The organism is Pseudomonas gebzensis, from assembly GCF_034427815.1.
Lineage (GTDB): Bacteria > Pseudomonadota > Gammaproteobacteria > Pseudomonadales > Pseudomonadaceae > Aquipseudomonas.
On record NZ_JAXQNS010000001.1, the window covers coordinates 281,690 to 397,032 of the forward strand.

At 60.1% G+C, this 115,343-nt stretch carries 95 protein-coding genes, 1 tRNA gene and 2 pseudogenes (2 of these 98 running past the window's edge); 54 read left to right on the forward strand and 44 right to left on the reverse strand.

Annotation, left to right across the window (positions count from 1 at the left end; all coding sequences use genetic code 11):
* The 13 genes from mtnA to SJI00_RS01390 form a co-directional block, all read left to right on the forward strand.
* Positions 1-65, forward strand: the final stretch of a protein-coding gene (mtnA, locus tag SJI00_RS01330; RefSeq protein ID WP_322459965.1) for an S-methyl-5-thioribose-1-phosphate isomerase. 1,012 nt of this gene lie to the left of the window's left edge; only the last 65 of its 1,077 coding nucleotides appear in the window; the start codon falls outside the window, past its left edge; its stop codon occupies positions 63-65.
* Between the two features lie 257 nt (positions 66-322).
* Positions 323-3,094 (forward strand): DNA gyrase subunit A, encoded by a 2,772-nt coding sequence (gene gyrA, locus SJI00_RS01335; protein WP_322459966.1) that lies wholly within the window; start codon positions 323-325, stop codon positions 3,092-3,094.
* Positions 3,095-3,162: 68 nt separating this feature from the next.
* Positions 3,163-4,248, forward strand: coding sequence for a 3-phosphoserine/phosphohydroxythreonine transaminase (serC, locus tag SJI00_RS01340; RefSeq protein ID WP_322459967.1), 1,086 nt, complete (start codon positions 3,163-3,165; stop codon positions 4,246-4,248).
* Positions 4,248-5,342, forward strand: a complete 1,095-nt coding sequence (gene pheA / locus SJI00_RS01345; protein WP_312931105.1) for a prephenate dehydratase — start codon at positions 4,248-4,250, stop codon at positions 5,340-5,342. Before serC ends, pheA begins: the two co-directional genes overlap by 1 nt.
* Positions 5,343-5,405: 63 nt before the next feature.
* Positions 5,406-7,646, forward strand: a complete 2,241-nt coding sequence (locus tag SJI00_RS01350; RefSeq protein ID WP_322459968.1) for a bifunctional prephenate dehydrogenase/3-phosphoshikimate 1-carboxyvinyltransferase — start codon at positions 5,406-5,408, stop codon at positions 7,644-7,646.
* Positions 7,643-8,323: a (d)CMP kinase gene (gene cmk / locus SJI00_RS01355; protein ID WP_322459969.1), complete on the forward strand. Its 681-nt coding sequence runs from the start codon at positions 7,643-7,645 to the stop codon at positions 8,321-8,323. Before SJI00_RS01350 ends, cmk begins: the two co-directional genes overlap by 4 nt.
* A gap of 124 nt (positions 8,324-8,447) precedes the next feature.
* Entirely contained in the window at positions 8,448-10,124 is a 1,677-nt protein-coding gene (gene rpsA / locus SJI00_RS01360) for a 30S ribosomal protein S1 (protein WP_322459970.1), read from the forward strand.
* Positions 10,125-10,381: 257 nt separating this feature from the next.
* Positions 10,382-10,702 carry an integration host factor subunit beta gene (gene ihfB, locus SJI00_RS01365; RefSeq protein WP_322459971.1) on the forward strand — a complete coding sequence of 107 codons (321 nt, stop codon included), beginning with the start codon at positions 10,382-10,384 and terminating at the stop codon, positions 10,700-10,702.
* Positions 10,702-10,965: a LapA family protein gene (locus SJI00_RS01370; protein WP_322459972.1), complete on the forward strand. Its 264-nt coding sequence runs from the start codon at positions 10,702-10,704 to the stop codon at positions 10,963-10,965. The genes ihfB and SJI00_RS01370 overlap by 1 nt, the downstream gene beginning before the upstream one ends.
* A gap of 95 nt (positions 10,966-11,060) precedes the next feature.
* The gene (locus tag SJI00_RS01375; RefSeq protein ID WP_322459973.1) at positions 11,061-12,494 is read left to right on the forward strand and encodes an MBL fold metallo-hydrolase; all 1,434 of its coding nucleotides are present in this window, start codon (positions 11,061-11,063) and stop codon (positions 12,492-12,494) included.
* A 252-nt stretch (positions 12,495-12,746) separates the two neighbouring features.
* Complete coding sequence (locus SJI00_RS01380; protein WP_322459974.1) at positions 12,747-14,189, forward strand: mannose-1-phosphate guanylyltransferase/mannose-6-phosphate isomerase; 1,443 nt, start codon at positions 12,747-12,749, stop codon at positions 14,187-14,189.
* 129 nt (positions 14,190-14,318) lie between these two features.
* Positions 14,319-15,680 (forward strand): phosphohexomutase domain-containing protein, encoded by a 1,362-nt coding sequence (locus SJI00_RS01385; RefSeq protein ID WP_322459975.1) that lies wholly within the window; start codon positions 14,319-14,321, stop codon positions 15,678-15,680.
* A gap of 191 nt (positions 15,681-15,871) precedes the next feature.
* Entirely contained in the window at positions 15,872-16,918 is a 1,047-nt protein-coding gene (locus SJI00_RS01390) for an acyltransferase family protein (RefSeq protein ID WP_322459976.1), read from the forward strand.
* Between the two features lie 49 nt (positions 16,919-16,967).
* On the opposite strand, the gene SJI00_RS01395 is transcribed toward SJI00_RS01390, so the two are convergent.
* From SJI00_RS01395 to SJI00_RS01515, 25 genes and pseudogenes are all read right to left on the reverse strand, one after another.
* The gene (locus SJI00_RS01395; protein ID WP_322460449.1) at positions 16,968-20,690 is read right to left on the reverse strand and encodes a glycosyltransferase; all 3,723 of its coding nucleotides are present in this window, start codon (positions 20,688-20,690) and stop codon (positions 16,968-16,970) included.
* Positions 20,690-22,219, reverse strand: a complete 1,530-nt coding sequence (locus SJI00_RS01400; RefSeq protein ID WP_322459977.1) for a class I SAM-dependent methyltransferase — start codon at positions 22,217-22,219, stop codon at positions 20,690-20,692. Before SJI00_RS01400 ends, SJI00_RS01395 begins: the two co-directional genes overlap by 1 nt.
* Positions 22,216-23,433: an ABC transporter ATP-binding protein gene (locus tag SJI00_RS01405; RefSeq protein WP_322459978.1), complete on the reverse strand. Its 1,218-nt coding sequence runs from the start codon at positions 23,431-23,433 to the stop codon at positions 22,216-22,218. The genes SJI00_RS01400 and SJI00_RS01405 overlap by 4 nt, the downstream gene beginning before the upstream one ends.
* Positions 23,430-24,224 (reverse strand): ABC transporter permease, encoded by a 795-nt coding sequence (locus tag SJI00_RS01410; protein ID WP_322459979.1) that lies wholly within the window; start codon positions 24,222-24,224, stop codon positions 23,430-23,432. Before SJI00_RS01410 ends, SJI00_RS01405 begins: the two co-directional genes overlap by 4 nt.
* Before the next feature lie 500 nt (positions 24,225-24,724).
* Positions 24,725-25,837: an acyltransferase family protein gene (locus tag SJI00_RS01415; protein ID WP_322459980.1), complete on the reverse strand. Its 1,113-nt coding sequence runs from the start codon at positions 25,835-25,837 to the stop codon at positions 24,725-24,727.
* Positions 25,838-26,273: 436 nt separating this feature from the next.
* A complete protein-coding gene (locus tag SJI00_RS01420; protein ID WP_322459981.1) occupies positions 26,274-26,537 on the reverse strand; it encodes a DUF3077 domain-containing protein in 264 nt (87 codons plus the stop codon).
* Positions 26,538-26,638: 101 nt separating this feature from the next.
* Positions 26,639-26,881, reverse strand: coding sequence for a hypothetical protein (locus SJI00_RS01425; RefSeq protein ID WP_322459982.1), 243 nt, complete (start codon positions 26,879-26,881; stop codon positions 26,639-26,641).
* A 446-nt stretch (positions 26,882-27,327) separates the two neighbouring features.
* Positions 27,328-27,447, reverse strand: a pseudogene (locus SJI00_RS01430) (glucose-1-phosphate thymidylyltransferase); the annotation flags it as partial.
* A 50-nt stretch (positions 27,448-27,497) separates the two neighbouring features.
* Positions 27,498-28,403 (reverse strand): dTDP-4-dehydrorhamnose reductase, encoded by a 906-nt coding sequence (gene rfbD, locus SJI00_RS01435; protein WP_322459983.1) that lies wholly within the window; start codon positions 28,401-28,403, stop codon positions 27,498-27,500.
* On the reverse strand, positions 28,400-29,476 hold the full coding sequence (gene rfbB, locus SJI00_RS01440; RefSeq protein WP_322459984.1) for a dTDP-glucose 4,6-dehydratase: 1,077 nt from the start codon (positions 29,474-29,476) through the stop codon (positions 28,400-28,402). Before rfbB ends, rfbD begins: the two co-directional genes overlap by 4 nt.
* A 282-nt stretch (positions 29,477-29,758) precedes the next feature.
* On the reverse strand, positions 29,759-30,307 hold the full coding sequence (gene rfbC / locus SJI00_RS01445; RefSeq protein WP_322459985.1) for a dTDP-4-dehydrorhamnose 3,5-epimerase: 549 nt from the start codon (positions 30,305-30,307) through the stop codon (positions 29,759-29,761).
* Positions 30,307-31,188 carry a glucose-1-phosphate thymidylyltransferase RfbA gene (rfbA, locus tag SJI00_RS01450; RefSeq protein WP_322459986.1) on the reverse strand — a complete coding sequence of 294 codons (882 nt, stop codon included), beginning with the start codon at positions 31,186-31,188 and terminating at the stop codon, positions 30,307-30,309. Before rfbA ends, rfbC begins: the two co-directional genes overlap by 1 nt.
* A gap of 211 nt (positions 31,189-31,399) precedes the next feature.
* A complete protein-coding gene (locus SJI00_RS01455; RefSeq protein ID WP_322459987.1) occupies positions 31,400-32,431 on the reverse strand; it encodes a hypothetical protein in 1,032 nt (343 codons plus the stop codon).
* 268 nt (positions 32,432-32,699) lie between these two features.
* Complete coding sequence (locus tag SJI00_RS01460) at positions 32,700-33,425, reverse strand: glycosyltransferase family 2 protein (RefSeq protein ID WP_322459988.1); 726 nt, start codon at positions 33,423-33,425, stop codon at positions 32,700-32,702.
* Positions 33,422-34,987: a hypothetical protein gene (locus SJI00_RS01465; protein ID WP_322459989.1), complete on the reverse strand. Its 1,566-nt coding sequence runs from the start codon at positions 34,985-34,987 to the stop codon at positions 33,422-33,424. The genes SJI00_RS01460 and SJI00_RS01465 overlap by 4 nt, the downstream gene beginning before the upstream one ends.
* On the reverse strand, positions 34,984-35,361 hold the full coding sequence (locus tag SJI00_RS01470; protein WP_322459990.1) for an HAD family hydrolase: 378 nt from the start codon (positions 35,359-35,361) through the stop codon (positions 34,984-34,986). Before SJI00_RS01470 ends, SJI00_RS01465 begins: the two co-directional genes overlap by 4 nt.
* Positions 35,358-37,058: a hypothetical protein gene (locus SJI00_RS01475; protein WP_322459991.1), complete on the reverse strand. Its 1,701-nt coding sequence runs from the start codon at positions 37,056-37,058 to the stop codon at positions 35,358-35,360. Before SJI00_RS01475 ends, SJI00_RS01470 begins: the two co-directional genes overlap by 4 nt.
* Positions 37,059-37,073: 15 nt before the next feature.
* Entirely contained in the window at positions 37,074-40,997 is a 3,924-nt protein-coding gene (locus tag SJI00_RS01480) for a CDP-glycerol glycerophosphotransferase family protein (protein ID WP_322459992.1), read from the reverse strand.
* 29 nt (positions 40,998-41,026) lie between these two features.
* On the reverse strand, positions 41,027-41,434 hold the full coding sequence (gene tagD, locus SJI00_RS01485) for a glycerol-3-phosphate cytidylyltransferase (RefSeq protein WP_322459993.1): 408 nt from the start codon (positions 41,432-41,434) through the stop codon (positions 41,027-41,029).
* A 10-nt stretch (positions 41,435-41,444) separates the two neighbouring features.
* The gene (locus SJI00_RS01490; RefSeq protein ID WP_322459994.1) at positions 41,445-44,003 is read right to left on the reverse strand and encodes a CDP-glycerol glycerophosphotransferase family protein; all 2,559 of its coding nucleotides are present in this window, start codon (positions 44,001-44,003) and stop codon (positions 41,445-41,447) included.
* Positions 43,993-46,488, reverse strand: coding sequence for a glycosyltransferase family 2 protein (locus tag SJI00_RS01495; RefSeq protein WP_322459995.1), 2,496 nt, complete (start codon positions 46,486-46,488; stop codon positions 43,993-43,995). The genes SJI00_RS01490 and SJI00_RS01495 overlap by 11 nt, the downstream gene beginning before the upstream one ends.
* Positions 46,488-48,938: a glycosyltransferase family 2 protein gene (locus SJI00_RS01500; RefSeq protein WP_322459996.1), complete on the reverse strand. Its 2,451-nt coding sequence runs from the start codon at positions 48,936-48,938 to the stop codon at positions 46,488-46,490. The genes SJI00_RS01495 and SJI00_RS01500 overlap by 1 nt, the downstream gene beginning before the upstream one ends.
* 145 nt (positions 48,939-49,083) lie before the next feature.
* Positions 49,084-50,529, reverse strand: a complete 1,446-nt coding sequence (locus SJI00_RS01505) for a DUF4214 domain-containing protein (protein WP_322459997.1) — start codon at positions 50,527-50,529, stop codon at positions 49,084-49,086.
* Positions 50,530-50,546: 17 nt separating this feature from the next.
* Positions 50,547-51,365, reverse strand: coding sequence for a hypothetical protein (locus SJI00_RS01510; RefSeq protein WP_322460450.1), 819 nt, complete (start codon positions 51,363-51,365; stop codon positions 50,547-50,549).
* Positions 51,366-51,618: 253 nt separating this feature from the next.
* On the reverse strand, positions 51,619-51,840 hold the full coding sequence (locus tag SJI00_RS01515; RefSeq protein ID WP_322459998.1) for a hypothetical protein: 222 nt from the start codon (positions 51,838-51,840) through the stop codon (positions 51,619-51,621).
* Positions 51,841-51,952: 112 nt separating this feature from the next.
* Here SJI00_RS01515 and SJI00_RS01520 point away from each other — a divergent pair, with 112 nt between their 5' ends.
* From SJI00_RS01520 to mqo, 11 genes are all read left to right on the forward strand, one after another.
* Positions 51,953-53,800: a type I secretion system permease/ATPase gene (locus SJI00_RS01520; protein WP_322460451.1), complete on the forward strand. Its 1,848-nt coding sequence runs from the start codon at positions 51,953-51,955 to the stop codon at positions 53,798-53,800.
* Between the two features lie 13 nt (positions 53,801-53,813).
* Positions 53,814-55,139, forward strand: coding sequence for an HlyD family type I secretion periplasmic adaptor subunit (locus tag SJI00_RS01525; RefSeq protein ID WP_322459999.1), 1,326 nt, complete (start codon positions 53,814-53,816; stop codon positions 55,137-55,139).
* Positions 55,136-56,551, forward strand: a complete 1,416-nt coding sequence (locus SJI00_RS01530) for a TolC family outer membrane protein (protein ID WP_322460000.1) — start codon at positions 55,136-55,138, stop codon at positions 56,549-56,551. The genes SJI00_RS01525 and SJI00_RS01530 overlap by 4 nt, the downstream gene beginning before the upstream one ends.
* 423 nt (positions 56,552-56,974) lie before the next feature.
* The gene (gene gmd, locus SJI00_RS01535) at positions 56,975-58,006 is read left to right on the forward strand and encodes a GDP-mannose 4,6-dehydratase (RefSeq protein ID WP_322460001.1); all 1,032 of its coding nucleotides are present in this window, start codon (positions 56,975-56,977) and stop codon (positions 58,004-58,006) included.
* Entirely contained in the window at positions 58,006-58,902 is an 897-nt protein-coding gene (locus SJI00_RS01540) for a GDP-mannose 4,6-dehydratase (RefSeq protein WP_322460002.1), read from the forward strand. The genes gmd and SJI00_RS01540 overlap by 1 nt, the downstream gene beginning before the upstream one ends.
* Positions 58,902-60,047 carry a glycosyltransferase family 4 protein gene (locus SJI00_RS01545; protein ID WP_322460003.1) on the forward strand — a complete coding sequence of 382 codons (1,146 nt, stop codon included), beginning with the start codon at positions 58,902-58,904 and terminating at the stop codon, positions 60,045-60,047. The genes SJI00_RS01540 and SJI00_RS01545 overlap by 1 nt, the downstream gene beginning before the upstream one ends.
* Positions 60,044-61,165, forward strand: a complete 1,122-nt coding sequence (locus SJI00_RS01550; RefSeq protein ID WP_322460004.1) for a glycosyltransferase family 4 protein — start codon at positions 60,044-60,046, stop codon at positions 61,163-61,165. The genes SJI00_RS01545 and SJI00_RS01550 overlap by 4 nt, the downstream gene beginning before the upstream one ends.
* Positions 61,162-62,151: a UDP-glucose 4-epimerase family protein gene (locus SJI00_RS01555; protein WP_322460005.1), complete on the forward strand. Its 990-nt coding sequence runs from the start codon at positions 61,162-61,164 to the stop codon at positions 62,149-62,151. The genes SJI00_RS01550 and SJI00_RS01555 overlap by 4 nt, the downstream gene beginning before the upstream one ends.
* Positions 62,148-63,158, forward strand: coding sequence for an MraY family glycosyltransferase (locus SJI00_RS01560; RefSeq protein ID WP_322460006.1), 1,011 nt, complete (start codon positions 62,148-62,150; stop codon positions 63,156-63,158). The genes SJI00_RS01555 and SJI00_RS01560 overlap by 4 nt, the downstream gene beginning before the upstream one ends.
* A gap of 116 nt (positions 63,159-63,274) precedes the next feature.
* Positions 63,275-65,269 (forward strand): polysaccharide biosynthesis protein, encoded by a 1,995-nt coding sequence (locus tag SJI00_RS01565; RefSeq protein ID WP_322460007.1) that lies wholly within the window; start codon positions 63,275-63,277, stop codon positions 65,267-65,269.
* A gap of 299 nt (positions 65,270-65,568) precedes the next feature.
* Entirely contained in the window at positions 65,569-67,215 is a 1,647-nt protein-coding gene (gene mqo, locus SJI00_RS01570) for a malate dehydrogenase (quinone) (protein WP_322460008.1), read from the forward strand.
* A gap of 96 nt (positions 67,216-67,311) precedes the next feature.
* Here the strand turns inward: mqo and SJI00_RS01575 are convergent.
* The 6 genes and pseudogenes from SJI00_RS01575 to SJI00_RS01600 form a co-directional block, all read right to left on the reverse strand.
* A pseudogene (locus tag SJI00_RS01575) lies at positions 67,312-67,419 on the reverse strand (type II toxin-antitoxin system HicB family antitoxin); the annotation flags it as partial.
* A 12-nt stretch (positions 67,420-67,431) separates the two neighbouring features.
* Positions 67,432-67,977 (reverse strand): lipocalin family protein, encoded by a 546-nt coding sequence (locus SJI00_RS01580; RefSeq protein WP_322460009.1) that lies wholly within the window; start codon positions 67,975-67,977, stop codon positions 67,432-67,434.
* A 108-nt stretch (positions 67,978-68,085) separates the two neighbouring features.
* Positions 68,086-69,375: a M18 family aminopeptidase gene (locus SJI00_RS01585; protein ID WP_322460010.1), complete on the reverse strand. Its 1,290-nt coding sequence runs from the start codon at positions 69,373-69,375 to the stop codon at positions 68,086-68,088.
* Between the two features lie 53 nt (positions 69,376-69,428).
* The gene (locus SJI00_RS01590) at positions 69,429-70,310 is read right to left on the reverse strand and encodes a LysR family transcriptional regulator (protein ID WP_322460011.1); all 882 of its coding nucleotides are present in this window, start codon (positions 70,308-70,310) and stop codon (positions 69,429-69,431) included.
* A gap of 105 nt (positions 70,311-70,415) precedes the next feature.
* Positions 70,416-71,414: a GTP 3',8-cyclase MoaA gene (gene moaA / locus SJI00_RS01595; RefSeq protein WP_322460012.1), complete on the reverse strand. Its 999-nt coding sequence runs from the start codon at positions 71,412-71,414 to the stop codon at positions 70,416-70,418.
* A gap of 139 nt (positions 71,415-71,553) precedes the next feature.
* Positions 71,554-72,012 (reverse strand): Lrp/AsnC family transcriptional regulator, encoded by a 459-nt coding sequence (locus tag SJI00_RS01600; RefSeq protein ID WP_322460013.1) that lies wholly within the window; start codon positions 72,010-72,012, stop codon positions 71,554-71,556.
* Between the two features lie 98 nt (positions 72,013-72,110).
* Here SJI00_RS01600 and SJI00_RS01605 point away from each other — a divergent pair, with 98 nt between their 5' ends.
* Positions 72,111-73,340: a trans-sulfuration enzyme family protein gene (locus tag SJI00_RS01605; protein ID WP_322460014.1), complete on the forward strand. Its 1,230-nt coding sequence runs from the start codon at positions 72,111-72,113 to the stop codon at positions 73,338-73,340.
* Positions 73,341-73,476: 136 nt separating this feature from the next.
* Here the strand turns inward: SJI00_RS01605 and SJI00_RS01610 are convergent, their stop codons facing one another.
* The gene (locus tag SJI00_RS01610) at positions 73,477-73,713 is read right to left on the reverse strand and encodes an HP1242/YdcH family protein (protein ID WP_322460015.1); all 237 of its coding nucleotides are present in this window, start codon (positions 73,711-73,713) and stop codon (positions 73,477-73,479) included.
* A 204-nt stretch (positions 73,714-73,917) separates the two neighbouring features.
* On the opposite strand from SJI00_RS01610, the gene rnd reads away from it, so the two are divergent.
* The 4 genes from rnd (at position 73,918) to SJI00_RS01630 (ending at position 77,267) form a co-directional block, all read left to right on the forward strand.
* Positions 73,918-75,051, forward strand: coding sequence for a ribonuclease D (rnd, locus tag SJI00_RS01615; RefSeq protein WP_322460016.1), 1,134 nt, complete (start codon positions 73,918-73,920; stop codon positions 75,049-75,051).
* Positions 75,048-75,341 (forward strand): YcgL domain-containing protein, encoded by a 294-nt coding sequence (locus SJI00_RS01620; RefSeq protein WP_322460017.1) that lies wholly within the window; start codon positions 75,048-75,050, stop codon positions 75,339-75,341. The genes rnd and SJI00_RS01620 overlap by 4 nt, the downstream gene beginning before the upstream one ends.
* A gap of 243 nt (positions 75,342-75,584) precedes the next feature.
* Positions 75,585-76,517, forward strand: coding sequence for a D-2-hydroxyacid dehydrogenase (locus tag SJI00_RS01625; protein ID WP_322460018.1), 933 nt, complete (start codon positions 75,585-75,587; stop codon positions 76,515-76,517).
* Between the two features lie 300 nt (positions 76,518-76,817).
* On the forward strand, positions 76,818-77,267 hold the full coding sequence (locus SJI00_RS01630) for a YcgN family cysteine cluster protein (protein ID WP_322460019.1): 450 nt from the start codon (positions 76,818-76,820) through the stop codon (positions 77,265-77,267).
* Positions 77,268-77,575: 308 nt separating this feature from the next.
* Here the strand turns inward: SJI00_RS01630 and SJI00_RS01635 are convergent, their stop codons facing one another.
* Together SJI00_RS01635 and SJI00_RS01640 are read right to left on the reverse strand one after the other, a co-directional pair.
* Positions 77,576-77,902 (reverse strand): YgaP family membrane protein, encoded by a 327-nt coding sequence (locus SJI00_RS01635; protein WP_322460020.1) that lies wholly within the window; start codon positions 77,900-77,902, stop codon positions 77,576-77,578.
* Between the two features lie 244 nt (positions 77,903-78,146).
* Positions 78,147-78,515 (reverse strand): YajD family HNH nuclease, encoded by a 369-nt coding sequence (locus SJI00_RS01640; RefSeq protein WP_322460021.1) that lies wholly within the window; start codon positions 78,513-78,515, stop codon positions 78,147-78,149.
* Between the two features lie 134 nt (positions 78,516-78,649).
* Between SJI00_RS01640 and SJI00_RS01645 the strand changes: the two genes are divergently transcribed.
* Complete coding sequence (locus tag SJI00_RS01645) at positions 78,650-78,925, forward strand: hypothetical protein (RefSeq protein WP_322460022.1); 276 nt, start codon at positions 78,650-78,652, stop codon at positions 78,923-78,925.
* A 94-nt stretch (positions 78,926-79,019) separates the two neighbouring features.
* Here SJI00_RS01645 and SJI00_RS01650 read toward each other — a convergent pair whose 3' ends face one another.
* A complete protein-coding gene (locus tag SJI00_RS01650; protein WP_322460023.1) occupies positions 79,020-81,071 on the reverse strand; it encodes a S9 family peptidase in 2,052 nt (683 codons plus the stop codon).
* A gap of 117 nt (positions 81,072-81,188) precedes the next feature.
* Here SJI00_RS01650 and SJI00_RS01655 point away from each other — a divergent pair, with 117 nt between their 5' ends.
* From SJI00_RS01655 to SJI00_RS01665, 3 genes are read left to right on the forward strand one after another with little or no spacing between them, the layout of a single operon-like run.
* Complete coding sequence (locus SJI00_RS01655) at positions 81,189-81,686, forward strand: MFS transporter (RefSeq protein ID WP_322460024.1); 498 nt, start codon at positions 81,189-81,191, stop codon at positions 81,684-81,686.
* Between the two features lie 15 nt (positions 81,687-81,701).
* The gene (locus tag SJI00_RS01660; RefSeq protein WP_322460025.1) at positions 81,702-82,496 is read left to right on the forward strand and encodes a class II glutamine amidotransferase; all 795 of its coding nucleotides are present in this window, start codon (positions 81,702-81,704) and stop codon (positions 82,494-82,496) included.
* Complete coding sequence (locus SJI00_RS01665) at positions 82,487-83,008, forward strand: DUF2937 family protein (RefSeq protein WP_322460026.1); 522 nt, start codon at positions 82,487-82,489, stop codon at positions 83,006-83,008. The genes SJI00_RS01660 and SJI00_RS01665 overlap by 10 nt, the downstream gene beginning before the upstream one ends.
* Positions 83,009-83,297: 289 nt before the next feature.
* Here the strand turns inward: SJI00_RS01665 and SJI00_RS01670 are convergent, their stop codons facing one another.
* Positions 83,298-84,236 (reverse strand): ZIP family metal transporter, encoded by a 939-nt coding sequence (locus SJI00_RS01670; protein ID WP_322460027.1) that lies wholly within the window; start codon positions 84,234-84,236, stop codon positions 83,298-83,300.
* A 249-nt stretch (positions 84,237-84,485) separates the two neighbouring features.
* On the opposite strand from SJI00_RS01670, the gene SJI00_RS01675 reads away from it, so the two are divergent.
* From SJI00_RS01675 to SJI00_RS01690, 4 genes are all read left to right on the forward strand, one after another.
* Complete coding sequence (locus SJI00_RS01675; protein ID WP_312932410.1) at positions 84,486-84,677, forward strand: PLDc N-terminal domain-containing protein; 192 nt, start codon at positions 84,486-84,488, stop codon at positions 84,675-84,677.
* Positions 84,678-84,989: 312 nt separating this feature from the next.
* Positions 84,990-87,068, forward strand: a complete 2,079-nt coding sequence (locus SJI00_RS01680; protein WP_322460028.1) for an LTA synthase family protein — start codon at positions 84,990-84,992, stop codon at positions 87,066-87,068.
* Positions 87,069-87,184: 116 nt separating this feature from the next.
* Entirely contained in the window at positions 87,185-87,427 is a 243-nt protein-coding gene (locus SJI00_RS01685; protein ID WP_322460029.1) for a hypothetical protein, read from the forward strand.
* A gap of 172 nt (positions 87,428-87,599) precedes the next feature.
* Complete coding sequence (locus tag SJI00_RS01690) at positions 87,600-87,932, forward strand: ribonuclease E inhibitor RraB (RefSeq protein WP_322460030.1); 333 nt, start codon at positions 87,600-87,602, stop codon at positions 87,930-87,932.
* Positions 87,933-87,980: 48 nt separating this feature from the next.
* Here SJI00_RS01690 and SJI00_RS01695 read toward each other — a convergent pair whose 3' ends face one another.
* Positions 87,981-88,793 (reverse strand): cytochrome c, encoded by an 813-nt coding sequence (locus tag SJI00_RS01695; protein ID WP_322460031.1) that lies wholly within the window; start codon positions 88,791-88,793, stop codon positions 87,981-87,983.
* A 517-nt stretch (positions 88,794-89,310) separates the two neighbouring features.
* On the opposite strand from SJI00_RS01695, the gene SJI00_RS01700 reads away from it, so the two are divergent.
* Complete coding sequence (locus SJI00_RS01700) at positions 89,311-90,036, forward strand: amidotransferase (RefSeq protein WP_322460032.1); 726 nt, start codon at positions 89,311-89,313, stop codon at positions 90,034-90,036.
* A 39-nt stretch (positions 90,037-90,075) separates the two neighbouring features.
* Here SJI00_RS01700 and SJI00_RS01705 read toward each other — a convergent pair whose 3' ends face one another.
* Both SJI00_RS01705 and SJI00_RS01710 read right to left on the reverse strand, forming a co-directional pair.
* Complete coding sequence (locus tag SJI00_RS01705) at positions 90,076-91,047, reverse strand: magnesium and cobalt transport protein CorA (protein WP_312932427.1); 972 nt, start codon at positions 91,045-91,047, stop codon at positions 90,076-90,078.
* 76 nt (positions 91,048-91,123) lie between these two features.
* Positions 91,124-91,813, reverse strand: coding sequence for a crotonase/enoyl-CoA hydratase family protein (locus SJI00_RS01710; protein ID WP_322460033.1), 690 nt, complete (start codon positions 91,811-91,813; stop codon positions 91,124-91,126).
* Positions 91,814-92,090: 277 nt separating this feature from the next.
* Between SJI00_RS01710 and SJI00_RS01715 the strand changes: the two genes are divergently transcribed.
* Positions 92,091-92,180, forward strand: a tRNA-Ser gene (locus SJI00_RS01715).
* Between the two features lie 572 nt (positions 92,181-92,752).
* Here the strand turns inward: SJI00_RS01715 and SJI00_RS01720 are convergent.
* The 4 genes from SJI00_RS01720 to phhA form a co-directional block, all read right to left on the reverse strand.
* Positions 92,753-94,909 carry a TonB-dependent siderophore receptor gene (locus tag SJI00_RS01720; protein ID WP_322460034.1) on the reverse strand — a complete coding sequence of 719 codons (2,157 nt, stop codon included), beginning with the start codon at positions 94,907-94,909 and terminating at the stop codon, positions 92,753-92,755.
* A 473-nt stretch (positions 94,910-95,382) separates the two neighbouring features.
* Positions 95,383-95,511: a hypothetical protein gene (locus SJI00_RS01725; protein ID WP_322460035.1), complete on the reverse strand. Its 129-nt coding sequence runs from the start codon at positions 95,509-95,511 to the stop codon at positions 95,383-95,385.
* 446 nt (positions 95,512-95,957) lie between these two features.
* Positions 95,958-96,314 (reverse strand): 4a-hydroxytetrahydrobiopterin dehydratase, encoded by a 357-nt coding sequence (locus tag SJI00_RS01730; protein WP_322460036.1) that lies wholly within the window; start codon positions 96,312-96,314, stop codon positions 95,958-95,960.
* Positions 96,315-96,351: 37 nt separating this feature from the next.
* Positions 96,352-97,137 carry a phenylalanine 4-monooxygenase gene (phhA, locus tag SJI00_RS01735; RefSeq protein WP_322460037.1) on the reverse strand — a complete coding sequence of 262 codons (786 nt, stop codon included), beginning with the start codon at positions 97,135-97,137 and terminating at the stop codon, positions 96,352-96,354.
* Between the two features lie 257 nt (positions 97,138-97,394).
* Between phhA and SJI00_RS01740 the strand changes: the two genes are divergently transcribed.
* A complete protein-coding gene (locus tag SJI00_RS01740; RefSeq protein WP_322460038.1) occupies positions 97,395-98,948 on the forward strand; it encodes a sigma-54-dependent transcriptional regulator in 1,554 nt (517 codons plus the stop codon).
* 38 nt (positions 98,949-98,986) lie between these two features.
* Here SJI00_RS01740 and SJI00_RS01745 read toward each other — a convergent pair whose 3' ends face one another.
* Positions 98,987-99,244: a DUF2790 domain-containing protein gene (locus SJI00_RS01745; RefSeq protein ID WP_322460039.1), complete on the reverse strand. Its 258-nt coding sequence runs from the start codon at positions 99,242-99,244 to the stop codon at positions 98,987-98,989.
* Between the two features lie 438 nt (positions 99,245-99,682).
* Here SJI00_RS01745 and acs point away from each other — a divergent pair, with 438 nt between their 5' ends.
* The 14 genes from acs to alaS all read left to right on the forward strand — a co-directional run.
* Complete coding sequence (gene acs / locus SJI00_RS01750) at positions 99,683-101,644, forward strand: acetate--CoA ligase (protein ID WP_322460040.1); 1,962 nt, start codon at positions 99,683-99,685, stop codon at positions 101,642-101,644.
* 491 nt (positions 101,645-102,135) lie between these two features.
* Positions 102,136-102,921: an ABC transporter substrate-binding protein gene (locus SJI00_RS01755; protein ID WP_322460041.1), complete on the forward strand. Its 786-nt coding sequence runs from the start codon at positions 102,136-102,138 to the stop codon at positions 102,919-102,921.
* Positions 102,922-103,010: 89 nt separating this feature from the next.
* Complete coding sequence (locus SJI00_RS01760; protein WP_312932464.1) at positions 103,011-103,700, forward strand: ABC transporter permease; 690 nt, start codon at positions 103,011-103,013, stop codon at positions 103,698-103,700.
* Entirely contained in the window at positions 103,697-104,425 is a 729-nt protein-coding gene (locus tag SJI00_RS01765) for an ABC transporter permease (RefSeq protein ID WP_322460042.1), read from the forward strand. Before SJI00_RS01760 ends, SJI00_RS01765 begins: the two co-directional genes overlap by 4 nt.
* A 22-nt stretch (positions 104,426-104,447) precedes the next feature.
* The gene (locus SJI00_RS01770) at positions 104,448-105,212 is read left to right on the forward strand and encodes an ABC transporter ATP-binding protein (protein WP_322460043.1); all 765 of its coding nucleotides are present in this window, start codon (positions 104,448-104,450) and stop codon (positions 105,210-105,212) included.
* Between the two features lie 250 nt (positions 105,213-105,462).
* Positions 105,463-106,443, forward strand: a complete 981-nt coding sequence (locus SJI00_RS01775; RefSeq protein WP_322460044.1) for a GlxA family transcriptional regulator — start codon at positions 105,463-105,465, stop codon at positions 106,441-106,443.
* A gap of 501 nt (positions 106,444-106,944) precedes the next feature.
* The gene (locus SJI00_RS01780) at positions 106,945-108,165 is read left to right on the forward strand and encodes an aspartate aminotransferase family protein (protein ID WP_322460045.1); all 1,221 of its coding nucleotides are present in this window, start codon (positions 106,945-106,947) and stop codon (positions 108,163-108,165) included.
* A gap of 146 nt (positions 108,166-108,311) precedes the next feature.
* Positions 108,312-109,331, forward strand: a complete 1,020-nt coding sequence (gene aruF, locus SJI00_RS01785) for an arginine/ornithine succinyltransferase subunit alpha (protein WP_322460046.1) — start codon at positions 108,312-108,314, stop codon at positions 109,329-109,331.
* Between the two features lie 79 nt (positions 109,332-109,410).
* A complete protein-coding gene (gene astA / locus SJI00_RS01790; RefSeq protein ID WP_322460047.1) occupies positions 109,411-110,442 on the forward strand; it encodes an arginine N-succinyltransferase in 1,032 nt (343 codons plus the stop codon).
* Entirely contained in the window at positions 110,439-111,902 is a 1,464-nt protein-coding gene (gene astD, locus SJI00_RS01795) for a succinylglutamate-semialdehyde dehydrogenase (RefSeq protein ID WP_322460048.1), read from the forward strand. The genes astA and astD overlap by 4 nt, the downstream gene beginning before the upstream one ends.
* Before the next feature lie 22 nt (positions 111,903-111,924).
* Positions 111,925-113,274 carry an N-succinylarginine dihydrolase gene (astB, locus tag SJI00_RS01800; protein WP_322460049.1) on the forward strand — a complete coding sequence of 450 codons (1,350 nt, stop codon included), beginning with the start codon at positions 111,925-111,927 and terminating at the stop codon, positions 113,272-113,274.
* A 14-nt stretch (positions 113,275-113,288) separates the two neighbouring features.
* On the forward strand, positions 113,289-113,579 hold the full coding sequence (locus SJI00_RS01805; RefSeq protein WP_312935924.1) for a topoisomerase II: 291 nt from the start codon (positions 113,289-113,291) through the stop codon (positions 113,577-113,579).
* Positions 113,580-113,590: 11 nt separating this feature from the next.
* Complete coding sequence (gene astE / locus SJI00_RS01810; protein WP_322460050.1) at positions 113,591-114,598, forward strand: succinylglutamate desuccinylase; 1,008 nt, start codon at positions 113,591-113,593, stop codon at positions 114,596-114,598.
* A 609-nt stretch (positions 114,599-115,207) separates the two neighbouring features.
* On the forward strand, positions 115,208-115,343 hold the start of the coding sequence (gene alaS / locus SJI00_RS01815) for an alanine--tRNA ligase (protein WP_322460051.1). The gene runs 2,489 nt beyond the window's last position; 136 of the gene's 2,625 nt are visible here — the first part of the coding sequence; it begins with the start codon at positions 115,208-115,210; its stop codon lies off the right edge, out of view.

Below are 115,343 nucleotides of genomic sequence, written 5' to 3' on the forward strand. Positions count from 1 at the left end.
GCATCATCGAGCGTCCGGATGCAGCCAAGATCGCGCAGAGGATGTGCCGCAAGCGCTTGCACTGAAACGCAATCTGGCGCGTTTGACAGAGCGATCGGCAGCACGCGCGAGATGCTGCCATATCTCCCATCACCCCGGTCGTTGTGGTAACATCCGGCGGTTTCCAAGGCGGCCCATGATGGCTGTCTTCATTGCGCAAATCCATGTCACAACTCATTGATTTGTCGTAAGTCGTCGCACCCTTGTGCGTTGCGGCGGCGAGCTTCGTTCGTCCCAGGAGGGATTTGACGGAGTTTCACCAGAAAAAGGAATCAGGCTTCTCATGGGCGAACTGGCCAAAGAAATCCTCCCGGTCAATATCGAAGACGAACTGAGACAGTCTTACCTCGACTACGCGATGAGCGTGATTGTCGGGCGAGCGCTGCCCGATGCGCGTGACGGCTTGAAGCCGGTGCATCGCCGCGTTCTGTTTGCGATGAGCGAGTTGGGCAACGACTGGAACAAGCCGTACAAGAAATCCGCCCGTGTGGTCGGTGACGTCATCGGTAAGTACCACCCCCACGGTGATACTGCCGTCTACGACACCATCGTGCGCATGGCGCAGCCGTTCTCGCTGCGCTACCTGCTGGTAGACGGCCAGGGCAACTTCGGTTCGGTCGACGGCGACAACGCCGCGGCCATGCGATACACCGAAGTGCGCATGTCCAAGCTGGCGCACGAGCTGCTGGCCGACCTGCACAAGGACACCGTCGACTGGGTGCCGAACTATGACGGCACCGAGCAGATCCCGGCGGTCATGCCCACGCGCATCCCCAACCTGCTGGTCAACGGCTCCAGCGGCATCGCCGTGGGCATGGCCACCAACATTCCGCCGCACAACCTCGGCGAAGTGATCGATGGCTGCCTGGCACTGATCGACAACGCCGAGATCACGGTCGATGAGCTGATGCAGTTCATCCCGGGTCCGGACTTCCCGACTGCCGGGCAGATCAACGGTCGCCAGGGCATCATCGAGGCCTACCGTACCGGCCGTGGCCGCATCTACATGCGCGCCCGCTCGGCCATCGAAGACATCGACAAGGTCGGTGGCCGCCAGCAGATCGTCATCACCGAGCTGCCGTACCAGCTGAACAAGGCCCGCCTGATCGAGAAGATCGCCGAGCTGGTCAAGGAGAAGAAGCTCGAGGGCATCACCGAGCTGCGCGATGAGTCCGACAAGGACGGCATGCGCATCGTCATCGAGCTGCGCCGTGGCGAAGTGCCGGAAGTGGTGCTCAACAACCTCTATTCGCAAACCCAGCTGCAAAGCGTGTTCGGCATCAACATCGTTGCGCTGATCGACGGCCGTCCGCGCCTGCTGAACCTCAAGGACCTGCTCGAAGCGTTCGTCCGTCACCGTCGCGAAGTGGTGACCCGGCGTACCGTGTTCGAGCTGCGCAAGGCCCGCGAGCGTGGCCACATCCTTGAAGGGCAGGCGGTTGCACTGTCCAACATCGATCCGGTCATCGCCCTGATCAAAGCCTCGCCCACGCCTTCCGAAGCCAAGGAAGCGCTGATCTCCACGCCGTGGGAATCGTCTGCCGTGCAGGTCATGGTCGAGCGCGCGGGCGCTGAGTCCTGCCGTCCGGAAGACCTGCCCGAGCAGTTCGGTCTGCATGAAGGCAAGTACTGGCTGTCGCCGGAACAGGCCCAGGCCATCCTTGACCTGCGCCTGCACCGCCTGACCGGCCTCGAGCACGAGAAGCTGCTGGCCGAGTACCAGGAAATCCTCGCGCAGATCGGCGAGCTGATCCGCATCCTCAGCAGCGCCGAGCGCCTGATGGAAGTGATCCGCGAAGAGCTCGAAGCCATCCGTGCCGAATACGGCGATGTGCGCCGCACCGAAATCCTCGATGCCCGCCATGACCTCAACTACGGCGACATGATCCCGGAGGAAGAGCGCGTGGTGACCATCTCCCATGGCGGCTATGCCAAGACCCAGCCCCTGACCGCTTACCAGGCCCAGCGCCGTGGCGGCAAAGGCAAGTCGGCTACCGGTGTGAAGGACGAGGACTACATCGAGCACCTGCTGGTCGCCAACAGCCACGCCACGCTGTTGCTGTTCTCCAGCAAGGGCAAGGTCTACTGGCTCAAGACCTACGACATCCCTGAAGCGTCGCGCGCTGCGCGCGGTCGGCCAATGGTCAACCTGCTCCCGCTCGAAGACGGCGAGCGCATCACGGCGATGCTGCAGATCGATCTCGAAGCCTTGCAGCAGAACGCCGACCCCGATGAAGAGCTCGAAGAGGCCGATGATGCGGTGCTCGAAGGTGAAGTGATCGAGCCGGAAGAGATCGACGAAGTAGAAGGCGACACGCCGGAACTGGTCGCTGAGCCGACCGGCGCGTTCATCTTCATGGCAACCGCGTGCGGCACCGTGAAGAAAACCCCGTTGGCCCAGTTCGCCCGACCACGTACCAGCGGCCTGATCGCGGTGAAACTGAAAGAGGGTGACACCCTGATCGCTGCTGCCATCACCGATGGCGCCAAAGAGGTCATGATGTTCTCCAGTGCCGGCAAGGTCATCCGCTTTGCCGAGAGTGTGATCCGTCAGATGGGCCGAAGCGCCCGTGGCGTGCGCGGCATGCGTCTGCCCAAAGGTCACGAGGTGATCTCGATGCTGATCCCCGAGTCCGGCGCGCAGATCCTCACCGCGTCGGAGCGTGGCTATGGCAAGCGCACCCCGCTGTCCAAGTTCCCGCGCCGCGGGCGTGGTGGTCAGGGCGTCATCGCCATGGGCACCAAGGGCCGCAACGGCAACCTGATCGGCGCCATCCAGGTGCACGAGGGGGAGGAAATCATGCTCATTTCCGACCAGGGCACGCTGGTGCGTACCCGGGTCGGTGAAGTGTCGAGCCTGAGCCGCAACACCCAGGGTGTGACCCTGATCAAGCTGGCCAGCGACGAGAAGTTGGTGGGTCTGGAGCGTATCCAGGAGCCTTCCGAAGACCTCGACGAGTTGATCGAGCTGGACGAAGACGGTGTGGCGCGTGTGGCCCTCGACGGGCTGGATGAAGACGGCCCAGCGGCCGCCGAAGAGTCCGGCCAGGAATAACATGGCGTAAACCCGACGGGGCGACACAGGTCGCCCCGTTGACTGACCAGAGCAGAGCGAGAGTGGATGTGAGCAAACGAGCCTTTAACTTCTGCGCAGGCCCTGCTGCGCTTCCTGACGCTGTGCTGCAGCGTGCCCAGTCGGAGATGCTCGATTGGCACGGCAAGGGTCTGTCGGTGATGGAGATGAGCCATCGCAGTGACGACTACGTCGGCATTGCGCAAAAGGCCGAGCAGGACTTGCGAGACCTGCTGTGCATCCCCTCGAACTACAAGGTCCTGTTCCTGCAGGGCGGCGCCAGCCAGCAGTTCGCGGAAATTCCCCTCAACCTGCTACCGGAAACCGGCACGGCGGACTACGTCGAAACCGGCATCTGGTCGAAGAAGGCCATCGATGAGGCTCGCCGCTTCGGCAACATCAATGTCGCCGCCAGCGCCAAACCCTACGACTACTTGGCCATTCCTGGGCAGAACGAGTGGCAACTGAGCCGCGACGCGGCCTATGTCCATTACGCTTCCAACGAAACCATCGGTGGTCTGCAGTTCGACTGGGTGCCCGCCACCGGTGACGTGCCGCTGGTGGTCGACATGTCGTCCGACATTCTCTCGCGTGCCATCGATGTCTCGCAGTACGGCCTGATCTACGCCGGTGCGCAGAAGAACATCGGCCCGAGCGGCCTGGTGGTGGTGATCGTGCGTGAAGACCTGCTCGGCCGCGCCCGCAGCAGCTGCCCGACCATGCTCGACTACAAGGTCTCGGCCGACAACGGCTCGATGTACAACACCCCGGCCACCTACGCCTGGTACCTCTCGGGCCTGGTTTTCGAATGGCTCAAAGAGCAGGGCGGCGTCGACGCCATGGAGCAGCGCAACCGGGCCAAGAAAGACCGGCTGTACGGTTTCATCGATGCCAGTGACTTCTACAGCAACCCCATCAGCCACAATGCCCGGTCCTGGATGAACGTGCCGTTCCGCCTGGCCGACGAGCGTCTGGACAAGGCCTTCCTGGCCGGTGCCGACGCGCGTGGTCTGCTCAACCTCAAGGGCCATCGCTCGGTGGGCGGCATGCGTGCCTCCATCTACAACGCCTTGGGTATGGAGGCGGTCGAGGCCTTGGTCGGCTACATGGCTGAATTCGAGAAGGAGCACGCCTGATGGTCGAGCAAGAGCTCAAGGCGCTGCGCGTGCGCATCGACAGCCTCGACGAGAAAATTCTCGAGCTGATCAGCGATCGCGCCCGCTGCGCCCAGGAAGTTGCCCGGGTCAAGACTGCCAGCCTCGCCGAGGGCGAGCAGCCGGTGTTCTACCGCCCTGAGCGTGAAGCGGCAGTGCTCAAGCGTGTCATGGAGCGCAACCCCGGCCCGCTGGGTAACGAGGAAATGGCGCGGCTGTTCCGCGAGATCATGTCCTCGTGCCTGGCGCTGGAAGAGCCGCTCAAGGTGGCCTACCTCGGCCCTGAGGGCACCTTTACCCAAGCGGCCGCCATGAAGCACTTCGGGCATGCCGTGGTCAGCCGGCCCATGGCGGCCATCGACGAGGTGTTCCGTGAAGTGGCCGCCGGTGCGGTCAATTTCGGTGTGGTGCCGGTGGAAAACTCCACCGAAGGCGCAGTCAGCCACACCCTCGACAGCTTCCTCGAACACGACATGGTCATCTGTGGCGAAGTCGAGTTGCGTATTCACCACCACCTGCTGGTAGGTGAAAACACCAAGACCGACAGCATCACGCGCATTTATTCCCATGCCCAATCGCTGGCGCAGTGCCGCAAGTGGCTCGATGCGCATTACCCGAACGTCGAGCGTATTGCCGTGTCGAGCAATGCCGAGGCCGCCAAGCGGGTCAAGGGCGAGTGGAACTCGGCGGCAATTGCCGGCGAAATGGCAGCCAACCTGTACGGCCTGAGCCGTCTGGCCGAGAAGATCGAAGACCGCCCGGACAACTCCACGCGCTTTTTGATGATCGGCAACCAGGAAGTGCCGCCGACCGGCGACGACAAGACCTCGATCATCGTCTCGATGAGCAACAAGCCCGGCGCGTTGCATGAGCTGCTGGTGCCGTTCCATGACAACGGCATCGACCTGACGCGCATCGAGACGCGTCCGTCGCGCAGTGGCAAGTGGACGTACGTGTTCTTCATCGACTTCGTCGGCCATCACCGCGATCCACTGATCAAGGCCGTGCTCGAGAGCATCAGTCAGGAGGCCGTGGGTCTCAAGGTGCTGGGCTCTTACCCGAAAGCCGTGCTTTGAGGTTGCGAGCCTGGACTTGCCGCACAGCGGCAGTGATCGTCGTACAGAACAGGATGTGCACGCGTGGTTGAAGTGGTAAAACAAGCGCCGCAGCCCCTCGTCGGGCGGTTGGTGGTGGTCGGGCTCGGTCTGATCGGCGGCTCCTTCGCCAAAGGTCTGCGTGAGCGCGGGTTGTGCCGCGAAGTGGTCGGCGTCGACCTTGACGCCGAATCGCGCCGGCAAGCCGTTGCCCTGGGTGTGGTGGATCGTTGTGAAGAGGATCTGGCCATCGCGTGCAGCGGTGCAGACGTTATCCAGCTGGCCGTGCCGATCCTGGCCATGGAGAAGGTTCTGGCAGTGCTGGCAGGGCTCGATCTCGGGCGTGCCGTTCTGACCGATGTCGGCAGTGCCAAAGGCAACGTCGTGCGCCAAGCGCGCCGGGTGCTCGGCGCTGGGCTGGCGCGGTTCGTGCCGGGCCATCCGATTGCAGGCTCCGAGCAGAGCGGCGTGGAGGCTTCGAATGCGGCGTTGTTCCGTCGGCACAAGGTCATTCTCACGCCGTTGCAGGAGACCGACGCCGATGCTTTGGCTGTGGTGGATCGCCTGTGGCGCGCGCTGGACGCCGATGTCGAGCACATGCCGGTCGAGCGGCATGACGAAGTGCTGGCCGCCACCAGCCACCTGCCGCACCTGCTCGCCTTCGGCTTGGTCGACTCGCTGGCCAAGCGCAATGAAAACCTCGAGATCTTCCGCTACGCTGCGGGCGGTTTTCGTGATTTCACTCGGATCGCCGGCAGCGATCCGATCATGTGGCACGACATCTTCCTCGCCAATCGCGAGGCCGTCCTGCGCACACTGGACACTTTTCGCAGCGACCTCGACGCCTTGCGCGACGCGGTCGATGCTGGGGACGGGCACCAGCTGCTGGGTGTGTTCACCCGCGCCAAGGTGGCCCGCGAGCATTTCAGTAAAATCCTGGCCCGCCGGGCCTATGTGGACGCTATGAACGCCAACGACCTGATCTTCCTGGCCCAACCGGGCGGCCGCCTGTCCGGACGTATTCGCGTACCGGGCGACAAATCCATTTCCCATCGCTCGATCATGCTCGGCTCGCTGGCCGAGGGCACGACCGAGGTCGAGGGCTTCCTCGAAGGGGAAGACGCCCTGGCCACGCTGCAGGCGTTCCGCGACATGGGTGTGGTCATCGAAGGGCCGCACCATGGCCGTGTGACCATCCATGGCGTCGGCCTGCATGGCCTGAAGCCGCCGCCTGGCCCCCTCTACGTGGGCAACTCCGGCACGTCCATGCGCCTGCTCTCCGGGCTGTTGGCGGCGCAGCCGTTCGATGTGACCATGACCGGTGATGCCTCGCTGTCCAAGCGTCCGATGAACCGCGTGGCCAACCCCCTGCGGGACATGGGCGCGGTGGTCGAGACCGGGCCTGAAGGGCGGCCGCCGCTGACCATCCGCGGCGGGCAGACGCTCAAGGCGCTCAACTACACGCTGCCGATGGCCAGCGCGCAGGTGAAATCCTGTCTGCTGCTTGCCGGGCTGTATGCCCAGGGGCGGACCACTGTTACCGAGCCCGCGCCAACGCGCGACCACACCGAGCGCATGCTGCGCGGTTTTGGTTATGCGGTCGAGTCAAACGGGCCCGTCGCATCGCTCACATCGGGCGGTACGTTGAGCGCCACCCGCATCGAGGTTCCGGCGGACATTTCTTCGGCAGCCTTCTTCCTGGTCGCGGCTTCGATCGCTCAGGGCTCGGAGCTGGTGCTCGAGCATGTCGGTATCAATCCGACCCGCACCGGGGTCATCGACATTCTGCGGCTGATGGGCGGTGACATCGCCTTGGAGAATCAGCGCGAAGTGGGCGGCGAGCCGGTGGCCGACCTGCGTGTGCGGGGTGTGCCGCTCAAGGGCATCGAGATTCCCGAGCACCTGGTGCCGCTGGCCATCGACGAGTTCCCGGTGCTGTTCGTCGCCGCGGCGTGCGCCGAAGGGCGTACGGTGCTGCGTGGGGCTGAAGAGCTGCGGGTCAAGGAGTCCGACCGGATCCAGGTCATGGCCGATGGCCTGATCGCCCTGGGCGTGCAGTGCGAGCCCACCCCGGACGGCATCATCATCGACGGCGGCCAGATCGGCGGCGGCGAAGTGCATGGCCACGGCGACCATCGCATCGCCATGGCGTTCAGCGTTGCGTCGTTGCGCGCCAGTGCGCCGATCCGCATTCATGACTGCGCCAACGTGGCGACCTCCTTCCCCAACTTCCTGGCCCTGTGCGCCGAGGTGGGCATTCGTGTCGCAGAGGAGGGCAAGGCATGATCGCGCCTGTCGTCACCATCGACGGCCCAAGTGGATCGGGCAAGGGCACCGTCGCAGGCCTGCTGGCGCGCGAGCTGGGCTGGAACCTGCTTGATTCGGGTGCGCTGTACCGCCTGCTGGCGTTCGCCGCCTCCAACCATGGCGTCGATCTGACCAACGAAGAGCTGCTCAAGGCCTTGGCCGCGCATCTGGATGTGCAGTTCATCGCGGCAAAGCCGGGCAAGTTGCAGCAGATCATCCTCGAAGGTGAGGACGTCAGTCACGCCATTCGCACCGAAACCGTCGCGGCCGGGGCCTCGGCCGTCGCTGCCCTGCCTGCCGTGCGCGATGCGCTGCTGCAGCGCCAGCGCGCCTTCCGTGAAATGCCGGGCCTGATTGCCGACGGTCGCGACATGGGCACCGTGGTGTTCCCCGATGCGCCGCTGAAAGTGTTCCTGACCGCCAGCGCAGAGGAGCGTGCTCGCCGCCGTTACCTGCAGTTGAAGGGCAAGAACGAAGATGTTAGTCTGTCGAGTCTGCTAGATGAGATACGGGCACGCGATGAGCGTGATACCCAGCGTGCAGTGGCCCCGCTCAAACCGGCGGCCGATGCGATACAGCTGGACTCTACCGAGTTGTCCATCGAGCAGGTGCTGGAACGTATCAGGAGCGAGCTCGCACTACGCGATATCCACTGATCATCAGGAAAGCCGGCAGGTGCACCAGTCATCGTCCTGCCAGCTTTTCTTTATCTAAACGAAACCCACATTGTCTGGAGTGTGGCGATGGGCGTCTGTTTCGCCCGAATCTACAGGAATGAAAATGAGCGAAAGCTTTGCAGAACTCTTTGAAGAAAGCCTGAAAACCCTCAATCTTCAGCCGGGCGCAATCATCACCGGTATCGTTGTCGACATCGACGGCGACTGGGTTACCGTTCACGCTGGTCTGAAGTCCGAGGGCGTCATCCCGCTCGAGCAGTTCTTCAACGACGCTGGCGAGCTGACCATCAAGGTCGGTGACGAAGTTCACGTTGCGCTGGACGCGGTCGAAGACGGCTTTGGCGAAACCAAGCTGTCCCGTGAAAAAGCCAAGCGCGCCGAGTGCTGGATTGTTCTGGAAGCTGCTTTCGCTGCCGAAGAAGTGGTCAAGGGCGTTATCAACGGTAAGGTTAAAGGCGGCTTCACTGTCGACGTTAACGGCATCCGTGCGTTCCTGCCGGGCTCCCTGGTTGATGTCCGCCCAGTGCGCGACACCACCCACCTCGAAGGCAAAGAGCTGGAATTCAAGGTCATCAAGCTGGACCAGAAGCGCAACAACGTTGTCGTTTCCCGTCGCAGCGTCCTGGAAGCCGAGAACAGTGCAGAGCGCGAAGCGCTGCTGGAATCGCTGCAGGAAGGCCAACAGGTCAAAGGTATCGTCAAGAACCTCACCGACTACGGTGCCTTCGTGGACCTGGGCGGCGTCGACGGCCTGCTGCACATCACCGACATGGCCTGGAAGCGCATCAAGCATCCTTCCGAGATCGTTAACGTTGGTGACGAGATCGACGTCAAAGTCCTGAAGTATGACCGTGAGCGTAACCGCGTTTCGCTGGGTCTGAAGCAGCTGGGCGAAGATCCATGGGTCGCTATCAAAGCTCGCTACCCAGAAAGCACCCGCGTCACTGCGCGTGTGACCAACCTGACCGACTACGGCTGCTTCGCTGAGCTGGAAGAAGGCGTTGAAGGTCTGGTACACGTTTCCGAAATGGACTGGACCAACAAGAACATCCACCCGTCGAAAGTCGTTCAGGTTGGCGACGAAGTGGAAGTCATGGTTCTGGACATCGACGAAGAGCGTCGTCGTATCTCCCTGGGCATCAAGCAGTGCAAGTCGAACCCATGGGAAGACTTCTCTGGCCAGTTCAACAAGGGCGACAAGATCTCCGGCACCATCAAGTCGATCACCGATTTCGGTATCTTCATTGGTCTGGAAGGCGGCATCGACGGTCTGGTTCACCTGTCCGACATCTCCTGGAACGAAGCTGGCGAAGAAGCCGTGCGTCGCTTCAAGAAGGGCGACGAGCTGGAAACCGTCATCCTGTCGGTTGACCCAGAGCGCGAGCGCATCTCCCTGGGCATCAAGCAGATGGAAGACGATCCGTTCTCCAACTTCGTTGCTGTCAACGACAAAGGCGCTATCGTCAAAGGTATCGTCAAGGAAGTTGACGCCAAGGGCGCTATCGTGACCCTGGGCGACGATATCGAAGCTTCTCTGAAAGCCTCCGAAATCAGCCGTGACCGCGTTGAAGACGCGCGTAACGTTCTGAAAGAAGGCGAAGAGATCGAAGCCAAGATCATCAGCGTCGACCGCAAGTCCCGCGTCATCAGCCTGTCGATCAAATCGAAAGACGATGCTGAAGAGCGCGAAGCTATCCAGAGCCTGAAAGCTGCTCCGGAAGCTGCTGCAGATACCACCATGGCTGCGCTGCTGCGCGAAGCAATGGCTAAACAGAACTGAGTTCTGTTTTGGTAGCAAAAGGGTGACTTCGGTCACCCTTTTTTTTGCCTTGAACTCAGGGCCGTGCCCACGCCTTGCTGGGTTATGTGTCTCTGCACGGTGAACCTTCGTGCACCCGCTCGGGTCTGTTTGCAGGGTCTCCGCGCGCCAGCCTTGAATTTTCTGCTTAAGTCAATAACCGGCCTGTTCAAATCCTGCGGAGCGTGCTACAACCTGATTAAGCAATGATCTAGCTGCTTGATAACGAAGGGAAAAACATGACGAAGTCGGAGCTGATCGAACGGATTGTCACCCACCAGGGGCTGCTCTCGCCCCGTGACGTGGAGCTGGCAATCAAGACCATGCTTGAACAAATGTCGCAGTGCCTGGCTACGGGTGATCGCATCGAGATCCGTGGATTTGGTAGCTTTTCTCTGCACTATCGCTCAGCGCGAGTAGGGCGAAATCCCAAGACTGGGCAGTCGGTCAGTCTCGATGGCAAGTTCGTCCCGCATTTCAAGCCGGGCAAAGAGCTGCGCGACCGAGTCAACGAAGACGAGCACGAGGCAGAAGCCTTGAGTGCCGCAAGGAATTTCTGATGCGTAATCTCAAACGTGCCCTGGTGGCGGTGCTGGTGTTGTTACTGGCGGCGGTCGTGTTGTTCTTCGTGCTTGAAAATCAGCAGGACGTGTCGCTGCTGCTGTTTGGCTGGGCGTCTCCCGCAATGCCTGTGGCGGTGCCTGTTCTGGCAGCTCTGATCATTGGCCTGGCCGTTGGCCCATTGCTGGGCAGCTATGCCGTGATGCGCACACGCCGACGGATTCGCCTTCAAGCTCGCGAAGCCGCACTCGCCGAAAAGTAAGAAAATTCCTGCACGATGATGGCGGAAATCCGATTCCGCCATACCCCTCCGTCTGCCGTAATACCGCGCCCTGTCGCTACTGAGCGCGTATTGCGATGCGTTATCCCAGTTTGTCTCACCATGGCGGACACCAGACGGTCACCGGCTCTTGCCATCAACTGCACCTCGACGCTGCTACCAGCGTGCTCATCGACTGCGGCTTGGCACAGGGCAAGGACGCGGCCACAGGCAAGCCAAGCATTGCCTTCGACCTCAGCGGTATCGAAGCCCTCGTGCTCACCCATGTTCACCTGGACCATGTCGGCCGCCTGCCGGCGCTGTTCGCGGCGGGTTATCGTGGGCCGATCCTGTGCAGCGAACCGTCGGCCAAACTCCTGCCCTTGGTCTTGGAAGATGCCTATAAGTTGAGCATCAGCGACGATCCTGCCGAGGTATCGCGTTACCTGGCGTTCGTGCAGGCGCGCTTGCAACCTCTGCCGTTCGATCATTGGCATGCCGTCATCGAGCGTCCGGGCCTGACATGCCGTGTGCGTCTGCGGCGAGCCGGCCATTTACTGGGCTCGGCCTACGTGGAATGTGATGTGCTCGAATCGTCGAGCCAGCAGAGCGCTCGAATCGTATTTTCGGGGGATTTGGGTGCAAACGACAGCGCAGTGCTACGCCCGGTCGAGCCACCCGAGCGGGCGGACCTGCTGGTGCTGGAAAGTACCTATGGCGACAGAGTGCACGGTGCCCGCGGCGAACGGCGTGATGCCCTCGAAGCCATCATCGACCAGGCGCTCGCGGACCACGGCACCGTACTGATCCCGGCATTCAGCCTGGGCCGCACGCAGGAACTGCTGTTCGACCTCGAAGACATTCTGCACCGCAAGGCATTGCGCCAGCGGGGCCAGGCCGGCCCGGCCGATGATCCTTTGCGCGTGCTGGACTGGGCGCAGTTACCGATCATCCTCGACGCGCCGCTCGCCCAGCGCATCACCCAGGTCTATCGCGAGCTGAGCGCCCACTGGAATGTGCAGGCCAGTCAACGGTTGCAGGCAGGGCGAGCGCCGCTGGGCTTCGAGCAACTGATCAGCATCGACAGCCACGCGCAACATCGCCAGGTCGTCAACTACCTCAACAGCACAGGCAAGCCTGCGATCGTCATCGCCGGTAACGGCATGTGCTCAGGCGGGCGCATCGTCGCCTACCTCAAAGCCATGCTCGGCGATCCGCGTCATGAGGTGGTATTCGTCGGCCATCAGGTCCAGGGCACGCCGGGTGCGGTGATTCGCGCGAGCGCGGGTGCGGCAGGTGTGGTGTCGGTCGACCTGGATGGGCAGTTGTACGAGATTCGGGCCAAGGTCTGCACGGTGCCGGGGTATTCGGCTCATGCGGATCAGAACGGGTTGGTCGAGTTCGTGACCGGCATGGATCGATGGCCGGCACGCATCCGCCTGGTGCACGGCGATCCGCCCGCCCGGCATGCACTGGCGGCGCGCTTGCGCGAGGTCTATGCAAAAAAAGCACTCGCTGTGGAGATCGAATGACTCTCATTATGGTCCAAGGGGGCGACAACGGATTGCCCCATACCGCACCCGTGAGCAAGCCTCAGGTAATGTTCTCTGATATTCTTGGGCCTCTCGGATTCTGGGGTATGCCTGCCTTTACGCTCGTTTCGAGCCAAGCAGTTGGATCAACAAGGAAACTTGAACGTTAAAGGTGCAAGGCGGCAGATCGTTTGCTGAAGTACTTTGCGTTTCGTCTACGTGCCATGCCAATGGCTAGCAGGATTATAAGATATGGACTTGATACCCGTAATTTTGTCAGGCGGTGTGGGCAGCCGGTTGTGGCCCGTCTCGCGCGAGGCTCATCCCAAGCCGTTCATGACCCTGCCTGATGGTCAGAATCTGATTCAAAAAACGTTCCTGCGCGCTTCGAACCTGCCAGGTGTGTCGGAAGTTCTGACCGTTACCAACCGAGAACTGCTGTTCAAGACCGAAGACGAATACCGCGGCGTTCAGCAAAACGGCCCTGCGCAAGCGTTCATTCTCGAGCCTTTCGGTCGTAACACGGCCGCAGCCGTGGCGCTGGCAGCGTTGCAATTGCGTGACAGCCATGGCGCTGACGCACACATGCTGGTCCTGGCCGCCGATCACCTGATCCAGGACGAAGTAGCCTTTGCCGAAGCCGTGTCCAAAGCCGTCGAGTTGTCCAACAACGGCTGGCTGGTGACCTTCGGCATCAAGCCGCAGTACCCCGAAACCGGCTTCGGCTATATCGAAGCAGGCTTGGCAGGTGAGCTGCCACAGGGCTTGAAGGTCGAGCGCTTCGTCGAGAAGCCCAACCTCGAGCTGGCAGAGTCGTACGTGGCAGCGGGCAACTACTTCTGGAACTCGGGCATGTTCTGCTTCCGTGTCGGCACCGTACTGGAAGAATTCGAAAAGCATTCGCCCGATGTGTTGCAGGCCGCCCTGCATGCCAAGAGCCAGTCGCGCCTGGCCGAGGCTACCCGCTACAGCTGCCTGACCATCGATCCGGAGAGCTTCGCGCAAGTGCCGGACATTTCCATCGACTACGCGCTGATGGAGCGCTCGGACCGCGTCGCCACTGTACCGTGCGACATCGGCTGGAGCGACATCGGCTCGTGGAACGCCGTCAGCGAACTCACCCCAGCGGACGCCGACGGCAACCGTTTTGAAGGCGAAGTGCTGGCGCATGCCTCGCGCAACAACTACGTCAACAGCGAAGGCCGCCTGACCGCACTGGTCGGCGTCGAGGACCTGCTGGTGATCGATACGCCCGATGCGGTGATGATCGCCCACAAGGACCACGCCCAAGACGTCAAGCACATCGTCGGCCAGCTCAAGAGCAAGGGCCACACCGTGCACCAGCTGCACCGTACCGTACACCGCCCCTGGGGTACCTACACCACCCTGGAGAACGGCGAGCGCTTCAAGATCAAGCGCATCGTGGTCAAACCCAAGGCGTCGTTGTCACTGCAGATGCACCATCATCGCAGTGAGCACTGGATCGTGGTCAGTGGTACCGCCGTGGTGGTCAACGATGACAAGGAAATGATGCTGCACACCAATGAATCCACCTTCATTCGGGCAGGCCACACGCACCGACTGGAAAACCCAGGCGTCATCGACCTGGTCCTGATCGAAGTGCAGAGCGGCGACTACCTCGGCGAAGACGACATCGTTCGCTTCGAAGACAAATACGGTCGCTGCACCGGCTGATACCCGGCGTTCCCCGAACGGCCCGTGGTGCTCTTTCCGAGCACCACGGGCCGTTGGCCATTGGTTGCCCCTGCGCAGCCCACCTACACATCGATCTCTGCCCGCGAGCGGCTCGTCAAAGTGAGAACCATGTACCCCTCTATCCAGACCCGTTGCTTCAAAGCCTACGACATCCGTGGCCAAGTGCCTGCCGACCTCAACGAAGACGTCGCCTACCGAATCGGCCGCGCGCTGGTCGCCGAACTGGGTGGCAAGCGCTACGTGGTCGGCCGAGACATGCGCCTGGAAAGCCCCATGCTGGCCCAGGCCCTGACCCGCGGCCTGACCGAGGCGGGCGCTGACGTGCTGGACATCGGCCTGTGCGGCACCGAGGAAGTCTACTTCGCCACCAGTCACCTCGAGGCCGATGGCGGCATCATGATCACCGCCAGCCACAACCCCAAGGGCTACAACGGGATGAAGCTGGTGCGCGAGCACTCCAAGCCGATCAGTGGTGATTCAGGATTGTTCGCCATTCGCGACCGCGTCGAGGCTGGCCAGTTGGGTGAACCGGCCGCGACTCCAGGCCAGGTGCGGGAAGCCTTCGACAAGACGGCTTACGTCGATCATCTGCTGACCTACGTCGACGTCTCGGCGCTCAAACCGCTCAAGATTCTGGCCGACCCCGGCAACGGCGCCGTAGGCCCGGTGCTCGAGCTGCTCAAGGCGCGTCTGCCGCTGCACATCGAGGTCATCAATGGCGAACCCGATGGCGAGTTTCCCAACGGTGTGCCCAACCCACTGTTGCCGGAAAACCGCGCATTGACCCGCGACGCCGTGCTCGAGCGCCAAGCTGACCTGGGCTTGGCCTGGGACGGCGACTTCGACCGCTGCTTCTTCTTCGACGGCCAGGGCCGCTTCATCGAGGGCTACTACCTAGTGGGCCTGCTCGCCGAAATGCTGCTTCGCAAGCACCCGGGCAGCAAGATCATCCATGACCCGCGCTTGACCTGGAACACCATCGAGCAGGTGCAGGCTGCTGGCGGCCACGCCATCCAGAGCAAGACCGGGCATGCCTTCATCAAGGAGCGCATGCGCGCCGAGGATGCGGTGTACGGCGGCGAGATGAGCGCCCACCATTACTTCCGTGATTTCGCCTACTGCGACAGCGGCAACATTCCTTGGCTGCTGGTGGCCGAGCTGATGAGCGTCAGCGGCAAGACCCTGGCCCAGCTGGTGGACGAACGCATCGCGGCGTTCCCGTGCAGTGGCGAGATCAACTACCAGGTCGACGACGTCAAGGCGTCGGTTGAGAAGGTCTTGGCGTTCTACCTGCCTCAGGCCCCTGAGGTTGATCGTACCGATGGCATCAGCGTGGCCTTCGCCGACTGGCGTTTCAGCCTGCGCGGCTCCAATACCGAGCCACTGCTGCGCCTGAACGTCGAAAGCCGCCGTGATGAGGCCTTGGTGGCCCAGCGCGTTGCTGAAATCGCAAATCTGATTCACAGTTAAGCTGCGTTTTCACACCCAAAGCCGAGGTTCTACCCAGGCACGAAAGTGTGCTCCAGATCACCCTACGTCGGTCGCGTGTTGGCCGACGTCTCCAAAGTGCGTATAAGGATCACCGCCGGAGTGTTGACGGTCATGTGCTAAGGCATGACCTTCGGCCGGTATCTTTAAGGGTTGCTGATGGAGAAGAAAACGTGATTGCTGACAAGAGAAATGGATTTACGATGGTGAGGCTCATTGCCGCATCGTTGGTAATCATTACCCATACTTACGTCGTGCTCGGCTTGGACCACGGTGACATATTTGAAAGAAATGGTCTGATTGGCTTCAGCAAGATTGGCGTCGATGCCTTTTTCGTTATTTCCGGATATCTGGTGACGTTATCGATGCTCAGAGGGCAGAGCCTCGTCACTTTCTTCACCAACAGGGTAACGCGCATTTTCCCAGGTTTGCTCGTTTCCATATTGATGACCATGTTGGTCCTCGGTTTGTTTGCGCCCAGTTACACTCAATACATGGCTCAACCGGAAACCTGGCAATACCTTCGAAACGCAACCCTGTTCGATCTACACCCCTTCATACCCGGCGTATTCACTGACAACGTCGTGCAGGTGGTGAACGGCTGTCTGTGGACGCTGCCCTTGGAGGTGCTGTGCTATATCGGCATTCTGGTGCTGGCTTGGTCGAAGGCGTTCAACTGGCGATTCGTGCTGATGGCCATGCTGGTGATGCTGACCTTACACCTGCACGATACGTTCATGCGCGACAGCTACGTCTTTACCGTCTCCAAACTGTTCCTGAACGAGCTAGGTTATCTGTTCTTGTACGGCGCGCTGCTGGCGCACCTCAAGGACAAGGTCTACATGTCGTGGTTTATCACGGTGCCGGCTGTGGCGCTGATTGTTTGGGCCTTCTTCAATAATGGCGGTGACTGGCACTTCTCCGCAGGTTTCTATCTGGTCTTGTGGCCTTATTGCTTGATTTCGATCTGCGTGCTTGCGAAGAAAATGAGTTTTTTGAACCGGTTCGATTACTCGTATGGAATCTACGTTTACGGCTTCGTCATTCAACAGATGTTGGCTAGCCTGTTCCCTGATCTTACCGATGTTTATGCGTTTACTTTCTTGTCGCTGGGGCTGTCGGCGCTGGTGGGTGCCGCCTCATGGCATTTTGTCGAGAAGCCTGCTCTCGACCTGAAAAAACGCTATTTTTCTGTCGCCAGCGTCAAAGTCATGGCGTAAAGAGCAAGCTCTGCCCTTCCGGAAGGGGAAGGGCAGGCCCGTTTCAGTGCTACTTACCTGTTGCCTCGATCGCGGCAAACAATTGCTGCGCACTCTGCTCCCAAGTGATCCATGGCATCGCAGTGGACGACGGATGACGGCCTTCCTGGTGTAGAGTCAGCCAGGTGACGAGCTGCTCGTACAGCGCCTCTGGCTGTTCGCCTTCGAAGTAGAATGCATGCTCGCCTGCCACCTCACGGAATACCGGAATGTCTCTCACGATCAGTGGCAAGTTGGCTTGCGCAGCTTCGATCAGTGGCAAGCCGAACCCTTCTCCGAGCGAGGCGGCGATCAGAGCGTCGGCCTGGGTGTACAGGCCGCATAGATAGTCGTCATCGATCCCTTCGAACCAGAAGAGCCGTTTGCCCTGTTCAGGGTGATTCCTCAAGCGCTGCACGAGTGATTCGACCATCCATCCTTGCTTGCCGACGATCAGCAGGTTCGCGTCCTTCTGATCCGCCCAAAGCAGCTCGAACGCATCCAGTACCTGCGTATGGCCTTTCCTCGGCTCGAGGGTGCCTACCATCAACAGAGAAGGGCGTGCCAGCAGTTGTGAGAGCACCTGCTTTGGAATGACGTTGACGGGCGTGGACTGCGCAGGTGCCGCAATGTCGGCGCCCAGATGGAACCAAGAGATAGAGAATGGACGTTTGCTGGGTGGCCGGTGCTCGGCCACCCACTCTTCCATTTCGTCGGCCACCGCCTTGGAGATGCAGACGACGCCGTCTGACTGCGAAACGACGTCCAGCCAGCGGTCGAGCGCGTCCGCTGCACCTTCGACGAAACAGTGCGAGAGCTTCTTCAACAGTAGGTCATACACCACGAACTGCACATTCACACCGCGGCGTCGCATGTCGGCGAGGGCCTGCCGCTGTTTCGGCACGATGGAAGGCTGCAGGTCCAGACCGATGAAGCGGTCGCCTTCGCGCACCACCACGGGCTCGTCCTGCAGCAGATGCTGAGGGCAGTTCAGGAAGCCCAGCGTGAAGTGTCGAGCGTATCGGTAACCTACACTGTCGTCGGTCGCGTAGACAGGCTCGACACGATAGCCGGCAGGGGGCGTCGAGAGCCAGATGCTCAGGATGTTCCGAACGACCCGCTGGATACCGCTTTTGGCATCCCGATTGACCAGCTCGGAAATATCGACCAGCAGTTGCGGCTTCGTCATCGGCGGCGTGAGGCTCTCGTCGATGGACTGGGCAAGGGCGACGGAGTGTTCGAATGTGAAGTAGGCCTTGTCCAGCTCTGCGATCGCCTCGATCGTCCCGGCTATGGAATGGGTGGCGTCTTCGTGGAAGGCCTCGATCGCATCGCGGTACAGGGCTGCACAGGCTCGGGGTGCGTGATCGGTATGGATCAGGCGTTGGGCCTGTGCACTCAATCGTTCGCGCGCGGAGACGTCGTTGCGTAGCAGGTTCAGCGCCTCAGACAGCGCGCCATCCTCGAACGTGTCGGGCAACATGATGAGGCTGGCCTGGGGAATGTCTGCCATGCTGCCGTTGGCATTGACGATCGTGGGAATGCCGTAGTTCAAGCAGTCCAGCACCGCTGCCGACGTTTCGCCTCGCGACAGCGCGCGTAGCTGCACGGCGGCGTCCGCGATGTCCAGATAGGCCTTGAACAGCTCGGTGTCCGTCCAGCCCGTGATCGCGATGCGGTTGCGGCAGTGGCTGCCATTGATGCGCTTGAGCAGGCGTTCGCCATACAGGCCTTCGTTGTTCTGCCCGACGTAGATCAGGTGGCAGCGCTCGTCCTTCGACAGCTCGGACTCGAGCCAGGCATCGAGCAGGCGGTCGTTGAGTTTGGACGGGCCGAGCAAGCCGAAGCTGCAGACGATGAAATCATCCTCCCCGAACCCGAGCTTGGCCCGGGCCGCAGCACGTTTGCGCGCGTTGGGGAATCGTGGCGTGCGCAGCAGCGGAATCTCTTTCCAATCGCGGCCGATCTGCTCGCCATACCAGGCGTGGGTCAGGCGGATCGAATAGTTCGAGTGAACGATGACGCCCTCGGCCTGTTGCAGCACGCGCAGGTTGCACGGGTACTTCCAGACCGCATCGGCGCTGTCCAGGCCGTTGACACGCTCCTCGATGGCCTTGTAGCCGTGGCTATGGTAAAGGGCATCTGTCCAGAAGCCTGGCTGCCCCTTGTTGACGTCGATGTCTGCCACGACACCCGACAAGAAGAAGTCGTGCAGCACCACCGTTCCCGGAATCTTCTCCAGCAACCTGAACATGTGCTCATGGAAGGAAGAGTTGCCGAAGTGGTAGATGACACGGTCGAACCGGTGCGCATTGTCCTCGAACCACGCTACCGAACGAATGGCGTAGTTGATGTCGGCATCCGAGCTGGAAACCGACTCCTGGGCCACGATGGCATCGATCTCATAGTACTGGGCGAGCTCGGGAAGCAGCTCTGCGCTGTAGTCGCTGATGCCGCTGCGGGCCGGCGGAAGAGGGGACACGTACGCCAGGCGAGGGCGTCTGGTCGACCGCAGGGTATGTGAGCGGCGAGTGAGTTCGCCGAGCAGCGTGTGAACGGCCTGCACGGCCGTGACCGCCGTCTGGTCCCAGCTGAAGTGACGCGCCTGCTCGAGCGCCAGCGACGCCATCTGGGTTCTCAAGGCTGGATCGCCGAGCACAGCTGCCAGTTTCGCCGTGATGGACGTGACCTGGTAAGGGTCGAAGAGCGCCTCGGCATTGCCGATGACTTCGGGCAGGCTGGAAGTGTTCGAGCCGATCACGGGCTTGCCGCAGGCCATCGCCTCCAAGGCAGGCAAGCCGAAGCCTTCGTGCAAGGACGGGAAGATGAAAAGCGTGCACAGGTTGTAGAGCGCGAGCAGGTCTTCTTCACTGACGAAACCGGTAAAGCAGACATCGCTTTTCTTCAAACCGTTGGCAAGGGCGAGGCCCTCGAGCCGCGAACGATCCTCCAGGCGGATGTTACAGACGATGACCAACTGGTGTGCGCGGCGCAGCGGTGCATCGAGCGCGGCATAAGCGCTGATCAACCCTTCGATGTTCTTGCGGGGGTCAATACCGCCGGTGTACATGATGTACGGGCGGTCGATGCCCAGGCGTGCCTTGAGCGCTGCGCCTTGCAGGTCGTCGGGCGTGGGCTTGAAGTGATCGGTGTCGATCGCCGTCGAGATGTTAACCACGCGTTCGGGCAGGAAGCCGAGGTGATCGATCACCTCGGCGCGAGACGAATTTGAAATGGCCAGTACCAGATCGGCGCGTCGCAGGTGCTTGAGTTTCGCTTCGTACCACTGCCGCACCGGCGGTGAACTCAGGTAGGTCTCAGGATTGATGTGCGGGATCAGGTCATACACGATGGCTGCCGTCGGCACGGTCGAGTCCAGCGCCTTGATGCTGGTCACGGCGTCGTCCACCAGGCCTTCGAACAGGCTGGTGACCAGCACCAGATCCGGATGCAGCTCGCCGATGAAGGCCTCCCTGACCCGTTCCGATGCTTGCGTGCTCCATCGGTGCTCGGCCGGCAAGGCGCTGACCTTGCTGCACGGTGTCCAGACCCTGATCCGACGTTCAGGCAAAACGCCCTGCAGCTCCTCGCGGATCGCGTCGATCGACTCGCCGAACAGACCATTGAGCACGACGAACACGTCGATGTCGCCAGCGTTCTGGATGAAGGCCTTGGTGAAGGAAAGCGCGTAACGCCCAATGCCCCGATGTCTGTTTTCGGCTTGGGCGCCCTGCAGGTCAATGACTACACGCATCAATTCACATCCTTACGTGGTTCGTTTCTGTTCAACCGCAAGTAGATCGCTTTGGCATTTTCGGAGAGGTGGGCCGGTGCTGCCGGCGCATGACCGGGCTCGGCTGCCGTGAAGGTCTGGGGCGCTGCGGCGGCCACGTTGTGGAAGGGAGCGGCCGGTGCGGCACGCAAACGCGCCGCCAGCTTTTGCAGACGGACGTAGGTCGGGGGGTGGCGAACCAAGATCTTCTTGATGAGCGTGCGAAGCCTTGGCTGGTCCAGGACCCTCTTCAGCGCGGTGCGAGCGAGGTGTCTGGACGTCTGTACCGGTGAGGACACCAGCTTTCTCGTGACGATGACGCCCTGCCGCATTGGCGCTGTCACCCGCCACGAGGTACTTTTGCGAAGCTGCTGGATCTGCTCCGTCAGCGCGCTGACCGTCTGATGGTGATAGGCGCTGGCATCGCCGAGTGTCGCGATGTGCTGCTGGTGAGCGAGCACTTCGGTGTACCAGTGATGCGCATTTTTCAGCGACTCGTCCAGCGAGCGTTGAAGTGCGTCGTTGGCCAGCTTGAGCTCATCGAATTGCAGATCCGACATGGACGCTTTCAGATCATGCAGCTGAGTGAGCAGCGCGGCATGCTCGTGCTCGACGAAATCCACGCGGTTGTGCAGCACCGTGTTTTCGTTCTCGATGAAGTCCGCACGTTTATGAAGGGCTGCCTTGTCGTACTCGAGGGCATCCAGGCGCTGGCTGACCGATGCATTGTCGGTGTCCCAACGCTGCCGCTGTTCTTCGGTCTTGGTGGCCAGGCTCGCCTCGTATCGCTGCGCCAGATCCGCCAGGCTCAGACCGTAGCTGCCCTCGAACACGGCGTCGAACGCCGAGAGGTCGACGTCGTCCGGCGCTTTCTGGGCGACGATCGCATAATCGGGACTGGCGCCACCGAGCACCTCCATCAGGGTCGGTGAAAGCGAATCGACCAGCCTCGGGCTTTCTTGCAGACGCATCAGCTTGGAGCGCTGGAAACCGCTGAAATTGACCAGAAACTCCAGCAGCATGTGCGGGATCGGGCGTTCGTGCGTGGGGTCCAGGTAGAAATTCTGGGTGCCGACGATCAGGTTTTCAGCATTCGGCGTTTCGAGAATCAGCAGCCCGCCGGGCTTGAGCACTCGGTTCGCTTCGCTGACCAACGACTTCAGCGCGTCGAATGGAATGTGTTCGACGATGTGGAAACCGCTCAGGACGGTCAGGCTTTCATCGGGCAGGGACTGCAGGTAGGCAACGGCTTCTGCTTTCTCGGCAGGCAGCGAACGGGCCTGACAGGCCTCCAGCATGCCTTCGTCCAGGTCGACGCCGGTCGCATCGAAACCGTTTTCGATCAGCGTCTCCAGCCATTCGCCACGGCCACAGCCCACATCGACGGCCCGACACTCAGGATAGAGTTTCAGCAGTGGCGTGATGAACGGCAGGTAAACCTGCAAGCGCTGCTTGATGGTGTCGTGTGAGCCGCGGTGCTCATCCTCGAAAGCGCGGTAGAACTGGCTCATTGGGCGCACTCCACTGTTGGCTGGATCCATGCCGAGCCCACAAAGGGCACCTTGTCTGCATTGATGACGTTGAATACGAGGGCGAGATCCCGCCACTCGTAATTGGCGTTGAGATGGGTGTCTGCCGTATGAAGGGCGACTGCAATGGAATAAGAGCCCACACCGATGTTGGCCTCGAACATGAAGCTGTATTCCATTTCGGCGCCAGGCGCCAGGCTCCCCATCTTTTTACCCAGATGGTGAGTGTTGGTGCCGTAGATGGGCTGACCCAGACGGTCCTTGATCATGTAGCCCACTACCAGTTCGGGTATTGCCTGGTTCACCTTGACCTTGATCTTCAGGTTTACAGGTTGCCCTACGCTTACGAATTCGACCGGCGCGTCGAGCTCATTGTAGAGGGCCAGGCTTTCGATGGTCGCCTCACCTGAGCCTGATCGGGTTTGCACGGTGCCGTCGGCCATTGTGTGAACTTGAACGGTCGCGTTTTCTTTTTCAGCAATGATGGCATTGTAGAAGTCCATCACCTCTTCAGGCGCACCATCCTTGATCACGGTGCCGCCTTCGATCAACAACACCCGATCGCACAATGCCTGGATCGAGCTGCGGTCGTGAGACACGATCAGCAAGGTTGTGCCTTGCTCCTGAAATTCGCGTATGCGGTCGAAGCTTTTGTGCTGGAAATAGCTGTCGCCTACCGAGAGCGCCTCATCGACGATCAGAATCTCCGGGCGTCGCGCCGTGGCCACGGCAAATGCCACGCGCATCTGCATGCCACTCGAGTAGGTCCGTACAGGCTGGTCGAAGTACTCGTCGACCTCGGCGAATGCCTCGACTTCAGGCATGAACGCGTCTATCTCCTGGGCATTGAAGCCCATCAGGCCGGCGGCATGATAGACGTTCTGGCGCCCAGTCAGCTCGGGGTTGAAGCCCATGCCGAGCTCTAGGATGGCCGCAATCCGCCCATTGACCTGCACTTCGCCAGTGGTGGGCTGCAGCGTGCCAGTCAGCATTTTCAGCAGGGTCGATTTGCCTGCGCCGTTCTGCCCAACGATGCCAATCGCTTCGCCAGCGTTGATCTCGAAATTAATGTGTTGAAGCACCCAGTGCTCTTCGCGTGGGGCGATCCTGATGCCTAGCCAGCGTGCGATACGCTGCCATTCGCTCCGATAGGTGCGGTAAGCCTTGCCTAGGTCTTTGGCGCTCAACAGGGTCATAGGGCATCCACCATTTCAGGAGCCGCGCGGCGGAAAATATAAAGACCCAATACCAGCAGCAGCAGGGTGAGGACAACGGTACTGGTCAACCCCATGAGGTTGGGGGACAGTCCATAGACGAATACGTCGTGGTAGGCGCTGACCAGCGGCAGCATGGGGTTGTAGCCGATCAACGACTGCAGATCTTCAGGAATGATCGTGATCGGATACACGATTGGCGTGAACCAGAACAAAATTTGCAGCACGATGGGCACGACTTGGCCGATGTCCCTGACGAAGACGTTCAGCACACCCAGTACCAGGCCGAGCCCCATCGCCAGCGCAGCTACGATCAGGATCAGGGGTACCGCCCAGAGCATCTGCCAAGTCGGCCAATGGCCGAGGCAAATGAACACGCCCAGAACAGAAAGCAGCAGTAGGAAATTGTTGAGCAATGCCGAACCCAAGACGATAAAGGGCAGGGTGATCCTGGGAAACTTCATTTTCTTCATGAGGTTGCCATTTTCGATGAATAGCGTCAGGCACCGATTGACGATTTCGGAGAACAGGCTCCAGGCCAGGGTTCCTGCCATCAGGTACAGGGCATACGCGTATTTGTTGTCGATGCCAGGCAACTTCGCAGCCAACACATTCGACAGAATGAGCGCGTAGATCAGCACGTTCGCCAAGGGGTTGATGATCATCCACAGCCCGCCAAGGCTACTCCGCGAAAATCGCGAAACGAACTCATTGCGGATCGAGGTGGCGATAAAGCTTCGATAGCTGAATAGCCCTCTCAATAATCCAAACATGTGATCTCCTTTCTTAAGGTACTGGAGCGCCATGAGACGCCGTTTCAGTGCGTTGGTTCTTCGCTCAGCTCGAGGTGGCTCAGCACCTGCTGAACGGCTGCCGAATCAAATTCTGCAGTTTGACGGTTTTTTTCATCGGTAGCTGTAGCTCCATTCCTCAACCCAATCAGAGATGGGGAACGCAGCTTGCTGAAAAACTGAGGGTGTGATCGACGACTGACCGAACAGAGGCTCTGCCGAAGCTATTGGGTACGTCACCGGACAGCGATTCCAGACTGCTGAGCCTTGGTTGGCCCATGCCCAGCCAAGTACGGGTTATGGTCTGCGAGCGGTGCGCAGCCTGTCGAAAAATTTCCTGAGGATACCAGAGAATGTCGTACGTTCGGAGAAGGATGAGCTGCTCGCCCCTCTCTCATACAGAAGGGCTATAGACGGCGTCGTCGACGCAGGCAAGGCCAAATTCGCGGGTTTTGACGACGGTCGCTCGTTGAACAACCGCGTTAGACGACGGCGCGGCCCTCTGGCCGGCGGCCGCGGGCCAAGCGACTGTGGCGCAACCAACGTTGTGCCGGGCGTTCCACCCACTGATGGCAGACCAGGCTCATGGGAACAAGCACTGTGAAGAACGACAGCATCACCCAAGGCTGATAGAAAACCTCACGATCGAAACCCAGACGGTCGAAAACCAGCGCAAACACGATCTGCAACGGAAAGTGCAGCAGATAAGAGGAGTAGCTGATATCGCCGATCCATCCGGTACTGCGCAGCAGCCCATGCCAGTGCAGCCCGGCGGCTGCCAGCAGGGTAAGGGTGGCTGGGAAACACAGGCACATCACCAGATAGACATCGAGGGTATCGCGCAGCCATAGCTGCGACGCCCATGCGCCCGCCGTAACGCAACCACACATCAGCAACGCAAAACCTGAGCCGCCCCAGCGTCGCAGCTGCCACAGCACGGCATAGGCAAGCCCTCCGGCAAAGAAGCACAGCAACCCGCTGCCGACTTTGTAGCTGCCTGGGTAAAGCATCAGCCCTGCGCCACAGGCAATGACCGCCAGCAGCCAACGCCAGCGGCCAGCCAGGCAAATGATGAAGAAAAGGGCATACAGCAGTACTTCGACAGAGACCGACCAGATGGGCGCATTGTACGACCAACCCTTTTCAAGACCCCAGGCAGGCGCGAGCAGGAGGTTTAGCAGTGCATGGTACGTGTCGTTGTAGAGGTAGACGAAGTCACTGCCGTGAACTATGCAGTAGATGCCCTGTAGCCCGGCAACCCCGCCGAAGGTGAGCAGGTGCAGAGGGTAGAGGCGGCTGAAGCGGTCGACGACGAAGCTGCGCACGCTGATGCTTCCGGCAGCGACACGCTGGGCGAACAGCCAGAAGAACACGAACCCCGAGATCGAGAAGAAAAGCTGTACCGCCAGCCCTCCGTATTGGTAGAGCGGCGTAAGCATGGTGAAAAAGGGCTGGCGCGCACTCTCGAAGGCTGCCGGGCTGTCACCGATGTAGAAAAAGTGCTGCCAGTGCCAAAACACCACACTGAGCGCGGCGAGACCGCGCAGGGTATCCAGGGTATACAGCCGTTCGGCCGATGGGGATGCAGCAGGCATTTGAGAAGTCGCTGACGGGTAAGAGGGGAAATGCTTGCACCCGTGCAAGACCCTGTCAATGCGGCTTCGAGCTTTGTTGGAGCGGATGAGGAGAACGGCGGTAAATGAAGCAGGGCTGCAGGAAACGGCGCAGCCCTGCAGTTCGTCAGTCTGTTTGCACCGTCGTCCCAGAACGTCGGTGACTCAGGTTCGCCCCAATGGACGGTGTTCAACGAGGCTAGAGAGGTTTTGCCCGAACCGGCCGCTGCATTGGCTGTAAACGCGGCAACCGTAGCGCCAGCCGAGCGTCGCGGTAGGCGCAAGCCTCTGCCAGCTAACCTGCCGTGCACCGATGTAGTACACGAATCTGTGCGCCCAGCGAGTATTAACCCTTATAAAGCGAAGGCGGTCTTGGCAAGGGCAGGGCAGCAAGCACCCTGCTCATTCAATAATGCTCTTAATTCGCCATGCCAGCTTCTGCATCGTCCATCAGGGTCTTGGCCAGCGCGCCCAGGTAATACGCTGCCCATACCAGCTTGGGGTTTTCACCCATCAAGCCACTGATGGTCAGCTCCTGCGCGTAACCCATCAGTTCCGACGCTTGCGCCCGCGCATGTTCGCAAGGTATGCCCGGTTCGATACAGAACAGCGGTTGAGTCTGCTGCCTGCCTTGGTAAAACTTGGTCTTGCCGGCGGTGAAGCCGGTAGGTTCGGTGGTCACTGTTCAATCTCCCTTGATCGTTTCGCTGCCAGCATTGCTGTGCCGCATGTGGGAGCGGGCGTGCCCGCGAAGGGCCCGCCCAGCCAGCACATACCTGTGCGTCAGTGGAACGCTCCCGCTTCGTTTTGCAGCTGTACCTGTATCAGCGCCGACTCGAGCAGGACCCGCAGCGCCTCCATTTCATGCAGAGAAGCCATGATCAGGGTCGACGCCGGGGGTTTGGGCTCTAGGAGCAGCGCCTGATGGGCGACGGTAGCGGCGCATAGCGCGTAGTCCGTGGCTTGGGTCAGGGTGTGTTCGAGGGAATGAATAGTGCGGGGTGGGTCAGGAACAATTTTTAGCATTGCGTATGTCCTTTGGTCGATGCGGCTCCCTCCTGCTATCAAACAGTTGGGTGGCAGCTGTACGTGGGTTGACAGACCGGCGGACATAGCAAGTTCCGGCGCACGCAAGCGTGCCCGCACGTACAGCCGCCATAAAGGACGAGCTGATTCCTATGTACCGTCACAGCCTGTCAAAGCCGGATCGTTGTTTGGCAACGACAGGCCGAGACTAGATCGCTTCATGGGTGGCCACAACGGAAAATAGGCAGCGAGAGTATCTTTGGGAAATGGACTACAAGGAAGGGATTAATTCTGACGTACGTTGGAAATGTTCCACTCAATAGTGGTCAGGGCATTGATCAGCAAAAAGCCACGCAGCTTAACTGCGCAGCTGACAATCGCTAACGGGGCTTAGCCTGTGACGACTTGGCCCCGCCAGTGGATCAATCGAACACTTCAGCCAGTCCGGAAATGATCAGGATGTCGCGAATACTCGCCAGCAGCCATGTGCGAGGTGGGTGGTACATTGTCGGATGGTCATAAACAGGCAAAAGCTGCTTTCAAAAGAAAAGCGTGGCCGGATGCAGGCGCGTTCCGGAACAGCCCGCCTAAATGACCCCATCACGACTGGGTGGGTTTATTTATCCAGAGCTTCCATGAGCATACGGGTTACTCCACTTTGCCAATCAGGCAAGTGCAGTGTGAACGACTGACAAAGCTTGGCAGTATTCAAGCGTGAATTCATCGGGCGCCTGGCCGGCGTAGGATACTCGGTGGTGGCGATTGGATTCACGGCCTCGACCGCAAGCGCTTCGCCATGTTTCCGGGCAAACTCAATAACGTAGCTGGCGTACCCGTGCCAGGTCGTTTCGCCCGCCGGCGCCAAGTGGTAAATACCGCTCAGCTCCGGCTTGTACCAGGCTTCTCGAAGTGCGGCCACCGCGACATCCGCCAACAGATCGGCCCCTGTCGGCACGCCTACCTGATCAGCGATGATGTTCAAGGTGGGGCGATCCTTGGCCAGGCGCAGCATGGTCTTGGCGAAGTTGTTACCCCGCGCGGCATACACCCAGCTGGTCCGGAAAATCAGATGTTTGCAGCCCGACGCCTGGATTAGTCGTTCGCCTTCGAGCTTGGTCGCACCGTAGTGGTTGACCGGCGAAACTGGGTCGGTCTCCTTCCACGAGTTGCTGCCCGAACCATCGAAAACGTAGTCGGTGGAGTAGTGAACCAACCAAGCATCGAGGCGCTTGGCTTCCTCGGCCATCACCTGGCTGGCGAGCGCGTTGACGGTCTGGGCCAGTTCGCGCTCGCTTTCGGCCTTGTCGACGGCGGTGTACGCGCCCGCGTTGACGATGACCTGCGGCGAGACTGCGCGGATGGTATTCCGAAGCCCGTCAAGGTCTGACAGATCACCCGCCAGATCACCGTAGTCTGTCACCGCACGGTGGCGATCGAGCGCCACGACTTCACCCAGCACGCTCAGCGCCCGTTGCAGCTCCCAACCGACCTGGCCGTTCTTACCGAGCAGCAGGATTCTCATGCTTGGTCCGCACGCTTGGCATAGTTGCTGTCGATCCATTGCTGGTAGCTGCCACTCTTGACGTGGGCAACCCACTCAGCGTTGTCCAAGTACCATTGCACGGTCTTGCGAATACCGGTTTCAAAGGTTTCTTCCGGCACCCAGCCCAGCTCGCGCTGGATCTTGCTGGCATCGATTGCATAACGCAGATCGTGGCCTGGGCGATCCTGCACGTAGGTCAGCAATTCGACATGGGGACGGAATTTCGAGTCAGGCCGCAGCTCATCGAGCAGCGCGCAAACGGTTCGTACCACCTCGATGTTCTGTTTCTCGTTATGGCCGCCGATGTTGTAGGTTTCGCCCACTTCACCTTCGGTGACCACTTTATAGAGCGCGCGAGCGTGGTCTTCGACATACAGCCAGTCGCGGATCTGGTCACCTTTGCCGTAAATAGGCAGCGGTTTACCTTCCAGCGCGTTGAGGATGACCAGTGGGATCAGCTTCTCGGGGAAGTGGAACGGGCCATAGTTGTTCGAGCAGTTGGTCACCAGCGTAGGCAGCCCGTAGGTACGTGCCCAGGCGCGCACCAGGTGGTCCGAACTGGCCTTGCTGGCGGAGTAGGGCGAGCTTGGCTGGTAGGGCGTGGTTTCGGTGAACAGATCTTCCGGGCCTTCCAGATCGCCATAGACTTCGTCGGTGGAGATGTGATGGAAGCGGAAGGCGGCCTTGCGCCGCTCGTCCAGCGAGCTCCAGTAACTACGCGTTGCTTCGAGCAGCACGTAGGTGCCGATGATGTTGGTCTGGATGAACGCCGACGGGCCGCTGATGGAGCGGTCGACGTGCGACTCGGCAGCCAGGTGCATGACGGCGTCAGGTTGGTGTTCGCGGAACACGCGGTCCAGCGCTTCGCGGTCACAGATATCGACGTGCTCGAAGGCATAACGGTCGTTCTGGTCGACCGACTGCAGCGACTCCAGATTGCCAGCGTAGGTGAGCTTGTCGACGTTGACGACCGCGTCCGAGGTGTTGGAGATGATGTGTCGGACGACTGCCGAGCCGATGAAGCCGGCACCACCTGTTACTAAGATCTTCACGAGAGTTTTCTACCTTGAGGTTCTGGCAGGGAACGAAGAAGCCCTGGACAGTCCATGCGCGTATGGCGTGTTCATAGAGAGGCTGTGCAAAAGCATATCCGATTGGTGTGCCACTTTGGCAACGGCGCTAACGGTCTGTTCCACAATGGTAGAGATGCGGTGGCATAAGACGGGTGTCTTGCGAATTCGAGCTATAGGCACTCGGTACCACACCCTGGCACATCGCTGACAGAATGATCGTACGCGCGCAGAAGCGCGCGCTTCTCGATTCGACCTATGGCCTCACTCAAACACGTCGGCTTCAGCGAGGGGCAAGCCCTGTTGATCCTTGCCTGACAAGAGCGGCGCGCCTTCAGCAGGCCATTCGATGCCGATCTGCGGATCGTTCCAGGCGATACAGCGCTCGCTGTGCGTGGAGTAGAAATCGGTGGTCTTGTAAAGGAACTCGGCCGTCTCGCTCAAGGTGATGAAACCGTGGGCGAAGCCGGACGGGATCCACAGTTGATTGTGGTTCGCTGCTGAGAGGTGCGCGCCCACCCATTGGCCGAAGGTGGGTGAGGAGCGACGAATATCGACAGCAACATCGAAGACTTCGCCCTGCACAACGCGCACCAGTTTGCCTTGGGCGTGGGGCGGCAGCTGGTAGTGCAGGCCGCGTAAGACGTGCTTGGACGAGCGCGAGTGGTTGTCCTGCACGAAGTCGGGGTTCAGGCCCGTGGCCGCTTCAAAGGCGCGTGCATTGAAGCTTTCGTAGAAGAAGCCGCGGTCGTCGCCAAAAACCTTAGGGGTGAGTAGCACGACCTCGGGGATCGCTAAACGAACGGCCTGCATCAGAACACCTTCTCTTTCAAAATGCCTTGAAGGTATTGGCCATAGCCATTCTTGACCAGCGGCTGCGCCAAGCGCTCGAGCTGTTCGGCATCAATCCAGCCGGCGCGATAGCAGATCTCTTCCGGGCAAGCGACCTTGAGGCCTTGGCGGCGCTCGAGGGTGGCGATGTATTGGCCGGCCTCCAAGAGGCTGTCGTGAGTACCCGTATCCAGCCAGGCGTAGCCGCGGCCCATGATCTCGACGTGCAACTTCTGCTGTTGCAGGTAGAGCATGTTCAGATCGGTGATTTCCAGCTCACCCCGTGCCGAGGGCCGCAGGCTGCGTGCCAGGTCGACGACTTGGTTGTCGTAGAAGTACAGGCCAGTGACCGCATAGTTGGATTTCGGAGTGGTGGGCTTTTCTTCCAGCGACAGGACACGCCCGTGTTGATCGAAGTCGGCAACGCCATACCGCTCAGGGTCCTGCACGTGGTAGGCAAACACCGAGGCGCCTTCTTCGCGCGCGTTAGCATTGCGCAGCAGCGACTGGAAGTCATGGCCGTAGAAAATGTTGTCGCCCAGGACCAAAGCCGAAGGGTGGTTGCCAATGAAGTCGGCACCAATGGTGAATGCCTGGGCAAGGCCGTCTGGACTGGGCTGTACGGCGTAAGAGAGGTTGAGACCCCAGTGGCTGCCGTCCCCCAGAAGCTGCTGGAAGCGGGGGGTGTCTTGAGGCGTAGAGATGATCAGGATGTCACGGATACCGGCGAGCAGCAGGGTGCTGAGCGGGTAATAGATCATCGGCTTGTCGTAGACAGGCAGTAGCTGTTTGGAGACGGAGAGGGTAGCGGGGTGGAGGCGGGTGCCGGAGCCACCAGCTAAGATTAGGCCTTTGCGGCTCATGATACGTCCTATATAAATGCAGAGAAAGATAATAACGAATTTAGAAATTGGCGGGATTTTAACCTATTCTAAATAAAGTTTGCTAGTGGTCAGGGGTGGATTAAATATTGACGCGGCGGCGAAAATGTTGTCGGCTAGAAAGTAATAAAGAAAAATAGCTAATGTAACAGCGTGCTCCTCTTTCAAGGGCACGCTTTGGATGCAATATGATTCAAATTTTGAAACTAATGAAAAGGATTTTACCCCCGGGCTTTCCTTTGGTTTGAACAACTTGTAAAACTACTAAGCTTCCATCGTTAAGACCTTGAATCCCTTCGTTTTCTGTTACGTCAGCGTCGATTCCCCATTCTCTAAGCTTATCAAATAAGATTTCAGGTGCGACATAGTTGGAGCTTTTTATATTACCTGATTTATCGAAATAATTTATGCCGTAATAATGATAAGGAGTAGCTTTCGAGGTGTCTGACCAATGTCCGCCCATAGACATCACAAATCCATCTTTGATAGCTGCAAATCCTTGGTGCTTAGGAATGTTAAGTTTCTGGGATTCCCTGTAGCCTGAATACTCAACGGGGAAGGTAATATCTCCTATGTGTTTAAAGTCACTGTTAAGGATCGCGTACTCGCCGCGACTTTGCCCAAGTGAATCTTTATGCGTCTTATATTTTTCTACATACCAAAGATTATCTAGCCTGGAAAAACTTTGGGCGACGTTGTCGTAAAGAGAGCCGATCTTCAGCGCGCTGCCGATTTGGCTAGGACTTTTGATAAGTTCATATCGCGCTAGCTTATTTTCAGATCTGATATAAGCAATGTTCTTGTCGCCTACGTGATCAACGATCAACGCTTCCGAAACTGAGTTTTGTGGCTCTGGAATTATATAGGTATTAATTAGCTCGGAAGAGCTCCATTTATATTCTTCAATTACAGCGCGTGAAGGATGCTTGTTTGAGTACCTAAGAATAAAAATCAAATCCTTTTCTTCGTTAATGTAAAATCCTTGAGGGTAAGTAGACGGCGTCCCGATTTGTTTGTTTACAGCTTTAGAATTCTCAGAGTCAAAATTCAATGATTTCATTAATCGAAAATCAGACTCCATACTATTAGATACGGATTTTTTAAACTCTCGAACAATCTCCGTGAGGTGAGTGCTTTTTGGCGTATCCTTCTCACTGGCTATAGATTCAAATGTTGCCAAAGTAAAAAGGTATCCAACCAGAATTGCATATGAAATTTTTTGCATGCATCCTCCTGAATTATAGTTTACCACATGGGCTTTCGCCGATGATTGCATCAAATAGGACAATTAGTCAGTAAGCTAGTGCGAGGATTCTCTGGAAAAAATAAAGCCGGCTTGTTGCTGAAGGGAAGGTTGAGCTATCTTGAAATTATCGTTGGCACGTCTCGATAATTCCTCGCTTTAGAATGAAACTTCTAATGAAATGAATTTTTTAGTACGTTGTGGTTTTGCATCCTAGAAGATTTTGCTAGGATGCAAGAAGAAGATTTAACTAATTTGAGTGCGAGCTTATAATAGATTTATACTCGTCAGGCGTCCCGCAGAATATAATATCTTCACTAGGAATGATTTCGTAGCTTACGGAGTTGCCGTTTTGTATAAGGTAGTTGTAAAGCGGCGCTATATAAAACTCGCCCTTTTCTCGTAAGTCATTATTAAATGAGTGCTCAAATGCGGTCTTGAAGAGGGTTGGTGTTTTGAAATAGTAAAGTCCATTACTGCAAAGATTGGAAATTCTATCTTTCTCAGTGGTTTTCAAAACACTGTGGTTTTCTCCAGGAAGAGCAAAGGACCAGTGCGTACCTTCACCAAGGAAAACTTCTAGGTAGCCATCATTTATACTTTTTTCTGACTTCTTGAAGTTTGGTCTAAACGTATCAATATTAAATATGTAAATTGGCTCTTGATTATTGTAAAAGTCAGCTGCCTTAAGAAGGCCTTGATAAACAGTGTCGGCTTGACCTTCAGTCTCATCAGTAAATTCGACGATCAAAAAGTTTTTTACGCCTAATTTAACTAGTGCATCTTTGACAAATATTGATGCGGAATAATCTGTTCTTACCAAAAATAAAAACTTATCAGTTTCAAAGTATTTTTCAAAAGACATGACGGCTTTTTCAAAAACTGTGAGCTCTCCAACTTTTAACTTATATTTAGGCTCAGAGTACCCTTCTTTGAAGAAGCGACTGCTCTTACCGACCATTGGGATTATGATCATGGCTTTATATCCGAATTGATAAACTCATTGTACAGACGGAATGCGTTTGCGAAGAGTGCTAATTGTCTAGGCTTATTGTCTGAGTGTAGAGGTAGCATTGACAAGAATAGTAAAATCGTCAGCGGCATATATTCAAGAGCAGAAGATCCAGCGACTAGTGGTTCTTGAAGATAAGCTTTTTGAATATTAGTAATGCGTTGGTCTGTGAAAATCTCTAAATTAAAATTCAGCTTTTCATCATGTTGAAGATGATATGCCCCAGCAATGATGTGGTCGTAAAGACCTATTAGAGAGTGGTTAAGCTTAGCCACATCGTATGCAATATCGCCATACATGGTGAAATTGTTTTCAACATCAATCGCTCTAGGATCAATCAGTTTTATCGCGTCAGCCCTTGAGTCGTACAGTATATTGCTGAAGCATAAATCTCCGTGTAACACTCCAGGCACCGATTTTTTAGACAAGGCAAGATTAATGCATTCATCCATGACTTGACCAATGGAAGGTGACTTGCATCCATTCACAGTTACTGTGGACGTTGTATCGAAACCCATGCTTCTACAGAAATCGGTTAGTCGCGATATGGTTTTATCTGCGAACAAACTTTTCCTGGCGGTTTCTATCTTTGAATGATATTGAGAATCAAAGTTCTCAGTGCAGGCTTGAAGCCAGGCGCTGAGATGTTTGAAGATTTTTCTCCAAAAGAAAACTGGATTGTTACCGTTTACCAATAGTTCATTGAGAGGTGCTAGGTACAGAAATTCTAATACGTAATAGGGACGCTCTTCATGCACCCCCTGCCCCATGAGCTGCGGAACAAAGCCCTTTAAGGAAATGGGCAAGTTAGCAAACCAATTACCTTCTGCCGAAATTTTATATCCAGGCGTACCGCTCTTGTAAACATGCGTGTCAGTAATTGTGAGTTCGTTGAATGAACGTTGGGTAGTGATTTTGGCTCGAGTCTTGTAGAAAGTATTAATATGGCCGAGATCGAACCATTGGTCTAGCTGAGACTTTTCCAGCTCGATAACGTGATCGTACATGCGTACGGCCTTAACAAAATCGCCACGGCATATAGTGAGGTTTTTTATAAGTTCTCTGATGTTAGAGAAAGAAAAATATCCGCACCATACAGACTCGCTATTCAAATCAGATGATTCAACTTCCCAGTTATAATAATCTTGGGTAGATGCTAGCGCTAGAACATTGTTCCCATTCGGGACTTGAGGAAGATATGTATCTCCATGCAAAATCCTAATCTGTTTGTCTGAAGTTTCAATTACATTCAGGCAGAATAATATAGAGTCTGCTAGGGTTAAGTTGTCTGGGACATTTATAGTTTTTACATTTAGTTCTTTAAGTGTATGATTGTCCTGTCCCGAGAGTTGATAGCTTTCAGGAGTACTTAGCCAGATTTCCTCATTGGAAAACGCAGCGTTCAGTGCCGCGACCTGAAATTTAAAAAGGCGTTTGTTACCCACAGGTAAAAAAGCCGGTGGTAACTTTCCAAACTCTGCTTGGAACTCAGGACCCACATAGGCTGCTGAAGTGATCAATATCATTCAGATTTCTCCTTTGACAGGAGATCCAGAATTTGCTCATAGGAATTATCGCGAAATTCCGAAGGACGCACGGCTTTATCATCAACGTAAAAGCCGTCCATTCCGCACCACGGCTTAGCCATGATAATTTCGTCATACGGTACTGAATTTTTAGCTAACCAATCGATAATAATCGGGAGAGTATTTGCGTTTATTTTACCTATATCGCCTTTATAGGTTCGCATATTGCGGCTGGTACTTATCGCGATGGTAAAGCCCAGTTCTTTGTAATGCCGCATCTTATTAATGATATGGATGTTCGGCGTGCTATTTTTGTAGTCACCGTTCTGAGTTGTACAGATAGTATCATCTAGGTCCATGATCAAACGTTTCATACTTTATTAAAACCTGCTAAAGCATTAAAGAATTTTTCTACTTCGGTATTCTGTCTGAATTCAGAAGCTTCGTTTGAAAAGTCCAAATCCAGCGCGGCTGAAAAGTCTGGGGGAGTCGCTTTCGCTGTCGCCATTTTCATATCGCGTTTAAGTGGGGTATGAATTGGTTGAAGATGATTTTCCGCCATCCAACCAAAGATTAACCCATGAGCCCGCATTTGCGGAAACTCAGTAAATGGCGATAGACTTTCTGCTGAAAGTGAGGCATTCCAAAGTGAGGCCATTGATAATGCTGACTTTCTTGGCCCATACCAAAATTGATCCTGTGGGCCATATTCTTTTGTAAAATCCATGCCGACTTCATTCGGCATCAAATTCTCTAAAATTTCATAGCTGAGTGAGTTGTGTATTCCGATATCTGGTCTGCATCGAACGATGTAGTCATATCGGAAGTTATTCTTCTTTTCATGAGTAACGGCTAACTCATGTGATTTATATATGCCATACAGCATTTTTGCCTGGTTAAGGCTTCCAAGTGATAGAAACTTATCAGCTCTATCCGGATTTTCTCTAAACAGGCAGTTAGAATCCTCAAGCAAAACTTCGTCAAACTTGATATGGGGAGGCAGGTTTGATATAGAAAAGTGCGCTTGTTTCGGTGTGTCAATTATTTCATATGTCCGCGGAAATTTAGATTTAAAATATCGCTTAGATCGTAAAGCTGGAGGGCATTTCGAGAGCATATCTTTATTAAATATTCTCAAAAGCCAGTCATCTCCAGCGCCTCCAAGACCTGGCCAGACTTGCATTTCTGTCCAGGAATGGAAAAATACGTCAGCATTCAAAGGTTGAATTACATTCTTATATATGCTGTCTAGAGCCAAGTTGCCGCAACGATACATCCCTGAGAGACAGACAGCAACACGGGGCTTAACGTCGGAACCTAATTGATTAATGCTAGCAACGCGCTTTAGCTCTGGTTGAATTATATCGGAAATCAGTGAATAGAGTCGTGCGGCTCCATCTTCTTTCTTCTGTTTTTGCGCTATAACTATGCCAAGAAGCTTGTGAAGTTCGTTATAGCCGACTTTAGGAAACGTAATGAGATTAGAGTTGGAAAGAGTCTTTTTAGCGATGAGCTGTGTAATGTAGGCCTTTCGCAAGGAGCTCATTTTCTTGAAGTTATCAATGTTCTCTAGGATCGGTTTTATACATGCGTTTATAGCATTGCTATCAATTAGCTCATTTAATGCATAAGTGAAATACATTAATGTTTTAGGGCTTTGTTCTGCCAGAAAAATGGCTTCTCTTTTTTCTAAAATAAAATGGGCTAGTATGGTTTTGTCTGAAAGCGAGATATGACGAAGAAGTTCCCCGTCTAACCCGGGGGCTGAGTCTGCCTTACGCTCAAAATGCATGAGCATTTCCTGCTCATATATTTTTAATAGCGCTTGCGCATTTCCGCGTTTTTCATAGACATTACTTTCGTCTTCTGCAATAGCCTTTATATCGTAAAGGCCTACACTAGAAATAAATTCGTGAAGTTCACGAAGTCGACCAATGTCTGCGAGATAAACACAAAACTCAAGATGCTTCGAACAGACTTTAGCTTCCTCTCTAAAGAATTTTAACAAAGCATCAAACTCCCAGCTGGTGGAGAGTTTTTTAACAATAGAGTCAAACCTTGCAGAATTCATTTTTTATCCAATCTATTAATTATTTATCACTTGATAGAATTTATTAATGGCTTCTGCCTGGTAGATAGAATTGTCGAATCTTGAGAATTCAAATCCATTTTTTGAATAGTCCATAATTGCTGCCCCGATTTCATCTGCTGCCATTCCTACGATACGACCTAGCTTCCCAGATTGTAATACATCATAGGCACAAGGGAAATTAGTACAGATCACAGGTAACCCTAAAATCATTGCTTCGAGTATCGCTAGTCCTTGGCCCTCATGCTTAGAAGAAAATACAAAACATGTAGCTTTTTTCAAGTATTTGAACGGATTATCTTTACGGCCTAAAAGAAATACCTTTTCGCCCAATCCCTTAGACGATATCAAAGCCTGTAGTTTATGCTTCAGTGGCCCGTCGCCTACTATCACGAGTTTACTATCAGGCGCCATCTTCTGAGCTTCATAAAAACCCAGAATCAAATCCTCATGCCCTTTCTCGACAGAAAGCCGAGCAACATTTATAAAAATATCACCGCTGCCCGAAAATATCTTGATTTCTTCGGGGATCATGATTTCCTCTTCGGCCAGTCGGATAACTTTATCTGCATCTATGAGGTTGTCACAATATTCAAACTTTTCAGGGCTAATTGAAAAGCGCTCCTGTAAATTTATTTTATTCAGAGTGTTAGTTGCTTTAGATACTGAAAGTAGTACATCATAATTATTGTAATTATTGAAAACGCTTTCAAGGTTAGGGAATCGTTTGGTCCACTCTCCCACCATGTCATTATGGAGGTATGCAATGCTTTTCTGATTATTAGGGTAAGGCTTTTGCGCCATGAGTAATGCCCAGAACCTAATGTAACCATCAAAGTTTACTAGACAGTCGTAATTGGCTCTGCCAAACATTCGGATGTTTTCGCGCAAATAGCATCTTTGCAGTATCTCACGCATTTCTAGGGTGGGCAGGCAGTGCTCACGCATGAAGTAATCGTTTAGCCATTTCTCTTCAATGGTCATATTCTGCCTACCGACTCTCGCAATAATATTTACATTGGAGTGTAGGTTTCGCATCTGCTGCACACGTTCAGGGTGGTTAGCGACAGAGCTTGGATCTACTGCAAGTGTTAATGAGTATTTTTTAAAGTCGAGCGCGTTTGACAGGTTAGTTATCGAGGTGGTAATCCCGTTGGGAATCAGTGCGCCGGCAAATGCAACAATATTAATTGTGCTGTTTTGTGCAACACATATACGGCTGGAGTTTTTTTCAAAGAAGAAATAATCAATTATCTCTTGAGCAGAATTTCCTTTGTCGTACGGACATAATTCAGCAGTTGCATGGCTCCGGTTTTTCGCCTGGGTGCTGTCTACCGAAATATGCAAGGCTTGTATCAATCCCTCGCGCGTTGTACAAAACTCCCCATAGAAGCTTTCCAGACTGAAATAAAGTCCTCGATCCTTACGATATTGCTCATAGTCGTAAGCATAGAATATGATTGGTCGGCCTGTGGGTATGAAATCGATCGCAACGCTGGAATAGTCGGTTATTAGAACATCAGTCAAAGCAAGGAATTGGTTTGTATCAATATGGCTGGGGAGGAAGTTAATTCTCGGATTTTTTTCCTGAATGCACCGTTCAAACATGTGATGTCCTTTAAAGAACACTACACAATTCGCATCAACAGTATTTTCAATGAGCTCGATTGCTGTTTCTATTTCATCGAGTTCTATATTAGAGTTAGCAACACTACTGCCCCGATAAGTAGGCGCGTAGAAAATGACCTTGAAGTCCTTCGCTATCCCGAGTTCTTCTCTAAGCTTTTGCAATAACGCGGGCGATGGATTTACTGTTAAGTCAACCCTGGGGTAGCCCATTTTCAAGATGTTTGCGTTTAGGCCTGGTCTTATATCATGTTGGTCAATAAGAACCTTTTCCGAGTGATCATTAGGCACAATTATATCTGTAGCTTGCAGAAAATTCCTTGCGGCATTTTTGTGCTCGAAGAGCGAAGTTTGGATATCTTTGCCTAAGGTTTTAAGAGGCGTGCCGTGCCATGTATTTAAGTACTTTTGTCCAAGTTTTTTTATAAAATAAGGAGGAAAGGTATTGTTGTTAATTAGGTACTTTGATTTTGCTATATAATAGAGGTAGTTTTCGCTTTCTCTGCTAATAAAAATAACGTTTTTTAGTTTTTTAAGATATTTTGGAATTTTGTCTTTGTCATTGATTACCCAGATGTAAGTGAAGTCCGAAAAGTATTCGGATTCCAGCATCTTCATAAAGATGGCATAAGGGTTGCAAGAAATGGACGCGCCATGGAAGCTTTCTAGTAGAACCATTCTAGGGTCTAAAGCTTCTCTTTCAAAATATTCAGTATAAATAGCGGGCTTATTGAAGCTCTTATCATCCTGTAGTGGATTTTCAGGCGCTCCATAGGGTGCTTGAATAATTCGTATGTTTCTGAACGCTGAGCAAGCTTCGTTAAGTCGCCCTTCCTTGGTAAGTAAACAACCGAGCATGTAGTGCCAGGCCGGCACGTGTGCATCATTTCTTGCAATAGCCTGGCGAACATGGGGTATAGCTTCAATGTAGTTTTGCTCCGAAACATACGTGAGCGCGACCTTCCACCAAATATCAGCTTGAGACGTGTCAAGCTCTAGACTAATTTTAGCTGAGGACTTAAGTTTGGTTTTCTCAAAGCTGGCTTTGTAACCTTGAGTGATGCTTCCTTTTGATGTGGCGCTTGAATTTGTAACAAGGGCTTGTTCTAGAATTTTTCTGCCCAAAATAGCATTCGCATCTTTCTGCAAAGTTTTTACATATTGTTTACAAGCATCTTCGATCCGACCACTTTTCTCTAGCGTATACGCACAACGGTAGTGCCAATATACAGAATGGTCTCGTCTAGCACTCGCAGCGTAAGCATATGCTTCTGCCGCACTGGGATATTTTCCTTGCCTTTCACAGACAAAACCTAGCCTGTAATGCCAGTAAGTATCGTTTGAATCCAAAGCTATTGCATTTCTGTAACTTTTTTCTGCTAGTTCCCACTGATAAGTGCGGTCATACGCCATACCCAATCGATAATGGAGATTTGCATTATCATAATTTTTTTTAAGCGTTTTCTTGAAAGCACTAATTGCTGCGGTCCATCTACCACAACTCTGATGGAATGCGCCAATTCCATAGGTTGCACTATCAAGCTTCTTATCCAAGCTTATGGCCAGCTCATAATGTTTTGCTGATCCAGCCAGATGGATGCGGTCGTCATGACCTCTATTTTCTAAAACATACCCAAGGCGATAATGTAAGCTTGCTTCGTTCGGTAGATATGTCAACGCTTTTTTATAAGCTTTGGCGGCATCTATATGTGACTTCATCATTTCCTGAGTTTCAGCTAATTCTACATAATGGCTGGGGTTCTCAGGATCAAGAATTGTTAGTTGTTGAAGAGTATCAATTCTTTGCCACCACTTTGCTTGCTTTCTCAGTACATCTGCATGGAAAGACAAGTATGCAAGATTTTCTTGGTCTTTTGCGATTGCATTTGTAATCCACTGTTCAGCATTATGCCATTGACGAATCTCGTAGAAATGTACAGCATGGTAATAATTAGTGATTGCAGATCTAGGTTTTGAAAAATCTGCAGAATTTAAGTCTGCTATGTTTCCGACGCGGCCGTCAAGTATCCCTTCCTTAAAGAAAACTATAAGCGGATTTAAGTCTTTAGGGGTGTCTTTGTATAGATTAATATAAAAACTTGGATCAAACTTTTCACTGGGCTGGCGATTTTCCAGCCAGCCATAAATCAAATAGTGTTGTAGCGGGTCGAGTTTGGCTGTGACGACATCAACGTAGTTTCTGGTATAGAACTCCGGACAAAAATAGCCGCTCCTGACCAGCAGGCTTTGCAATGCGGATGCCGTTGACTCTTCTTTAACGATTTCTGCGCTCACTTGTGTTACCTGAATGTTGTTCGAGTTTCTCAATTTTTGATGGCGTCGAATTCTGGATTTAGTGAATTTTTAATCTCTGTCGTTGAAATGGCTGCGGTTCTTGGAAGATACACGACTTCACAGAGATCTTTTAGGAAGTCAAATTTCCCCTCCCAGTCGTCACCCATTACAAATATACTGGCTTCATAGTCTTTGATGTCTGTAAGCTTTTGTTCCCAATTCTCTTCGGGAAAAACGTAGTCAACATATCGAATGGATTCGAGTACTACTTTACGGTTTTCATAGTTAAGTAGGGATGACTTGTGCTTTCCGGCGTTGAACTCATCCGATGACAGACCTACGATTAACCTATCGCCTAAAGCTCTAGCTCTTCTGAGCAAATTAATATGTCCACGATGCAAGATATCAAATGTCCCGTACGTGATAACCGTTTTCAATTTTTCTTCCTTAATCTATTAAATTTTTAACTCGTTCAATTAGTCTTGCTGAGTTACGGTCATCACTGTGGTCAAAGAATATCTTCTTCTTCCATTCGTAACTGGCAGTTCTCTCTGTCTTGAAATTACTTGCCGCGGTCTTCAACGCCTCGTAAAGATCTTTAAAGCTAAAGCAAACGGCGCCAGGGAACACATGATCAAGCTCATAGAACAAACCACGCTCAACGCCTGCATAGTATTCATAGTCATAAGCAAAACTCACCATGGGCTTACCCGTCAGCATGAAATCGATAAAGCAGCTCGAATAATCCGTGACCAGCAAAAACGCGGACCGGTATAGGACCTCGACATTGGGATAATGTTCATCGCGCAGGTCTAGCGCGCCTAGCTGCTGTAACTGCTCGGCGTAGGACCCCGTCCGGTCAGCCATATGCTCACGGACCCCAAGCACGAGGTTGTGCTGTGCCAACCAATGCGCCAACTGAGCCAGCTCCTCGTTCGTGAACTGGTAACAGGCATTGCCATGTCCATTACGAAACGTCGGCATGAACAGCACCAGCCTTCGACCTGCCAGCGCGTTCTCGAGTTTTTGACTTTCAGCTTGTAAGTCTTTGGGGAGCCGTTCGAACGCCCGCAGAATGAAGTCGTTGCGCGGCAGCCCGGTGAGCCACACGTCGTTGTAAGTCAGCGGATAGAACGCAGCGGCCATGGCTAGCGTATCGATGCTTGAAGAGCTGATCACGGCCCTGCAGCGCGCATGTTCTTGGGCGATGGCCTCGCGCTTGGTCTGCTGATCCAGTGAGGCATAGCCAATACGCTTGAGCGGTATGCCGTGCCACAGGTTGATCATGTCATGCAGCTCGCTCGACAGCGGATAGACCAAGTTGCGCGTTGGGGTATGCTTAATGAAGAGGATTTTAGCGCGCAAGAGATGATATTGGCCTTCAGGGCTCTCCAGCGGAACGACAATGACGTTCCGGCCCTCCAGTGTCACTGGTTTCCCACGTGTCAGGATGATCTTGCGAATGCCTTCGTCGTTTTTCACCTCTTCGAACACGGCCCGTTCGTTGCCGGAAAACACGCCTGAAAAGGCGCATACCGGAAAGGCCCACCAGTGATCGTACTTGGGCACGCGGTGATCGGCTTCGATAAATTCGGCATCGGTCAGCAAAGTCTTGGGGACCTGCTCGTCATCGACCAGCCTTGATGTGCCGATGTAGAGGTTGTGCTCGAGCACATCCGGATCGGTGATCCGCACGAGGTTGCGCTCCATCGTCTCCACATCGGCCAAGGGCGCACACGCCAGGATTTTTTCTTTCCAGCGGTACAGCTTGGGTATCTGATAGTGGTTTGCTGTCAGCAAGTAGCGCTTGAAGACGGGGAAGCCTGCTTCCAGCAGTTTGAAATGCTGATTGCTGTAGATGGGGTGGAACGGGTAGAGGCTTGGTATGAACGTATCGAAGACGAAACCTTGCGTGATCAGATAACGGGTCAGGCCGATCTCGTATTTGAGGATCACATTCTGCTTGTTTGGCTGCTGCGTCACGGCACTCAGCTGCTTGCGGAACCCTGGGTCGGCGATAACAGAGCGGCGATAGGCTACGAAGTATGAGCCGATCAGGAAGTCATATGTATCGTCTTCTTCAAACCGATCGAGCAGAGAGGCTCGCACCGTGTCCATCGGGATAGGGTGCTTGAACTGATTGCTCGGTTCAGCTTTGGTCTTGGCAATGCCCTTGGTCGCCTGGAGCCCCCACCAATCACATCGGCGTGTCTCCATGCGTTCGAAGACGGCATCGAAATCCGTGACCAGATAACAGCTGTCATTGGCGAGGAGCAATTCGTCGTACTGGTCAATGGTGTCCCAACCCACCAGCGAGTTGGCCAGCAGGGAATAGGAGCCGAAGTCATAGCGCTGATGTCGACCTGCCCAGGCATGCCTCACCACGCTACGCAGCTTCTCCAGCTCGCCTGCCTGCATCTCGCAATCGGCCAGGTAATAGATGTCGGCGTGGGCGCTGAGCGCCCGCAGGTATGCGATGACGTAATCGTCGACCCGACCATCCGGGTCATAGCCAGCGAAGAGGCAGATTCGCTTGATCGGTCGTGTCGGCAAGCAGGCCGCTTGGGGGCTCAGCGCGAAGGGGCCTTGCGGACGGGGCAGGGCGCCGGCCGCGTGCCCAAGGTGGAGAAAATGCGCCAGGGGGTTGACCGCGTCGCTGGCCGGATCGAGATAGGTCGACCAGTACCACCAGACATCGAAGGCTTTGCAAGGCTTGCGCAGCTCCTTCCAGCCGACGGTGCAGAAGTGGTACAGCGGGTTCATGTCGCACTGCGCTACGTCTGGGTTGGTCGTCAGGTAGTAGTGGGTATCGAAATACGCATTCGGATTGCGATTTTCGCGGGCGCCATGCCTTGCAAAATGCACCAACGGATCGGTCCCCCCTGCCGCAACATCGGGGTACTGGCTGAGGTAGTAGGCTGCGTCGAACGTGCCGGACCGCCACAAGGTCGCAATCACCAGGTCCGAGCCTGCTTCAGGTGGCGGCGGTGGGAGTTCAATCGACATCGAGGGCCTCCCCAGTACGTGACACGGCAACGGCTTTGCTCATCAGGGTCGCGCGCCAGTCGAGTGTGCTTTCACACGCGGGCAGATCCGCTACGTTGTAAAGCGTACCGCCACTTAGGCGGATCTCAGCATTGCGTGGCGGCAAGGCCAGCCCGCCATAGGGGCCGCTAAGGTAGTCGTGGCTGAGGGCAGGGTGATAGCAGGGATCTTGCTCGCCCTTGGAGAACCACCGCTCCGTGAAGTGCTTCTGCTCGCGCTGAGCCCTGGCACGCTTTTCCGGTGCGATGTCTTTGCCCCGACTGGCCGACTCGGCATGGATGAGCTGCGCGTTGGCACACCACACGATCTTCAAGCCGAGCGCACGCACGCGCATGCAGAAGTCGACATCGTTGAACGCCACTGGGTAGCGCACTTCGTCCAGGCCGCCCAAGGTCTGGAACACCGAGGCATGGACCAACAGGCAGGCGGCAGTCACGGCTGTCTGCTGCCGGGTCAATTGGTTGGTTGCCAGGTAGCCCGCGTCGTGTTCGGCCAGCTGATTGCCGGCATGCGCGGCCAGGCCGTTGACGCCGACGACGACACCACCATGCTGCACCATGCGGTTGGGCCACAGCAGCTTGGCTCCCACGGCACCCACCCCGGGCCGCAACAACTGGCTGACCATTTCTTTCAGCCAACCGTCATGGAGGATCTCGATGTCGTTGTTGACCAGCCCAATGATCTGCCCGGTCGCGTGCCGCACGGCTGCGTTGTTGATTTCGGAGTAGTTGAACGGGTAGGGGTGCGCGATCACCTTCACGCCCCGGCGTGGAAGCTCAGCAAGGTAATCGAGGGTTTCCGGCACCACCGACAGGTTGTCCATGACGATGATTTCGAGATCAGGGTAATCCGTTTGAGTCAGCAACCCCTCGATGCACGTGCGCAGCAGAGCGAGCTGGTCCTTGGTTGGGATAACCAGGCTGATCTTTGGCAGAACGCTCGGCAAAGGCCAAGTGACGCGTAACAGGCTCGGGTAAGTGGGCAGCGGCGTTACCTGTGCGCCTGGCGCGAGCGTTTCGCACAACCAACGGATCGCTTCCAGTCGGCGCGGGCAGGGTGGCTCATGCTCGGGGCTTGCCACGCTGTGTGCATGGCGGTGGTAGAGCACCTGGGGAAGGTGCGCTACAGGGGCCTGAGTGTCCTCGGTAGCCAGTATCACGGCGGACATGAGCAGGTGCCAATCGAACGTGGGGTGTCCGGTGCCTTGCAGCCGGGCCATGGCGTGACCGACCGTGTCCTTGTGGAAGACCGAGCCACGCGTGAACGTGTCTGCGCCGATGAAGGCATCCAGGTCCCAGGCAGGCTTGAACCAGGGTTGACCTCGCTCTCCATCAGCCTGATCTTGGTCGCAATCGGCGTAACCCCATGCGCATCCCTCAGCCAGCAACAAGCTGAGTTGGCTCAAGGCGTCCGCTCTCAAGCGATCGCCTGCCCACAGTGGCACGATGTAGGTGCAGCCTTCGCTTAGAAGTGTCTGCAGCGCAGGGGCGAGATCGCCTGGCTGAGCTCTGACGAGGTGAAGGGGAATGTTGCCAGGTGCCTCTAGGCTGCCAAGGCTTTGCGCTTCGAGCGCGGCATTACCATCCCCAACCAGCAGGACACCGACCTCATTCGCCGCCAACACCGGCGCGACGCTTGGACGCTGAAAGGCATCAGCCCAGGTCGGATACAGATGCCAACCCGCACTCGTGGGCAATCGCAGGGTTTGCTCTTTCGCCACCGCCTCGATCACATCGAGTACCGCCTTGTCGTGATGCGCAGACAGTTGCCTCACCAAGCCTTCGATCCCTTCCGGGGCGCAGCACAGGGTGATGGGGCTGCCGGCCAAGGGCTCGCCCGACTCGCTCTCAATGCTCAAAGTATGAGGTTTGCCGTCAGCGAAGGACCAAGGCAGGTCCACCACGAATCCGTGATCGCTGCTGTCGCGGTAGGCCAGGGCCTGGCTGTGCTGATCGCACATGGCCTGCATCACCTGGCGGTTTCCCTCACGAATGCGGATCGTCACACGTCGCTGCGGTGCCTGCGGGTCCCATGCCCAGCCGCTGATGCGCAGGCCGCCGGTGTGCCAGACCTGCGAAGCGATCAGCTCAGGCTCTTTGCCGAACGGGGCGGGTAGAGTGATGTCGCCTGCAAGGGAAACGGGCTCGTTCGCGATTTTGACGCTGATGTGACGGGCCTGGTTTAGCCAGCTTTGGCGCAGTTGCACAGCGAACCCGTTGAACTGGTCGCCATCCCTCGCTTTGGCCTCGAACAGGTCAGCGCGCGCGAGGGCCACGCTTGCGCCGTCGATGTAGATCTCAACGATCAAGCGCTGTCCAGGGTCCAGGATATCCAGGGCCCACCCGTGCAGGACGTCACCGTAAAGTCCGGTTATCTGACCCGTGAAGCGGGTTGCGGGAAGCGAAGCGGTGTCCGCTGGGGATTCATCCAAGACGTGTTGTGGCATCAGGCCGGCTCGGTAAAAGAAAGAGAATGAAAAGGAAACACGCCTGCTGCATCGCCCTGTGGTGTGAACGGTGCGTGCAAGGGAAGGCCCAGCTCATGGGCGAGCGCTGTTGCACGCCACGCTGAGACGGGGCATTTCTGCAGGCTCATGACGGCGCCGCAGCCCGACATCGCGATATTTTCGGCCATCGACAGTACCGCCAGGTCCGGCACGTGATGGACCGCGCCCGTCGCTAACAGGCGCTTGCTCCAGGGCTGTGTCGCTTCGATCAGGAACAGAACAGGCAGCCGATCCCGGGTGACCCGTTGGGCAAGTGCCAGCCACTGCATGGCTAGCTGCTGGTCACTCAAGTCGTCGCCGATCAACCATGTGTCGGTCTGGACGTTTTCATCGAGCGACGCTGGTCCCGACATCGCATCCAGGACCAGGTTGGTGCCGGGCAGCGCCGTTGCATGAGGAGCCAGGAACGCGTTTGAAGGCAGTTCGATGCGCTGCGCCGAGGTGGCGAATCTAAGGCAACGCTCGCTCTCGCTTGCGTCGAGCAAGGCGTCGTCGTGGCAACGGATGCGGTAGGGCAAATGTACCAGGGCGGGCAGATCCCAAACTGACGACGGCGCGTTAACGAGCCGCTCGAACACCAGGTCGCTCAGCGGCAAACCACGTAGATCCTGAACCAGCTGCGGCCATTCGCGCGGCGTATAGTCCAGGCTGATTTCCAGCGGTAGCAGCTGCGCATGAAGGGTCACCCAGTTGCGCAGCCCATCGTGGTGCCATGTCAAGCTGAAGCTCGTCTGCGGGCAGCTGCCATCGTGCAGGTGCAACGCTGAGCGAGGATGGCTCGACAGGTTCCGATGCTGGGCAAGCCAGTGGGTCAATCGTGCACGCTGCAGCGCTTGCCGAGCGGGTTTGATGGGATCACGCCGGCAGAAAGTCTCGTAGCGGGTCTCTGCGTCGGGGTAGCGCAGGCGAAGAATGGCATTGTTGTAAGCAACGCGCAGGCTCTTTTCTTCGCCGAACGATACGCCGCCCTGGTGCGCGACGAACACGTTCGGGGCACCCAGGTGCTTCCAGCCAACGCTGCGGGCGCGCAGGCACCAGTCGGTCTCTTCCCCATACCCACGCGACAGTTCAATTTCGTCCAGATAGCCTACCTGGTCGATGGCTTCGCGCTTGATGTACAGACAGAAACCACAGCCGGTTTCGATTTCGACAGGCGGCTCAGGGTTTAGCTTGGCCAGCATGTCAAGTTCGGCGTGCTGATCGGCTGATGGCATCGGCTGGCTGATCCGGCTTTGCGGGAAGCTCATCAGTTCGCCGTTGTTGGTGAAAGGGGTGACTGAGGCGGTGTGCGGATCGCTGTAGGCCACTTGGCGCAGCCGGTCGACCCAGTCACCGTGTACACGGGTGTCGGCGTTCAGCCAGATCACATCCTTGTCCAAGCTCAGTGCCATGGCGCGGTTCATGCTGCGGATGAAACCCAGATTGGTCGGGTTCTGCACCAGGGTAATCTTGTTCTTGCCTGCCAGCACTTTCAGCGCCTTGCGCAGCGCGGGGAGGGGCGTGGCGTCTTCGATCACCACGAGGCGATGAGGCGTGCGATTGAGTCGGCGGGCCTCGATGGCGCTGTTGATGCACGCCAGTGTTTCTTCCAGACCGTTGTACACCGGAATGAGAACGTCCACAGCCGTGTGCTTGGTTGAGCGGGCAGGTACAGGCGGTACCCAAACCGGCAGAGCTTGTACCGGGCTACCTTGAAGCGGTAGGCCTGTCTTGAAACGAGCACCTACTACAGCAGCGGCATTCGGCAGCCTGGCACGAATGCCACCATGGCTGGAGGTGAGACCTGCAGCCGTCAGAAGGGCATCAGGGCGATTGGCGGGTACATCGACGGTTTGTCCATTGAGTTCGAACTGTACGATGCACGCTTCGCCTGGTGTTTTTAGATCGATTGCCCAGCCTTGGATTTCCTGGGCGCTCGGCTCGTAGCGAACAACGCCAACAGGACCTGGATGTTGAGCGCACGCAGCCAGCAGTTTGAGAGCGAGGTTCAGCTCCTGAGGCGAGGTGATCTCTGGCAACTGAGCAAGGATGAGCCGCTCAAGGTGTTCAGGCGTGTCTGACTGGCTGCGTGAATGCCACAGTATCTGCCGTAGGCCGGCATCGTTGGGCTGCTTCTGCCAGGCGGCGGCCAGATAACGGGTAGCCAATTGCGGCTGTGCCTGATCCAGCAGGCAGCGACCTAGAAGCGCCTGCAGGTCTGACCGTTTCGGCAGGTCATTGATGGCGTTACTGAAAAAAATAAACGCAAGCTTGGGATGCGTCGGCAATGCCTCGATGCCCTTCCAGATAAGCGCCTCTGGTCGGTACTCGGCAACATGTAAGGCCTGCTCAAGCGCTGAAGCGGCGAGGGCGTGCTCTTCTGCCTGGCGATGCCGATGAAAAATGTCCATGAGCGTTTCTCGCCCACGGTCGAGTTGTCTGGACATAAGCTTGGCTTAACGGCAAGAAATAAAAAGAGGGGCGACCCGAAAGTCGCCCCTTTTCACATACACCCGGCCTTGCGGCCGGAGGTACGTTTCGCTACGACAGGGCTAGTTACACCTGGCCGTGCAGCACAACGACGTTGTCGATGTGGTCAGCGGCTTCTGGCGAACCGATGATGCTCAGAGCAACGTCGGCTTGAGTCAGACCACCTTCCAGCTGAGCAGTCCAGAACTCTTTGCCAGCGGTATCGGCGTCGCGGCCCAGAGCGTTACCGTACAGCGCGTCGATGAACTCGCTGGTGGATTTCTGAGCAGCTTCTTCCGAACCGACGATGTACTTGGCAACGTCTACACGGCTAGTGCCGTTGAACAGCGCGGAAACATAAGTCTCCAGGCCGGATTCGTCAGCGTCGCGGCCCAATGCGCTGGTGTACAGCTCACGGACGAAGTCGCCGTTCGACTGGTCACGGTTCTGTGCTTCTTCGGAAACCGAGATGAAGCCAGCAACGTCTGCCAGCGAACCACCAGTGGCCAGGTAGTTCTGGAACAGGGTGGCGCCGTCTTGGTCAGCGTCGCGACCCAGCAGAGCGTTGTACAGGTCGTTGATGTTGTCACCATTGGCAGCGCCAGCGAACTCGGCAGAGTTCAGGAACTGGTTGGCGATAACGTCCAGCGAGGTGCCTTGGTTGACTTGGTCAACGAAGAACTTGGCGCCGTCTTGGTCAGCATCGCGACCCAGCAGGCCTTCGAACAGACGCAGAGCGGAAGCTTCTGCTTCGCTGTGAGCCAGAGCGATGGTCTCAACGTTGTCACCGTCTACGAAGGACAGGAATTCAGCGTTGCTGATGGCAGCAGTTTGGTTGCCGGTCAGGTTAACGTTGAAGCTGTTGCCAACGGTCAGGTCGTAGTCGTCGCGCGAACCGTCCAGTTGAACGACATCGTAGCCAGCGCCAGTGTCGACAACGTCAGCGTGGTTGGTGCCGCTCAGGATGACAGTGTCATTGCCCGAACCGGTGGTCACATTGTTGTTGCCCAGGCCAGCGATAACGGTGTTGTTGCCGTTGCCGGTGGTGATGGTGTCGTTGCCGTCGCCGCCGTCGATCAGAGTGTTCTGGTCGCCTTTGACGTTGATGATGTCGTCGCCGTTACCGGTAGCGACTACCAGTTGGATTGCAGAGGTGTCGACTGCAGCTGGAGCAATGGCAGCGGCCAGAGTCTGAACGTCGTCAGTAGCAGCGGCTTGACCTTGCAGGTTGACAACCAGGTTGGCGTCGCTCTGCAGCACGTAGGCGTTGACGCCAGCGTTTTCAGCAGCGGCCAGGTCGACAACAACTTGATCACCTTGAGCGCCTTCGACTTCGCCGAAGACGATGTCAGCGGTGCCGGAGGTCGGCAGCTGAACGGTGTTGCCGGTGATGCCAGCGATGCCGACGGTGTCGGTGCTGTCCAGGTTCAGAAGGCTGTTGATCGCTGCCAGGGTGTCGTCAGACAGGTTGGCGCTGGTGGCCGACAGGCTGGTTTGCAGAGCGCTGCTCGATTGTGGGCTATCGTATTGCATGAGTAATTCCTGTTACTTCAAGCCGATTGGCTTGCACTACTGAGGGTCTGCTGAGTTGCAGAGTTGTCCCACGGAGACTTATAGCGGGCAGCGTTCATCTTCGTCACGGGTTTGATACAGATATGCAGCGCCACCAAAGGTTCCATTCCTGTGGGGCCATGCATGATTTGGTTGGGCGCGATCCGTTGCGGCGCATGGCCGCTGAACACGATGTGGCCCAGTAATTCGTAGAAATGGCGGTTCGGGCCGACCAGGCTGAAGCCTGCGGCCACCAGGCCCAGCGATTGGTTGCGCATGCCTGTGTAGGTGCCGGTCGCCACGTTCGATCTGGGGCCAGAGCCAACGGTCGTCGATGTGTATACCAGGTCAACGCCCTCGGGCTTATTGTCCCAGTCCACACAGAAGCCTTCGATCAGGCGCGTATCGTTGTGTTCTCCGACTAACCCGATGCTCGATACCACATCGCCTTCGCCCTGAATGTGCGCAGTGAGCGTAAGGGCTGCTGGGGCCTGATCGGATTCGATGGCGGTGGACGCAACGGCGGTAGCGATGACCGAGAAGCCACGCATGATGGCGGGCGAGTTATCGATGCGGTCGATGCGCAAATCGATAGGCTCGATCGTGTCGTCGAACATGTGGTATTCAGTAATCAGAACGGTGGCAATGCCACCTTTGACACGCGCAACGATGGTATCGCCCAGCTTGTTCAGCATGTTCTTGCTGATGCCTTCACCTGGGAAAAAGTCGATAGAGCCTTTGCCAAGGGGTGCTTGCTGTAGCGCTATGCAGACGGGCTTGTCGGCGGGTGGCTGCGAGGCGTACCTGAAAATGTACATACCCGGTTCGAGCATGGTCACTCGAGAACTGATTTTCAGGCCATCAAGGGTCTGCGAAGGCATAGACATGGCGTTGTTGAGCTCCTTTTACGCACTAACACTGGTAGCTAACTCGCTCAGACCCGTGCATACACTAAACGGCCAATTAAGGCATCTTGCGACTGGCGAAGATGCCGCCAGACAGGAAATATGTCAACCGAGAAAGCTAAAAAAAATTTCATATCAGGAAATAGCTTAGTTATAAGCACGGGCGTCAGTAGCTACGGTTTAAGGATATCCTGGCTTGCCCGCAGGGAAATTTTTTTGTCAGAAAATCCTGAAAATCAATACCTTGCGGCTCTTTAGGGTTTTCTTTGGAAATATGGCTGTTTTTTGACTGGTTGTTTTCGGTGCGGTCTTGCGAGGCCGTTTGTCGCCTTGCTGGGGTGTGAAGTGGAGCAAGGTTCAGGGTTTCCACAGGGGCGGAAAGTTTCATGAAACATTCCCCCTTTAGGTGAACAAACCAGCCTAGGCATAGTCCTATGCGCCGCCCTCTTTGGTGAGTGTTACACTGCCTGCCGCTTTCACCAATCCTCAGTATGGATGCCATGAGTTATCAATCTGACAACAATCTGCAAGCTGCCCTCAGAGCCTGTAAAAGCAGCTTTCTTTCAGTAGGCTTTTTCAGTTTCTTCGTTAACGCACTGATGCTGGTGCCCACCTTCTTCATGATTCAGGTGTCTGGTCGTGTAGTGCCGTCTAGCAGCACCTCCACCTTGCTTATGCTGACGCTGATCATGACTATCCTGATAGCGACGATGGGCGCTTTGGAGTGGGTGCGGTCCCGTATCATGGTGCGGATCAGCAATCGGCTGGATGTCTTGCTTAGCCGAGATGTATACCGTGCGAGTTTCAAGAAGGCGCTTACCAGTGGTGGCGCCGACGCGACGGCCCAGTCGCTCAACGACCTCACCTCCCTCCGGCAGTTCTTCACCGGCTCTGGGCTGTTTGCGTTCTTCGATGCCCCTTGGTTCCCGATCTATACGCTGGTGATGTTCCTGTTCCACCCTTGGTTTGGCTGGATCACCTTGGGGTGTGGCCTCGCGCTCACCGTGCTTGCAGTCATCAACCATCGAGTAACCGGTGAGGCATTGGCTAGCGCCAACAAGGAAAACGTCACGTCCAACGTGGTGACCGCAAAAACCTTGCGCAATGCCGAAGTCATTGAGTCGATGGGCATGCTGGAGACGTTGATGAATCGCTGGGCCAAGCGCCAGCGCAACATCATGCTGCTGCAGTCCAATGCCAGCGATAAGGGCGCCGTGGTCAGCTCGACCTCCAAAACCTTCCGCACCTGGTCGCAGTCGATCATGCTCGCCACGGGTGCTTATCTGGTTATTACTCACGAAATCAATCCAGGCCTGCTCATGGCCGGTTCGCTGCTGTTGGGGCGAGCGCTTGCGCCGATCGATCAGATGATCGGTAACTGGAAAGGCTTCGTCGGGGCCAAGGTTCAGTACGATCGTCTGAACAAGGTGATGGATGATCTGAAAAAAGAACCTGAGCGCATGCCGCTGCCTGCGCCAGAAGGGCACATCCAGGTTGAAAGCCTAATTGTCGCCCCTCCAGGCGCCAAGGCACCGGTTTTGCGTAGCATCAGCTTCGTCGCGCCGGCCGGTTCTATCGTTGGTATCGTAGGCCCCAGTGCGGCGGGTAAGTCCACCTTGGTCCGTGCCTTGATGGGCATCTGGCCGCCTCAGCACGGCGTCGTGCGTCTCGACGGCGCTGATATCGCCGCCTGGGACAAGCAAGCATTAGGGCCCTACGTCGGCTACCTGCCGCAGGACATCGAGTTGTTTGAAGGGACCATCAGCGAAAACATCGCCCGCTTCGAGAAAGTCGACCCGGAAAAGGTCGTGGAAGCGGCCCAGATGGCCGGTGTTCACGAGATGATCCTCATGCAGCCCGACGGCTATGACACGATCATTGGCAGCGAGGGAGTCAACCTGTCCGGCGGTCAGCGTCAGCGCATCGGCCTGGCGCGTGCGTTGTATGGCAAGCCTCGCCTGATCGTGCTCGACGAGCCGAACTCGAACCTCGACGATGTGGGTGAGAAGGCGCTCGGTGTTGCGCTGCAGAAACTCAAGGAAAGTGGTGCCACGGTCTTCATCGTGTCGCACCGTCCGAACATCCTGTCACGCCTGGATCGTGTGTTGGTGATGTCTGCCGGCACCATCACCTTGTACGGCGAGCGTGACAAGGTCATCGCTCAGTTGGCCCAGCAGCAGGCAGGGACTCAACCGCGTGTCGCCAAAGGCGCGCCTGGCGCACCGGGCGCTGCAGCGGCACCTACGCCGCCTTCTGCGTCGGGTACTCCCGCTGCACCTACGCAGCCCGCCGCACCTGCCGGGGGCAACCCCGCCGCGTCGTCCCCTGCAACCCCGAACGGCGTGTGAAAGGACCTCATCGATGACCAGCAAAGCCGTAACTCAGTTTGAACATAACTTCGATGACATGCCCACCTCCGATCGCGGCATCCGCCGCATCGGCTTGACCATCGTTCTGGTGACCTTCGGGTTCTTCGGCACCTGGGCCGCATTCGCGCCGTTGAGCAACGCCGTGCACGGCTCCGGATTCGTAACTGTCCAAAGCTACCGTAAAACCGTTCAGCACCTCGAAGGCGGCATCGTCAAGGAACTGTTGGTCCGCGACGGCGACAGCGTCAAGAAAGGCGACCCTGTCATTGTTCTGGACGAGTCCCAGCTCAGTGCCGAATACGAGTCCACGCGTAACCAGCTGATCGTGGCGCGTTATAAAGAAGCACGCTTGCGCGCAGAGCGCGACCAGCTCGACACCATTCCGCCTGTGAAGCTTAGCGGCACCGATTCCGACCGTGCTCAAGAGGCACTCGCCGGTGAGCAGCAAGTGTTCGTGTCGCGCAAGGCCTCGCGCCTGGGTGAGATTTCGGTGCATCGCGAGCAGATCAGCCAGCTCAAGGCGCAGATCGTCGGCCTCGGCGAGATGATCGCTACCAAGCAGGGGCTCGAGAAGTCCTACAGTGGCGAGATTGTGCAGCTCAAGGACCTGCTGGCTCAGGGCTTCGTCGACAACCAGCGGCTGCTGGAGTCGCAGCGCAAGCTCGACATGCTGCGTACGGAGGTGGCCGACCACAAGTCCAACATCGCCAAGACCAAGCTGCAGATCAGCGAGACCGAACTGCAGATCGTCCAGCTGGACAAGAAATTCAACGCTGATGTGGCCGACGAGCTGTCGCAGGTGCAGGCCCAGGTCTTCGACCTGCAGGAGAAGGAAACCGCGCTGCAGGATCGGTTGTCGCGTGTGGTCATCCGTGCCCCGGAAACCGGCATGGTGCTGGACATGAAAGTGCACACCGTCGGCGGCGTGGTGCAGGCGGGTACGCCGTTGATGGACATCGTTCCGCTGTCGTCCGACCTGGTGGTCGAAGCCAAGGTGGCGCCGGTCGATATCGATCGGCTGGAGCTGGGCAAAACGGCTGATATCCGCTTCAGCGCCTTCAACAATGCGACCACGCCGGTCATCGAGGGCAAGCTCACACGCATCTCGGCCGACCGTTTGACCGATGAGCGTTCGGGCGATGCCTACTACCTGGTCCGCGTCAACGTGACCGAAGACGGCATGAAAAAGCTCGCCAACCGCAAGCTGCAGCCTGGCATGCCTGCCGAGGTGCTGATCAATGCCGGCGATCGCACCATGCTTCAGTACCTGCTCAAGCCAGCGCGCAACATGTTCGCTGAATCGATGATCGAGGAATGATTGTGCTGCGTTTGTTACCGGGTGTAGTGCTGAGTCTCGCCATCGCACAGGCCATGGCCGCCGAACCGGTGGTGCCGAAGGACGTTCCGCCCAAGCAAGTGTCGGCCTCGACCTATGCCCTGGACCTGGGGGCGTTGTACCGCGAGGCACGCTTGGAAGATCCGCGCGTCTTGGCCGCCTTCTTACGCGCCAAGTCGGCCTCCGAGGGGCAGCGCGCAGCGTTGGGCGGTTTGCTCCCGCAGCTTTCCGCCAATACCAGCGGCAACCGGATCCTGCGCAAGGACGAGGCAACGCGCGAGATCTACAACAACAAAAGCAGTTCGTTGACCCTGACCCAGTACCTCTATAACAAGACGGCCTGGGAAGGCTGGCAGAAGTCCAAGAGTGTGACGCTGCAGCGCGGCGAGCAGGCTGAAGATGCTCATGCCGAAGCTGCCGTTGAATTGGCCAAGCGTTATTTCGTGGCCTTGGCGGCCGATGACGAGCTTGAGCTGGTGCAGGCCGAGCGCCGCGCCACGCAGAAGAACCTTGATCGCGTGACGAAGATGTTCGAGCAGCAGATGGCCAAGATCACCGACAAGCTCGATCTTCAAGCGCGGGTGGATTTCCTCGCGGCCCAGGAGGTCGATGCGCGCAACCAGGTGCAGGTGAGTCGCGAAGCGTTGTCCGAGCTGGTGGGGCGACCGATCACCGAGCGTCTGAGCCGGGTACGCAGCGATGTCGCCCTGGAAGCTCCGCCGAAGCCGCTGGAAAACTATGTGACCCAGGCGATCGGTTCCAACCCGCTGCTCAAGTCCTACGAGTACGGTGCCGAGGCGGCCGATGCGGCGGTGCGGGAAGGGAAGGGCGGCCACTATCCGCAGGTATCGCTGAACCTGAGCGCTCAGCGCAGCGACGTAGGCTACGACAATACCCAGACACCGCGTAGCGACAGCTATGTGGCGAGCGTCGGGATTTCGCTGCCGTTGTACAGTGGCGGCTCGACATCGGCTCGGGTACGTGGGCTGTACGACGACCAGTTGGCCGCTGAGCAGGACCTTGAAGGTGTTCGTCGCCAAGTGGTCAAGGAGACCAAGACTGCGTATCTGACCGCTCAGGCCGCAGTGGAGAAGATCGGTGCCAACCGCAATGCGCTATCCTCGGCGCAGCAATCGAGCATCGCTGCGCAGAAGGCTTTTGCCTATGGCGTCGTCAACGCGGTGGACGTGTTGAACAGCGTACAGAATGAGTTCAAGGCCCGTCGGGATCTGCTCAAATCGCAGTACGACTTCATCACCAACCTGTTCATGTTGAACCGCTGGAGCGGTCAGCTGAACCAGGAGAGCGTCGACAGCGTGAACGTCTGGCTCAGCCCGGAACCGGACAAAGGGTTGCCGGGTGGGGATCTGGCCAAAGCCGATACCAAGCGCTGACCCAGGCGGACGGAGCTGGAGTCGCCTGATCCAGCTCCGTCGCCAACACGTGCGCTGCGCGCTTGTACTCTCTTGTCCTGCTGTAGTCTGTTGCGGGTTAAGAGGGAGAAGGCCGCGACTCGGCCCGCAAAGCCTTAAGGCTGTTTAGCGCGTTGCTACCGGACCATCCTTCACGGCCGTCAAAATCAGTTTTTTCCGACACTATGCGAATGAAACAGCTGCTGTAGTGTCCTTAATGCCTGCTTGAACATTCGCAGAAAGCCCGGTTTTTTGGTCCGGCCCTGTGATCTGCGTCGAGCACGGCGCGGTGGTAGATGTATACTCACGCACCCACAGTTCACGCCGGCGTGCTTTGCAGCCCTCTGCGGCCTGCCATCGGCACTTGAATGCACTTTATCGTACTAACGGAGTTGGTTAATTCGCATGAAAGCAATCGTCACTGGGATCACTGGTCAAGACGGCGCCTACCTGGCAGAGCTGCTGCTCGAGAAGGGCTACACCGTCTATGGCACCTACCGCCGTACCAGCTCCGTCAACTTCTGGCGCATTGAAGAACTGGGCATCCAGAACAATCCGAACCTGCACCTGGTCGAGTACGACCTGACCGACCTGTCCGCCAGCATCCGCCTGCTGCAGACCACCGGCGCCACCGAGGTCTACAACCTCGCCGCGCAGAGCTTCGTCGGCGTGTCCTTCGAACAGCCGCTGACCACCGCCGAAATCACCGGCCTGGGCGCTGTCAACCTGCTCGAAGCCATCCGCATCGTCAACCCGAAGGTGCGCTTCTACCAGGCGTCCACCTCCGAGATGTTCGGCAAGGTCCAGGCCATTCCGCAGGTCGAGGACACCCCGTTCTACCCGCGCAGCCCCTACGGCGTCGCCAAGCTGTACGCGCACTGGATGACCATCAACTACCGCGAGTCGTACGGCATCTTCGCCACCAGCGGCATCCTGTTCAACCATGAGTCGCCGCTGCGTGGCCGTGAGTTCGTGACCCGCAAGATCACCGACACCGTCGCCAAGATCAAGCTGGGCCTGCAGGACACCCTGGAGCTGGGCAACCTCGACGCCAAGCGCGACTGGGGTTTTGCCAAGGAATACGTCGAAGGCATGTGGCGCATGCTGCAAGCCGACGAGCCGGACACCTTCGTGCTGGCCACCAACCGCACCGAAACCGTGCGTGACTTCGTCAGCATGGCCTTCAAGGCCGTCGACATCACCCTGAACTGGAAAGGCGAAGCCGAGGCCGAGCAGGGCATCTGCGCGGCCACTGGCAAGGTGCTGGTCTCGATCAATCCGAAGTTCTACCGCCCAACCGAAGTCGACCTGCTGATCGGCAACCCGGCCAAGGCCAAGGACGTGCTGGGTTGGGAGCCGAAGACCTCGCTCGAAGACCTGTGCCGCATGATGGTCGAGGCCGACCTGCGCCGTAACGAGAAAGGGTTCTCGTTCTGATGACCCAGGCCAGCAAACGTGCACTGATCACTGGCATACAGGGTTTCACCGGGCGCTACATGGCCGCCGAACTCGAGGCCCATGGCTACGAAGTCGTCGGTACGGGCAGCCAGGCCTCCACTGAGCCGCGTTACGTTCAGGCAGACCTCACCGATGCGGTGAGTCTGCGCACAGTGCTGGCCGACCTGCAGCCGGATGTCGTCGTGCATCTGGCTGCGCTCGCCTTCGTTGGCCATGGCGTGGCCGATGCGTTCTATCAGGTCAACCTGATCGGTACGCGCAACCTGCTCGAAGCCATCGCCGCCTGTGGCAAGACCCCCGACTGCGTGCTGCTTGCCAGCAGCGCCAATGTCTATGGCAATGCCTCCGACGGGATGCTCGGCGAGGACACGCCGCCGGCGCCGGCGAACGATTACGCGGTCAGCAAGCTGGGCATGGAGTACATGGCCCGCCTGTGGCAAGACCGCCTGCCCATCGTCATGACACGACCCTTCAATTATTCCGGGGTCGGACAGGGCGAGAATTTCCTGTTGTCCAAGATCGTCTCGCACTTCCGCCGTCGGGCGCCGGTGATCGAGTTGGGCAACCTTGATGTATGGCGTGATTTCAGCGATGTACGTGCGGTCGTGGCGGCCTACCGTGGATTGCTGGAAGCGGCGCCCGTTGGCCAGACGGTCAATGTCAGCTCTGGCGTGGCGCATTCGTTGCGCGATGTCATCGCGCTGTGCGAGCAGATCACCGGCCATCGCATCGAAGTCACTGTGAACCCTGCGTTCGTGCGGGCCAATGAGGTCAAGACGCTGACGGGCGACAACAGCCGGCTACGCAGGCTGGTGCCTGGCTGGGCTACCCCAGCGTTGCAGGACACCTTGGCCTGGATGCTGGATGCCCGTTAATGAAAGTCGTTCTGTCCGTTGACCCTGTTCGCTTCCCGCTGACGGGGATAGGCCGTTACACCTACGAGTTGGCCCAGCATCTGGCCGCTAGCCCGGAAATCACTGACCTGCGCTACATGGCAGGTCGCCGGTTTCTACCCCGCGTGCCCAGTGCGAGCGACGTGTCCGGAGGAGGGCACGGGCTCAAGCGCATCGTGCAGAAGCTGCCCATCGCCATCGAGGCTTACAGGCGCTTGATGCCGTGGCTCAAAAGCCAGGCCCTCAAGGGGCACTCGGATTTCCTGTACCACAGCCCCAACTATTACCTGCCGCCGTTCACGGGGCTGCGGGTCGCGACCTTCCATGATTTGTCACCGTTCACCTGGTCTCAGTGCCATACGCCCCAGCTCGGCCGCTTCCTGCGCAAGGAACTGACGCAGACCGTGCAGCGCGCCGACCGTTTGATCACCGATTCGGAGTTCACACGCCAGGAGTTGGCGGCCTACTTCAACTGGCCACTGGAGCGCATCGACGCCGTGCCATTGGCCAGCTCTGCCGAGTTCTACCCACGTGATGAACTTGAGCTGGCGCCCACGCTTGCCCGCTATGGCCTGCAGCCTGCAGGTTATAGCCTGTTCGTCGGGACCATCGAGCCGCGCAAGAACATCGGTACGCTGCTCGACGCCTACCAGCGCCTGCCATTGCCTCTGCGCACACGTTTCCCGCTGGTGGTGACGGGTTACCAAGGCTGGCAGAGCGAGGCGATTCACCAGCGTCTGGAAAGCGCACGCCGTGAAGGCTGGGCGTACTATCTAGGGTTCGTACCGGGGCATGAACTGCCGTTGCTGTTCGCCGGCGCGCGTCTGTTCACCTTTCCAAGCTTGTATGAAGGCTTCGGCTTACCCGTGCTGGAGGCCATGAGCTCTGGTGTGCCAGTGGTCTGCTCCAATTCCTCGTCACTTCCGGAGGTCGCAGGAGAAGCGGCCTTGATGTGCGACCCACTGGATGTCGACGCCCTGACCGAGCTGCTCGCCAGGGGCCTGGAAGATGCTGCCTGGCGCAGCGGCGCAGTGAGCGCAGGCCTTGCCCATGCAGCACGCTTCTCGTGGCAACGCTGTGCGCTGGGCACCCTCGAAACCTATCGACGCACGGTGGCCCAGTCATGACCAAGGTCCTGCATTTTTTCAAGACGTACTACCCAGAAACCATGGGTGGCGTCGAACAGGTCATTTTCCAGTTGGCCGAAGGCAGCGTGGCTCGGGGGTTGAGTGCGGAAGTCTTGTCACTGAGCACGCGCGGCGCGGCGCGGGGCGAGTCTGTAGGGCACCACGTGGCTCATCGCTCGCGCCTCGATCTGCATGTGGCGTCCACGGGTTTTTCGCGCTCGGCCTTCAAGGATTTTGCCGAGCTGGCGCGCCAGGCTGACATCATCCATTACCACTATCCCTGGCCTTACATGGACCTGGTGCATTTTGCCAGTCGCCTGAACAAACCCACGCTGGTCAGTTACCACTCCGATATCGTCAAGCAGAAGATGCTCCTCAAGCTCTATCGACCCTTGATGAACCGCTTCCTCGGCAGTGTCGACCGTATCGTGGTCTCCTCGCCGAACTACGCACAGAGCAGTGAGGTGCTGCAGCGCTTCAAAGACAAGGTCGACATCATTCCTTTCGGCCTGGAGCAATCGACCTATCCGGAGGTCGATGAGGCCAAGCGCGCGGACTGGCGTAAGCGGGTAGGGGGGCGGTTCTTTCTGTTCGTCGGCGCACTGCGCTATTACAAGAGCCTCGATTGCCTGATCGAAGCCGCCAAGCTGGCGAATCTGCCGGTGGTCATCGTCGGGCACGGGCACCTTGAGCAGGCGTTGCGCGCCCAGGCACACGCCATTGGCGCCACCACCGTGCAGTTCGTCGGCGGCGTCGATGACCAGGACAAGGTGGCGCTGCTGCAACTGTGCGAGGGCTTCGTGTTCCCGTCTCATCTGCGTTCCGAGGCCTTCGGCATCTCCTTGCTGGAAGCGGCCATGTACGGCAAACCGATGATCTCGTGCGAGATCGGGACCGGCACCACCTTCATCAACCTCCATGGCCAGACCGGCCTGGTGACGCCACCTCGACATCCTGGCGAGCTGGCCCGCGCCATGCTCGAGCTGTGGAACGACCCGGCACGGGCCGCAGAAATGGGGCGTCAGGCGCGGCTGCGCTATGAGTCGGTGTTTTCGGCCGACCAGATGATCGACAGCTACGTGCAGCTGTATCAGCAACTGCTCGACGGTCGCCCATGAGCGACCACGCAGCACCGGCCGCAGGCGGCATCCTGGTCACCGGCGCCAACGGCTTCGTCGGGCGCGCCCTGGTCGAGCATCTGCTCGCCTCGCAACCGCGCCCGGTGATCGCTGCGGTCAGGCGAGCCGATGCCGCGCTGCCAACCGGGGCAGCCCGGCGTGCCGCGCCTGCGCTCGGGCCGACGGCGGATTGGGCTTCGGCCTTGCAGGGTGTCGAGTGCGTGGTGCATGCCGCCGCGCGCGTGCATGTCATGCAGGACACCGTGGCCGACCCTCTGGAGGCGTTCCGGCAGGTCAACACCGCTGGCACGTTGGCGTTGGCCACCCAGGCTGCGCAGGCCGGTGTCCGGCGCTTCGTGTTCATCAGCTCGATCAAGGTCAATGGCGAACAGACATTGCCCGGCCAGGCGTTCACCGCCGATCAACCGCCTCAGCCCGTGGACCCCTATGGGGTGTCGAAACACGAGGCCGAGCAAGCTTTGCTGCAGGTGGCCCGGGACACCGGTATGCAGGTGGTCATCGTGCGGCCCGTGCTGGTCTATGGCCCAGGCGTTGGCGCCAACGTGGCGAGCATGATGCGCTGGTTGGCCCGCGGTGTGCCCTTGCCCCTGGGCGCCATCGACAACCGGCGGAGCCTGGTGAGCCTGGCCAACCTGGTGGATTTCGTTGCGCTGTGTGTGGAGCATCCATGCGCGGCCAACCAGGTTTTTCTGGTCAGTGACGGGGAGGACTTGTCCACCACCCGCTTGCTACAGCGGATGTCGCACGCGTTGGGGCGCCGCGCACGGTTGATCCCGGTACCGGCTGCAGGCTTGGCGTTGGCGGCACGCCTGATGGGCAAGGCCCACGTCGCCCAGCGCTTGCTGGGCTCGTTGCAGGTCGATATCGAAAAGAACAAACAGCGACTGGGCTGGCAGCCTGCCGTTCCGGTCGACGTGGCCCTGCAGGCCACTGCCCGTCATTTCATGGAGCTGCAACGTCGATGACTGTCGCCTGGCTGCTGATCGCCGTGGCGATCGCTTCATTTTTGTTGACTGCACTGATTCGTCGCTATGCCTTGGGGCGTAGTCTGCTGGACATCCCCAACGCGCGCAGCTCGCACACGGTGCCGACCCCCCGAGGCGGTGGCGTGGCGATCGTGCTGACCTTCCTGCCCGCGCTGCTGGTGCTGTGGCAGCAAGGCTGGGCGACGGGTGCCGAGGTGCTGGCCTTGGGCGGCGGCGGTCTACTGGTGGCCATTGTCGGCTTCATCGATGACCACCGGCATGTCCCGGCACGCTGGCGCTTGCTGGGGCATTTTGCGGCGGCGCTTGGGCTGTTGATCGGGCTGGGTGGAGCGCCATCGCTCACGGTGGCTGGAATTTCAGTACAGTCCGCAGGGATATTGCTACCCTTGTTGGCGGTATACCTGGTCTGGTTGCTGAACCTGTACAACTTCATGGACGGTATCGACGGCATTGCCGGTATCGAAGCCTTGGCGGTGTGTGGGGCCATGTGCGTGGTCTACGCCCTGGGTGGACATGTCCATGCCATGGCTGCACCGTTGCTGCTGGCCGCTGCGGTGTTGGGGTTCCTTGTGTGGAACTTTCCGCCGGCCAAAATCTTCATGGGCGATGCGGGCAGTGGTTTTCTCGGTTTGACGCTGGGCGGGCTGTCGCTGCAAGGCGCCTGGTTGGACGGTCACTACCTCTGGGCGTGGGTCATCGTGCTCGGGTTCTTCATCGTCGATGCCACGGTCACGCTGTTGCGCCGTCTGATCGCGGGCGAGAAGGTCTACCAGGCCCATCGCAGTCATGCCTATCAGCACGCGGCGCGCCGCGCCGGTCGGCACCTGCCCGTGACCCTTTTCGCCGCCGCTGTGACCCTGTGCTGGCTGTTGCCCATGGCCCTGTGCGTGACGTGGTTTGGCCTCGATGGCGCGCTGGGTACGCTGATCGCCTACGTGCCGTTGGTCGTACTGGCGCTGAAGTTTCGAGCAGGGCGAGCAGAGTAGGCGCACGCCTGGCGTCGCAGACGCATGAGTACGACGGGATATTGATAACCACCTGCATGCGCTGGTCAGCGCCAGGCATGCAACATCGAAGAGAGCGCGCCCGCGGGCCGGTACCTATGGACAAGTTGCGCACCTACCTCGTCAATCTGCCACGTCGTAAAAAACGCCTGATCCAGGTGGCGACCGATGTGGTTCTGGTCTGGCTGGCACTCTGGCTGGCCTTCGTCGTGCGACTGGGCATGGACGAAATGTACAATCCATTGCTCGGCCACCCCTGGCTGTTCGCCGCGGCGCCCATCGTGTCGATCCCGTTGTTCGTGCGCTTTGGCATGTACCGAGCGGTGATGCGCTACTTTGGTAACGACGCCTTGCTGGCCATCGTCAAGGCCGTCAGCCTGGCCTCCTTGCTGCTCACCCTGGTGGTGTTCTGGTACAGCGCGCCGCCGCAGGTCGTACCTCGCTCGATCATCTTCAACTACTGGTGGTTGAGCCTGGTGATCGTCGGCGGCTTGCGCTTGGCCATGCGCCAGTACTTCATCGGCGACTGGTTCACCACCGCGCAGCATGTACCCTTCGCCACGCGCGACGACGGTTTGCCCAAGGTGGCCATCTACGGCGCCGGCACAGCAGGCAACCAACTGCTCGCAGCGCTGCGCATGGGCAAGATGATGCGCCCGGTCGCGTTCATCGACGACGACCCCGGCATCGCCGACCGCATGATCGCCGGCTTGCAGGTCTATAAGCCTGATCGCATACAGCGCATGATCGACGAAACGGGCGCCGAGGAAATCCTCTTGGCACTGCCGTCCATCTCGCGCGATCGGCGCCGTGAAATTCTCGGCAACCTGGAAGCCTTCGCGCTGCATGTGCGCAGTGTGCCGGGCATCATGGACCTCGCCAGTGGCCGGGTGAAGGTCGATGACATCCAAGAGGTGGACATCGGCGACCTGCTGGGGCGCGATGCCGTGCCTGCGCAACACGACCTGCTGGAGCGCTGCATTCTCAACCAGTCGGTGTTGGTCACCGGCGCTGGCGGCTCGATCGGCTCGGAACTCTGCCGGCAGATCCTTGAGCTGGAGCCCAAACTGCTGATCTTGTTCGACCACGCCGAATTCAACCTCTACAGCATTGCGGCCGAGCTGGAAGCGCGGATCGAGCGTGAGCACTTGCGGGTTCGACTGGTACCCATCCTCGGTTCGGTGCGCAACCAGGCACTGACGTTGAATATCATGAAGACCTGGCGAGTGGACACGGTCTATCACGCGGCGGCCTACAAGCACGTGCCGATCGTGGAGCACAACGTCGCCGAAGGTGTGCTGAACAACGTGATGGGCACGCTCAGCACCGCCCAGGCCGCGTTGCAGGCCGGTGTCGCGAGCTTCGTGCTCATCTCCACCGACAAGGCCGTGCGCCCGACCAATGTCATGGGCAGCACCAAACGCCTGGCCGAAATGACGCTTCAGGCGCTGAGCCGCGAAACGGCGCCGGTGCTGATGGGCGACGCCGACAACGTGGCTCGGGTCAACAAGACCCGTTTCACCATGGTCCGCTTCGGCAATGTGCTGGGCTCCTCCGGCTCGGTGATTCCGTTGTTCCACAAACAGATCAAGGAGGGTGGGCCCTTGTCGGTCACCCATCCGAAGATCACGCGCTACTTCATGACCATCTCCGAAGCGGCGCAGTTGGTGATTCAGGCGGGGTCCATGGGGCAGGGCGGCGATGTCTTCGTGCTGGACATGGGCAAGCCGGTGAAGATCGTCGAGCTGGCGGAGAAGATGATCCACCTGTCGGGCTTCAGCGTGCAGTCGGAGCAAAACCCTACGGGCGACATCGCCATCGAGTTCACTGGGTTGCGCCCCGGTGAAAAGCTGTTCGAAGAGCTGCTGATTGGCGATAACGTCGAGCCCACACGGCACCCGATGATCATGTCGGCGAACGAGGATTCCCTGCCATGGAGCGTGCTTAAAGGGCAGTTGACCGAGTTGCTCACCGCCGTCGAGAGCAACAACTGCCCTAGGGTTCGCAAGTTGCTGCGCGAGCTGGTCTGCGGGTACGCCCCGCAAGGGGATATCGTGGACTGGATCTACCAGCAGCGCCAGCAGGATTCGTGAGGGCTTGTCGGTAGACGCGCTCGGCACTATCGGGCGCTTGCAACGCTGAGCCAGCGCACGCTGGCCGCCTGGGACAACCTGCCGCCTTGACGGTTCCGTGCAGAATTTGTTTGTGACACTATTTCGGTTACAATCGGAAAAACGTTTCAGCCTTGTAGGGTTTTCCTGACCCTTGGCGAAGCGTTGCTGTTTCTCTGGCTGCTGACTCCAATGATCAATAAAAAGCGCGCGCTGAAGGACAGAAACAAGCGAGGTCAGGCCTGCGCCGTCCTTACGTGCTAACGATTGGAAATTGATCAATGTTCAAGAAAGCTGGCAAGACCCTGCTGGGTCTGGCTGTTGCCGCGAGCTTCATGCACGCGCACGCCGCAGAAACCAAGAAAGTCGACGTGCTGCTGGTGGGCGGCGGGATCATGAGTTCCACCCTGGCGGTCTGGCTCAACGAGCTCGAGCCGAGCTGGTCGATGGAAATGGTCGAGCGCCTGGACGGCGTTGCCGAGGAAAGCTCCAACGGCTGGAACAACGCCGGTACCGGTCACTCTGCACTGGCCGAGCTGAACTACACCCCGGAAGACAAAGACGGCAACATCAACATCAGCAAGGCGATCGAGATCAACGAGGCGTTCCAGATCTCTCGCCAGTTCTGGTCGTGGCAGGTCCGTCACGGTGTGCTGAACAACCCGCGCTCGTTCATCAACACCACCCCGCACATGAGTTTCGTGTGGGGCGATGACAACATCAAGTTCCTGAAAAAGCGCTATGAAGCGCTGCAGGCGAGCCCGCTGTTCCGTCCGATGCAGTACTCCGAGGACCACGCGCAGATCGCCAAGTGGGTCCCGCTGATGATGGAAGGCCGTGATCCGAGCCAGAAACTGGCCGTGACCTGGACCCCGATCGGCACCGACGTCAACTTCGGCGAGATCACCCGCCAGTTCGTCAAGCACTTGCAGACCCGCGACAACTTCGACCTGAAGCTCTCCAGCGAAGTGCAGGACATCACCCGCAACGATGATGGCTCCTGGCACGTCGAGTACAAGAACCTCAAAGACGGCAGCGAGACCGCGACCGACGCCAAGTTCCTGTTCATCGGTGCCGGCGGCGGCGCGCTGAAGCTGCTGCAGAAATCCGGCATCCAGGAAGCCAAGGAATACGCAGGCTTCCCGGTCGGTGGCTCGTTCCTGGTGACCGAGAACCCGACCGTCGCCATGCAGCACATGGCCAAGGCCTATGGCATTGCCTCGACCGGTGCGCCGCCCATGTCGGTGCCACACCTGGACACCCGCGTGCTGGACGGCAAGCGCGTGATCCTGTTCGGGCCATTCGCCACCTTCTCGACCAAGTTCCTCAAGAACGGCTCGTACCTCGACCTGCTCAAGAGCACCACGCTGCACAACGTGTGGCCGATGACCAAGGTCGGTGTCGACCAGTACTCGTTGGTGGAATACCTCGCCGGCCAGCTGATGCTCTCGGACGACGACCGCTTCGCCGCGCTGCAGACCTACTTCCCGCACGCCAAGAAAGAAGACTGGCGCCTGTGGCAGGCCGGTCAGCGCGTGCAGATCATCAAGCGTGACGCCGAACACGGCGGCGTGTTGAAGCTCGGCACCGAAGTGGTCGCCTCCAAGGACCGTACCCTGGCTGGCCTGCTGGGTGCCTCGCCGGGTGCCTCGACCGCCGCGCCGATCATGCTCAACGTGCTTGAAACCATCTTCAAGGAGAAGGTCGCGACGCCTGAGTGGCAAGCCAAGCTGCACGAGATCGTGCCGAGCTACGGCACCAAGCTCAACGAGTCGGCCGCTGCTGTGCAGAAAGAGTGGAACTACACCGCTGAAGTCCTGCAACTGGCCAAGCCGCCCGTGATCGACGCCAGCGTCGGTGAAGCCAACACTGCTGCGGCTCCGGTCAAGCCGGTGGAAAGCAACCCAGCGGCCGACATGGCGCTGTAAGCGGTTGCTCCCTGCCGCCTTGGGTGGCAGTGCTGAACGAAAAAAAACCACGGGTCGCTAAAAGCGGCCCGTGGTTTTTTTTGTATCGGAGAAGGGTCAGCGGTTGAGCTTTTCCAGCGCCGCATCGGCGAGAAAGGACGACTGGCTCTTGATGTTGTGCAGGTGCACATAGCGGTCGATCTGCTGGATGACCGTGCCTGGCACGTCACGTTGTGTTTACCGGCGCCAGATCAGCGCCGACGTGTCATAGCCACGCTCATGCGCCACCTTCAGCAACTGGTCTGTGGTGGCCTGGCTCACCTCGGGCGTGCGTGACAGCAGCCACAGGTACTTGCGCTGCGGATCGCCCACCAGGGCCACGTTGTAGTCGGCGTCGTGGTACAGCACCCAGTAATGGCCTTTGGTCAGGTCCGGGGCCAGGCGGCTGAACCAGTTGTCGAAGCGCACCCAGAGCTTGTCGGTGCGGCCCGCCACTTGCGGCTCGGCGATGCCGTTGACCTGGTTCACTTCACCGTCTTTGTCACGGCAGCGGTTGAGCACGTCGATGCGGCCATCTTGGCGCAGGCCGTAATGCGCTTCGGACTGCACGCACTTGCGTTGGAAGAACATCGGCAACCTGGCCAGCTCGTACCAAGTGCCTTGGTAGCGTTCCAGGTCGACCGGCATGGTGGCCGGCGGCGGGCTGGACCGCTTGGATTGCGTGCTGCAGGCAACGAGGGCGACGGCAATGCAGCCGAGGGTCAGCAGGGTGCGGGTCTTCATGAATCCTCCCAGAAAAACAACGGCCGCCGGCGAAGCTCGCACAGCGGCAACTGGGATTTGGATGCCACGCGCTGCAAAAAGTTGAATGCAACGGCGTGGCGAGACGCTTCAGGGCAGCTCGACGCTGCGGTAGAACGCGGTCAGGACTTTCACCAGATGGGCCAGGTCGTGGCTGCCGCACAGCTCGCGGATCGAGTGCATGGCGAAGGTCGGCAGGCCGATGTCGACGGTGCGCACGCCCAGGTGGCTGGCGGTGATCGGGCCGATGGTGGAGCCGCAACCCATGTCGCTGCGCACCACGAAGCTTTGTACCGGGACTTCTTCGGCCATGCACAGGTGGCGGAAGAAACCCGCCGTTTCGCTGTTGGTGGCATAGCGCTGGTTGCTGTTGACCTTGATCACCGGGCCGGCGTTGAGCTTGGGGCCGTGGTTGCCGTCATGCTTGTCGGCATAGTTGGGGTGCACGCCGTGGGCGTTGTCGGCCGAGATCATCAGCGAGCGCTGGATCGTGCGCACGTAGTCGTCGTGGTTGCCGATCAGGCGCTGCAGGGTCTGTTCGAGCATCGGGCCGTCGGCGCCGCAGGCCGAAGACGAGCCGATTTCCTCGTGGTCGGTGCAGACCAGCACGCAGGTCTGCTCGCTGTCGGCGGCCAGCAGCGCTTGCAGGCCGGCGTAGCACGACAGCAGGTTGTCCAGGCGGGCGGCGGCAATGAAGTCGGCGTTCAGGCCGATCAGTGCGGCACCCTGGGTGTCGTAGAAGCTCAACTCGTAGTCGAGCACCACGTCGGCGATCAGCTCGTGTTCGCGGGCCAGTTGCTCGGTCAGCAGGGCACGAAAATCGATGCGCTCGTCACCGGCCACCTGTGCCAGGATCGGCGGCAGTTCGGTCTGTGGGTTGATGGTCCAGCCGTCGTTGGCGCCGCGGTTGAGGTGAATCGCCAGGTTGGGAATGATTGCGATCGGCAGGGTGAAGTCGATCAGCTGGCTCTCGACCTTGCCGTCGCGGCGGAAGGTAACGCGCCCGGCCAGCGACAGGTCGCGGTCGAACCAAGGTGCCAGCAGCGCGCCGCCGTACACTTCGACGCCCAGTTGCAGGAAGCCCTGGCGCTGCAACTCTGGCTGCGGCTTGACCCGCAGGCACGGGCTGTCGGTGTGCGCGCCGACCATGCGGATGCCGCCCTGCAAGGGCGCCTGCTTGCCCAGGCTGATGGCGATCAGGGACGAATCGTTGCGGGTCACGTAGTAGCGCCCGCCAGGCGCCGTGGCCCAACTGTCGCGCTCGTCGAGGCGTTGATAACCCGCCGCTTCCAGGCGCTGGGCCAGGCTTGCGGTAGCGTGGAACGGGGTGGGGGAGGCCTTGAGGAAATCGATCAGGCCGTTATTGAGGGCGTCGCGCATAGGTCACTCCAGACAGCAGAGGCGCGAGTTTAACGCAGTTTGTAACGGTGCGATCAGGCCGCGAAGAGTTTCTGCGCCTGGGCGAAACACTGCTCGGCAATCACCGATCGGGGTTCGCTGCGACGCATTACCAGGCCGACCTGGCCGCGGATCCGCGCATCGGTCAAGGGCAGGATGCTGAGGTGTTCACCCAGGTCTTCCAGGCCGAACTCAAGCGGCATCACCGCACAGCACAGGCCGCACGCAATCGCCTGGATCAGTTGGAAGGTGGAATCGCTTTCCAGCACGGTGTTGGGCGTCAGGCCGCGGCTGCGCAGGCTCAGGTCCAGCGACTGGCGATAGTGCATGCCTTGGCTGGGCAGGCCCAGGGGAATACCGGCAAGGGCGTCCCAGTGCAGCGGGCCGTCGAACTGAAAGTGTCGTGTGTCGTGCAACAGGCCCATGCAGGTGACGCCCAGTTCGATGATTTCGAAATAGCTGGTGTCGACCTGATCGAGGTAGCAGATGCCCAAGTCGAGCTGGTTTCGGCTCAGGCCATCGATGATCTGTTCGGAACTCAGCGACGACAGCTGAAACTGCAGCCCGGGGTGCTGCTTGCGCAGCGGCAGCAGCAACGCCATCGGGTTGAAGCTGGCCAGCGGTACCGAGCCCAGGCGCAGGCTGCCCACCACTTGGCCTCGGCAGTTGGCGGCTTCGGCGTTCAGGCCGTCGTGCGCGGCCATCAGTGTGCGCGCCCACGCAAGAATGCGCTCGCCGGCCTCGGTAAAGCCCTCGAAGCGCTGGCCACGCTTGACCAGGGTCAGTTCCAGCTCGTCCTCAAGGTTGCGCAGGCGCATTGAAAGGGTCGGCTGGGTGACATGGCACAGCGCCGCGGCCTGACCGAAATGCCGGGTCTGGTCGAGGGCGATGAGGAACTTTAGCTGCTTGATGTCCATGGGAAAGCCTGCGCGTGCGTAAGCGCTCGACCTTAACCAAGTCCGACGCGGCTCGCTATCGATTAATAGAGGCGATCGATCAAGGGGTGTGGGCGGTCGACGGCTTCAGCCGCCGGTCATGTTCATGAAGCGCACGATCTGCACATCGCCGCCCACTTCAAAGTGGTGGCGGTAAGGCTTGAGGTGCACCGCTTCGCGAATGGCCTTTTCCAGCCGTGCCGTGTCGCCAGGGTGGGCGCGCAGGACCTGCTTGAGGTCCATCGAATGCTCGTTGCCCAGGCACAGCAGCAGGCGACCTTCGACGGTGAGCCGCACGCGGTTGCAGGTGGCGCAGAAGTTGTGGCTGTGCGGCGAGATGAAACCGACCCGGGTCTGCGGGGCTTCGGCCAGGCGCCAGTAGCGCGCCGGCCCGGCCGAGGATTCGGCCGATTCGATCAGGGTAAAGTGCTCGGCCAGACGCTCGCGCACCTCGTCGCTGGAGCAGAACGACTCGCCACGTTCATGCTCGTTGATCACGCCCAGCGGCATTTCTTCGATGAACGAGATATCCAGCTCGCGGTCGATGGCAAAACGCACCAGGTCGACCACTTCATCATCGTTGCGGCCCTTGAGCACCACCGCATTGAGTTTGGTGCGGCGAAAACCGGCCGCCCGTGCCGCATCGATGCCGGCAATGACCTGGGCCAGGTCGCCGGTGCGGGTGAGCTGGCGGAAACGCTCGGGGTCGAGGCTGTCGAGGCTGATATTGAGGCGGGTGACACCGGCGTCAAACAGCGGTTGAGCCAGACGGCCCAGTTGCGAGCCGTTGCTGGTCAGGCACAGTTCGCGCAGGCCGGGCAGCGCGGCAATGCCCTGACACAAACCGACGATGCCCTGGCGCACCAGAGGCTCGCCACCGGTCAGGCGAATTTTGCGCGTGCCGAGGGCCACGAAGCGCTCGGCGACCTGGTACAGCTCTTCGAGGGAAAGGATCTGCTGGCGCGGCAGGAACTGCATGTCTTCGGCCATGCAATACACGCAGCGGAAATCGCAACGGTCGGTCACTGACATCCGCAGGTAGTCGATCTTGCGATTGAAGCCGTCGATCAGAGCTGGCTGGGTCACGTCTGCGCCTGGGTGGTGAGGTGGGGCGATAGCCTGCTACCGCATTGAGCTCCACGCTATAACCTGCGCCAAGCCCCGTCAAATCGCTTTCGCCGACCACGTGATCAGCCCTGTCTATCGTGCGCCACTGCGCTGTGTTTCAGCGATGGACGGGGTAGGCGGTGGTGTACTTCATCTGTTCCATGGCAAAGCTTGAGGAAACGTTAGAGAGCCCCTCGGTGCAATTGATCAGTTTTTTATAAAAACGGTCATAGGCGCGGATGTCGGCCACCACCACGCGCAGCAGATAATCCCAGTCTCCGGCCATGCGATAGCACTCCATCACCTCCTCGAAGGCCGTGACCTTGGCCGCAAAGGCCTCCAGCCAGAGACTGTCGTGATGCTGGGTTTTCAGCTGGACGAAGACGGTCAGGCCCAGGCCCAGACGTTCCGGATCGAGCAGCGCCACGCGGCTGCGGATGTAGCCATCTTCCTCCAGGCGCCTGACCCGCTTCCAGCAGGGTGTGGTCGACAGGTTGACGGCTTCTGCCAGGTCCTTGAGCGACATCGACGCATCGCGCTGAAGCAGGGTGAGAATGTGCTGGTCGAAGCTGTCCATGGCGGTGCGGTCCGGGTCGTTGCAGCTGCGGGGGAAGCGCCCAAGACTACGGCATCAGTGGCAAAATGCACGTCCTTCTGCGTGGCTGTGATGGGCTGATGCGCTTATGCCATAGTGGCGGTCTTTCCCTGCCAGGGGCCTTGATCATGTCTGACAAACCGCGCCATTTCGCCACCCGTACTTTGCATGCCGGCGAGCGCTATCGCGCCGCTGACAATGCCATCTTCCCGCCGATCTTTACCGCCAGCAGCTTCACCAAGCGCAGCCTCGACGACACGCCCGCCTACGCCTACAGCCGCGTGGCCAACCCCACCCGCGATGCCTACGAGAGCGCCGTGGCGGCGCTGGAGGAGGGTGTTGGTGCGGTGGCCTGCGCCTCGGGCGTGAATGCCACGGCCACGGTGCTGGAACTGCTGCCCAAGGACGCCCACGTGATCGTGATGAACGGCGTGTACGGCGGCACCTTTCGCATCCTCGAAGACTTTCGCAGCCACACCTCGGGGCTCACCACGAGCTATGTCGACCTCAACGACCTGGCGGCCGTCAGCGCGGCCATACGCCCCGAGACGCAATTGATCTGGATCGAATCGCCGACCAACCCCTTGCTGCAGCTGGTCGACATCAAGGCCCTGTGTGAGCTGGCGCGGGCGCGCGGCATCCTGACCTGCATCGACAACACGTTCTGCTCGCCGTGGAACCAGCGCCCGCTGGCCTTGGGCGTGGACCTGGTGATGCATTCGGCGAGCAAATACATCGGCGGCCATTCCGACCTTACCGGCGGCATCGTGGTGGCCGGCAGCGAGGCGTTGCTCAAGCGCTTGCGGCGTATCAGCATGGCCATCGGCGCGGTGCAGGGCCCGTTCGACTGCTACCTGGCCTTGCGGGGCCTGAAGACCCTCGATGTGCGCATGGAGCGTCAGTGCGCCAATGCCTTGCGGGTGGCGCGCTTTCTGGAACACCACCCGCAGGTCGAACACGTGTATTACCCAGGCCTGGAGAGCCATCCCCAGTTCGCCCTGTGCCAGCGCCAGATGCGCAGCGGCGGGGCGGTGGTGGCGATGAAGGTCAAGGGCGACCGCGCGGGCATGAACCGCCTGGTGGAGGCCTTGCAGCTGTTCGTGCTGGCCGACTCGCTGGGCGGGGTGGAGAGCATGCTCAACCATTCCTGGAGCATGTCGCACTGCTCGCTCAGTGCCGAGCAGAAAGGTGCGATGGGGATTACCGAGAACTTGCTGCGGTTGTCGGTGGGGGTGGAGGATCATCGGGATTTGATCGAGGATTTGGCGGCAGGCTTGGCCGCGTTGGGCGGCGGGCAGACGCGCGGTTAGCGCCCTGGGGGCTGTAGAGTCGTGCAGCTGTGGGCGGCGACCGTGCAAGGCCAGGCATCCAAGGCTAGCCGCTGAAGGTCAGGCTGCGTGCGGGCCGCTGAAGCGTCAGCGGCCCGCAGGGATCAGGCCGGACGGCTCACGCCTTGGGCTGATGGACGATACGTTCGATCTTGTCCTTGATCAGCAGCCGCTCCTTGCGCAGCGTGTTGATCGTTTCATCGCCGGTGCCGTTGTGTTCGGCGTTGAGGACCTGCTTGTCCTTGGCGTTGTATTCCTTGTGCAGTTTGTGCAAGTCCGGATCTTGGTCTATCAGGGCCTGGAAGGCGTCGGTGCTCATGTTCAGGTCAGCGAGCAGATCGTGCGGAACTGGCATTTCTTCACCTCGGTCGGTTGGGCGTAAGGACTCAGGCCCTGAGGATAGCCCTTGTGGCCGCTGGCTGCGACCCCGTGCAGGCACGCTTGGCGCACTGAATGGCCAGACATAGTCACCACCCTGGATCGCACCCGGCGTCGCCTGCGTTTCACGCGCAGTGCCTACGCCGTATATACTGCGCGCCAATGTTTGTGGGAGAGCCTCGTGGCCATAGAAATACACTGGATCCGTGACGACCAGACCTTGGCCGAGCACTGCCGGCGCTGGCACGAACTGCCTTTCGTGGCCGTCGACACCGAATTCATGCGGGTCGACACCTTCTACCCCAAGGCCGGCCTGATCCAGATCGGCGATGGCCAACGGGCCTTTCTCATCGACCCACTGTTGATCCGTGACTGGACGCCACTGGGTGCGCTGCTCGAAGACAATCAGGTGGTCAAGGTGCTGCATGCCTGCAGCGAAGATCTTGAGGTGCTGCTGCGCCTGACCGGCAAGCTGCCGCAACCGCTGTTCGACACGCAGCTGGCTGCCGGTTACCTGAACATCGGGTTTTCCATGGGCTATTCGCGACTGGTGCAGGATGTGCTTGGCATCGACCTGCCCAAAGGCGAGACGCGTTCGGATTGGTTGCAGCGGCCGCTGTCCGACACCCAGGTGAGCTACGCCGCCGAAGACGCCGTGCACCTGGCCGAACTGTTCGCCGCGCTGCGCCCACGCCTGCTCGACGACAAATACGCGTGGGTGCTCGAAGATGGTGCCGAGCTGGTGGCGCAGATGCGCCGCGAGGTCTCGCCGCTGACCCTGTTCCGCGACGTGAAGCTGGCCTGGAAGCTGTCGCGTCAGCAACTGGCGGTGCTGCGCGAGCTGTGCGCCTGGCGCGAGCGTGAGGCGCGGGCGCGTGATGTGCCGCGCAGTCGTATTCTGCGGGAGCAGTCTTTGTGGCCCATGGCCAAGAGCCAGCCGGACACCCTGGCGGCGCTGGCCAAGATCGACGACATCCACCCGCGCACCCTGCGCCAGGATGGCGATACGCTGCTGAAACTGCTCAAGCAGGCCGCCGCTGTGCCGTCCGAAGACTGGCCAGCGGCCCTGCCGGAACCCTTGCCCATCGAAGCCTCGGGCATCCTCAAGCGTTTGCGCAGCATCGGCCAGGCCGAAGGTGAGCGGCTGGGCATCGCCCCCGAACTGATGCTGCGCAAGAAAACCCTGGAAGCCTTGCTCAAGAGCGGTTACCCCAGCGGCCCTTATCAATTGCCCGACTCGCTGCGCGGCTGGCGCCGTGAGCGCATGGGGCAAGCACTGCTCGACGACCTGGCGAGCAGCGGAGAACCTGCATGAAACGTATCTGCTCGATCTACAAGAGCCCGCGCAAGAACGAGATGTACCTCTATGTACTCAAGGCCGATGGCCTGGAGCGCGTGCCGGAAGGTCTGCTGCCTGCGTTTGGCACGCCCAAGCACGCCTTCGACCTGGTCCTGAGCCCGGAACGCACACTGGCCCGCGAGGACATCCACAAGGTGCTGGCCAACCTCGAAGAACAGGGCTACCACCTGCAGATGCCGCCGGCCGAAGACGAGTACATCGAGCACCTGCCCGAAGAGCTGCTGCGCCGTAACGATCCGGTCTGAGGGCTATGTCTGTCAGTTAAGCGATTGGGTCGGTCCGCTTTGCGGCCCATCGTGGCTAACCGACGTGGCGGACCGGCCGCTGCCACACATTTGCGCGCGCTGTGTGTGGGCCGCTCCGGCACTCCGGTTTGCCCCAATGATGACGACCCGGATCAACTGCCTGGCATGGGTCTGAGGGTCGCCTTCCTTCCAGCGGCCTGACCGGCGTCAGCGCCGGGCAGACCGCCCCGTCAGGAGTTTGCCATGCAGGTAGTGGTCGCAGAACACGATCATCCCGTCTATGCCCAGCTGATCGCCGAGCAGCATCCTCAGTTGCAGGTGCTCGCCAGCAGCGACCCCTCCGAGCTGCGAACGATGGCCGGGCAGGCGTCTGTCTGGCTCGGCGAGCCGGATCTGTTGGCCGACCTGTTGCGTCATGGGCTCAAGCCCGCCTGGTTGCAATCCACCTGGGCGGGCGTCACGCCCTTGTTGGCGCCTGACCTGCCGCGTGATTACCTGCTCACGCGCGCAGTCGGCATCTTCGGCCAGGTCATGGCCGAGTACGTGCTGACCTACCTGCTCAACCATGAGCGTCAGGTACTCTCACGCCTTATCCACCAGACCCAGCGGCGCTGGGACGGGCGCCCTGGGCAGAGCCTGGCGGGCCGTGAGGTGCTGATCGTCGGCTGCGGGGAAATCGGCCAGCAGGTTGCCCAATACCTGGTCGGCTTCGGCCTGCGGGTGCGTGGGATTGCCAGCCAGGCGCGCGACCAGGCGCCCTTCATTGAAGTGGCTGCCCTGAGCGCAGTGGCGCAGTGGGTGACGCAGGCCGATTACGTGATCAACCTGCTGCCCGACACGCCAGCCACCCACGACCTGTACGACGCCGCCCTGCTGGCCAGGTTCAAGCCTGGCGCCCTGTTCATCAATGCCGGGCGCGGGGTGGCGGTGGTCGACGCCGATCTGGTACAGGCCCTCGAGTGCGGCCACCTGGCGGGTGCGGTGATCGATGTGTGCCGTGAGGAGCCGCTGCCCACACAGCATCCGTTTTGGCATGCGCCAGGGCTGATTCTCACGGGCCACAGCTCGGCGCCCACCTCGCCGGTGGCGATGGTCGAGCTGTTTCTGCACAACCTGCAGGGGTATCAGGCGGGGCAGGGCTTGCGCGGTGTGGTGAATTTCCAGCGCGGCTATTGAGCCGCGCTGGCGCTTGATACGCAGCCTGACCGGTGAGATGAACACTGGAAACCCGCATCGGCCTCCCGCGCACTGAGCGGCAGACCCGCACTGCGGGCTGGCGCGTACAATCGTCACAGACAAGCGGTGGGGCAAACACTGAAACGCGCATCGGCCTTCCGCGCACTGAGCGGCAGGCCTGCACTGCGGGCTAGCGCGTACAATCGTCACAGACAAGCGGTCTGGCAATGCGCCAGGCCACGCCCTAGACTGGCGCCGCCGCGTCTGGCGGCGTTACCAACACTGCAGGAACACTGAGTCATGAACGCTGAAAGCGCGCCCTTCTGGCGGCGCAAGACCCTCGAGCAACTGAGCCCCGGCGAGTGGGAATCGCTGTGCGACGGCTGCGGGCTGTGTTGCCTGCAGAAGCTCGAAGACGAAGACGATGGGGGTATCTACTACACCCGCATCGCCTGCAAGCTGCTTGATTTGAACACCTGCCAATGCAGCGACTACCCCGGTCGCTTCAAGGCGGTGCCCGACTGCATCCAGCTCACCCCTGGCAAGGCCGACCAGTTCAAGTGGCTGCCGAGCACCTGCGGTTACCGCCTGGTCAGCGAGGGCCAGGACCTGCCCAGCTGGCACCCACTGGTGTGCGGAGATCGCAGCCAGGTCCACGAGCAACGCATCTCTTACGCCGGGCGCATGCTCGGCGAAAACGAAGTGGACGAGGACGATTGGGAAGACCATTTGATCTTCCGCGCCGGTTGACGGCTTGAGGTAGGCAGGGCGTTGAACGCGAGCGTGATGGCGCGCGATCGTGGGCGCCGCAGAAACAGGGCTGGGTGGTAGGCGTCCGCCCGGCTTGAAGGCAGGAACGCTGCACTGACGACAGAAGCGGAATTCTGGTTATCCGTCGTCGGGACCCTTGGCACGGCGCAGCCGACCCTCGGCTGCAACCTGGATTCCTCGGTACGCGGATGCCGAAGCGGCGGGTCCGGCGCTCCGGTCAGTTGCGACGGGCTGCGCAACAGGTCGGCGTCTTGCGCCGAGCTGCGCGCCCGCGGTCATTCAAGGTCTCAGCCGGCGATAGGGTCTTTGCCGGTCACGGTCACACCGCGAGTCGCGGCATCCGCGCTGGCCTTGAGTTTGACCAGCTCGGCCGAATCGTGCTCCAGGCCCGAGCGCAGACGGTCGTACTCGGAGCGGTGCTCTTCGAAGAAGGTCTTGGCCGCGCAGTGCCCCTTGACGCCACGGGCCAGCGCGAGGCCGCCGACCGCGACATGCACCAGGCCGAGGAAACCGCCTTTGCTCAGGCCTCTGCCGATCATGACTACGCCGCCGGCCAGCGATGCAAAACGCTCGATACCTTTGACGTTCTTGTCGTTCGAATGGTTGTCGCTCATGGGGAAGATCTCCTGAAAGGGGGTATACGAGCTGACCGCTGCAGCGGGCGAAGCGTTCAGCCGATGTGGCGGATGGCTGACGATGAGCGTGGCGGTGGCAGCGTGCTGACAGGCTGGCGGCACCACCTCAAAGCGTCCAGACGGGCAAGAACGGGCAGCTGTCGAGGCGGCCGAAGTCCGGATGGCCGCGCCCTGGGTCGCGTGCGGCAATCCACCCGGGCGCGGCTGGCGATCTCTGCGCGGGCTATTTTTTCAGCAAGTCGCCCAGCGCCGCGAACGGATTGTGCGTGGCCTTGGCTGTGCTGGGCGAGCTCAACGAGCCCTCACTGAAGTACTGCTGGTCGGTGTAACGCGAGTGCTCGTTGTCGTGGCAGTACAGACACAGCAATTCCCAGTTCGAGCCGTCCTGGGGATTGTTGTCGTGGTTGTGGTCGCGGTGGTGCACGGTCAGTTCCGACAGGCGCTTGCCGGCAAACTCACGGGCGCAGCGGCCGCAGACATGGGGGTACATTCTCAGGGCCTTGTCGCGATAGCCCATGTCCTTGTCGCGCTTGGCGTCGGCAAGAATGCGGTCGAGCCGCGCGGTGGCGGCAGAAGTGGAGGCCGAGCTCATGGTGGTACCTTTGTTTTTTGATCAGGCGGATGACGGTTATGCCGTGAAGTCTAGCCTGCCTGGCAGTACGCCGGACAGGCGCGATGGCCAACTTGCAGGTAGCCTGTAGGAAGATTTCTGATAGGAGGTTGGCTATGTACGCCATTCTTGCCCTCTGGCTGCTGGCCGGCATTTCCCTGGCCGAGGCGGCAGGGCCGCAACCACAAGCGCCGGTGACCGTGCCCGGCGCGCCTGGCACCGCGACGCCATCGCCGTATCCGCAGATCACCCCGAGCAACCCGCCCAAGGCCGGCGACGGTGCACCCGGTGGCCCGATGCTGCCGCCGATTCCGCATCCCGGTCCGCCCAAGGACCAGCCCCTGCCCAAGCCTGCGCAGACGCCGCCGGTGAGCGTGCCGGTTCGACGCTAGCCGTCGGTGACAGCCCGTTTCCCTGGGGACGAGGCCACCGGATCGCGGCCTGACCACGTGCCGACGCCCCAGCGCGCCGCGACCGCTGCCTGGTCTACACCACGCCCAGGCTTTCCAGCACGAAAGCATACTCCAGCGCGACATCGCGCAGCCCCTGATAACGGCCACTCATGCCGCCGTGGCCGGCGCCCATTTCCGTCTTGAGCAGGAGCAGGTTGTCGTCGGTTTTATGCGTGCGCAGGCGCGCCACCCATTTGGCGGCTTCCCAATACTGCACGCGGCTGTCGTTGTAGCCGGCCACCACCAGAAGGGCCGGATAAGCCTGCGCCTTGACGTTCTCGTAGGGCGCATAGGCCTTGATCCGCGCGTAGACCTCGGGCACGTCGGGGTTGCCCCATTCGTCGTACTCGGTGACGGTCAGCGGCAGGTCGGGGTCGAGCATGGTGTTCAGCACATCGACGAAGGGCACCTCGGCGATGGCGCAGCGGAACAGCTCAGGGCGCAGGTTGAGCACCGCGCCGATCAGCAGCCCGCCGGCGCTGCCGCCGCTGATGGCCAGGCGCTCGGCCGTAGTCACGTTTGTGCTTATCAGGTGCTCGGCGCAGGCGATGAAGTCATCGAAGGTGTTTTGCTTGTGCGCCTGCTTGCCGGCGCGGTACCACGCCTCGCCCAGTTCGCCGCCGCCGCGCACATGCGCGATGGCAAAGGCCACGCCGCGTTCGAGCAGGCTCAGGCGGGCGTGGGAGAACCACGGGTCGAGGCTTTCCCCGTAAGCGCCGTAGCCGTACAGATAAAGCGGCACCGACTGGCCCTGATCGGCGCGACGGCGCACCAGGCTGATGGGCACTTGCGTGCCGTCGGCGGCGGTGGCCCAGAGACGCTCGCTGACGTAATCGTCAGCATCGAACGCGCCCAGCACCGGGGTCTGCTTGAGCACACTCTGCGCGCCATCGGCCAGCGCCAGTTGACGCACCTGCGCCGGACGGTTCAAGGCCTCGTAGCGCAGGCGAAGGCGCGGGCTGGTGAATTCCAGGCTGTCTTGCACGTACAGGCTGTAGGCCGCATCCGGCAGCTGTACGCGGTAGGCCGGCTGCCCCTCGGGGTGCACTTCGATGATCGGCAGACCTCCTTCGCGCAGGCTCAGGGTCAATGCGCTGGCGTTGAGGCTGAGGTCTTCGAGCATGACCGTTTCGCGATGCGGCACCAGGACCTGCCACTGGTCATGGCGCGGCACGCACTCGGCGGGTGCCTGGAACAGGGCAAAATTGATGCCGTTCTGGTTGCTGCGGATGAACCAGCGCCACTGCCCTTCGAGCATGCCGTGGTCGGGGAAGTATTCGTGGCCCTCGCGGCGCGGTGCCAGGCAGGTGAACTCGGCCAGTGGCGTGTTGGCGTCGAGCACCCAGGCTTCGCAGGTGGTCTTGCTGTTGAGCAGCAGCACCAGTTGCTGCTCGGAGCTGGTGCGGTAGCAGTGCAGGAAGAAGCGGCCGTCGGGTTCCTCGAGCACTGTGCGCGCGTCGCTGTCGCCCAGGGTGTAGCGGCGCAGGCGCCAGGGCCGGTGGGTGTCGTCGAGCTCCCCGAAGAACAGTGTCTGGCTGTCATTGGCCCAGGTCATGCTGCCGTCGCAGTCCTCGAACGGCAGGGCCGTGATGGCGCCGCTGGCGAGGTCTTTCACGTACAGCGCGTAGTCTTCGTCGCCGCGGGTGTCGAGGCTGTAGGCCAAGCGCTGGTGGTCAGGGCTGATGCTGAAAGCGCCCAGTGAAAGGAAACCGTCGGCGGCCAGTGCGTTGGGATCGAGCAGCAGGGTTTCGGCGTGTTCGTCCACCTGGTTGCTGTCATCTGCCGGGCGCGGGCAACGGTAGTGGCGGGCGTACTCGTCGCCTGCCGTGGTGCGGGTGTAGTAGAGGTACGGGCCCCAGGGCGAGGGCAGCGACAGGTCGGTTTCGAGAATGCGCCCCTTGATCTGCTCGAACAGCGCATCGCGCAGCGGCGCCTGATGCGCCAGGCAGGCCTGCTGGTAGTCGTTCTCGGCCTCCAGGTAGGCCAGCACTTCAGGGGTGTCGCGTGCCTGCAGCCAGGCATAGGGGTCGGCGCCGGGGTGCTGTCGGGCGAGGGGCGGAGACAGTGGCGGGGTGCTTGCGGGCATAGGGTTCTCTTGGCTGGGGCAGCGGCGACGCAGCGGTCGCGCTGTCGGCATGGGGGGCGCCTGCGCCCGGAAAAGCAGTTATCATAGGCAACTCTTCCCCTGGCTTGCATCCTCACCATGACCGAACACGACTACCTCCTCGCCTGGGGCCTGTACGCCTTCGCGGCACTGGGCTGCCTGCTGGTCTTCTTCAAGCTCACTGGCTGGATGTGGCGCTGGCTGCGCGAGCCGCTGCGGGTAGTGCTGGCGGTGCTGTTGCTGAGCCCGACCATCGTCGACCCGGCCAAGGACAGCTTCGCCCCCTCCATCGCCATCAGCGCCCTGGATCTGGCCTTCAAGGTTGGCAACAACGCTTGGCGCGCCGCCTCTGACCTGGCCATGTACGGCCTCTTCGCCTTCGTGCTCTATGCCGTGTTCGTGCTGGTGCGCTGGCCGCTGGAAAACCGCGCGCGTGCGCGTCGCCAGCAGGCCGAAGCCGCTGCCGAGCGGCGCCGCGTCGAAGACGAACAGCTCGAACCCGCGCCGATGGCTGCCGACCTCAACGACCGTTACCGCGAGCGTACCCCCGCGGCACCGGCGCCGTCGTTCAACGGCCGGGTCGAACCCAGGATCTAGTCAGGAGGGCAGGGCATGTGTGAATTACTCGGCATGAGCGCCAATGTGCCCACCGACATCGTTTTCAGCTTCACCGGCCTCATGCAGCGTGGCGGGCGTACCGGCCCGCACCGCGACGGCTGGGGTATCGGCTTCTATGAAGGCCGCGGCCTGCGCCTGTTCCAGGACCCTTCGGCAAGCAGCGAGTCGGAAGTGGCCAACCTGGTGCAGCGCTACCCGATCAAGAGCGAGGTGGTCATCGGCCACATCCGCCAGGCCAACGTTGGCAAGGTCTGCCTGTCCAACACCCACCCGTTCGTGCGCGAACTGTGGGGGCGGAACTGGTGTTTTGCCCACAATGGCCAGTTGCAGGGCTTCAGTGGGCAGAAAACCTTCTACCGGCCAGTGGGCGACACCGACAGCGAAGCCGCCTTCTGTGACCTGCTCAACCGCGTGCGTGAAGCCTTCCCCGAACCCGTTGCGGTCGAGCAACTACTGCCGGTGCTGGTCGAAGCTTGCGCCCAGTACCGCAGCCAGGGCGTGTTCAACTGCCTGCTGAGCAACGGCGACTGGCTGTTCTGCTTCTGCTCTACCAAGCTGGTGCACATCACCCGCCGTGCCCCGTTCGGTGCGGCGCGGCTCAAGGACGTCGACCTGATCGTCGATTTTCTCACGCAAACCACGCCCAACGATGTGGTCACCGTGATCGCCACCGAAGCGCTGACTGAAAATGAAACCTGGAACCGCTACGAACCCGGTCAATGGGCCTTGTGGCGCCATGGTGAGTGCACTGCACACGGCAACAGTGGCGAGGTGCTGGCATGTTCCTGAGTTATCTACGCCTGCTGCTGTTCACCCTGGCCCTGCTGGCCGGCATCCAGGTGCCGGGCTACATCGCCAGCTACAGCCAGCGTGTGGAAGCGCACATGCTCGAATCGCGCGAAGCGCTCAGCGGCTTCAAGGAAACCGCCGAGCGCTTCTTCAATGGCGACCTGCAAGCCTTGCTGCGCCACTACCGCAGCAGCGATGACCCGGTGTTCAACAGCGATGCCAACAGCATCGAAAGCCTGTTGATTCGCAACCAGGCGCTGGAGCGCGAATGGCAGACCCTTCAGGGCAACGCTTGGGCGCGCACCTGGCATGTCCTGGTGCAGCCCGATGAGCAACTGCGTGAAGAAACGCTCAAGGGCTACAACTACCAGATTCTGCTGGTGCCTGAAGCCATTGGCTGGGGTATTGGTGCCGGGCTGCTGCTGGCGCTGGCAGTGGAGAGCCTGCTGCGTGCGCTGGGATGGCTGATCCTGAGCGCGCGGCGCCGGCCGGTGAAGGAAAGCTGGCGCTGACATCAGCGCTGTTCGCTGAGCAGCGACAAAGGCCGGCGTAGCCGGCCCGGTCCAGGCGCCGCGAAACCGCAGGGCAATGGAGGTTGCAGCCTTGGGTCGGCTTCGCCGCCCTTCGCGAGCAAGCTCGCTCCGTGGATCGTGGAGAGCTGGACGAAATCATTCCAGCACAAGCAGGCGGTCGGGGTACAAGCGGCTATCGCCGCGAGGGGCGGCGCAGCAGCCCCGAGCGCTATCGACTCAGCTTGCCTGAACAGGGTCAGGCGCTGAGTGCACGTTCCCGGCAGGCGGCTCAACCCAGCGCCGTATCCAGGAACATCATCACCGCAAAGCCGCCCATCAGGCCGAGGGTCGCCGAGGTCTGGTGGCCGTTGCGGTGGGTTTCCGGAATCACTTCGTGGGACACCACAAAGATCATCGCCCCCGCTGCCAGGCCCATGCTGATCGGATAGGCCGCCGCGAAGCCGGTAGAGATGCCCAGGCCGATCACCGCACCCAGGGGCTCCATCAAGCCCGAGCCCACCGCCACCAGCGCCGCCCGTAGGCTCGACAGCCCGGTCGCGCGCAAGGCCAGTGCCACGGCCAACCCTTCGGGAATGTCCTGGATGGCAATGGCGCTGGTCAGCGGCAGGCCCACGCTCATGTCGCCATTGGTGAAGCTCACGCCGATCGCCATGCCCTCTGGCAGGTTATGCAGGGTGATGGCCAGGACGAACAGCCACACACGGTTGATGCGTGCCGTCTCCGGGCCTCGCGGGCCGGTGCTTTCGTGCTCGTGTGGGGTAAAGCGGTCCAGGCCCAGCATCAACAGCACGCCCAGGCCCATCCCCACCACCACGATGGCCGCTGCCGCCGAGCCATTGCCGGTGATTTCACGGGCTGCCTCCAGGCCCGGCAGAATCAGCGAAAACGAGCTGGCGGCCAGCATCATTCCCGCGGCAAAGCCGAGCATCACGTCCTGATTGCGGCTGCTGACATCACGCAGGATCACCGCCAGCACAGCGCCCAGCGCCGTAGCGCCAAACCCTGCCAGCCCGCCGACGAACGCGAGGTGCAGGTTGTCGGCGTGCTCGCCGTTGATTGCGTTGTAGATGCTCGCGCCGAGCAGGATCAGGATCGCCAGCAAGCTCACCCCCAACCCGGCGCTAAGCCACGGGCTGCTGCGCGCCTGATGGCGCCAGGCCGTGAGCAGGGAAGCGGGGTACGTGGCAGGGGCGTCGGCTGGGGGCATTGCGAACCTCATCGTGCGGTAGGTGAAGCGAGTCTAACGATGGACCGACAGCGCAGGCCAAGGATTCCCTTCTATGGCGCTAATAGCATGCTCTGCTAGGGTCAAGAGGGAGACATGGCCCCCTTGAATCGGTCTCAAGCGAAGCGGATTGAGACATCTCGCACTCTGTGCGGTCGTAACCTGGTAAGGCACGCAGTCAGAGTGGTCGCGGCGCCTGATTTTTCAATATCTCTATGCAGGAGCAGTGACATGGGTTCGACTTTCAATGGGCTGATTGGCCTGATCATTCTCGCCCTGGACATCTGGGCAATCATCAACGTCGTCAAGAGCGGTGCATCCGGTGTCGCCAAGGTCCTGTGGATCCTGCTGATTCTGTTCCTGCCGGTCGTGGGTCTGATCATCTGGGCCATCGCTGGCCCGCGTGGTAACACGCGTATCTGACCCCAGCCTGTGCGGCGTTCAACGCAACGTCGCCAGCGCACCCGCAAAACGGGGCGTGCGACACTCATGGATAGCATCCTGCGTGTCGCACGCCCCGTTTTGCGTCTACAGAAGCGCTTGCGAGCCGTCGGCTGAAGCCCTCGGGCGCGGCCTGGGCGAGATGCGCGACGCCCAGGTGACATAATTTTCACACTGGATTAATGAAAATCCGCGCCGCACAATGGCGCCTCGGTCCGCCGCCGGCACCTGTGGCTGGCCGCACACGGCCGTTGGGTCTTTTCCGCAACCTCGCATTTTAGGACTTCTTCGTTCATGGCTTATCCGGATGCCTTGAAGCAAAGGGGCGTGCGCGCTCCGTTCAACCCTACCGTGAAATCTCACCTGGCCTACACCCTGCTCAGTGCGCTGGTGATCATGGCGATGTTGAGCCTGGTGCGCCTGGCGCTGCTGCTCTACAACAGCGACATGATCGGTGACACACCGTACGCCACGGTTGCCGAGGGCTTTCTCAACGGCCTGCGTTTCGACCTGCGTGTGGTCACCTACATCAGCGTGCCGCTGCTGCTGGCCACCCTCAGTACCTGGGCCATGGCCCAGCGCGGTTTCTTCCGCCTCTGGCTGACCCTCACCGCCAGCATGGTGATGTTCCTCGGCCTGATGGAGATGGACTTCTACCGTGAGTTCCACCAGCGCCTGAACGGCCTGGTCTTCCAGTACGTCAAGGAAGACCCTAAAACCGTGCTGAGCATGCTCTGGTACGGCTTCCCGGTGGTGCGTTACCTGCTCGCCTGGCTGTTCGGCACCTGGCTGCTGAGCCTGCTGTTCAAGGGTGCGGACCGTCTCACCCGTGGCCAGGGCAGCGCTGCGGGCGCCACCGGCGTGAGCCGCGCTACGCCCTGGTACAACCGCCTGGCCGTGTTCATGGTGATTCTGCTGATTGCCGTGGTCGCCGCCCGTGGCACCCTGCGCCAGGGCCCGCCGATGCGCTGGGGCGATGCCTTCACCACCGATTCCAATTTCGTCAACCAGTTGGGCCTCAACGGCACGCTGACCTTGATCGACGCCGCCAAGAGCCGCTTTGGTGAAGACCGCGCCAACATCTGGAAAGCCACCCTCGACCCGCAGGTGGCGCTGCAGAGCGTGCGTGAACAGCTGCTGACCGCCCACGACACCCTGGTCGATGCCGACGAGGCCGCCATCCGCCGCGACTTCGTGCCGCCGCAGGCCAACACCCTGCCGATCAAGAACGTCGTGGTGATCCTCATGGAAAGCTTCGCCGGCCACTCGGTCGGCGCGCTGGGCAGCCCGCACAACATCACCCCGTACTTCGACAAGCTGGCCCAGGAAGGCCTGCTGTTCGATCGCTTCTTCTCCAACGGCACGCACACCCACCAGGGCATGTTCGCCACCATGGCCTGCTTCCCCAACCTGCCCGGGTTCGAGTACCTGATGCAGACGCCTGAAGGCGGCCACAAGCTGTCCGGCTTGCCGGCATTGCTCAGCGCCCGTAAATACGACGACGTGTACGTGTACAACGGCGATTTTGCCTGGGACAACCAGTCCGGTTTCTTCGGCAACCAAGGCATGACGACCTTCATCGGGCGCAATGACTTCGTCGATCCGATCTTCTCCGACCCCACCTGGGGCGTGTCCGACCAGGACATGTTCAACCGGGGTGCCGAAGAGCTGGCCAAACGCGGTGGCAAGGAGCCGTTCTATGCGCTGCTGCAAACGCTCTCCAACCACACCCCTTACGCGCTGCCCAAGGACCTGCCGGTGGAACCGGTGACCGGCCAGGGTCGTCTCGATGAGCACCTGACCGCCATGCGTTACTCGGACTGGGCGCTGGGGCAATTCTTCGAGAAGGCGCGCAAGGAGCCGTACTTCAAGGAAACCCTGTTCGTGATCGTGGGCGACCACGGCTTTGGCAACAATCAACAGATCACCGAGTTCGACCTCGGGCGATTCCACGTTCCGCTGCTGCTGATCGCGCCTGGCATCCAGGACAAGTTCGGCAAGGTCGATCACACGGTGGGCACCCAGGTCGACATCGTGCCGACCATCATGGGTCGCCTGGGCGGGGAGACCCGTCATCAGTGCTGGGGCCGCGACCTGCTCAACCTGCCTGAAGGCGACCAGGGCACCGGCATGATCAAGCCGTCGGGCAGCGAGCAAGTGGTGGGCCTGATACACGGGGATCATCTGCTGATCGAGTCGCAGGACATGGCGCCGCGCATGTACCGTTACCAGCTGGGCCGTGAGCCCAAGGGCGAGCTGATCGAAAGCCCGGAGCAGCCGCGGATGCTCAAGACCCTCGAAGCGTTCATCCAGACCGCCACCAAGAGCCTGCTCGACAACACCGCTGGTGTGGTCCACGGCACGCCTCAGTAAATCCCGATGACGGGGCCTGTAGGGCCCCGTCACGCGGACTGAACAAATCGAGGGCATCCAGGGTCATCTACCTCAGACAGCACCCCGCTGTTTTTTGACTTGCAGAGGGCTATTTGATGAAAGAGTGGGACATCATCTTTGCCGACAAGACCGGCAAACTGACCACGCTGCTTTACTGCTCGGACGAACAGCCCACTCAGGAAGAGGCCGCGCGGTACATTCGGGCGCAGCTATTGCCAGTTGTGGATGAACTGGACCTCAACGATTTCCAGGATCGCAGCGTTGCTCCTACTGCGCGCGAGCTCAAGGATCACAGCTCGATCACCATCACCGAGATCGTCGAGCACCAGAAGCCATAAAACCGCTAGCGTAGAACCCAGGCAGGCACTACGCTGCCTGTCGAGCGCCGGCCTTTGTGCAGGCCTGCGCTGCTTCCCCTCCCTTCACGTCTTGCATCCGCTCCGTAAGCCCTTCCAGGGCAAGTGTCCCGCGCACGAAAAGTCTATCCATTGCACTGCAGGAGGACGTTTCATGAAGAGCCAGAACGACGACATCAGCAGCACCGTACTTCGTCAGATGAAAGAAGGCGGCTTCGACTTCACCCGTATTCACCCCATCGAGTTCTACGCCACATTCCCCGATGAAGCGTGCGCCTGGCAGGCCGCAGGCGCCTTTCGTGGTGAGTCCACCAATGCCCAGGTGTGCGAGTTGGAGGAGGGTGATTGGCACCTGCAACTGAGCAAAGTCATGTATGCCACGTACTGTGGTATCGGTGACTTCGAAGCGGTGTTCGAACGTGTCATCTCGCCATTGGGCAGCGAAGTCAAAGGCTGGGGCGTTCGCCAAGAGCGGCTTACCGCCTGAGCAGCACAGGGTCAATACTGCCGGGCCGTGTGGCCCGGCAGCCTGGTGTCAGGCCTTGCGCCCGGCCATGTGCTTCAAATAGGCCAGCAGCGCATCCAGTTCCTGTTCATTGAGCACCGCTTCGCTGAACCCTGGCATCTTGCCCTGCGGCCACTGCCTGAGCCCCTGTGGATCGCGAATCAGTTGGCGCAGCCAGCCCGCCTGGAAATACTCGGTCGGATTATGCGGTCGGTTCAGGTCAGGCCCGACCTGCGCATCGCCGCCGCCGTTGAGGCGGTGGCAGGCCATGCAGTTCTGCTGAAACAGCGCAAAGCCCTGGCGCTCAGCTGCAGCGGCCGGCAAGGCGGGGTCGGGGAGCATCATGGGAAAGCGCTGCGCGACAGGCGCCAGACGGCGCAGGTGGGTCACTCGAAAAGGCCATTGTTCCGGGCGGATGCCGCTGGCTTGCGGGTCGCTCCAGACGATGTAGAAGGGCCCCGCACTGGGCTTGCCTGCAGCCAGGGGCGGCCACGGCGCTGCCGGGTCTTCGATGGCCAACCAGGCCTGCGCAGGACCGCGCTGCAACAAAGGCGCGGCAGGCATTTCAGCCGCAAAACCGTCAGACGCCACGGCCTGCAGATGATCAGTGTCACGCAGGCCGTCGAGCAACGCCGCCACCGGGACCGCGCGGTAGTGCATGGCGCGCTTATAGGAAACGTCGGCGGGGATATCTACCGTGCGCGCTTGCGGATGCGCAAGCAACTGGGCAGTCGTCCACGTCCGCGACAGCGCGCCGGCCTCCAGGCGCAATTGCGCGGCCCCAGCCGGTAGACACAACGACAGACACAACAACAGCGACGGCATTGCCAGCCAGTGGCGCATGGGAATCCTCCAACCAATCGAGGCTGGAAGGTTAGCTGGCCCCAGCGAGGGACACCACTGCGCCTAACCGAACAGGCGACTCATGTTCGGCAGAATCAGCAACAATGTGGTGGCGAAGACGATAAGCCCGGCTTGGCGAAACTTGGCGTGTCGAAACATGGCGGCCTGCCTTTTTGTAGTTATTCCTGAAAAGTGATCGGGCACTGCATACGCGTCCACGCTGCTTACAGCGGTCAACGGCCGCTCGGCGTGGCGCTTGTGTGTGGATACATACCCAACACTAGGGCGAAGTGTGTGCATTTCAGAGACCCCTTTGTTCTAGTTGCAGGGTTTTTAATTTCTTTCAGTTTGGCGCAGTGGGCGGCCAGCGCTGGATCACGCCATTTAGACAGCTGTATGGATATTCGCTACTTTGCACGCCAGCACGCCCGTTCGTCAGTCCCGCCTACTTGCTTGTACGTGTCTTTCGCGTCAGGCTCTACGCCCCTTTCTCTCTTTGTCGTTCAGGACTACTGCTATGTCGTTACGCATCTGCATCCTTGAGACCGATGTTCTGCGACCCGAGTTGACGGCGCAGTACCAGGGTTATGGCAGGATGTTCGAACAGCTGTTCTCTCGTCAGACCATCGCCGCCGAATTTCGCGTCTACAACGTGATGAACGGTCATTATCCAAGCGATGACGAGATCTTCGATGCTTATCTGGTGACGGGCAGCAAGGCCGATTCGTTCGCCTCCGATCCGTGGATCGAAACCCTCAAGGCGTACTTGCTGAAGCTGTATGCGCGCGGCGAAAAGTTGCTCGGCGTGTGTTTCGGTCATCAACTGCTGGCGCTCACCCTGGGTGGCAACGCCGAGCGGGCAGACAAGGGCTGGGGAGTGGGCACGCACCGCTATCGCCTGGCCGCCCATGCACCTTGGATGGATGCGCAGGTCACCGAACTCACGCTGCTGATCAGCCACCAAGACCAGGTCACCCGATTACCTGAAGGCGCCACGGTCATCGCTTCGAGCGACTTCTGCCCGAACGCGGCCTATCACATCGGTGATCAGGTCCTGTGCTTCCAGGGCCACCCTGAGTTCGTCAACGATTACTCGCGTGCTCTGCTCGATGCACGCCAGGAGCATCTGGGCGATGAAGTGTATGCGCGCGCCATCGCCAGCTTGGCCACCGAGCATCAGGGCGACCTGGTCGGGGAGTGGATGCTCAGGTTCATCCAGCAGGCTCCGCGACAGGTCTCCTGAAGCACAGCGCCGCTTGGCAGCGGGCGGCGCAATGACCGCTTAGAGCCAGCCTGAGCGCTTGAAGCTGGCAAACAGCCCCGCGCAGCCCAGGCCAATGACGCCCAGCACGGCAAAATAGCCATAGTGCCAGTCCAGCTCGGGCATGTTCTTGAAGTTCATCCCATAGATGCCGGCCACGGCTGTCGGAAACGCCAGGATCGCCGCCCAGGCGGCAAACTTGCGCTGGGTCACGCTCTGCCTGGCAGATTCGAGCCACATGCCCACCTCGATGGTCTGGCTGGCCAGGTCGCGAATGGTGGTGAGGTCTTCCATCTGCCGAGTGACGTGGATCTGCACATCGCGAAAGTACGGGCGCATGTTCTTGTCGATGAAGGGGAAGTTCAGACGCTGCAGCTCTTCGCCGATTTCCACCATCGGCGCCACATAGCGGCGCATGCGCAGCACATCGCGGCGCAGCCTGTGCAGGCGCTGGATGTCCGATTCCTGCAAGGCCTTGGTCAGCACATTCTGCTCCAGGTCCTGGATTTCTTCGTGAATCGCTTCGCTGACCGGCTGGTAGTTTTCGGTCACGAAATCGAGCAGGGCGTACAGCACGAAGTCTTCGCCATGTTCGAGCAGCAGCGGGCGTGCCTCGCAGCGTTGGCGCACTTGCGCATAGGACTGCGAATCGCCGTTGCGGCAGGTGATCACATAGCCTGAACCGGCAAAGATGTGCGTTTCGATGAAGGCCAGTGTGCCGTTTTGGCGTATGGGCGAATAGGTGACGATGAACAGCGCGTCGCCAAAGGTTTCAAGCTTGGGCCGGCTGTGTTTTTCCAGGGCATCCTCGATGGCCAGTTCGTGAAGATCGAACTGGCCCTGCAAGGTTTCCAATACTTGCGCGTTGGGCTCTTCCAGGCCAATCCAGACGAAATGACCAGGCTTTTTGGCCCACTCGCGGCCCTCGTTGATGTTGATGTTGGTGACTTTCCTGCCAGCGCTGTAAACCGCCGCGGCGACGACTCGACCCATGATTGCGTGTTACTCCGGTTGAACCAGGTGCAGGACCTGCGCTGAAGGGCGCCGCGACGCTAAACCACCCAGGCATTCAACCCAGGTGCTTGTTGTCGCGCACGATCGCCTCATCCAGCGCCTCCAGCAGCCCTTGGCGTACTTTCAGCTTGGTGTTCCTGTGGGCGAGCATGTTCAGTTTTTTCAGTTCGCCGGCCACTGCGAAGGCGGTCTCACGCAACTGCTCGGCGGGCACCACGCGGTCGAGAAAGCCTGCCTCGACCGCAGCCTCTGGGGTAAACACCTCGGCATTGATGACGGCCCGCGGGAAGGCCGCGCGGCTCAGCCGATCACGTGCCAGGGCAATGCCGGCATGGTGCATGGTCATGCCGATCTGCACTTCGTTCAGGCAGATCTTGTACGGGCCTTCGATGCCGATGCGGTAATCGGCCGCCAGCAGCAGGAAGGCGCCCTTGGCCACTGCGTTGCCGGGGCAGGCGACCACCACCGGGAAGGGATGGGCCAACAGGCGACGGGTCAGGGCGGAGCCGGCACTCACCAGCGCCACGGCCTGCTCGGGGCCGGCGGTCATCACCTTGAGGTCGTAACCGCCTGAGAGAATCCCCGGCTGGCCGGTGATCACCACCACCACACGCTCGGCTTCTGCACGGTCGAGCAGGGTGTTGAAGGTGGCGATGAGCTCGGGCGAGAAGGCGTTCACCTTGCCGTTGTTCAAGGTGAGAAGGGCAATACCGTCTGCGGCGTGGTAACTGATCAACTCGCTCATGGGGGCATCCTTGTGGTAATGGGGCCCCGACGTTAACCAGCGCCGGGGAGCAGGTAAAGCACCAAGGCTGACCGCCCGGTCATCAATGCCCTGGGGCTGTGCGCTGCGTAGGGGGGCGACGATTGCACTGGGAAAAGCGTCCCTGGGATTGGCAGCATTGCCCTGTGCGCCGGCGTTCCGCTTAAGCGCATGAAAAATCTGAAAAAAAACTTGCCAAAGGAAAGGCCTTCCACTAAATTAGCGCGCCTCGACAGGCTGAATGGCTTGAAGGGAAAACGGTGAAGTGTCCGAGTGGTCGAAGGAGCACGCCTGGAAAGTGTGTATACGAGAAATCGTATCAAGGGTTCAAATCCCTTCTTCACCGCCACATTCGTAAGCGAAAAACCCCTGAAGCGTTCAACCGCTTCAGGGGTTTTTTGTGTGCGCGCGATTCAGCATCGTTGGCAGTGCGTGGGCAGTGCGCCACGACACGTCAACGGCCGGGTCACCGTCCGCCATCCCCACTCACGTCATCTCCGGGGCAAACTTCGCCCGCACCTGCTATTACCCGGTGACTGCGTCCAGGCCGGCTATGCCGGCCATCGCGGCTAAAGCCGCTCCAACAGAACCGGTGTCAATTTCAGGTAATACGTTCTGAAATCCGATGAGGCTGCGCCAGCCACAGCGCGCAAATGTGGGAGTGACGGCAGTCGCGATGGCCGGGGTAGCCGGCCCAGCTCAGGTGCCACCGGCCAACCTGACAGCGCGTACTAGCAGCCATTGGGTCTGCTGCGCAGCCCATTGCGGTAAAACCGTTCCTACCAATGCGTGTGCGACTTGAGACTCGCATGGGGCCGTGCACTGTAGAAGAGACAGATCCGGCACTCCGGCTGGCCGCGATGGCCGGCAGCGCCGGCCTTAGACACACCACACTGATCCCTCGAGCCAGACCGCCTTTGATCAAAAGCTCACCGACGCCGACAGCCGCGCCGTTCTCGGTGCGCCTTGGAACAGGTAGTTGTCACCCAAGTAGTCCCCTACATCGCGCCAGTAGCGCTTGTCGAACAGGTTGTCGACGGTCAGGCGCAGCACCGTGTCGTAGCCGCTGATGCGAGTCTGGTAGCGGCTGCCGACGTCGAACACCGTATAGCCTCCGACCGAGACATCCCCCGAACGGTCAGCGTATTTGCTGGCGCTGTAGCGGGCACCGCCGAGCAGGGCCAAGCCGGGAACGGGCAGGCTGTAATCGGCCTGCAACGCCGCGCGCAGGCTGGGCACGTTGAGCGCCTGATGGCCCTCATAGTCGAGGCTGTCACTGCCACTCACCCGGGCGCGAATCGCGGCGGCGCTGGCGTGCAGTTGCAGGCGCGAGGTGGCCTGGCCGCTGGCACCGAGCTCCAGGCCGGTGTTCTTCTGCTGGCCGGCCTGCACGTAGGTGAAGCTGCCGTCGCCGTTGGGCCGGGTGTATTGGTTGGCCTGGCGCAACTGGAACACTGCGGCAGTGAAGCTGATGCCCTGCCAGTCGTGCTTGGCGCCGAGCTCGATCTGGTGCGAGAGGGTCGGGGCGAGGATTTCCGAGGCGTTGCTGGCGTACCACGGTGCAGTGCCGCCGGTGGACAGCCCTTTGGTATAGCTGAGGTAGACGGTGGTGTCGGTTGCCGGCTTGTACAGCAGGGCGGCGTTGGGCAGCAGTTCATAGCGCTGGGTATGTCGGCCGGCCGTGCCGTCTTCGCCCCAGGTGCGCTCATCCAGGCGCACCTGGCGCGCGCCGAGAATGCTTTGCCAGTGCTCATCGAACGTCAGGGTGTCGCTGAAAAACACACCGTACTGGCGGCTGTCGAGTCGGCGCTCGCTGCTTTTTAACGGGAGAACGGAAGCCGGCCACTGCGGCGCATCGCTACCGATGGTGCCGCTGCCGACGAATTCGTTGTAGGTCGGCCGCTGATCCAGCGTGCGCCGTTGAGCGCTGCTGCCAAGGGTCAGGTCATGCTCGATGCCCAACGCCTGAAAGCGGCCATTGAGCGTGGCTTGGGTCTCGACCACCCGGCGGGTGTCGTCGGGGCTGCGAAAATCATAGATGTCGTACTCGCCTTGCGCGCCGAAGTGATTCGGCACTGCGGAATTTTCGCAGCTCGCCGCGCCATAGCAGCCCCATGCGAAGGCGCTGTAGTCGTCGATCACCACCTGGCTGCGCGAGGCGCTCAGGGCGCCGGTCCAGGCGTTGTTGAAGCGGTACTCGAAACGCCCGCCGAGGTTCAGCGAATCGCTCTGCACCGGTTTGGCCCAGTCCTGGTCTGCCAGGCGATCGATCGGGTCGACGTGATGGGGCAGGGCGCTGTTACCCAGCAATTGGTAGCCCGGCACCGAACGCTGCTGGCGCTGCTGGTACTCGGCATCGAGCTGCAAGGTGGCGTCGGGGCTGAGCTGCCAGTCGAAAGCCAACGAGGCGAAATCGCGGCGGCCGTCGGCATGCTCGACATAGCTGCGGATGTCTTCATGGGCGAGGTTGGCGCGCAGGCCGAACTGGCGTTCGCTGCCGAACCAGCCGCCCAGGTCCGTGGCCAGGTAGCGCTCGCCCTGTTCGTTACTGGCCACGCTGACGCTGCGCACCTCTTCCGGGCGCTTGCTCACGTAGTTGATCAGCCCGCCGGGTGCCGACACGCCGCTGTACAGGCCCGACAAGCCCTTGAGCAATTCGACCTGCTGCTTGTTTTCCAGGGCCACGTTCTGCTCGCCGGCCACGGTCTGGCCGTTCAAGCGGTAGCTGCTGGCCGCATTGAGCGCAAAGCCACGGACGTTGAAGTTTTCGTAATAACCAATCGGCGCATAGCTCTCGCCCACCGAGGCATCGCTGTGCAGCACTTCGCTGAGCTGACGGGCCTGGCGGTCTTGCAACAGCGCCTGGCTGAACACGCTGACCGAGGCGGGTGTGTCGATCAGCGGGGCGCTGTAGGGGCCGGTCACCTGCGCTTGGCGGACTTGATAGCCCTCGCTGCCGGCGACATCCGAGATCTGCACCGGCGCCAGCGTCACTTCTTGCGCGGCCAGGCTGCTGGCGGGCAGGGCAATGCTCAGCGCGAGCAGGCTCAACGGCAGGCGAGGGTGAGGCGAAGGCATGCGGGCTCCTTGAGGGCCGTCGTCACGTTCGCGGTAAGCCCGGGGCAGGTCGAAGGGGAAGAGGGTGGCAGTGCGCCAGTTCGTGCGCGCGACAGGGTATCAGGTTCGACCGTTGTAGGGGGGGAGGGGCCGAGCCTGTGCGCTGGAGCAAGACCCAGGCAAGGCCGCTGGCGGCTCCGCAAAAAGAGCCCAGGAAGCGGAGTGTACGGGTGTACATGCGCATTGCGACGCAGACGCCTCGTCGAGGGGACGCCCAGTCGAGGCTAGCCCTCCAGGCTCTTTTCAACGCATCCTGAACGAGTATCAAGGCTTTTCGTACAGATCCAGGACGCCGCCCCGATCGTTTGAGGTACGTCATGGCGCTGAATCAGGCAGAGGCGTGTCGATCTGTGGACGGCGACAAAACGGTGTGAAAACGCGCTGTGGTCGAAGTCTTCAACTCAGCCGTTTTCACACTGCCTGTGGGTGCGCAGTCAGTCCTGGTCGGCGCGGGGGGAATCGTTGTCGTCCTGGTCGACGGCAGGCGTCGGCTCGGCATGGACGGTCACGGTCGGCTCTTCGGGGTTCAGGCTTGGGAAGGGAAAGTTCGGGATTTCATGCATCTCGAGGCTCCTCGCAAGTGTGAGTGAAAAGGCAGCGTGCGGCGCGCCCCAAGCACACCGCAGCTCGCGCAGGATACAGGACTGAGTGTGACAGTTCGTGTGAAATTGGGATTTGCGAAGGTTGGGAATGGTTCGATGACGGATCAATGTGGCCTGGACTGCCCCCCCTATAGGCGCGAGCTTGCTCGCGACGACCGGCAAAGCCGGTCCCTCGAGCGCTACGTTTTACCTACAGGTCATTCGCGTTGTGTGGTCGGGGGCGGCGGTGCCGCCCATCGCGAGCAAGCTCGCCCAGGGTAGGGCTGTAGGCGGGTGGGTTGCGTTAGCCGCCTTTTTCGCTGGGGTATCGGCGGTCTGCGGGGCAACGCAACGCTTGTGCAAGCAGCCGGTCTGGCGCTTCGGTCAGCTGCGAGGGCTGGCGGGAATGGACAGCGCCCAGCCTCCCTTCACTTGCGCCCTTCGGCCCCTTTGGCCACTTCATCGGTGCGCGCGCACATGATGAAGTCATTGCGGTGCAGCCCTTTGATCGAATGGCTCCACCAGGTCACGGTCACTTTGCCCCATTCGGTCAGCAGACCCGGGTGATGGCCTTCGGCCTCGGCAATGGCACCCACGGCGTTGGTAAAGGCCAGGGCGTGCTTGAAGTTCTTGAACAGGAACACCCGCTCAAGCTCCATGTGGCCGTCGCGCACCTCGACGCCCCAATCGGGAATTTCGCGAATCAGCTCTGCCAGCTCTTGCTCACTGACTTTCGGCGCATCGGCGCTGCAGGCGACGCAGTGGGTCTGGTTCAGCGTGGTCATGAATACAGTTCCTCAGATCGAAAAAAGGGAGAACGGCTCAGGCCGCCTTGGGCGCGAATTTCGGCGCGTGCAGGCCAAGCTGCGTGGCCTGGGTGACCATGCCCATGACGTCTTCGTGGGCCAGGTCGAACAGCCGCTTGAGGCTCGGCAACCTGAAGTACACCGGTTGCAGGATATCGATGCGATACGGCGTGCGCATGGCTTCGACCGGATCGAACGCCTGATGCTCCGGCGCATCCGACAGCGCGTAGACGGTTTCCTTGGGTGACGAGAGCACGCCGCCGCCGTAGATGCGCGTGCCTTGGGGAGTGTCGAGCAAGCCGAATTCGATGGTCATCCAGTACAGCCGCGCCAGGTACACCCGTTGTTCCTTGCTCGCGGCCAGGCCCAGCTTGCCGTAGGCGTGGGTGAATTCGGCGAACCAGGGGTTGGTCAGCAGCGGGCAGTGGCCAAAGATCTCGTGGAAGATATCGGGCTCTTGCAGGTAGTCCAGCTCTTCGGGGGTACGAATGAAGGTGGCGACCGGAAAGCGCTTGCTGGCCAATAGCTCGAAGAAGGTCTGGAACGGAATCAGCGCGGGCACCCGGGCGACTTGCCAGCCAGTGGTGGCGGCAAGGACGCGGTTGATCTGATCGAGTTGCGGAATGCGGTCGGTGGGCAGGGCCAAACGCTCCAGGCCTTCGAAGAAAGCATCGCAGGCGCGGCCCTCGATCACCTTCATCTGGCGGGTGATCAGGGTGTTCCACACCCCGTGCTCGGCTTCGGGGTACTCGATGAACCCGTGCGCGTCGGGCTCGCGGGCCAGGTATTGGGTCTGTTTCATGGCGCTCTCCTGATGAGGGCTTTTATTGTTGTGGGTGGCACCCATGGGCTCAGTTGTAGCGCGGGTTCAAAGGGCTTGTACCGGGGTGAAGCAGAAGGAAGGCGCTCAGAAAACCCGTGTTCGTAACGAATGTTTTACAAATCGCTGCGCGCGTCGGAAAATCATCGGCTTGAGGCGGTGCTAATCGTCGTATTTGTCAGATTTTCTTTACGAGTTTTTAGCGATCTGCTGCTTTTATTGGCGTCGTGAGAGCGAACATGCGCATTAAAGTCCACTGCCAGAACCGCATCGGTATCCTGCGAGACATCCTCAATCTGCTGGTCGAATACGGCATCAATGTGCTGCGTGGCGAGGTCGGCGGTGACCACGGCAACGCCATTTACCTGCATTGCCCGAACCTGATGAACCTGCAGTTCCAGGCCCTGCGACCCAAGTTCGAAGCCATTGGCGGGGTGTTTGGCGTCAAGCGTGTCGGGCTGATGCCCAGCGAGCGCCGGCACATGGAGCTCAATGCGTTGCTCGGTGCGCTGGAGTTCCCGGTGCTGTCGATCGACATGGCCGGCAGCATCGTGGCTGCCAACCGCAGCGCTGCGCAGTTGCTGGGGGTGCGCGTCGATGAGGTGCCGGGCTTGCCGCTGTCGCGCTATGTCGAGGATTTCGACCTGCCCGCACTGGTGCGGGCGCACAAGTCGCGGGTCAATGGCCTGCGCGTACAGCTCAAGGGCGACGTGTTCCTGGCCGACATCGCACCGCTGCAATCGGAGCACGATGACAGCGAGGCGCTGGCGGGCGCGGTACTCACCCTGCATCGCGCCGACCGCATCGGCGAGCGCATCTACAACGTGCGCAAGCAGGAACTGCGCGGCTTCGACAGTATTTTCCAGAGCTCACGGCTGATGGCTGCGGTGGTCCGCGAAGCCCGGCGTATGGCGCCTCTGGATGCGCCGCTGCTGATCGAGGGCGAGACTGGCACGGGCAAGGAACTGCTGGCCCGCGCCTGCCACCTGGCCAGCCCGCGCGGCGCCTCGCCGCTGATGGCGCTCAATTGTGCCGGGCTGCCCGAATCGATGGCCGAAACCGAGCTGTTCGGCTACGGCCCGGGGGCGTTCGAGGGGGCGCGGGCCGAGGGCAAGCTGGGCCTGCTGGAACTGACCGCCGGTGGCACGCTGTTCCTCGACGGCGTCGACGAAATGAGCGCCCGGCTGCAGGCCAAACTGCTGCGTTTTCTGCAAGACGGCTGCTTTCGCCGGGTGGGCAGCGATGACGAGGTGTACCTCGATGTGCGGGTGATCTGCGCCACCCAGGTGGATCTGTCGGAGTTGTGCGCCCGTGGCGAATTTCGCCAGGACCTGTACCACCGGCTGAACGTTTTGTCCCTGCACATTCCGCCGCTGCGTGAGTGCATGGATGGGCTTATTGGTTTGGTCGGGCACTTTCTCGATCAGGCCAGCCGGCAGATCGGCTGCGCGTTGCCCCAGGTGGCACCCAGTGCGATGGAGAAGTTGGCGCAGTATCAATGGCCGGGGAATGTCCGGCAACTCGAGAACGTTATGTTCCAGGCCGTTTCATTATGTGAAGGCGGTACGGTAAAGGCCGAGCATGTTCGCTTGCCGGAATATGGCGGGCGTCAGCCATTGGGCGAGTTTTCGCTGGAGGGAAGTTTGGCCGATATCGTTGGCAGGTTTGAAAAGGCGGTATTGCAGCGTTTGTTGCTAGAGCATTCAACCAGTCGTGCCCTGGGTAAACGCCTGGGTGTTTCGCATACGACCATTGCCAACAAGTTACGCGACTACGGCGTGAAGAAAGCATAAAGCCGAAAGGCCGCCAGGCGGCCTTTTGCATCGGCCGGTCAGCCGTTGGAGCAGCCGTTGCCCATGACCCGGTATTCCAGGACGTGGCGGTGGCCCTGGGAGTCGTCGTAGGTCATGCGCGCCGGCACCACGGCGCACACATTGGGCACATCGCTGATCGACACGATGTGCGCAATGTCCAGGTGCTGCGAGTAGTGATAGGCTTCGATCGGAGTTGCCTGGGCCTGTTCGGTGGCATCGTCGGCTACGGCCATGCCGCAGACGCTGCCCAATGCCAGTGCCAGTAGATATTTCATTTTTGGATAACCTGTCTTGAGTTGCCTGGTTGCACGCGGCGTCGAATAACGCAGCGTCAGATGACACAGGCTGGATATACAACTAACAGAGATCGGTACGGCCTTCGTGGGGGCTGTCGTCGGTGTTGTTCATGTTGCTGCGGTGCTGCAGTAAGTTGGCAGCGCCGCATGCCGTTGCTGGCCAGAGAAAGTCTAGGCTTGGGGCGGTGCGTGAAACAGCGCTTATTCTGATAAACATTGTTCGTTTTTCTACAAGAATCGCCGCGTGGCATGGCATGGCACATTTTGTACATGGCTCGGGACGCTGGCCGATAAGTCGCCCGGTGATGCCTGCAATAAGGAGGGGTCGCGCTACTACCAACGTCGAATGGCCTTGCTCGCTCTGGTACAGTTAAAACGGTTCCATACAAAAACAACTATTAAACCGAGGTATCAGAGATGAGTGCGGCTCCACTGTATCCCGTTCGTCCCGACGTAGCGGCCACCACCCTGACCGACGAGGCCACCTACAAGGCCATGTACCAGCAGTCGGTGATCAACCCGGACGGCTTCTGGCGTGAGCAGGCCCAGCGCCTTGACTGGATCAAGCCCTTCACCAAGGTCAAGCAGACTTCCTTCGACGATCACCACGTCGACATCAAGTGGTTTGCCGACGGCACTCTGAACGTTGCCTACAACTGCCTTGACCGCCACCTGGAAACCCGCGGCGATCAAATCGCGATCATCTGGGAGGGCGACGACCCTGCCGACTCGCGCAACATCACCTACCGCGAGCTGCACGAAGACGTCTGCAAGTTCGCCAACGCCCTGCGTGGCCAGGACGTGCACCGCGGCGACGTGGTGACCATCTACATGCCGATGATCCCCGAAGCCGTGGTGGCCATGCTGGCCTGTGCCCGTATCGGTGCGATCCACTCGGTGGTGTTCGGCGGCTTCTCCCCTGAGGCGCTGGCCGGGCGCATCATCGACTGCCGCTCCAAGGTAGTGATCACCGCCGACGAAGGGCTGCGTGGGGGCCGGCGCACGCCGCTCAAGGCCAATGTCGACCTGGCGCTGACCAACCCGGAAACCTCGACGGTGCAGAAAATCATCGTCTGCAAGCGCACGGGCGGCGACATCGCCTGGCACCAGCATCGCGATATCTGGTACGAAGACCTGATGAAAGTGGCGTCCAGCCACTGCGCGCCGAAAGAGATGGGCGCCGAGGAAACCCTGTTCATCCTCTACACCTCCGGCTCCACCGGCAAGCCCAAGGGCGTGCAGCACACCACCGGTGGCTACATGGTCTATGCCGCGCTGACCCATGAGCGCGTCTTCGACTACCGCCCGGGCGAGGTGTACTGGTGCACCGCCGACGTGGGCTGGGTCACCGGCCACAGCTACATCGTCTACGGCCCGCTGGCCAACGGCGCCACCACGGTGCTGTTCGAGGGCGTGCCGAACTACCCGGACATCACCCGCGTGTCGAAGATCATCGACAAGCACAAGGTCAACATCCTCTACACCGCACCGACCGCCATCCGCGCCATGATGGCCGAAGGCGAAGCGGCCGTGGTCGGCGCCGATGGCTCCAGCCTGCGTCTGCTCGGCTCGGTGGGCGAGCCGATCAACCCCGAAGCCTGGAACTGGTATCACACCGCCGTGGGCAAGCAACGCTGCCCGATCGTCGACACCTGGTGGCAGACCGAAACCGGCGGCATCCTGATCAGCCCGCTGCCGGGCGCCACCGCGCTCAAACCAGGCTCGGCGACCCGTCCGTTCTTCGGTGTGGTGCCGGCGCTGGTGGATAATCTGGGCAACATCCTGGACGGCGCGGTCGAGGGCAACCTGGTGATCCTCGATTCCTGGCCAGGCCAGTCGCGCTCGCTGTACGGCGACCACGACCGCTTCGTCGACACGTACTTCAAGACGTTCCGGGGCATGTACTTCACCGGTGACGGCGCCCGTCGCGATGAAGATGGCTACTACTGGATCACCGGCCGCGTGGACGATGTGCTCAACGTGTCGGGCCACCGCATGGGCACCGCCGAGATCGAAAGCGCGATGGTTGCCCACAGCAAGGTCGCCGAGGCGGCAGTGGTGGGTGTGCCGCACGACCTCAAAGGGCAGGGCATTTACGTCTACGTGACCCTCAATGCCGGTGAGGAGCCGAACGAGCAGTTGCGCCTGGAGCTGAAAAACTGGGTGCGCAAGGAGATCGGCCCGATTGCCTCGCCGGATGTCATCCAGTGGGCGCCGGGGCTGCCCAAGACTCGTTCGGGCAAGATCATGCGGCGTATCCTGCGCAAGATCGCCACCGGCGAGTACGATGCCTTGGGTGATATCTCGACACTGGCCGATCCGGGGGTCGTGCAGCACCTGATCGACACGCACAAGTCGATGACCCGCGCCAGCGCCTGATTCGCCGAACAGGCTCAGGTGTGCAAGCCCCGCCCTCAACCGGCGGGGCTTTTACGTTGGGCGCACGTTACTTCGGCAGACACACCTGGCTGATGGCTGCTCCAGGGCCGCGCAAAAACGGGGCCTTGCGAAACAGCGGTGCGCTTTTGTGGGGCGATAATGGGCCTGAGGGGCAATCGCTGGTCGCTGCACTTGCCGGATTACCTGGCTTTGCGAATAATAGGCCCGCTTGTTGCTAGATCCTTAGGTTGCTTTCCTTTTGCTCTTGCATATTTAGCCAGAGCTGTCAATGCCATCCGCTTCCCGCTCAAGCGCTTCTGTACGTAGTTGTCGCTTTGAAGAAATATCGTGGTTCAGCCTGTCGCTAAAATGCCATCTGATTGCTTGAGGTTTGGGACGATTGTCCACGCCCGCGGCCCGCGCTGTACCCATTGGCATTCCTGGCAGCCGTTACACTGTCCTGCATTGCCCCGTACCGATGGAGTTACCTGATGAAGAAGCTTGCCCTGTTCGGCGCTTTGGCGCTGTCCGCGTTGTCCCTGGTCGCGCATGCCGATGAGAAGCCGTTGAAGATCGGCATTGAAGCCGCCTACCCACCGTTCGCCTTCAAGCAGCCTGACGGCAGTCTGGCGGGTTTTGACTACGACATCGGCAACGCTCTGTGCGCGCAGATGAAAGCCAAGTGCACCTGGGTCGAGCAAGAATTCGACGGCCTGATTCCGGCGCTGAAAGTGCGCAAGATCGACGCCATCCTGTCGTCGATGTCGATCACCGAAGACCGCAAGAAATCGGTCGATTTCACCAAGCGCTACTACCTGACCCCAGCCCGTCTGGTGATGAAGGAAGGCACTACGGTCAGCGACAGCATGGATGAGCTCAAAGGCAAGAAGATCGGCGTGCAGCGCGGTTCGATCCATGACCGCTTCGCCAAGGAAGTGCTGGCGCCCAAAGGGGCCACGGTGGTCCCGTACGGTACCCAGAACGAGGTCTACCTGGACGTCTCGGCCGGTCGTCTCGACGGCACCGTGGCCGACGCCACCCTGCTCGAAGACGGCTTCCTCAAGACTGACGCCGGCAAAGGCTACGCCTTCGTAGGCCCGGCCTTCACCGACGCCAAATACTTTGGTGACGGGATCGGCATCGCAGTGCGCAAGGGCGATAAGGCCAACCGCGAGCGCATCGATGCCGCCATCGACGCCATCCGTGCCAACGGCACGTACAAACAGATCGAAGCCAAGTACTTCAACTTCGACATCTACGGTCCAGACGCCCAGTAACAGCTGGCGCTGCCCGTGCAATGGTGCAAACAGCAGAAGGTCTGAGGTTTGCACCATTTTTATTTTCCAAGCCGTGAGGAATTCCAAACATGTTGAAAGGCTACGGGGCAGTCATCCTCGATGGCGCCTGGCTGACGTTGCAGCTGGCCCTGTCGTCGATGGCGCTGGCCACGGTGCTCGGCTTGATCGGCGTCGCGTTGCGCCTGTCGCCGGTGCGCTGGCTCGCCTGGCTCGGCGACCTGTATTCCACGGTGATTCGCGGCATTCCTGACCTGGTGCTGATCCTGCTGATCTTCTATGGCGGCCAAGACATCATCAATCGCCTTGGCCCGCTGGTGGGCTATGACGATTTCATCGACATCAACCCACTGGCGGCCGGCATCGGCACCCTGGGTTTCATCTTTGGTGCCTACCTGTCGGAAACCTTCCGCGGCGCCTTTCTCGGCATTCCCAAGGGCCAGGCCGAAGCGGGCGTTGCCTATGGCATGAACAGCCGGCAGGTGTTCTTCCGCATCATGGTGCCGCAAATGATCCGTCTGGCGATTCCAGGCTTCACCAACAACTGGCTGGTGCTGGCCAAGGCCACCGCGCTGGTGTCGGTGGTCGGCTTGCAAGACATGATGTTCAAGGCCAAGCAGGCGGCTGATGCCACCCGCGAACCTTTCACCTTTTTCCTCGCCGTGGCGGCGCTGTACCTGGTGCTGACCAGTGTCTCGTTGCTGGCGCTGAAGTACCTCGAACGGCGCTACTCTGTGGGCGTCAAGGCGGCTGAACTATGACTTTCGACTTCACCGCCTTCTGGATCGGGATCTTCGACTACACCGTGATCTGGGAGGCCATGCCGCTGTACCTGGGGGGCCTGCTGACGACCTTGAAGCTGCTGCTGATCTCGCTGTTCTTCGGCCTGTTGGCTGCCATCCCTCTCGGGCTCATGCGCTGTTCGAAGAACCCACTGGTGAACGGCGCCGCTTGGCTCTACACCTACGTGATCCGCGGCACGCCGATGCTGGTCCAGCTGTTTCTCATCTACTACGGCCTGGCCCAGTTCGAGGTCGTGCGTGAGAGCGTGTTCTGGCCCTGGCTGTCCAGCGCGACCTTCTGCGCCTGCCTGGCATTTGCCATCAATACCAGCGCCTACACCGCCGAGATCGTTGCCGGCAGCCTCAAGGCCACGCCCCACGGCGAGATCGAGGCGGCCAAGGCCATGGGCATGTCGCGGGTCAAGATGTACCGGCGCATCCTTCTGCCCTCGGCCCTGCGCCGGGCGCTGCCGCAATACAGCAACGAAGTGATCATGATGTTGCAGACCACCAGCCTGGCCTCGATCGTGACCCTGATCGACATCACCGGCGCTGCGCGTACCGTCAACGCCCAGTACTACCTGCCCTTCGAGGCTTACATCACGGCGGGGGTGTTCTACCTGTGCCTGACCTTCATCCTGGTACGCCTGTTCAAGCTGGCCGAGCGCCGCTGGCTCAGCTACCTGGCGCCGCGCAAGCACTGAACGCTCTGTGAGAATCGACAGCATGTACAAACTTCAAGTCCAAGACCTGCACAAGCGCTACGGCAGCCATGAAGTGCTCAAGGGCGTTTCCCTGGCGGCCAAGGCGGGCGATGTGATCAGCATCATCGGCTCCAGTGGCTCGGGCAAGTCGACCTTCCTGCGCTGCATCAACCTGCTGGAACAGCCGCACGGCGGACAGATCCTGCTCAATAACGAACCCCTCAAGCTGGTCGCTGGCAAGGATGGCGCGCTGCGCGCCGCCGATGACAAGCAACTGCAGCGCATGCGTTCGCGTCTGTCGATGGTGTTCCAGCACTTCAACCTGTGGGCGCACATGACGGCGCTGGAAAACATCATCGAGGCGCCGATGCATGTGCTGGGCATGAGCAAGAAAGCCGCCCTCGAAAAGGCCGAGCATTACCTGGCCAAGGTCGGCGTTTCGCACCGCAAGGATGCCTACCCAGGACATATGTCGGGCGGCGAGCAACAGCGTGTGGCCATCGCTCGCGCACTGGCCATGGAGCCTGAGGTGATGCTGTTCGACGAGCCGACCTCGGCGCTTGACCCGGAACTGGTCGGCGATGTGCTGAAGGTGATGCAGGGCCTGGCCCAGGAAGGCCGGACCATGGTGGTAGTCACCCACGAGATGGGCTTTGCTCGCGAGGTGTCCAACCAGCTGTTGTTCCTGCACAAGGGCATTGTGGAAGAAACCGGCCACCCGCGCGAAGTGCTGGCCAACCCGCAATCGGACCGGCTCAAGCAATTTCTGTCGGGTAGCTTGAAATAGAGGCTGCCGCTTTGCACCAGAATAGGGCATCCTGCGCAGCGGCCTCAGGCCCTGCGCACAACGCCACGCGGCGAAGGGCAGGCGGGGCGAGGGCTGCCGCGCACAGCCCCTGGCCGCGCGTCACTGTCTTGGTGTGCAGGCGCATGTCTGGCCTGACGGCAAGGCTTCACGAACACGTATCAAGGCTTTGCGTACAGAGGCTGAGCTACCCTTGGCGCCTCAGACTCGAACAGGTTTCGGACCGCACCCTATGACCACCCAGCGTATCGGTTTTCTCATCTGGCCCAGCACCCGTCCGCTTACCCTCGCCCTGGCAGAGGAAGTGCTTCAGGTGGCGCAGCGGGTACACCCGGATGTGAGTTACGAACTGCTGTTCGTCCAGGCCGAGGCCACGCCCGAGCAAGCCTGGCGTCTGCCGGGCGAAGCCTGGGGCAGCCGCCTGGATGGCTGCGACAAGCTGTTCCTGCTGGCCGATGAGCCGCCCCAGGCCATTACCGCGGCGGTGTCCAGTTCGCTCAAGCAACTGGCCCGTGCCGGCTGCATGATCGGGGGGTTGTCGGCGGGAGTGTATCCGCTGGCCATGCTTGGCTTGCTGGACGGCTACCGCGCGGCCGTGCACTGGCGCTGGCAGGACGACTTTGCCGAGCGCTTCCCCAAGGCCATTGCCACCAGCCACCTGTTCGACTGGGACCGCGACCGCCTCACCGCCTGTGGCGGCATGGCCGTGACCGACCTGATGCTCGCCATGCTGGCCCGTGACCACGGCGCCGAGCTGGCGGGCGCGGTGTCTGAAGAATTGGTGGTCGAACGCATTCGTGAAGGGGGCGAGCGCCAGCGCATTCCGTTGCAGAATCGCCTGGGTTCGAGCCATCCGAAGCTGACCCAGGCGGTGCTGTTGATGGAGGCCAACATCGAAGAGCCGCTGACCACCGACGAAATCGCCCAGCACGTCTGTGTGTCGCGCCGTCAGTTGGAGCGGATCTTCAAGCAGTACCTGAGCCGCGTGCCGAGCCAGTATTACCTTGAGCTGCGCCTGAACAAGGCCCGGCAGATGCTTATGCAGACCAGCAAATCGATCATTCAGATCGGCCTTTCGTGCGGGTTCTCCTCAGGCCCGCACTTCTCCAGCGCCTACCGTAATTTCTTCGGGGCCACCCCGCGTGAAGACCGCAATCAGCGCCGCAGCAACAGCCCGTTCGAGCTGAGTTCGGCGCCGGTGGAGAAGGGCTGAGGCCAGCGGCCCCAGGCGTCCACCGGTGTCGCCGATCAGCCTGCCGGAACCCGCCATGGGCCATTGGGCCGGCTGCGCCGGCCATCGCGGCAGTAGCCGCTACCTGAATCGTATTTTCCTGTATGGAGGGTGCTGGCTGGCCGTCGCACTCCTTGGAACGGCCACTGCGGCGCTCCGATCAGTCGCGATGAGCGGCGCAGCCGGCCTGATACAGGCGCCACCGATCGACGGCCGGCTGCACGCTGCGCGCCACATTGCCGAAAGTCTCAGCAGCACTGCAACAAACCCCCGTTCACAACCTGACTCCCCGTTCACTCGAACTCACCGTGCCGTTACACTGCGCGATTGTGACCGTCTGTGTCGCATTGCCAACAGCCTGGTGCTAACGGGGTGTGGCGCTGTAACAAGATGTCGCCTGGCTGCAAGGACAGGCGACGCCCAGTCCTTACAATCCGCAAACGCTCGCTGCCCCCGGCCAGCGTTCCGCTTCAGGAGATTCCGATGTCCGTTGAGCAAGCCCCGGTGCAACGTGCCGATTTCGACCAGGTCATGGTTCCCAACTACGCGCCGGCGGCGTTCATTCCGGTGCGCGGCCAGGGCTCTCGCGTGTGGGACCAGTCCGGGCGCGAATTGATCGACTTCGCCGGCGGCATCGCGGTCAACGCCCTGGGCCATTGCCACCCAGCGCTGGTCAAGGCCCTCACCGAGCAGGCCAACACCCTCTGGCATGTGTCCAACGTCTTCACCAACGAGCCGGCCTTGCGCCTGGCGCACAAACTGGTGGATGCCACCTTCGCCGACCGCGCGTTCTTCTGTAACTCCGGCGCCGAAGCCAACGAGGCCGCGTTCAAGCTGGCCCGTCGCGTGGCCCATGACCGTTTCGGGGCGCACAAGCACGAAATCATCTCCACCGTGAACAGCTTTCATGGCCGCACCTTGTTTACCGTCAGCGTCGGCGGCCAGCCGAAGTACTCCGATGGCTTCGGGCCGAAAATCGAGGGCATCAGCCACGTTGCCTACAACGACCTTGAAGCCCTCAAAGCGCAGATTTCCGACAAGACCTGCGCGGTGGTCATCGAGCCGATCCAGGGCGAGAGCGGCGTGGTGCCCGCCGACCAGGCCTACCTCGAAGGCGCCCGCGCCCTGTGCGACCAGCACAACGCGCTGCTGATCTTCGATGAAGTGCAGACCGGCGTCGGCCGGACCGGCTCGCTGTATGCCTACCAGCACTTCGGCGTCACCCCGGACATCCTCACCAGCGCCAAGAGCCTGGGCGGCGGCTTCCCGATCGGTGCCATGCTCACCACCACGCAGTGGGCGGCCCACTTCGCCCCGGGTACCCATGGCACCACGTACGGCGGCAACCCGCTGGGTTGCGCGGTGGCGTGCGCGGTACTCGATGTGATCAACACCCCGGAAACGCTGGCCGGTATCCGCGAGCGTCACCAGCGCTTCAAAACCCGCCTCGAGCAGATCGGCAGCGAACACCAGCTGTTCAGCCAGGTGCGTGGCGTTGGCCTGCTGATCGGCTGCGTGTTGAGCGACGCCTGGGCGGGCAAGGCCAAGGACGTGCTCAACGCCGCCGAGCAGGAAGGCGTGATGGTGCTGCAGGCTGGCCCCGACGTGGTGCGCTTTGCCCCAAGCCTGGTGATCGACCACGCCGACATCGATGAAGGCCTGGAGCGCTTTGCCCGCGCCGTGGCGCGTCTGACCCAGGCCTGACCTGCGTCGCCCGGGCCCTGCGCTGGCCAATCGGCTAGCGCAGGGCCACGAATCGATCCAGCGGCTGTGTGCGCTTGTTCCAAGCCATGCAGCCGTTTTTTCCCGTGTCGGCCTGGCCGGCGCGTTTCCCTCGAAGGAGTGACACCATGCTGGTAATGCGCCCCGCGCAGATGGCTGATCTGAATGAAGTGCAGCGCATGGCTGCCGACAGCCCCATCGGTGTCACCTCGCTGCCCGACGACGCCGGGCGCCTGGGCGACAAGATTGCCGCGTCGGAAACGTCGTTTGCGGCCGAAGTCAGCTTCAACGGTGAAGAGCGTTATTTCTTCGTGCTCGAAGACAGCAGCACCGGGCGCCTGGTCGGCTGCTCGGCCATCGTCGCCTCGGCCGGTTATTCCGAGCCGTTCTACAGCTTTCGCAACGAGACCTTCGTGCACGCCTCACGCGAGCTGAAGATCCACAACAAGATTCACGTCCTGTCGCTGTGCCATGACCTCACCGGCAACAGCCTGCTCACCAGCTTCTACGTCGTGCCGGAGCTGGTCAGCAGTGCCTGGGCCGAGCTCAATTCTCGCGGGCGCCTGCTGTTCATGGCCTCGCACCCCGAGCGTTTCGCCGAGTCGGTGGTCACCGAGATCGTCGGCCACAGCGACGAGCAGGGCGACTCACCTTTCTGGGATTCCATCGGGCGCAATTTCTTTGCCATCAACTACGCCGAGGCCGAGCGCCTGTGCGGGTTGAAGAGCCGTACCTTTCTTGCCGAACTGATGCCCAACTACCCGATCTACGTGCCGTTGCTGCCCGACCGCGCGCAAGAGGCCATGGGCCAGGTGCATCCGCGGGCGCAGATCACCTTCGACATCCTCATGCGCGAGGGCTTCGAGACCGAGCACTACATCGACATCTTCGACGGGGGCCCGACCCTGCACGCGCGCACTTCGGGCATTCGCTCCATCGCCCGCAGCCAGGTCGCCGAGGTCAAGATCGATCCCGCTGCAACGCCCGGTGGGCGTGCCTACCTGGTCTGCAATGGCCAGCTGCAAGACTACCGTGCGGTGGTGTTGGAGCTGGACTGGGCGCCGGGTCAGCCGCTGCTGCTGAGCCTGGAAGCCGCCGATGCACTGGGCGTTGGCGAGGGCGCCAGCGTGCGCCTGGTCGCCGTCTGAGCCCTGATCGCCGGTGCGCCCAAGGGCGTGGTAACAGTGAGTTTCGCGGCAGGCACAGGCCACCGCTCAAGGAGAAAGCATGATCGTTCGTCCAGTACGCAGCAGCGATTTACCGGCGCTGATCGAGTTGGCGCGCAGCACCGGCAACATCGGTCTGACCACCTTGCCCGCCAACGAAGCACGGCTGGCGCAGCGCGTCACCTGGGCTGAGAAAAGCTTTCGCGGTGAAGCCGAACGCGGCGACACCGACTACCTGTTCGTGCTGGAAAACGATGAAGGCCTGGTCATCGGCATTTCTGCCATCGCCGGCGCCGTGGGCCTGCGCCAGCCTTGGTACAACTACCGCGTGGGCCTGACCGTCAGCGCGTCGCAAGAACTGAACATCTACCGCGAGATCCCTACGCTGTTCCTGGCCAACGACCTGACCGGCAATGCCGAACTGTGCTCGCTGTTCCTGCGCAGCGATTACCGCAGCGGCCTCAACGGCGGCTTGTTGTCCAAGGCGCGGCTGCTGTTCATGGCCGAATTCGCCGAGCTGTTCGGCAAGAAGGTGATCGCCGAAATGCGCGGCATGTCCGACCCCGCGGGCCGTTCACCGTTCTGGGAAAGCCTGGGTCGGCACTTCTTCAAGATGGAATTCAGCCAGGCCGATTACCTGACCGGGGTCGGCAACCGCGCGTTCATTGCCGAGCTGATGCCCAAGTTCCCGCTGTATACCTGCTTCCTCTCGGAGGCGGCGCGGGCGGTGATCGGCCAGGTGCATGCCGACACGCAACCGGCGCTGGCCATGCTCGAGCGTGAAGGGTTCACCTACCAGGGTTATGTCGACATCTTCGACGCCGGCCCCGCCATCGAATGCGAAACGGCGCGCATCCGCGCGGTGCGCGACAGCCAGACCCTGGTGCTGGCGGTCGGCACGCCCGGCGACGACGCCACCCCCTACCTCATTCATAACCGCAAGCGCGAAGACTGCCGCATCACCGCCGCGCCCGCGCGCCTGGCAGCCGGCACCCTGGTGGTCGACCCGCTGACCGCCAAGCGCCTGCGCCTGGGGGCGGGTGACCACGTGCGTGCGGTGCCGTTGTCGGTGGCGCGGGAGGCGCGCTCATGAGTACGCATTACATCGGTGGGCAGTGGCAAGTCGGGGAGGGCGCGCTGGTGCAGTCGCTCGATCCTGTCACGCAGGCGGTGCTGTGGCAGGGGCGGGCGGCCCAGGCGGTGGATGTCGAGGCCGCCGTGCAGGCTGCGCGGCGGGCGTTTCCCGGCTGGGCCGGGCAGGGCCTGGAGGCTCGGGTCGAGGTGCTGGAGGCCTTCGCCGCCCAGCTCAAGACCCATGCTGATGCCCTGGCGCAGTGCATCGGTGAGGAAACCGGCAAACCGTTGTGGGAAGCGGCGACGGAAGTCACCAGCATGATCAACAAGGTGGCCATCTCGCTGCAGAGTTACCACGAACGTACCGGTGAGAAGCACGGGCCCTTGGGCGATGCCAACGCCGCGTTGCGGCACAAGCCCCATGGCGTGGTGGCGGTGTTCGGCCCTTACAACTTCCCGGGCCATCTGCCTAATGGCCATATCGTGCCGGCGTTGCTGGCCGGTAACTGCGTGGTGTTCAAGCCCAGCGAACTGACGCCCAAGGTGGCCGAGCTCACGGTCCGCTGCTGGATCGCTGCCGGCCTGCCGGCCGGGGTGCTCAATCTGCTCCAGGGCGCACGCGAGACCGGGGTGGCGTTGGCGGCCAACGAGGGTATCGATGGGCTGTTCTTCACAGGTTCGAGCAGCACCGGCGCGTCTTTGCATCAACAGTTCGCCGGGCGGCCGGACAAGATTCTGGCCCTGGAGATGGGCGGCAACAATCCGCTGGTGGTCGATCAGGTGGCCGACATCGATGCAGCGGTGTACGCCATTATTCAATCGGCCTTCGTTTCGGCCGGTCAGCGCTGCACCTGCGCGCGCCGCCTGCTGGTGCCGCAAGGCGCCTGGGGGGACGCACTGCTGGCGCGTCTGGTCGAGGTCAGCCGTGCGTTGCGGGTGGGCCGTTTCGATGCGCAACCTGCGCCGTTCATGGGCGCGGTGGTTTCCCTGGGCGCCGCCGAGGCGCTGCTGGCCGCCCAGGCCGAACTGTTGGCCAACGGTGGCGTGGCCCTGCTCGGCATGACCCAGCCGCAGCCAGGTGCTGCGCTGCTGACCCCGGGCATCATCGACGTCACCGCGCAGCCCGCGCCGCGCGATCAAGAACTGTTCGGTCCGCTGCTGCAAGTGATCCGCTACGCCGACTTCGAGCAGGCCATGGCGCTTGCCAATGCGACCCGCTTCGGGCTCGCCGCAGGGCTGCTGTCCGACGCCAAGGCACGCTACGAGCAATTCTGGCTGCACAGCCGGGCGGGCATCGTGAACTGGAACAAACCGCTGACCGGCGCCGCCAGCAGCGCGCCTTTCGGCGGTGTCGGCGGCAGCGGCAACCATCGCGCCAGCGCCTACTACGCGGCCGATTACTGCGCCTACCCGGTGGCCTCGCTGGAAACCCCGCGCCTGGCGCTGCCGGCCACCCTTACGCCGGGTGTCAGCCTATGACGCACCCTGTCGGAGCTCTGTGATGAAGGCATTTGAAGTCAACTTCGATGGTTTGGTCGGCCCGACCCATAACTACGGCGGGCTCTCGTACGGCAACGTCGCCTCGCAAAGCAACAGCCAGCAAGGCTCCAATCCACGCGAGGCTGCGCGTCAGGGCCTGGCGAAGATGAAAGCCCTGGCCGACCTGGGCTTGCAGCAAGGCGTCCTGGCTCCGCAGGAGCGTCCCGACGTGGCAGCGCTACGGCGCCTGGGCTTCACCGGCAATGACGCCGACGTGATTCGTCAGGCCGCGCGTGAGGCCATGCCGCTACTGGTTGCCAGCTGCTCGGCCTCGAGCATGTGGGTGGCCAACGCGGCCACTGTCAGCCCCAGTGCCGACACCGCCGATGGCCGCGTGCACTTCACCGCGGCCAACCTCAATTGCAAATACCACCGCAGCATCGAACACCCCACCACCAGCCGGGTGCTGCAGGCGATGTTCAATGACCCGGCACACTTCGCCCATCATCCGGCGCTGCCTGCGGTCATGCAGTTCGGCGACGAAGGCGCGGCCAACCACACCCGTTTGTGTCGCGACTACGGCGCGCCCGGTGTGGAGTTCTTCGTCTATGGCCGCAGCGCCTTCGACAGCCGTTTGCCCGCGCCGCACAGATACCCCGCCCGGCAAACCCTCGAAGCGTCGCAGGCCGTGGCGCGGCTGCATGGTCTGAGCGCCGAGGGCGTGGTGTTCGCTCAGCAGAACCCTGCAGTGATCGACCAGGGCGTGTTCCACAACGATGTGATCGCCGTGGGCAATGGCGAGGTGCTCTTCCATCATCAGGACGCCTTTCTCGACAGCGAGGCCGTGCTCGCCGAGCTGCACGCCAAGCTGGCCGCCAAAGGCGGGCAGCTGCAGGCCATCAGCGTGCCGCGCGCGGCTGTCACGGTGGAAGACGCGGTGCGCTCTTACCTGTTCAACAGCCAGCTGCTGACCCGGGCCGACGGTTCGATGCTGCTGGTGGTGCCTGAGGAATGCCGCAACCATCCACGCGTGTCGAGTTACCTCGATGGGCTGACCCGCCAAGGCGGGCCGATCACTGAAGTGCAGGCGTTCGACCTCAAGCAGAGCATGCAGAACGGCGGTGGCCCGGCGTGTCTGCGGCTTCGCGTCGCGCTCAGCGAGGTCGAGCTGGCGGCAGTCAATCCCGGCGTTATCATGACCGACGCGTTGCATGCCACGTTGTTGCAATGGGTCAGTCGGCACTATCGTGATCGGCTCACCGATGCCGATCTGGCTGACCCACAGTTGCTCGACGAGTCGCGCAGTGCGCTCGACGAGCTGACCCAGATTCTGAAGTTGGGCTCGGTCTATCCGTTCCAACGCCACCCTTGAAGAGAGAACTTGTAATGTCCGAAGCCCTGAGCCTGCTGCTTGAAGATGACGATGGCACCCAGCTGCAAACCTCCTGCACCCGTTTCGCTATTCTCTGGCAAGGCAAGGAAGTGTGGATCCAGCAAGACGGCCGCGGCCAATTGCTGATCGGTGTCGATGTCGCCGAAGGTGACAGCGAATTCGCCAACCTGTTGCTGCGCCCGATGGCGACCAACCTGGTCAGCCTGCAGTTGGAAATGGAACCGGCCGATCTCGACGAAGACGACGATCACGTTCATGGCCCTGATTGCGGCCACCATCACTAAGGAGGGGCGCCATGCTCTCCCTCGGCAAACTGCTTGAACTGACCTTGGCCGGCCGCGAGCCGGCCGACAAGACCCAAGTGACCGTCGAGGGCGTGCGCCTGCGCTGGCTCGGGGAGGGCGCACTGGAAGTGCGTCCTCCGAGCGCCACCGACAATGGCCTGGACCTGCTGCTCTCGGCGGGCATCCACGGCAACGAAACCGCACCCATCGAGCTGCTCGATGAGCTGCTGGGCGGTATTGCCAGCGGGGCGGTCAAGCCACGTGCGCGCATCCTCTTCCTGTTCGGCAATCCGCCTGCGATTCGTCGTGGCGAGCGCTATGTCGAGCAAGACATCAACCGCCTGTTCAACGGTCGCCATGCCGCTAGCAGCGGGGTCGAGGCCATGCGCGCGGGCGAGTTGGAGCAGTTCGCCCGGGTGTTCTTCAGCCTCCCGGAGCGCACCCGCCTGCACTATGACCTGCACACGGCGATCCGTGGTTCGAAGATCGAGCAATTTGCGCTGTACCCATACACACCGGGCCGGGCCCATTCGCGGCGCGAGCTGGCCCGGCTGGCAGCCGCCGGGGTGGACGCGGTGCTGCTGCAGCGCAAACCGTCGATCACGTTCAGCGCCTTTACCTACGAGCAGCTCGACGCCGAAGCCTTCACCCTGGAACTGGGCAAGGCCAGGCCCTTTGGGCACAACGCTCAGGTCAACCTCGATCGGCTGCGCCAGCGCCTGTGGCAGATCGTCGAAGGGTGCGAGCCTGACGTCGACGATCAGCTCCAGGGCCTGCAACTGTTCAGCGTCGCCCGCGAGATCATCAAGCACAGCGAGCATTTCAAGCTGCACCTGCCCGAGGACATCGAGAATTTCGCCGAACTGGCGCCCGGCTACCTGCTGGCCGAAGACCTGGCGCAGATGCGCTGGGTGATCGAAGAGCAGGGCGCGCGGATCATCTTTCCCAACCCGCATGTGAAGAATGGGCTGCGCGCCGGCTTGATCATCGTGCCGGACGCGGGGGAGGGGCTGGGGTAGGCGATGCAGGTCGGCAAGTTGCCAGGCCCAACACCGGCGGCAGGTCAGCTGATGCTGCTGCGCAGTGACCGCGCCCACCACCTGCCTCACCCCTGTAGCAGCGAGCTCGCTCGCGAAAAAGGCCCACGCACCGCGCCCGGCCAGGCGTTCGCGTCATGGTTGACGTCCATCGCGAGCAAGCTCGGCTCCTACAGATTTGGCATGAGCCTCGTGTAGGCCGAGGTGACTCGCGATGGGCGGCGCAGCCTCACTTGAGCTGTGGTGAAACCTCTGGCAGCGGTTAGGTTCATTGAGCATCCCCATGCTCACCACGTCATCACCGCCGCAGCGCTCGTCCATGCCCGACACGTGTATGAAAACCCTTTAATTAACCGGCTATTCCCTTTTCCTCCCGCTTGAGCGGTAATTGGCTTGCCAGTGGCGAGACGGTGCCTTTAGCATCCGGGCATGTCGTTTTGTCTGCATCCACTTCTAAAGCCGTGCCTGCGACGCCTCCTAACGCATAAAACACACTGCACCGAGCTTGCAGGACCGATATAATGCGGCCCTTTGCCGTCGTTTCGTCGACGCGTTTGCCCCCAAGGGGCCGCCGTTTCCGTGGAAGAACCTATGAAAAGCGCAGAAATCCGTGAAGCCTTCCTTCGCTTCTTCGAAGAGCAGGGCCATACCCGAGTTGCCTCCAGCTCGTTGATCCCGGGCAACGACCCGACCTTGCTGTTCACCAACGCCGGCATGAACCAGTTCA

Coding starts and splice junctions, on each gene's coding strand:
- gyrA (WP_322459966.1), top strand. CDS start 323: ATGGGCGAACTGGCCAAAGAAATCCTCCCGGTCAATATCGAAGACGAA.
- pheA (WP_312931105.1), top strand. CDS start 4,248: ATGGTCGAGCAAGAGCTCAAGGCGCTGCGCGTGCGCATCGACAGCCTC.
- cmk (WP_322459969.1), top strand. CDS start 7,643: ATGATCGCGCCTGTCGTCACCATCGACGGCCCAAGTGGATCGGGCAAG.
- rpsA (WP_322459970.1), top strand. CDS start 8,448: ATGAGCGAAAGCTTTGCAGAACTCTTTGAAGAAAGCCTGAAAACCCTC.
- ihfB (WP_322459971.1), top strand. CDS start 10,382: ATGACGAAGTCGGAGCTGATCGAACGGATTGTCACCCACCAGGGGCTG.
- SJI00_RS01370 (WP_322459972.1), top strand. CDS start 10,702: ATGCGTAATCTCAAACGTGCCCTGGTGGCGGTGCTGGTGTTGTTACTG.
- SJI00_RS01375 (WP_322459973.1), top strand. CDS start 11,061: ATGCGTTATCCCAGTTTGTCTCACCATGGCGGACACCAGACGGTCACC.
- SJI00_RS01380 (WP_322459974.1), top strand. CDS start 12,747: ATGGACTTGATACCCGTAATTTTGTCAGGCGGTGTGGGCAGCCGGTTG.
- SJI00_RS01385 (WP_322459975.1), top strand. CDS start 14,319: ATGTACCCCTCTATCCAGACCCGTTGCTTCAAAGCCTACGACATCCGT.
- SJI00_RS01395 (WP_322460449.1), bottom strand. CDS start 20,690: ATGCGTGTAGTCATTGACCTGCAGGGCGCCCAAGCCGAAAACAGACAT.
- SJI00_RS01400 (WP_322459977.1), bottom strand. CDS start 22,219: ATGAGCCAGTTCTACCGCGCTTTCGAGGATGAGCACCGCGGCTCACAC.
- SJI00_RS01405 (WP_322459978.1), bottom strand. CDS start 23,433: ATGACCCTGTTGAGCGCCAAAGACCTAGGCAAGGCTTACCGCACCTAT.
- SJI00_RS01410 (WP_322459979.1), bottom strand. CDS start 24,224: ATGTTTGGATTATTGAGAGGGCTATTCAGCTATCGAAGCTTTATCGCC.
- SJI00_RS01415 (WP_322459980.1), bottom strand. CDS start 25,837: ATGCCTGCTGCATCCCCATCGGCCGAACGGCTGTATACCCTGGATACC.
- SJI00_RS01425 (WP_322459982.1), bottom strand. CDS start 26,881: ATGCTAAAAATTGTTCCTGACCCACCCCGCACTATTCATTCCCTCGAA.
- rfbD (WP_322459983.1), bottom strand. CDS start 28,403: ATGAGAATCCTGCTGCTCGGTAAGAACGGCCAGGTCGGTTGGGAGCTG.
- rfbC (WP_322459985.1), bottom strand. CDS start 30,307: ATGCAGGCCGTTCGTTTAGCGATCCCCGAGGTCGTGCTACTCACCCCT.
- rfbA (WP_322459986.1), bottom strand. CDS start 31,188: ATGAGCCGCAAAGGCCTAATCTTAGCTGGTGGCTCCGGCACCCGCCTC.
- SJI00_RS01455 (WP_322459987.1), bottom strand. CDS start 32,431: ATGCAAAAAATTTCATATGCAATTCTGGTTGGATACCTTTTTACTTTG.
- SJI00_RS01460 (WP_322459988.1), bottom strand. CDS start 33,425: ATGATCATAATCCCAATGGTCGGTAAGAGCAGTCGCTTCTTCAAAGAA.
- SJI00_RS01465 (WP_322459989.1), bottom strand. CDS start 34,987: ATGATATTGATCACTTCAGCAGCCTATGTGGGTCCTGAGTTCCAAGCA.
- SJI00_RS01470 (WP_322459990.1), bottom strand. CDS start 35,361: ATGAAACGTTTGATCATGGACCTAGATGATACTATCTGTACAACTCAG.
- SJI00_RS01475 (WP_322459991.1), bottom strand. CDS start 37,058: ATGAATTCTGCAAGGTTTGACTCTATTGTTAAAAAACTCTCCACCAGC.
- SJI00_RS01490 (WP_322459994.1), bottom strand. CDS start 44,003: ATGTCGATTGAACTCCCACCGCCGCCACCTGAAGCAGGCTCGGACCTG.
- SJI00_RS01495 (WP_322459995.1), bottom strand. CDS start 46,488: ATGCCACAACACGTCTTGGATGAATCCCCAGCGGACACCGCTTCGCTT.
- SJI00_RS01500 (WP_322459996.1), bottom strand. CDS start 48,938: ATGGACATTTTTCATCGGCATCGCCAGGCAGAAGAGCACGCCCTCGCC.
- SJI00_RS01505 (WP_322459997.1), bottom strand. CDS start 50,529: ATGCAATACGATAGCCCACAATCGAGCAGCGCTCTGCAAACCAGCCTG.
- SJI00_RS01510 (WP_322460450.1), bottom strand. CDS start 51,365: ATGTACATTTTCAGGTACGCCTCGCAGCCACCCGCCGACAAGCCCGTC.
- SJI00_RS01515 (WP_322459998.1), bottom strand. CDS start 51,840: ATGAAACTTTCCGCCCCTGTGGAAACCCTGAACCTTGCTCCACTTCAC.
- SJI00_RS01520 (WP_322460451.1), top strand. CDS start 51,953: ATGAGTTATCAATCTGACAACAATCTGCAAGCTGCCCTCAGAGCCTGT.
- SJI00_RS01525 (WP_322459999.1), top strand. CDS start 53,814: ATGACCAGCAAAGCCGTAACTCAGTTTGAACATAACTTCGATGACATG.
- SJI00_RS01530 (WP_322460000.1), top strand. CDS start 55,136: ATGATTGTGCTGCGTTTGTTACCGGGTGTAGTGCTGAGTCTCGCCATC.
- gmd (WP_322460001.1), top strand. CDS start 56,975: ATGAAAGCAATCGTCACTGGGATCACTGGTCAAGACGGCGCCTACCTG.
- SJI00_RS01540 (WP_322460002.1), top strand. CDS start 58,006: ATGACCCAGGCCAGCAAACGTGCACTGATCACTGGCATACAGGGTTTC.
- SJI00_RS01545 (WP_322460003.1), top strand. CDS start 58,902: ATGAAAGTCGTTCTGTCCGTTGACCCTGTTCGCTTCCCGCTGACGGGG.
- SJI00_RS01550 (WP_322460004.1), top strand. CDS start 60,044: ATGACCAAGGTCCTGCATTTTTTCAAGACGTACTACCCAGAAACCATG.
- SJI00_RS01555 (WP_322460005.1), top strand. CDS start 61,162: ATGAGCGACCACGCAGCACCGGCCGCAGGCGGCATCCTGGTCACCGGC.
- SJI00_RS01560 (WP_322460006.1), top strand. CDS start 62,148: ATGACTGTCGCCTGGCTGCTGATCGCCGTGGCGATCGCTTCATTTTTG.
- SJI00_RS01565 (WP_322460007.1), top strand. CDS start 63,275: ATGGACAAGTTGCGCACCTACCTCGTCAATCTGCCACGTCGTAAAAAA.
- mqo (WP_322460008.1), top strand. CDS start 65,569: ATGTTCAAGAAAGCTGGCAAGACCCTGCTGGGTCTGGCTGTTGCCGCG.
- SJI00_RS01580 (WP_322460009.1), bottom strand. CDS start 67,977: ATGAAGACCCGCACCCTGCTGACCCTCGGCTGCATTGCCGTCGCCCTC.
- SJI00_RS01585 (WP_322460010.1), bottom strand. CDS start 69,375: ATGCGCGACGCCCTCAATAACGGCCTGATCGATTTCCTCAAGGCCTCC.
- SJI00_RS01590 (WP_322460011.1), bottom strand. CDS start 70,310: ATGGACATCAAGCAGCTAAAGTTCCTCATCGCCCTCGACCAGACCCGG.
- SJI00_RS01600 (WP_322460013.1), bottom strand. CDS start 72,012: ATGGACAGCTTCGACCAGCACATTCTCACCCTGCTTCAGCGCGATGCG.
- SJI00_RS01605 (WP_322460014.1), top strand. CDS start 72,111: ATGCGCTTATGCCATAGTGGCGGTCTTTCCCTGCCAGGGGCCTTGATC.
- SJI00_RS01610 (WP_322460015.1), bottom strand. CDS start 73,713: ATGCCAGTTCCGCACGATCTGCTCGCTGACCTGAACATGAGCACCGAC.
- SJI00_RS01620 (WP_322460017.1), top strand. CDS start 75,048: ATGAAACGTATCTGCTCGATCTACAAGAGCCCGCGCAAGAACGAGATG.
- SJI00_RS01625 (WP_322460018.1), top strand. CDS start 75,585: ATGCAGGTAGTGGTCGCAGAACACGATCATCCCGTCTATGCCCAGCTG.
- SJI00_RS01630 (WP_322460019.1), top strand. CDS start 76,818: ATGAACGCTGAAAGCGCGCCCTTCTGGCGGCGCAAGACCCTCGAGCAA.
- SJI00_RS01635 (WP_322460020.1), bottom strand. CDS start 77,902: ATGAGCGACAACCATTCGAACGACAAGAACGTCAAAGGTATCGAGCGT.
- SJI00_RS01640 (WP_322460021.1), bottom strand. CDS start 78,515: ATGAGCTCGGCCTCCACTTCTGCCGCCACCGCGCGGCTCGACCGCATT.
- SJI00_RS01645 (WP_322460022.1), top strand. CDS start 78,650: ATGTACGCCATTCTTGCCCTCTGGCTGCTGGCCGGCATTTCCCTGGCC.
- SJI00_RS01650 (WP_322460023.1), bottom strand. CDS start 81,071: ATGCCCGCAAGCACCCCGCCACTGTCTCCGCCCCTCGCCCGACAGCAC.
- SJI00_RS01655 (WP_322460024.1), top strand. CDS start 81,189: ATGACCGAACACGACTACCTCCTCGCCTGGGGCCTGTACGCCTTCGCG.
- SJI00_RS01660 (WP_322460025.1), top strand. CDS start 81,702: ATGTGTGAATTACTCGGCATGAGCGCCAATGTGCCCACCGACATCGTT.
- SJI00_RS01665 (WP_322460026.1), top strand. CDS start 82,487: ATGTTCCTGAGTTATCTACGCCTGCTGCTGTTCACCCTGGCCCTGCTG.
- SJI00_RS01670 (WP_322460027.1), bottom strand. CDS start 84,236: ATGCCCCCAGCCGACGCCCCTGCCACGTACCCCGCTTCCCTGCTCACG.
- SJI00_RS01675 (WP_312932410.1), top strand. CDS start 84,486: ATGGGTTCGACTTTCAATGGGCTGATTGGCCTGATCATTCTCGCCCTG.
- SJI00_RS01680 (WP_322460028.1), top strand. CDS start 84,990: ATGGCTTATCCGGATGCCTTGAAGCAAAGGGGCGTGCGCGCTCCGTTC.
- SJI00_RS01685 (WP_322460029.1), top strand. CDS start 87,185: ATGAAAGAGTGGGACATCATCTTTGCCGACAAGACCGGCAAACTGACC.
- SJI00_RS01690 (WP_322460030.1), top strand. CDS start 87,600: ATGAAGAGCCAGAACGACGACATCAGCAGCACCGTACTTCGTCAGATG.
- SJI00_RS01695 (WP_322460031.1), bottom strand. CDS start 88,793: ATGCGCCACTGGCTGGCAATGCCGTCGCTGTTGTTGTGTCTGTCGTTG.
- SJI00_RS01700 (WP_322460032.1), top strand. CDS start 89,311: ATGTCGTTACGCATCTGCATCCTTGAGACCGATGTTCTGCGACCCGAG.
- SJI00_RS01705 (WP_312932427.1), bottom strand. CDS start 91,047: ATGGGTCGAGTCGTCGCCGCGGCGGTTTACAGCGCTGGCAGGAAAGTC.
- SJI00_RS01710 (WP_322460033.1), bottom strand. CDS start 91,813: ATGAGCGAGTTGATCAGTTACCACGCCGCAGACGGTATTGCCCTTCTC.
- SJI00_RS01720 (WP_322460034.1), bottom strand. CDS start 94,909: ATGCCTTCGCCTCACCCTCGCCTGCCGTTGAGCCTGCTCGCGCTGAGC.
- SJI00_RS01725 (WP_322460035.1), bottom strand. CDS start 95,511: ATGCATGAAATCCCGAACTTTCCCTTCCCAAGCCTGAACCCCGAAGAG.
- SJI00_RS01730 (WP_322460036.1), bottom strand. CDS start 96,314: ATGACCACGCTGAACCAGACCCACTGCGTCGCCTGCAGCGCCGATGCG.
- phhA (WP_322460037.1), bottom strand. CDS start 97,137: ATGAAACAGACCCAATACCTGGCCCGCGAGCCCGACGCGCACGGGTTC.
- SJI00_RS01740 (WP_322460038.1), top strand. CDS start 97,395: ATGCGCATTAAAGTCCACTGCCAGAACCGCATCGGTATCCTGCGAGAC.
- SJI00_RS01745 (WP_322460039.1), bottom strand. CDS start 99,244: ATGAAATATCTACTGGCACTGGCATTGGGCAGCGTCTGCGGCATGGCC.
- acs (WP_322460040.1), top strand. CDS start 99,683: ATGAGTGCGGCTCCACTGTATCCCGTTCGTCCCGACGTAGCGGCCACC.
- SJI00_RS01755 (WP_322460041.1), top strand. CDS start 102,136: ATGAAGAAGCTTGCCCTGTTCGGCGCTTTGGCGCTGTCCGCGTTGTCC.
- SJI00_RS01760 (WP_312932464.1), top strand. CDS start 103,011: ATGTTGAAAGGCTACGGGGCAGTCATCCTCGATGGCGCCTGGCTGACG.
- SJI00_RS01765 (WP_322460042.1), top strand. CDS start 103,697: ATGACTTTCGACTTCACCGCCTTCTGGATCGGGATCTTCGACTACACC.
- SJI00_RS01770 (WP_322460043.1), top strand. CDS start 104,448: ATGTACAAACTTCAAGTCCAAGACCTGCACAAGCGCTACGGCAGCCAT.
- SJI00_RS01775 (WP_322460044.1), top strand. CDS start 105,463: ATGACCACCCAGCGTATCGGTTTTCTCATCTGGCCCAGCACCCGTCCG.
- SJI00_RS01780 (WP_322460045.1), top strand. CDS start 106,945: ATGTCCGTTGAGCAAGCCCCGGTGCAACGTGCCGATTTCGACCAGGTC.
- aruF (WP_322460046.1), top strand. CDS start 108,312: ATGCTGGTAATGCGCCCCGCGCAGATGGCTGATCTGAATGAAGTGCAG.
- astA (WP_322460047.1), top strand. CDS start 109,411: ATGATCGTTCGTCCAGTACGCAGCAGCGATTTACCGGCGCTGATCGAG.
- astD (WP_322460048.1), top strand. CDS start 110,439: ATGAGTACGCATTACATCGGTGGGCAGTGGCAAGTCGGGGAGGGCGCG.
- astB (WP_322460049.1), top strand. CDS start 111,925: ATGAAGGCATTTGAAGTCAACTTCGATGGTTTGGTCGGCCCGACCCAT.
- SJI00_RS01805 (WP_312935924.1), top strand. CDS start 113,289: ATGTCCGAAGCCCTGAGCCTGCTGCTTGAAGATGACGATGGCACCCAG.
- astE (WP_322460050.1), top strand. CDS start 113,591: ATGCTCTCCCTCGGCAAACTGCTTGAACTGACCTTGGCCGGCCGCGAG.